This is a genomic window from Pigmentiphaga sp. NML080357, assembly GCF_002188465.1.
Lineage (GTDB): Bacteria > Pseudomonadota > Gammaproteobacteria > Burkholderiales > Burkholderiaceae_B > Pigmentiphaga.
On sequence record NZ_NINW01000030.1, the window covers coordinates 1 to 97,283 of the forward strand.

Sequence of the window (97,283 nt, forward strand, 5' to 3'; positions counted from 1 at the left end):
AACAGGACCGTGAAACGCCTTTGCGCCGATGATAGTGGACGGACGTCTGTGAAAGTAGGTCATCGTCAGGCTAACTACCCCAAAACCCCCGCTCGGGCATCCCGGCGGGGGTTTTACTTTATGGGTCAGCCCAAAACGGCTAAGCGCTGCATCAGTCCCGCCTGCCCACCCATCGCGCGGTGTACATCGAATCGGCCGGCGGCGAGCTCGCAGGGATCACCGTAAGCGGTCATTCAACACCGCTCGATCAGTCTTTTCAGCGTATCAGCACGGCGCGGTAGCCGACGCAATCTTCCAGGGCAGCAGCGCCTCGTAATCATCAACGGTTCGCGCATGCGGCAGCGCCTTGAACAGGACGAGGAGATACTCGTACGGATCGATCCCATTGGCTTTTGCCGTTTCCACGAGCGAGTATAGATTCGCCGATGCCTTGGCCCCTGCCACCGTGTCGCAGAATAGCCAACTGCGGCGTCCGACGACGAACGGACGGATGGCGTTTTCGCACGGATTGTTCGAGATCGGCCAGGAGCCGTTATCGACGTAGCGAATGAGTTTGGGCCATTGCCCGTGCAGATAATGCAACGCCTTGCCGAACAGGCTTTGGGGCAATACGCTGTGCAGATGTTGCAGCAGCAGCGATTCGAGTTCAGCGAGGATAGGCCGGCTCTTTTCGTGGCGCAGTTTCTGCCGCTGTCCAGGCGTCATCGCTTTGCCCGCCGCTTCGACGGCGAACAACTTGCCAATGCGTTCGACGAATCCTGCAACCGGATGCGTCGCGCGTTGTGCTGCGGGCACCGCCTCTTGGGCCTCGATCAGATACCGCCGGGCGTGGGCCCAACACCCAAGGTGCACCAGCCCATAGCGATCAGCAATCGTGTCATATGGCGCGTAGCCATCGGTCATCAGCACCGCGTGCGGCCGGATACCGGCGTACAAGGCTGCCGCCTGTTCGGTGTTGCGCGTCGGGCTATAGGTGAACAATCGCACGGGTGGGTCCGAGCCGTTCATCTGCGCCCATAAGAAGCTCTTGCTCTGTGCCGCCCGACCAGGCTCTTTGAGCACCTGGACGGTCGTTTCATCACCATACAGCACGTCGGCCTCTAACAGGTGATCACGCATCAAGTTGATCACCGGTTGCACGGCATGGCCGGCACGCACCGTGCTGGCAGCCAGCGTGGCACGCGACAAGTCTCCACCGAAGCGCTTGAGCAAGCCCGCGACCCGGTAAATCGGCAAGCCATCCTGGTATTTTGCGGTAATGCACCACGCCAGTGCCGACTCGGTCAACAATCCCTTCGGGATGATGCGAGCCGCAGCCGGTGTAGTCTTGATGCTCTGATCGCAGCACGGGCAGGCGTACTTGACGCGCTGATGTTGCACAACGCGAACCTGCTGCGGCACGATATCCAACTGCTCGCTGATCTCGACGCCAATCTCGACCAGCGGCTGGCCATCGTGCGCACACACCCGCTCGGACTCGGGCAGTTCGTGGCGGATCTCAATACGTGGCAGTGCGGGGTCCAGCGGCTTGCGTCCGCGCTTGGCTCGGGAGTGACAGGCAACGGCAACGCTCGAGCCGATGTCATCCTCCTGCGCTGCAGCGATGGCTGCGGTCGGCGCCAGACATTCCGCCTCGTTAAAGAACAGGTCCTTTTGTTCCGACCCGCGAGCTTCGCTCTTGGCGGCAAACAGCTTGCGCTGGAAGGCCTTTAGCTGTTCCTTTAACAGATCCCGCTCGACCGTCACCACACGTAGCGCGGCCTGGCTGGCGCGCAGCGCTTCGTACTCCTCGGCAGTGATGGTGACAGTCTTCGGCATAGGGGATTAGACCGCCGCCAGAGCACGGCGTTCACGAGGCTCGATGATACGCGCGTTCGGGATGACGGCGCACCGCCTCCAGATCAATGCCATCGAGCAGCCAATGCAACTGCTCAACGCTGAGTGTGGCAACCGCTTCGCGGCGTGGCCAGGCAAAGCGGTCTTTCTCCAGGCGTTTGTACAGCAGCCAGAATCCGTTGCGTTCCCACAGCAACAGTTTGATGCGGTCTGCCCGCCGGTTGCGAAACACATAAATCGCGGCCGAGAACGGATCCAACCCCAACGCCTGCTCGACCAAGGCCGCCAAGCCGTTGATGGATTGCCGAAAATCGACTGCCTCGCGATGCAAATAGACCTTCAGCCCCGAATCGAAGCGAAGCATCAGCGCTGATTCCACAGCGTTTCGATCAGGGCCTTGAACAGGCCAGTATCGGCCGCCACGGCGCACGATAATTCCAGTACCGCGCCATTGGGCAGCCTGGCACTGAGTGCCGCCACTGACGGCTGGTTCGGCATAGACGTTTGGACCGGCACAAAAGGCGTCAATGCCGAATCTGCGCCCGCTGACGATGGTTGGTACCGGTCAATCCACTTGCGTAGCTGATTGGCATTGACGCCAGCCTTCAACGCCATGCCCGAGACCGATATCGCGGACTCCAGACACATCTGCACCAGCCGGCGCTTGTCCTCGGGGTCAAAGTCTCGCCTGCCGTTACTGCGTACTCGCACAGGCCGTAGCGGTAACAGGTCTAAGGATTCTATCGTCATGCTTGCGTCCGCAAAGTTCGTGGCGGACGCAAGCATCAAGCATTTTGCGCTAACTCGATAGGGCGTGGGTTATTGAGCGCTTACGGATCACCCCTGTCTCCACGTAGTGGTCTCTCATTTTTTCTATGGTGGCCTGGTTGATTTTCCCAGAAGGATTCAACGTGATCGTGGCCAGCAGTTTTTCGGCCGTGGCCTCATCGACGTTGAAGCGGGTCATCAGGCGTGCGACGTTCTCCTGCCGTGGCGCCTTGTCGACATGATCGGCGGCCTGGAGGATGACCGCTAGCGCTTTCCGGACAAGCTCCGGATTGTTCGACACCGTGCTCTTCTTTGCCACGACTACGTAGGGATCCCAGTTCTTCCCGACGAAGTCGGACATCTTGCCGACGCTGCGCAACCGATTCTCCCTGTCGATCAGGATGGCGGAGTGTTCCGTGGTGACCCAGATGTCGGCTTCTCCGTTTCTCAGCGCCCGGTAATTCTGCGGAACGCCGCCCGTGGGCACGAATGTCACCTCGTCCTGCCTGACACCCAAGGACTTCAGAAAGAAGTTCGCGTAGAGCCGATCGGTGCCCGACAACTGGGTGACGGCCAGACGCTTGCCCCGCATCTGCTGGGCGTCCATGGGCGTGCCGGCGAGCGACCACATGTGCCATTCGGCGCGCGTGCCGAGGTCCGCCACGATGACGAACTCCACCCCCTTGCTGATGTAGTTGATCGTGGCCCCCATTCCGTACAGCCGCACGTCGGAATGGTTTTCTTCCTCGGGACTCCAGGCCCGGCGATCCCCGCCACCGAGCGGGGGAGGCGTCACCGGTTTCAGGCCGTGTTTGCGCCACAGGTCCAGATCCTTGGCGGTAGCGTCGATCAACGCTGTCCCAGGAACCGTGTTGACGCCGATCGAGTAGGTGAACTCCATCATCGTCTCTTCGCCCGCCTGTGCGGCAGGGAGGGCCGCAGCCAAGACGACGCAAGCCCATGCCCGGAGGACTGCGCGGCGTGGGAGGCCAGGTTCGAGGGCGGGGGGCGGATGGATGGCTGGCATGGCGGGAGTCTCCTCGTTGGTTTTGTATTCAAAAAATGTTTTTGAATGCTAAACCCGAACAAAGAGAACGACAAGCGTGGTGGAAGCCTTGCGCCTTTCATATTTCCGACCGGATAGCCAGGCATCATGGCGATGCGGCGAACGGGTAGGGACGCGCCCTGGACCGTGCGCGGAAGGGGGGGCGGCGAACAGGGCGGCAAGTGCCGGGGTACGCCGATTGTTGCAATTCCGCCTTGTTGGCAGGCGAGCGCTTACCTTAAGGCGAGTCCCGAAATGCCGGAGAAGCATTTCCTCTTAAGGATTTCGCGTTTAGCCAAAGCTGCGAAAGTGTTGTATTTTCTTACATCTTGAATTGCAGGCGCAGTTATGCAATAACGCTTCTGTTCATGCTTTAACGGCTGCGATTCATGGAACTTTAGGGCTGCTTGCATGTTTGCCTGCACGGTGTGCGGGCTGGGGTTTGGCTGTGCGAGGCGTGCCTTCGATGGCACGTGGTACTAACCGTAGTCACTGAGCTGTCCCGCTATGTCCTACCTGACGGATTCTTCCAAGTTCTCCGGGTTCTGGAGCGCACGCACCCAAGGCTTGCATCGGTTCTGGTGGGGCTTGCGCTATGCCCAGCCCATGACCTTGTTGGGCGGGCGCCTGGGTCGAAAGGACGAATACCTGGCCTGGTTCAATACCGTCGAGACGCCGGTGCTGCGCCATGCGGCGGCTCGATGGAGCTTTTGCCAGCGCACGCCCAGCATGGTGGGAGCGCAGGCGTTTCATTTCTTCGGCGTCGAGCGGGTGCTTTCCGACAACCGCGGCTGGCATTGGCGGCCCTGGGGGGAGAACTGGCTGCACAACCTGCATGCTTTCGACGATCTCGTGGCCGACGACGCGCAGGGCCGCTTCGAATGGCACGAGAAACTGGTCACCAACTGGATCGTGGCCAACGCGCCCGGCAAAGGCGTGGGTTGGCGGCCGTACAGCCTCTCGCGGCGCATCGTGAACTGGATCAAGTGGGACCTGGACAAGCAGGGGCTGAACGAAGTCGGCCGGCGCAATCTGGTCGTGCAGGTGCGTTTCCTGCGGCAGCGGCTGGGCGCATCGATGACCGCCGCCTATCCCACCAAGGCCGGCAAGGCGCTGCTGTTCGCCGGCGCTTTCTTCGATGGCGGCGAAGCGGCAGCCTGGAGGCGGACCGGCCTGTCGGTGCTGCGCACCGCCCTCAAGCCCGGTTATCTGCGGGCACGGCTGGGCGCAAGCGATGGCTATCGGACCGCGATCGTCGAAGACCTGCTGGACCTGGTGCAGTTGGACAGGGTCTATCCCGGATTGCTGGGCAGGGACGAAGTCGGGCGCTGGCAGGAACTGGCGCTGCCGCTGCTCGCGATGGACGGCGAACGCAACGCGCCTGCGGCGGACGGTCCCGAACCGGTGTTTTTTGCCGAACCCAAGGCCGTGGCGCTGCGTCAGTATGCGCAGCGTCTGGGGCTGACTCCCGCCGCGTGATTTGCTTTCGGCCGGCGCGGCCCCGCGGAGCGGCCACGCCGTGTTCGAGGCGCCGCCGACGTCCCGCCCCTTACAATAGCCGCACCTCCCTGGGGGAGGGACGCCGGCTTCCGCCGCCCCGTTTGCCTGGCGTTTCCGTCATGGGGCCTTACTCGAGTCCGTCCATGTTCCGCACCTCGCTCGTCTCCGGTTTTCTCGGCCTGTCGATGTGGCTTGCCGCGCCCGCGCACGCCGCCGATCCCTTGCGCATCGGTGAAATCAATAGCTACAAGGCGCAGCCCGCGTTTCTCGAACCGTACCGCAAGGCCATGTTGCTGGCGCTGGAAGAGGTCAATGCCGCCGGCGGCGTCAACGGCCGGCCGCTGGAGCTGATCATCCGGGACGACAACGGGGTGCCTGGCGATGCCGTGCGGGCTGCGGAGGAGCTCGTCTCGCGCGAGCGGGTAGCGATGCTTGCGGGCGGATTCCTGTCGAACGTGGGCCTGGCCCTGGGCGACTATGCCAGGCAGCGCAGGATCCCTTTCCTGGCGAGCGAGCCGTTGACCGACAAGATCACCTGGGCCAATGGCAACCGCTATACCTTCCGCTTGCGGCCGTCGACCTGGATGCAGGTGTCGATGCTGGTGCCGGAGGCCGCCAAGCTGCGCAAGAAGCGATGGGCGATCGTCTATCCCAACTATGAATACGGGCAATCTGCGGTCCAGACCTTCAAGACTTTGCTCAAGGCGGCGCAGCCCGATGTCGAGTTCGTGACCGAGCAGGCCACGCCGCTGGGCAAGCTCGATGCCGGCCCGGTGGTGCAGGCGCTGGAGGCGAGCAAGCCCGATGCGATCTTCAACGTGCTGTTTGCCACGGACCTGACGAAATTCGTGCGCGAGGGCACCATGCGCGGCTTGTTCAAGGGGCGCGAAGTGGTCAGCCTGTTGTCCGGCGAGCCCGAATACCTCGAACCCTTGCGGGACGAAGCGCCCGAAGGCTGGATCGTCACCGGCTACCCCTGGTATGCGATCAAGACGCCCGAACACCAGCGCTTTCTGGATGCCTATCGCAAGAAGTATGGCGAACCTCCCCGGCAGGGCTCGGTGGTGGGCTACGTGACCATCCACGCCGCCGCCGAGGCACTGCGCCGCGCACAAAGCACGGACGCCGAGAAAATCGTCGACGCGTTCCGGAATATGCCGCTGTCGTCACCGTGGGGACCGATCGTGTTCCGCGCGCAGGACAACCAGTCGACGCTCGGCGCCTTCGTCGGCCGCACCGCGCTGCAAGGCAGCGGCGCCCAGCGCACCGGCGTGATGGTGGACTTCCATTATGCGGACGGCGCCAAGTTCCAGCCTACGGACGCCGAAGTGGCGAAGTTGCGTCCGGCGCGCTGAACGGTGCTGGCGCAACTGCTGAACGGGCTGGCCAGCGCAAGCAGCCTGTTCCTGCTTTCCCTGGGATTGACGCTCATATTCGGCGTTTCCCGGGTGGTGAACTTCGCTCATGGCTCGCTCGCCATGCTCGGCCTTTACCTGGGTGTAAGCCTGGCGGGGACGCTGATCCCGCTGCTGGGCGCGCTGGGATTCTGGGCCGCGGTCGCGGGCGCCGCGCTGGCCGTTGCGGTGGTGGGAGCGCTGGTCGAGCGCGGGTTGCTGCGGCGACTCTATGGCAGCCCCGAACTGTTCCAGCTGGTGGCGACCTTCGCGCTCGTCCTGATCATCCGCGATGCCACGTTGGCCATCTGGGGCGCCGACGACAGGCTCGGGCCCAAGGCGCCGGGCCTGACTGGCGTGCTGGCGCCCGGCACGCTGAACCTGCCTGTCTACGATCTGCTGCTGATGGCAACCGGGCTGGTGGTCCTCGGCCTCGTCCAGTGGATCATGGCGGCGACTCGTTGGGGGCTGCAGTTGCGCGCCGCGACGGAGGACCGCGAGATGGCGCTGGCCGTGGGCGTGGACGAGCGTCGTCTTTTTACCCAGGTGTTCGCGCTCGGCGCCGGGCTGGCGGGACTTGCCGGCGCGCTCCAGATGCCGCGCGAGCCGGCCGCGCTGACCTATGACCTGCAGGTGGTGGCCGAAGCTTTCGTCGTCACGGTGGTCGGCGGCATGGGCAGCGTGACGGGAGCGTTCGTGGCGGCCATGATGATCGGCATCGTCAAGGCGGCCTGCGTGGCGCTGGGAACCATCGAGGTCGCCGGCGTGGAACTGGTGCTGCCCAAGCTCACGCTGGTCATCGAGTTCCTGTTGATGGCGGTCGTGCTGGCGGTCCGGCCCTGGGGACTGTTCGGCAGGCCCGCCGCGCCGGCCCGCGCCGCGCGCACCGAAATGCATCCCTTGCCGCCGCCCACGCGCCGCGGCAACGGGCTGCTAGCGCTGGCCGTGGCGGTGCTGGTCGCCTTGCCCTGGCTCGCCGCGGACATGCCGTACCTGCTGGTGCTTGCGGTGGACGTGCTGATCGCGGGCTTGTTCGCTGCCAGCCTGTACGTCCTGATGGGGCCGGGGGGCATGCATTCGTTCGGCCATGCGGCCTTTCTGGGCCTGGGAGCCTATGGCGCGGCCCTGGCGGCTCCGTGGGTGGCGCAGGCGCTGCCGGGCCTTGCCTCGACGGGGCCTGGCGGGCTGGCCAGCGCGCTCCTGTGTGTGGCCGCGGGGATGTTGCTGGCATGGGCCGGGGCGGCGGTATACGGCTTCGTCGTGCTGCGGGCCGCCGGCGTGTATGCCGCCATGCTGACGCTGGCGTTCGCGCAGATCACCTGGTCGGTCGCCTTCCAGTGGGACGCCGTGACGGGCGGCAGCAACGGTCTGTTCGGTTTTTGGCCGCAGGGGTGGCTGTCCACGCGCGAGGGGTACTACTGGTTTGTCCTGGGCGTCGCATGCGCGGGCGGTCTGTTGTTGCGGCACGTGTTGCATGCGCCGTTCGGACTGACGCTGCGGATGACGCGCGATGCGCCGTTGCGCGCGGAAAGCCTGGGCCTGCCCGTGTTTGCCGTGCGCTGGACCGCTTTCATGGCGGCCGGTGCGCTGGCGGGCGTGGCGGGCGGCTTGACCGTGTTCGCCAAGGGATCGGTGGCGCCGGACCTGCTAGCCATTCCGCGGTCGGTCGATGCGCTGGTCATGACCTTGCTGGGCGGACTGCAATCGCTGGCCGGGCCCTGGGTGGGGGCGCTGGTCTATACGGTGGGGCAGGACTTCCTGGCTCGCGCGACCGAGTATTGGCGAGCGGCGATCGGCGTGGCGATGCTGGCAATGGTGATGCTGGCTCCCGGAGGCCTGACAGGGCTCGGGCGCCGGCGGGCACGCGCGGAGGTAGCATGAGGCTGGCGGTGTCGGACTTGTCCAAATCGTTCGGCGCGGTTCTCGCCGTGGACGGTGTGAGCTTCGACCTGGATGCCGGGCAGATGCTGGCGTTGATCGGACCGAACGGGGCGGGCAAGAGCACGTGTTTCCAGTGCATCAACGGGCAGCTTCGCCCCGACGCCGGCCGCATCGCACTCGAAGGCAGGGACGTCGCCGGCATGGACGTGACAGCGCGTGCACGACTGGGCATGGGGCGTACTTTCCAGATCGCCCAGGTGGCCGTCTCCCTGACGGTGGAGCAGCACGTCGCGCTGGCGCTGGCCGCCCGGGATCCGGCGGTGTGGCGCCGGGCGGGCCCGCGTGGCCCTGGTGTCGAGCGCGGCGAAGTGCAGGCATGGCTGGAGCGATTCGAACTGGCCGAAGCGGCTGGCCGGCTGTGCGGCGAACTGCCATACCCGGAGCTCAAGCGGGTAGAGCTGGCCAGCGCCTTGGCGCAACGGCCGCGCGTGCTGCTGATGGACGAACCCACCGCCGGGATGACGCGGGCGGACCGGCGGGGGTTGATGGCGCTGGTCAAGCAGGAGGCTGCGCGCGGATTGGCGGTGCTGTTCACCGAACACAGCATGGATGTGGTGTTCGGCTTTGCCGACCGCGTGCTGGTGCTGGTGCGCGGCCGCGTGGTGGCGCGAGGCACGCCGCAGCAGATCGCCGACGATCCCGCCGTCCGCGCCGCCTATCTCGGGACGGCGGCAGCCGGGGAGGGCGCATGACGGCCCTGCTGCAGGCGCGCAGGCTCTGCGCCTTCTATGGCAGGGCGCAGGCGCTGTTCGACGTCGATCTCGACGTCGCCGCGGGCGAGATCGTTGCGCTGGTGGGGCGCAACGGCGCCGGCAAGACCACCCTGATGCGAGCGTTGGCGGGACGGTTGCAGACCTCGGGCGACGTGCTGCTGGATGGCCGGCTCATGAATGGCTGGCGCACCGACAGGCGGGTGAAGGCCGGCCTGGCCTGGGTACCCGAGGACAGGCGCATTTTCACGCAGCTCACCGCGCGGCAGAACCTCGAGGTGGCCCAGGCGCCGCCGCGGCCGGGCATGCCAGCGTGGACGGCCGAACGCGTGTATGGATTGTTCCCCGAACTCGCCGCGCTTGAGCGCCGTCCGGGCGGAGCGCTCAGCGGCGGCGAGCAGCAGATGCTGGCCATCGGCAGGGCATTGATGACGCAGCCTCGCGCGATCCTGCTGGACGAACCGTCCGAGGGGGTGGCGCCCATCGTGGTCCAGCGCCTCGTCGAGGCGATCCGGACGTTGCGGGACCAGGGCCTGGCCGTACTGCTGTCGGAGCAGAACGAGGCGCTCGCGGCTCCGCTCGCCGACCGCAGCCTGTTCATGGACGACGGCATGCTGGCGCCGGTGCCCGCGGACTCCTCCGCCGAATAAAGAAGGCACCCTTTGGACCGCGCTGGTGTCTCGTCCATATAGTTGTTATCGTCAACAAAGTAGTGTATAAAAACAACTATCCAGGCACCAGACACCAGGGGTTCGTATGAGCAGTGCATATTCCACTATCCGGCTCGAGGTCGAGGACCGGGTCGCCACACTGACGCTGAACCGGCCCGAGAGCCGCAACGCGCTCAACTCGGCCATGTGCGGAGAGCTGATCGCCGCCGCCGAGGCTCTTGCCGCGGACGACGGCGTGCACGTGGTCCTCATCCGCGGGGAAGGGCCGGTGTTCTGTGCCGGCGCGGACCTGAAGGAACGGCAAGGCATGTCCACGGCCGAACTGACCGCCCGCCGGGTCAAGGGGTTCACCGCCTATGCCGCGATCGAGCGCCTGCCGCAGGCCGTGATCGCGGTGGTGCAGGGGCCGGCTTTCGGTTCGGGTTGCGAGATCGCCGGCGCCAGCGATTTCATCCTCGCCTCCACCCAGGCCCAGTTCCGCTATCCCGAAGTCGGCTGGGGCACCATCGGAGCCACGCAGCGCCTGCCGCGCATGGTGGGCACGCGTATGGCCAAGGAGCTGCTGTTCACCGGGCGTACGGTCGATGCGCGCGAAGCGCAGGCCATCGGGCTGGTCAACCACGTCTACGAGCCGGGCGAGCTGGAAGAGCGCGCCACCGCCATGGCCCGGCACATCGCCGCCGCCGCCCCGCTGACCGTGCGGCTCACCAAGCGCTGCGTGGACCAGGGCGTGGAGACCACCCGCGAAGGCGCGATGGCCGTGGAGCTGCTCGCCATCGAGGAGAATCTGCGCCACAGCGATTGGAAGCGGGCGATTGCCGGTTTCGGAGCGGGAGGCAGGAAAGATGCTTGACCGACCCACCACGCTGTATCGCACCCTGGAGCGGACCGCGGCCGAACATGGCGCGCGCGAGGCCTTCGTCTGCCAGGCCGACCGGCTGACGTGGGCCCAAGTGCTCGAGGGCAGCCGGCGCATGGCCGCGGCGCTCCACGCCAGCGGCGTACGCAAGGGCGACCATGTCGGCATCATGCTGGGCAACGGCGCCACCTGGCTGCAGATGTTCTTCGCCTGCGCCGCGCTGGGCGCCGTGACGGTGCCGGTCAATACCCGTTTCAAGACGGACGAGCTGCAGTTCTGCCTGAAGCAGGCCGACGTGAAACTGCTGGTCTTCGCCGACAAGTTCCTGGGCATCGATTTCGTCGAGCTGCTGACCGCGGTCGAGCCGGCGTTCCATGCGGCGCTGCCGGGCCAGGCCCTGCCGGAACTGCGGCGCGCTGTCATGGTGGGCAACGGGCCGTGCCCGGCGGGAGCCGAGCGCTATGCGGACTTCGTGGCCCGCGCGGATGCGGCGGCGCTCGACCGCATCGAGGCCCTGGCGGCCGAGGTGACGCCCGACGACGTGCTGTTGATGCAGTTCACATCGGGAACGACGTCTTTCCCCAAGGGCGTGATGCTCACGCACGCCAACATGCTCACCAATGCCTGGGCCGCGGGACAGCGCATCGGCGTTCGCCACGACGACCGCTATTTCAGCATCCGGCCGTTCTTCCACGTGTCCGGTACGACGCTGTCCGTCCTGGTCAGCCTGGTCTTCGGCTGCTGCCTGCTGACCCTGCCGAAATTCGACGTGGCCGAGACGTTGCGCGTGCTGGACCAGGAGAAATGCACGCTGACCTCGGGCAACGACACCATCTTCCTGATGATGATGGGCCATCCCGATTTCGATCCCAAGAAACTGCACCTGCGGGGAGGATGGGCCGCCGCCGGACCGGAGGTCATGCAGCAGATCCGCGACGTCATGGGCGTGGACAACGTCTGCAATGCCTATGGGCAGTCCGAGGCTTCGCCCAACGTGATCATGTCCTCGTGGGACGATCCGTTCGAGCTACGGGCGCACGGCTGGGGGTTGCCGCATCCCGGCACCGAAGTCCGCATCGTCGACCAGGACACCGGCGAGGTGTTGCCGCCCGGAGCGCAGGGCGAGATCCAGGTTCGTGGCTGGCACGTCATGCGCGGCTACTACAAGATGCCGGAGGCGACGGCCAAGGCGCTGACGCCGGAGGGCTGGCTGCGCACCGGAGACCTGGGCGAAATGTCGCCCGAGGGCCGGCTGCGCATGGTGGGCCGGCTCAAGGACATGTACCGGGTGGGAGGCGAGAACGTGGCTCCCGCCGAGGTCGAGGAAACCCTCCATGCCCATCCGGCGGTGCAGATGGCGCAGGTCGTGGGCGTTCCCGATGCGCGTCTGGGCGAAGTGACGGCGGCCTTCGTGCTGCTGAAGGAAGGCCGCCGGGCCGAACCGCAGGAGCTGATCGACTGGTGCAAGGCGCGCTGCGCGAACTTCAAGGTTCCGCGTTATCTCGAGATCGTCGATTCGTTCGACAACATCGGCATGACGGGCAGTTCCAAGGTGCAGAAGAACAAGCTCAAGGCGCATGCCATCGAGCTGTTCGGCTTGGGGAACGTCCATGCCGCAGGCGGGGGAAAGGCATGACCGACGTGATCCTGTGCGAGTGCTTTGCGCGCGATGGCCTGCAGCACGAGGAAACCTTCATCCCGACCGCGACCAAGGCGGCGTTGATCGACCGCTTTGCGCGTATCGGTTTCAGGCGCGTGGAGGCGACCTCTTATTCGAATCCCAAGGTGGTGCCCCAGTTCGCCGACGCCAGCGATCTGTTGCGCACGCTGCCCCGGCGCGACGGCGTCTGGTACAAGGCGACCTGCGCCAACGTGCGGGCGGTCGAACGGGCGCTGGCCGACCTCGAGGCGGGCTTCGGCGCGAACGAGATCAGCCTGCTGGTGTCGGCCAGCGAATCGCATTCGATGAAGAACCTGCGGCGCAGCCGTGACGACCAATGGCAGAACGTTGCCGACATGGTGGCGGCGTCGCAGGGGCGGTTCCGGATGATCGGCACCGTGTCGGTGGCGTGGGGCTGCCCGTTCGAAGGCGAAGTGTCCGCCGCGAGCGTGCTCGAAGACGTGCGGCGGTTTGCGCGGCTGGGCGTGATGCACGTGGCGCTGGGAGACACCACGGGCATGGCGTCGCCGCCCACGGTCAGGCAGTTGATGGCGGCGGTGCACGCCGAGCTGCCGGAGGTGACCACCGTGGCGCACTTCCACGACACGCGAGGGACTGGCCTGGTCAACTACGTGGCGGCCCTGGAGGCGGGGTGCCGCTATTTCGACTGTGCGTTCGGCGGCGTCGGCGGGCATCCGGCCAAGGTGAAGTACGGTGGAGGGCATACCGGCAACGTCTCGACCGAGGACCTGGTGAACCTGTTCGAGTCCATGGGGGTGTCGACAGGCATCGACCTGGAGGGTCTGCTGGAGACGGCGGCACAATGCGAACAGGCGCTGGGCCGCACCCTGCACAGCCGGGTGGCGCAGAGCGGCCTGAGTCCCTTGCTGGCTGCGCGCCGGGAAGCCAAGCATGGATGACCTGGACAAGCGGATGGAGCTGGAACCGCCGCCGGCCACCATAGCGGTCGGTCCGTTGGCCGGCTCGGCCATCGCGCCGTTCGCCGCCTGGCTGGGCATAGTCGTGCGCGAGGCCGAGCATGGGCGATCTGTGCTGAGCATGCCCGCCACGAGCCGGCTGGCCAATCGGCGGGGCGTCATCCATGGGGGCGCCATCGCGACCCTGGTCGATTCGAGCATGGCCATTGCCACACGCACCATCGACGCCGGCATGGAAACGTCCGGCACCGTGGACCTGAACATCCATTTCACCGCCCCGGGCAGGGGGGATTTGACGGCCCGGGCGGAGGTCAAGCATGCCGGGGCATCGATCGCGTTCTGCCAGTGCGAGGTGCGCGACGAGTCCGGTGCGCTGGTGGCTACGGCCATGAGCAGCTTCAAGCTGAGGCGGCCCAAGCCGGCGGGCGTCGTCTGAGGTACATTGCTGCCATCATCCTAGCGAGAAAAAGTATGACACGACCCGTTCCCGCGAACCTGAAGGAATTGTTTTCCTACCGCTTGAATCGCCTGGCCTTCGTCTCCAGCCGCATCGCGGCGCGAGTGAACGAAAGCCAGTACGAGCTGGGCTCGCGTGACTGGCGCATCATCGGGTTGCTGGGCGCGTTTGCGCCGCTGTCGCTGAATGCGCTGGCGCACGAAGCCAATATCGACAAGAGCCAGGCCAGTCGCAGCGTGGCCGAGCTGATTGAACGCGGATACGTCAAGCGAGGGGCCGACGAGTCCGACGGCCGCGGCGTGCGGCTCGACCTGACGCCGCAGGGGCGGGCGCTGTACCGCAAGGTGTTTCCCAAGGCCGTCGACCGCAACGAGAAAATGTTGTCCGTGCTGACGGACGAGGAACGCGAGGTACTCGAACGCGCGCTCGACAAGCTGACCGACCATGCCATCGGCTTGCTGGAAGAGGTCAGGGTCAAGTCCGCCAAGGACGGAAAGGCGCCGGCGCGCAAGGAAAAATAGCGCCTCCGCGGTCCCGTCGCCGGCAAGAGCAAAGCCCGCTTCCATGCGGGCTTTGTTTTTGGGCTTGCGCTTTCGGATATCAAGGAGCGCCGTGGGACTCCAGCCCGCCGCATTCCCGCTTATAGTTGAATTTGTCAATTAAATAGTATATAAAATCAACTATATTGGAAACCCGCGAGCACCAAGCATGAGCGAACTCCTGATAGAAGACCGCGGCGCCGTCCGTGTCCTCACGATGAACCGGCCGGAAAAGCACAACGCCCTGAATACGGCCCTGACCCAGGCGCTGCTGGATGCTCTCCGGCAAGCCGACGCCGAGCCCGGCGTCAACGCCGTGGTGCTGACGGGCGCGGGCAAGTCGTTCTGCGCCGGCGCCGATACCTCGGAATTCAGCGCGCTGGTGCCGGAGGATCCCCTGGCGGTGAGTGCGCGCGCCGATCTCACTACGAGTCTGCACCTGGTCTTTTCGCGGATGTCCAAGCCGGTCGTCGCGGCGGTGCGAGGCAATGCCCTGGGCGGCGGCGCCGGCCTGGCCATCGCCTGCGACCTCGCCGTCATGGCCGAGAACGTGCGCTTCGGCTATCCCGAACTCAAGCACGGCATCGTCGCCGCCGTGGTGATGTCCAACCTGGTGCGCCAGCTCGGGCGCAAGCACGCGTTCGAGCTGCTGTCCATGGGCGAGCCCATCGACGGCGCCCGGGCGCTGACGCTCGGACTGGCCAACCGGGTCGCTCCCGATGCACAGGTGCTGGACGTCGCGCTGGAAATGGCCGGCAAGCTCGCGGGCTGGAGCCCAATCGCGATGGGCACGACCAAGCGGCTGTTCCACCGGGTGGCGGAGCTCACGCTGGAAGAAGGGCTGGGCGCCGGGCGCGACGTCAACGTCATCATGCGCGGTTTCCGCAAGGCGGCCAAATGACGCGTCCGCTGGAAAACGTCACTATCCTGGACCTGTCCCGGGTCCTGGCGTGTCCTTTCGCGACCATGATCCTCGCCGAGCTGGGCGCGACGGTCATCAAGGTCGAGCAGCCGGGAAGCGGTGACGAAACGCGCAGCTTCGAGCCCAAGGTGGAAGGCGAGGGCGGCACCGAGTCCGCCTACTACATGGCATTCAACCGCAGCAAGCAGTCCATCACGGTCAACCTGCGCAGCGCCGAGGGCCAGGATCTCATCCGCAGGCTGAGCGCCCAGGCCGACGTGGTGCTGGAGAACTTTCCGGTGGGTACGCTGCAGCGCTACGGGCTGGATTACGCCCGGCTGTCGCAGGAGAACCCGGCGCTGGTCTACGTCTCCTGCACGGGGTTCGGCCTGACCGGACCTTATGCGCCGCGCAAGGGCTACGACACCGTGTTCCAGGCCATGGGCGGCATCATGAGCCTGACCGGCGAGCGTGGCGGCGGGCCGGTCAAGCCCGGGCTGCCCGTGGCCGACCTGACGTCGGGGCTGTGGGTGGCGATCGCCATCCTCTCGGCCTTGATGGGACGGCAGGCCACCGGCAAGGGCTGCCACGTGGATTTCTCGATGCTCGACGGACAGGTGGGCTTGTTGTCGCTGGCGGCGGCGCGGTTCTTCGCCCTGGGCGAGGTGCCGCCGCGCCTGGGCACCGAACATCCGGGCCGGGTTCCCTCCGCGGCGTTCCGCTGCCGCGACGACAAGTGGGTGCAGGTCACGGGCAGCGACCAGCATTGGAAGCCGCTGTGCGACCTGCTCGGCCTGCGCGACTGGGCGGACGATCCGGCGCTGGCCCGCAATATCGACCGGGTCAACCGGCGCGAAGAGGTGATGGCCGGCCTGTCGGCGGCGATCGCGCGTTTCGACCGGGACGAGTTCTGCCGGCTGTGCGACGAGGCCAAGGTGCCGGCCGGCCCCATCCTGAGCGTGGACGAGGTCCTCACCAACGAGCACGTGCTGGCGCGCGGCATGGTGCGCGAGTTCGAGCATCCCCACATCGGCGGGTTCAAGGCGCTGCCGGTGCCGTTCAAGTTCGAAGGCTTCGACGATCCCAGCCTGGGACGTCCGCCGCTGCTGGGCGAGCATACCGACGAGGTGCTGGCGGGCAGGCTGGGCATGGGTCCCGAAGAGATCCAGGCGTTGCGCGAAAGGAAAGCCATCTAGCCGGCGACAGGCGTCCGGACCGTGGCGAATATCAGGAGACGACCATGACGCAGTTCAAGCAATCGTTGTTGGCGGCGGCGTTCGCGCTGGCTGCCTCGGGTGCGCAGGCACAAGCCTATCCCAGCAAGCCCATCGTGCTGGTCAACCCGTACGCCGCCGGCGGACCCGCCGACCTGGTGGCCCGCAGCCTCGCCAAGGAGCTGGGCACGGAACTGGGCCAGCAGGTGGTGGTGGAGAACAAGGCCGGCGGCGGCGCCACGATCGGCGCAGCCTACGTGGCGCGGGCGGAGCCGGACGGCTACACCCTGCTGTTCGGCACCGCGGCGGCCCACATCGTGACGCCGCTGATCCAGCCCACTCCGTACGACGGCATCAAGGACTTCGCCTTCATCGCCCTGGCCGCCAACCAGCCCAACCTGCTGGTGGTCCACCCCTCCGTCAAGGCCAATACCGCGAAAGAGCTGATCGAGCTCGCCAAGAGCCAGCCCGGCAAGCTGAACTACGGCTCCTCCGGCACCGGTACTTCGCCTCACCTGGGCGGGGAACTGATCAAGCAGCAGGCCAAGATAGACATGGCGCATATCCCGTACGGCGGCGCGGCGCCGGCCATTACCGACCTGGTGGCTGGCCGCTTGCAGGTGGGCGTGATGAATCTCTCCGGCGAGCTGCCGTACGTCAAGGCCGGCAAGCTGCGCGCGCTGGCCTATGCGTCGAAGACCCGCTCGCCACTGTTGCCCGACGTGCCGACCTTTGCCGAGGCCGGCCTGGGAGGCGCCGAGTCGGCATCGTGGTACACGGTGGCGGCGCCCAAGGGTACGCCCGCCGCGGTGGTCGACAAACTCAATGCCGCGCTCAACGCGGTGACGAAGAAGCCGGAGTACCGCAAGCTGATGGAAGCGCAGGGCACGGAACTGGCGACGCTCACGCCCGAAGAGACCACGCGCTTCGTCATGGACGATGCCACGCGCACCAAGGACCTCATCAAATCGGCCAACCTCAAGCTCGAATGACCATGACCGCCACCATTGCGCCTGCTGCCGCCCGTACCGGGGGAGCCGCCACGATAGACCGCGTGGACATCATCGCCTGCTCGCAGCGCCAGGATGATCCGAGCTGGCGGTTCGCACGCGGCACCATCACCCATGTGGACGGCTGGATCGTGGCCCTGACGGCACGCAACGGCCAGGTCGGCCATGGGCATGTCCTGGGCACGCCTATCTTCAAACCCGATGTGGCCCGTATCGAGCCTGTCCTGGAAACGCTCCGGCGCGAAGCGCTGGGGCAGGACGCGTTCGGGCTGGAGGCGCTGCACCGGCGCCTGGAGGGGGCCGCCGGCGCCGAGGTCTGCGCCTTGTCGGGCTTCGTCTGCGCGATCTACGATCTTCAGGCCCGCATTCTCGGCGTGCCCTTGCACGTGCTCCTGGGCGGCAAGGTTCGCGATACGGTCGAAGCGTCGCGTATCGTCTCGATCAAGTCTCCGGAGGAGATGGCGGCGCAGGCAGCCAGGCTGGCCGCCAGCGGATATCGCTATCTCAAGCTGAAGCTGAGCGGCGAACCGGACCTGGACGTGGCCCGGGTGCGAACCGTGCGCGAGCGGCTGGGCGAGGCCGCCACGCTTACCGTGGACGCCAACCAGGCGTACCAGGCCGGCGAGGCCATACGCGTATGCGAGGCGTTGCGGCCATTGGGCGTGGTCATGATGGAGCAACCGGTTGCGGCGGCGGATGTCGAGGGCCTCTGCCGCGTGCACGCCGCGGGTGCGCTGCCCATCGAGGCCGACGAAGCCATAGGGAGCCTGTCCGGCCTGGTGCGCCTGATCGGCATGGGAGCGGCCGACTCCTACAACCTCAAGCTGCATTACCTGGGTGGCATACGCAACACCCTGATCGCGGTGCGCCTGTGCGAGGCGGCGGGGGTCGGCTATCGCTTCGGCGCGATCTTCGGGCCGCGCCTGCTGGCGGCGCAAGGGGTGCATGTGGCCAGCGTGGCAGGGAGTATCCATGCCGGGGCCGAGCTGGCCGAGTTCGACCATCTGCTGGACGATCCCTTTACCGGCCTGGAGGTCGAGTCCGGCGCGCTGCCGGTGCCGGACGGCATCGGGACGGGGGTGGACTATTCCCCTTCGGGACGCTGAACGCAGGATGCGGCAGCGGCCAGGGCCGCTTCCGTTTCCCGCACCAGGCGCGCGACGAGCTCGCCGGCGGGTTCCAGGCTGTCGATCAGGCCGGCGCTTTGTCCTGCCTCCACCTTGCCTTGCGCGACGTCGCCGTCCTTGGCGGCTTGCCGCAGCGAACTGCGGGCAAAGAGCGCATCCAGTTCCGCGTCGCTCGCGCCGGAGGTGGCCGCCGCTTCGTATTCCGCCGAGAACGCGTTCTTGACCATGCGGATGGGCGAGCGTCCTCGGCCGACGATGGCGGTGTCGCCGATGCCTGCGTTCAGCACCATGTCCTTGTAGGCCGCATGCAGGCCGGACTCGGGCGTCAGCAGGAAACGCGTGCCGAGTTGCGCGCCGCTCGCTCCCAGCGCCAGCATGGCGGCGATCCCGGCGCCGTCGGCGATACCCCCCGCGCCGATGACGGGGACCGATACCGCCTTGACTGTCGCGCGCACCAGCACCAGCGTGCCGACCTCGTCCGGGCCCGGGTGGCCGCCGGCCTCGCCGCCCACGGCAATGACGGCGTCCACGCCGGCATCCTCGGCCTTGCGGGCATGCACGGGATTGGCGGTGACTTGTATCCAGGTTACGCCGGCCTGCTTGAAGCGGCCGATATGGGCCTTGGGCCCGCCCTGCGACGCGATGATGACGGGTACCCCCGTTTCGAGGACGATGTCCAGGAACTCCGCGGACCGCTTGTTGTACAGCGGGACGTTGACAGCGAAGGGCTGGCGGGTCCCGGCGCGCACCTTGGCGATGGCGGCCCGCAGGTCGTCGGGATACATGGGGCCGGCCGCGATGACGCCCAGGCCGCCCGCCTCGGAAACGGCCAGGGCCAGTTCCGCGTTGGAGGAAGCCCAGCTCATGCCGCCCTGGACGATGGGGTGGCGAATGCCGAGGAGAGAGGTCAGTCGGGTGGAAAGCATGATGGATGGCGAGAGGAGGGAGTGCGGTTCCTGGAAGCGCGCGGCCTCATGAGGCGCGCAGCCGGTCGTTGACGTCGCGCGCGGCGCGCACGGCGTCCTGCATGGTCAGGTCGTAGGCCTGCTGGAAGGCCCGCTTGGAAGCCGACATGCCGGCGGGGGCGAATTGCGCCAGGCGATCCGCCAGGGCCAGCGCCGCAGCCTCGAGTTCTTCGGCGGGCACGATCCTGTTGATCATGCCTAGCGCGTAGGCGCGCTCGGCATCGATGGGGTCTCCGGTTGCGACCAATTCAAAGGCGGCCTTCGGGCCCACTTGCCGGATGAGATTGGGAATCAGGATGCCCGCCGAGATGCCGTGCCTGACTTCGGGATAGCCGAAGCGGGCTGCGGGCGAGGCGACGACGAGGTCGCATCCCAGCGACAGGCCCGCCCCCGCGCCCACGGCGGGGCCGTTGACGGCGGCAATGACCGGCGTACCCATGCCGGCTACGACGGTGTTGATCTCCACCAGCAGGTCGGCCCGGGCCCGCACCAGGTCGGCCCGGTCGCGCGGGAGCGAGCGAAGTTCTTCCAGGTCTGCGCCGGCGCAAAAGCAGGTGCCCCGGGCGGCGATGACGACGCAGCGGACCTCGGCATCGGCGTCGGCGGCGCGCAAGGCGTCCACCAGGCCGCGCATCAGCGCCGTGTCGAGCGCATTGCGCTTGTGGTGGCGGTTCAGCGTCAACAACAGGACATGGCCACGGCGTTCGGCCAGCAGGGCATTTTCGTCGACCACGGTGGAACCTTTCTTCGGAATTAGTTGATAAATTAAACTATATAGTTAATTTCGTCAACTTTATGCCGGCGCTCAAGCCTCGGGCGGGACGGCCCGGCCCTGCCGCAGCGACTGGCGGTACGCCAGCGGGGGCTGGCCCGTGCGCTTGGAAAACAGGCGGCTGAAATAGGCGGCATCGGCAAAGCCGAGGTCCTGCGCGATGTCGGCGATGGTGGCGTCGGTGGTGGCAAGCAGGCGCCGCGCTTCGCGCACCAGGCGTTCGTGCAGCATGTCGAGCGCCGGGCGGCCGGTGACCGTCCTGCAGATGCGGCTCAGGTGATCGGGCGTGACTTGCAGGGCCGAAGCGAAGAAGGGGAGGGCGTGCTGTTGGCGGAAATGGAGCTCGAGCAAGGCCCGGTAGCGCTGCACGAGCGTATCGCGCACCGCCTGCCGCGCGTGGGCGCGTTCGCCGGCGCTGGCATGCCGCAGGAACCAGGTGGCCAGCAGCACGGCGTGCGCCCTGAGCGCCTCGGTGCGTCCCGGCTCGGCCCGTTCGAACTCGGCCGACAGGCTGCCGAACAGGCCGGCGGCGCAGCCGGCGTCGGCTGCGAGGCCGATTGCGCCGATGACCAGCGGCAGATCCAGCAGGCCGCTCAGGGCCGGTGCGGTCGAGAAGGCGCTCTTGAGCAGTGCCGTCGGGACGGTGACCTGGCAGCCCGCGCTGCCGGGCTGATAGCGGAACGCATGGACCGTTCCGGGGGCGATCATGAGTGCGGCGGGAGCCGCCAGCCGGTGATCCATGCCATCGAGCGTCGCCTCCGCGCCGCCCCGCTCGATGAGCTGGAACTGGTGCAGGCCTTCATGCCGGTGGGCCGGAATCGACCAGCCGTGCAGAACGCCGCGCACGCCGATGGGCTCGCAATGCATGCAGTCGTCCGGCATGAAGTGCCGGACTTCGCGGAAGGCGACGGCAATCGGCGCAGGCGATCTCATGGAGGTCGGATATGTGCAAGGCTCGCCGGTATTGTCCATTATTTTCCGGCACGGTCCCATCTATAGTTGCCGCCAGGAAAGCCCACAGAGGCAGATGCGAGGAGACGCCATGAACTGCGGCAGATTCGTCCGGGCGAGCGCGGCGGCGTTCGCGATCCTTTCCGCGCCGGCCTGGGGACAGCCGGCCAATACCGTGGTCTGGTCCGGATTTCCAGTGGGGGGATTGGGAGACCAGGTGTCCCGGCCGCTGGTGGAGCAATTGCGATCGCGCTATCCCGGCACCATCGTGCTGGGCAGCAAGCCCGGCGCGGGCGGGCGCATTGCCGCCGAATTCGTCAAGCGGGCGCCCCCCGACGGCGCCACGCTGCTGCAAGGGCCTTCGTCTCCCATCGTCCTCTATCCGCACACGTATGGGGCGAAGCTGACGTATGCGCCGTTGGCCGATTTCGTACCCGTGGCGCCATTGGCGTCTTATGCGATCTCGATGACCGTCGGGCCGGCCGTGCCCGACCACGTCAAGACGCTCGCGGATTTCATCGACTGGGTCAGGCGGCATCCGGACAAGGCCAACTACGGTGTCCCCGCCGCCGGATCGGCGCCCCATTTCGTCGGCGCCACGTTCGACCGCGTCGCGGGCCTGGGGATGCGAAGCGTGGCCTACAAGGGCGGCGCGCCGCTGCTCACGGACCTGCTGGGTGGCCAGGTGCCGGTGGCCTTCAATGTGATCAGCGAAGTGCTCCCGCACCTGAAGACGGGTCGGCTGCGCTCGCTTGCGGTCAGCAGCCCGCAGCGCTGGCCCGCCGTACCGGACGTGCCGAGCTTCGCGGAGTTGGGCTACGGCGACATCGCCATGGTCGAGTTCCTGGGATGGTATGCGCCCGCGCGCACGCCGGCGGAACTGGTGCGTCGCCTCAATGCCGCCGTGCAGGAGGCGTTGCAGACGCCGCAGATGCAGGAGGTCTTCGCCAAGAACGGCCTGGTGCCGCTGATCGAGTCGCCGGAAGCCTTCGCCGCGCGGGTGCGGGAAGACACGGCGCGCTGGGAACCCATCGTCAAGGCCACCGGCTTCACCCCCGAGGACTGAACATGACGGATGTTCGCCATTCCGCGCCGGGCGAAGGCGCTGTCCAGCCGGTCCGGCTGACCGGGGCGCAAGTCCTGGTGCGCTTGCTGGAGACCGAGGCAGTGCCGTTCGTCTTCGGCATCGTCGGCGGCAAGCTCGCGCCGCTGCTGCACGCCTTGTCGCGCTCGGCCATTCCTTTCGTCGGCGTACGCCACGAGGCCGCCGCGGCAATGATGGCCGCGGCGGTCCATGCGGGATCCGGCCGTGTCGCCGTGGCACTGGGCGAGATGGGGCCGGGAGGCCTGAACCTCGCTTCCGGCGCGGGCGTGGCTTTCAACAATAATCTCGCGGCCCTGTTCATTACCACCAACCAGCACCGCGCGGCCGCCTACCCCCACCAGGGCATGTTCATGGACATGGATACGAGGGCGGTGCTGGCGCCGCTGGTCAAGTGGAACGCAGTCGTCCACGATGCCCGCCGCATTCCCGAGCTGGTGCGGCGTGCCTTCCGGGAGGCCTTGAGCGGGCGGCCCGGACCGGTGCACCTGGACATCCCGCAGGACGTGCTGGCCGCCGCGCATGACTGGCCGGAGGAGGAACTGGCCGTGGCGCCCTCGCGCTACCGCCCCTGCGCGGGCCCCCGGCCCACCGCGGCGCAGGTAAGGGAAGCGGCAGGCCTCCTTGCCGGGGCCCGGCGGCCGTTGATCGTCGCGGGCGGAGGCGTCGTGCGGGCAGAGGCCGCTGCGGCCGTGCGTGCGCTGGCGCGCCGGTTGCGCGCGCCCGTCGTGCCGACGCAGATGGGCCTGGGTGTGGTGGCCAGCGACAGTCCGCATTTCGTCGGGCACGGAGGGCTCATCGCCGGCAGCGCCGTGGCCCGCGCCTTCGACCAGGCGGACGTCGTCGTCAGCCTGGGATGCCGTCACTCGTCATGGATGTGGGACGAGCACGGCCCGCTGGTCCGCCGCCGGCATCGCATGCTGAACGTCAATATCGATCCGTCGGCGCTCGGCGCGCCGGCACTGCACGAGATCGCGATGCCGTGCGACGTCGGGCAGGCGCTGGAGGATGTCCTGGCGGCCTTGCAAGGCGTTTCCGTGGCCGCCGAGCCGGATTGGCTGCCGGGACTGCGCCAGGTCCGGGCCGGGTACGAGGCCGCGTTGGCGGCGGTGGACGAGGCCGTCGAGGGCGCCATGCATCCGGCGGCGCTGGCGCGCGAGATAGGCCGCGCCATGCCGCCGGATGCGATCGCTGTTTTCGATGGCGGGCACACGAGCTTCTGGAGCAATGACCTGACGCCTGTGCAGGAGACGCGCACGCGCTTTCACGAACCCGGGATGAGCCACCTCGGGTTCGGCCTGCCCTATGCCCTGGCGCTCAAGCTGCTGCATCCCCGGCGGACGGTGATCAACATCACCGGCGACGGTTCGTTCGGCTTTACGCTGCAGGAATTGGACACCGCCCGGCGCCAGGGGCTGGCCGTGATCAATATCGTCCACAACAACGAGGCATGGGGCATCATCCGGTCCGGCCAGCTCGCACAGTGGGATTTCGAATTGGGCGCGTCGCTCGCCGGAACGGACTATGCCGCGATCGCGCGTGGTTTCGGGTGCCATGGCGAGACCGTATCGCAGCCCGGGGATCTCGCGCCGGCGCTGGCGCGGGCGCTGGTCGCGGAGGTGCCGGCGGTGCTCGACTGCCGCACCGCCTTCGTGCCGCATCCAGCCATGCCGGCGTTCGGCAGCATGAACCGCTACGGGTTCGAGGCGTTGGTCCGCCCGAAGTAGCGCTTCACAGGCCGAGCAGTTCGCAAGCGGCGCCGAACAGGGCGTCCTCCGGATCGGCCAGCCGGTCGCAGATGTCGAGATGGTGGCAGTCCGGAAGGACCAGCGTGCGCTTCACGTTGCGCGGCCAGCATGCCGCGATCAGCCCGGTCTGGCGGCGGAATTCGTCCGTTTCCGCCGCGCCGACCGCGGCGATCATCGGCGTGCCGCGCTCGGGCACGAAGTAGGCGGGCGACAGCTTCGATACTTGGTCCTGCGTCAGCTGGAGATTGGCCAGGAACGGCGCCAGGGCGACGGGTTCGAGGTCGAAAAGGCCGCTCAGAGCCAGTCCGCCGGCGACGAGGCCGGCTGGCAGGTCTGGCGCCCATTCGCGCCAGCGCGCCGCCAGCATCATCGCGGTCAGGTGGCCGCCCGCGGAATGGCCGCTGGCGACGATGCGACGCGCGTCGAAACCCAGCTCGCCGGCATGGCGATACAGCCAGGCGTGGGCGCGCAGCATCTGCCGCACGATCTCCTCTATCGGGGTGGCCGGCGCCAGCCCGTAGTCGACGATCGCGACCGCGGCGCCGCGGGCGACATAGGCGGGGGCGAGCCACGAGAAGTCCGATTTGTTCAGCGCGCGCCAATAGCCGCCGTGGATGAACACCAGCAGTGGGGCGCCGGGCTTGCGCGGCGGGAAATAGTCGAGCGTTTCCGCCGGCGCATCGCCGTAGCGCAATCCCAGCTGGGCGCTTTGCGTGCGCCGGGCGAGGGCGCCGTCGGCGGCCCAGCGGGCGGTGTAGCGAGGATGGTCGGGGATGCGCGCGAGGTTGTTGTATTCGCGTTCGCAGAATGCCGGCGTGAACGCGGGATGATCGTGCAGCGGGTGGACAGGCATGATTCGAATAGAAGGTCGGGGCCGGGTCGGCCGGGGCGGCGACGGGGCGCCGCCCGCAAGTTTAACCACTCTGCCCGGGGAAGGTGCCGTCCAGGTAGTACCAGCGGCCGTCTTCCAGGACGAAACGGCTGATTTCATGGAGGCGGTGGGCCCGCCCCGCGAGCTTGCTGCGGGCCACGAATTCGACGCTCGAGTGGCCGGCGTCGATCAGGCCGCTGCGGCGCACTTCCAGTCCCAACCACTTGAGTCCCGGCGGATCGGGGTCCAGGGCCGCAGGCCGGGTGGACGGATGCCAGGTCGCCAGCACGTAATCGTGCAGACCCAGCACGTAGGCGCTGTAGCGGGATCGCATCAGCGCCGGCGCATCGGGGGCTTGCAGGCGGGCGGGCCCCTCGTGCCAGCGGCCGCAGCATGAGCGATAGGGCTTGCCCAGGCCGCACGGGCACAATTGGTCTACATTAACGCCTGATTTCATTCGCTCCGATACCTGCCATGCTGTTTCTCCTTTCTCCCGCCAAGAAGCTGGATTACGACACGCCCGCGCACGTCGAGACGGCTACCCAACCCTTGTTCGTGGATCGCGCCAAGAAACTCATCTCCGTGCTCAAGACCAAGTCGGCCGAAGAGATCGCCGGCCTCATGGACCTGAGCCCGGCGCTAGCCGAGTTGAACGTGGCGCGCTATGCCAAGTGGACCCCGAAGTTTACGGCCGAAAACGCCAAGCAGGCCGTGCTGGCCTTCAACGGCGACGTCTACGAAGGGCTGGATGCCGGCAGCCTCACCGCCAGGCAGCTCGACTGGGCACAGGAGCACGTGGTCATCCTGAGCGGCTTGTATGGCGCCCTTCGGCCGCTCGACCTCATGCAGCCGTATCGCCTGGAGATGGGTACCCGCCTGCAGACCGCCAAGGGGAAGAATCTCTACGAATACTGGGGCAGCGAGATTTCCGACTACCTGAATGAACGGCAGGAAGGCGACAAGCATCCCGTCGTGGTGAATCTCGCGTCGGAGGAGTATTCCAAGGCGGTCGACCGGAAAACCCTGAAGGCCCGGGTGATCCAGTGCACCTTCGAGGACTGGAAGGGCGGCGCCTACAAGGTGATCAGCTTCCATGCCAAGCGAGCGCGCGGCCTGATGGCTCGCTATGCCATCGAGAAGCGCATCGCCAAGCCCGAAGCCCTGCAGGGGTTCGATGCCGAAGGCTATGCCTACGACGCCTCGGCCTCGGCGCCGGACAGGCTGGTGTTCCGCCGCCGGTCGGCATAGGGCCGGCAAGCCGGCCGCCGGCCGGTCCGCGCGGCGAGCCCGCGGACCGTGTCCGGCATGGGCCACGCCGCGTCAGCGCAACAGCCGCAGCCCGTTGAACACCACCAGCAGGCTCGCGCCCGCGTCGGCGAACACCGCCATCCACAGCGTGGCGTCGCCGGTGAACGTCAGTCCGAAGAACACCAGCTTGATGGCCAGGGCGAAGACGATGTTCTGCCACAGCACGCCCGACGTGCGCCGGGACAGCCGGATGAATTCGGGCAGCTTGCGCAGATCGTCCTGCATCAGCGCGACGTCGGCCGTTTCGATCGCGGTATCCGTGCCGGCCGCGCCCATGGCGAAGCCGATGTGGGCGCGGGCGAGCGCCGGGGCGTCGTTGACGCCGTCGCCCACCATGCCGACGGGGGCCTGCTTGGCGAGTGCCTCCACGGCGGCGAGCTTGTCCTCCGGCAGCAGGTTGCCCCGGGCGTCATCGATGCCCAGTTCGGCGGCGACGGCGCGCACCGTGGCGGCGTTGTCGCCCGACAGGATCACCGGCTCCACGCCCAGGCGGCGCAAGTCCGCCACGGCGGCGCGGCTCGATGCCCGCGCCGTGTCCGCGACCGCGAGGACCGCCACCGCGGCGCCTTCCTCGCACAGGATGACGGTGGTCTTGCCCTGGCGCTCCAAGGCTTCCATCGTCGCTTCCAGTCCGGCATCGACCGCGCCCAGGTCTCGCGCCAGGCGCAGGCTGCCGAGGCCGTAGGCCTTGCCGGCGATATGGCCGGTCACCCCGCGGCCCGGCAGCGACGCGAAGCCGGAAACGGGCAGCAGTTCGCCTGGGTGGGCCGAGACGATCGCATGGGCCACCGGGTGGGGCGACAATGCATCGAGACTGGCCGCCAGTTGCAACGCCTGCGCGGACGCCATGGGCGCGGCGCCCAGCGGCACCACGTCGGTCAGCACCGGCTTGCCGTGGGTGAGCGTGCCGGTCTTGTCCAGGGCCAGCCGGCGCAGGTGGCGGCCTTGTTCGAGATAGAGGCCGCCCTTGATGAGGATGCCGCGCCTGGCCGCCGATGCCAGCCCACTGACAATGGTGACCGGCGTCGAGATGACCAGCGCGCAGGGGCAGGCGATGACCAGCAGCACCAGCGCGCGATAGACCGAATCCAGCCAGGCCATGCCCAGCGCCAGCGGCCCGGCCAGGGCCACGACGATGGCCACGGCGAATACCGCCGGCGTGTAGATGCGCGCGAAGCGGTCGATGAATCGCTGGGTGGGCGCGCGCTTGCCCTGGGCCTCCTGGATCGTGTGGGCGATCCGGTCCAGCATGGTGTGGCCCGCGCCAGCCGTCACGCGGTATTCCAGCACGCCCTGCTGGTTGACGGTGCCGGCGTAGAGCGGGTCGCCCGGCTGCTTGTCCACCGGCATGCTTTCGCCCGTGATGGGCGCCTGGTCGACGCTGGAGGCGCCGTTCAGGACGACGCCGTCCAGCACGATGCGTTCGCCTGGCCGCACGCGTACCTCGGCGCCCACGCTTATGAGCCTGGCCGGCAATTCGCGCCAGGCGCCGTCGGCCTGGCGCACCAGGCCACGCTCGGGCGCCAGCGCGGTCAGGCTGCGAATGGCGTTGCGGGCGCGCGTCAGGCTCAGGGCCTCGATCATCTCGGCCACGCCGAACAGCCAGATCACCATGGCGGCCTCCGGCCATTGGCCGATCAAGGCCGCGCCGATGACCGCCACTGTCATCAGCAGGTTGATGTTGAGCGTGAAGTGCTTGAGGGCGAGCCATCCCTTGCGCAGCGTACCCAGGCCGCCGAGCAGGATGGCCGCGAGCGCCAGCGCGGCCACCGGCAGCGAGGTGTCCGTTCCCGAGGCATAGGCCAGCACTTCGGCGCCCACCGCGCAGACTCCGGCCAGGCCCATCCTGGCCCATGGCAGCCGCGGTGCGGCGTCGGCGGGAGCCGCCTCAGGCGGCGCGGAGGCATCGAGCAGCACCGGCGACATGTTCAGCCCGGCGATGGCCGCTATGATCGGCTGGGGATCGTCCAGCACGTGGCCAACCTTCAGCGTGCGCTGGATGAGGTCGAAGGACAGCGTGCGGACTCCGCGCAGCGATTCGAGCGCCTTGCGCAGCAGCCGCTCTTCGGTCGGGCAGTCCATCTGCTCGATCTTGAACAGCGATTCGCGCAGGCCGGCTTCGGCGGCCGCGGGTCGATCGCGGGGCGGAGCGGCCTCGGCAGGGGTCTCCGGGCCGCCGCATTGGCAGTGATGGCAGGATTCGGACATCCGTTGGGCTCCAAATATCGTCGGAACCATTTGAAACCCTGTAGCGGGTACAGAGTCAAGCGGCCAGCGCAGGAGCATGCGCGGCCGTCGGCATTGGCGTATGCTTGGTCGGGAGAACAGCCAGGCAGAGGGCCCGATGAAGATAGGCGAACTGGCCGCACGCACGAGCACGCCGGTCGAAACGATCCGTTACTACGAGCGGGAAGGATTGCTGCCGCCGCCCGCGCGCACGTCCGGCAACTACCGCATCTATGGCGATTCCCACGTCGAAAGGCTGCAACTGGTGCGCAACTGCCGGGCGCTCGACATGACGCTGGACGAGATCCGGCGCCTCTTGCGTTTCTGCGACGCGCCGGCTGAGAACTGCGGGGAAATCAACGCCCTGCTGGACGAGCATATCGGCCACGTCGCGACCCGGATCGCGGAACTCAAGGCCTTGCAGAAAACGCTCAAGGCGCTGCGCAGCCAATGCCGGGGGGACCTGGCCGCGAGCGATTGCGGCATTCTCCAGGGCTTGGCCGCGGCGCCGGAGCCGGCGCGCCGCGAGGCGGAGCACAAGCACGGCCTGCTCGGTCCGACCCACGGCTGACGCTAGCTCAACTGGGGCACGGTGGCGCGTATCACCGAGGCCGTCTTGGCCATCTGTTTCACCTGGTACGCCAGCTGCCGCAGCATGAGCACTTGCTCGGGGTCGGCCTGGGCGGGCTCGGCCAGCGCCGCCGATACCGCGGCGTCCAGGTCTTTCACGAGTTCCTTGAGTCGTTCCGCGTCGTCGGCGGGGGCGGGCTTGCCGGACTCGGCGTTCCGCAGCAGATGGTCCACGGCATCGAGGATGGAATCGAGCGCCGGCGGCAGGCCTGGCATGGCGGCGATCAGCGGGGCCGACGCGCCGACCTGCGCGGCTAGGTCGTGCAACTGGATCACCAGGTTGTTCAATTCGGCTGCCGACCGCTGCTTGGACTTGGGCTCCAGCATCATCCGGTAGAACGAATTGGCGAAATTGCCGAAGGCGATGTGCACATTCTTGCGGGCCAGGCGGTATTCCACGTCGTCCTGGTGCATGTCCAGGTTGCCGAGCGAAGAACCGAGCAGCTTGCGGCTGGCGGCCAGGTACTGGCGATTGGCCTGGATGGCGCGGCGCAGGAACGGCTTGAGCAGTCGATATTCCCAATAGGGAAAGACGTAGCTGCACGCCAGCGCAATGGCCGAGCCGACCAGCGTGTCGATCGCCCTTTCGCCCACGACCATGAGCGACCCCGGCGCCAGGAAGTGGAAGCTGAGCAGCACGAACGCCGTATTGAAGGCCGAACTGCCGGCGTAGTACAGCAGCACGAGGCTGTTGGCCATGACCACGGCCACGAACATCGCCACCAGCAGCACGAACTTGTTGTGCACGAAGTACAGCAGGGCCAGGACCAGCGCGCAGCCGATCAGCGTGCCCGCCAGCCGCTGCAGGTTGCGCTGCTTGGAGAGACCGAAGCCCGGCTTCATGATGACCAGTATCGTCAGCACCACCCAGTAGCCGTGGATGGCATGGTGCGGCATCAGCCATTCGCTGGAAATGGTCATGCCCAGGGCCGCCGCCACGGCGACGCGCAAGGCGTGCCGCAGGTAGGGGGAGCCCATCCTGAGATTGCTGGTCAGGCGGCCCAGTTTGAAGTCCTGGCGCGACAGGAAGCGCTGCAGCGAAGCGTCGACCTGGAGCGAAGCGGGCTCGTCGGTATGGGCGACGTCGGTGTGGCGGTGCAGCCGGTCGACGATATGGGCCGCGTTGCGCGCGCGGCGGAAAGTGGAGATCAAGGCCGCGTAGGCTTCCGGCTCGGCCTCGGGGAAACCGTTGCGCTTGAGCAGTTCGATCTCGTATTCGATGGCCCGGACCTCGGCCTTGACGGTGATCTTGCTCTTGCTGTGAATGCCCTGGGTCACGGCGAATCCGACCGCCTCGGTGTCCTGGGACAGCTTGTGGAGCAGGTCGCGGAAGAAGACGAGCAGGTCCGAGTCCTTGAATACCCGCCGCAGCAGCAGGTAATCGGTATGGACGGCCACCATGGTTTCGTGCAGGTCGACGATATCGATGAACAGGTTGAACAGCATGGCGCGGTACTGGTCGCGCCTGCGGTTGGAGCGGCGCGGCAGTTCGCGCAGCACCACGTCGCGCGCGGCTTCCTGTTGCTCGGCCACCGCCGCCTGCTTGGCGATCAGGTGGCGGTAGCTTTCTTCGATGTCGACGTCGGGATCATAGAATCTGGCCTTGACTTCCAGGTACTCGGCCGAGGCAAAAATACAGACCGCGATCGCCTGCTGCTCCTGCCGGTACCACATGAGTCGGTTCACCACGAGGCTGAAGGCCGTGTACCACAGGCCGCCGCCCAGGGTCGCCGCGGCATGGAGGGCGGCGCCCCGGGCGTCCATGGTGTCGTGCATCGTGAGCGTCATGACCAGCAGGCAGCCGAACCCCATCAGTCCGCCTTTGCGCCCGAACACGGTCAACAGCGAAAAGCAGAAGCACTGCGCGATGACCGCGGCCCACAGCGCGAGCGGATATGGGGTGGCAAGCGCAGTGACGCCGGCGGCCATCGTGCCCAGCAAGGCGCAGCCCAGCATTTCGTTGCGCCGATGACGATAGGGTCCGGGCTGGTCGACAATGGCGACGCATATCGCGCCGAACGTGGCCGCCAGGCCCAGTACGGCCTGGTGAAACAGTCCCAGCAACAGCAGAGCGGGCATCAGCACGCCGACCGCTTGCCGGATGCCCATGTAGAAGTACTGGCTGTAGATGAACTTCTTGATGCTTTTGGTGGAGTAGTCCATCGAGATGGAATCCGGGCGACGTTCAGCGGATTCTATTTGAAATGGAGGCGCGGCCGCTTCACGCTGGGTTGGCGGGCGGGTGGTACTGATAGAGCCACGTCTCGGACAGCGTCTGGTCGCCGCTCTTGAGGTAGAGGCGAAGCTCCACCGGGTCGGCGCCTTGCACCGTCAGGTCGAACTGGGCGCGCCAATGGCCCGGGACGTCGTCCGGCACCGCTTCCATGTAGACGTAGGAGAAGCCGCCGCGCGAGGCCCACAGCACGGGTTCGGGCTTCACGCCATAAGGCAGTTGCGCGAGCGGTCCGCCGAGGAATTCCACCATGAACTTGCGCACGCCCGGGGGGCGCGGTTGGCCGGGCTGTCCGCCGTTGCCCAGCCGGGTGGCCACGCAGCGAGCCATCGACGGCGCGAAGGGTTCCTGGTCGGTCCAGTGAAGGCGGTACTTGAGGCGATAGGACGAACCCTTGGCCGCGGGCGCGGCAGGCACCCACATGGCGACGATGTTGTCGTGGATTTCATCGTCGGTCGGAATCTCCACCAGTTGAACCGTGCCGGGGCCCCAGTCGCCGAGCGGCTCGACCCACAGCGACGGCCGGCGGTCGTAGAAGACGCCGTCCAGGTAATGGTCGAAGTTCCTGTCGCGCTGGAGCAGGCCGAAGCCGCGCGGGTTCTCGTCGCTGAAGGCGGAGGCGATGATGCGTGGCGGATTGTTCAAGGGGCGCCAGATGTATTCCCCGCCGCGCGTCCACATCGCGAGTCCGTCGGAGTCATGCACTTCGGGACGCCAATCGACGGCGGTGGGCTTCTGCGCTTCCGAGAACCAGTACATGGAGGTCAGGGGGGCGATGCCCAGCCGTGCCACGTCCCGGCGCAGGAACAGCGAGGCGTCGATGTCCATCAAGACCGCCTTGCCGCGCGTCATGTCGAAGCGGAACGCACCCGTGATGCTGGGGCCGTCCAGCCGCGCATAGACCGTGACGGTATCGCTGCCGTCACGGGGCGGTTCGAAGTAGATGTGAGTGAAGGCCGGGAACTCCTCGGGGCGATCGGGAACGGCGATGTCGATCGCGATGCCTCGCGCCGACAGTCCGTACTGATACAGTTCGCCGATGGCGCGGAAGTACGACGCGCTCAGGAAGGCGACCCAGTCGTTGGTGCGCCAGTCGCGGGCGGAGGGCTGAGCCAGGCGGCTCTCCTGGAAGCGAAAGCCGGCAAAGCCGATGCCCGGGGGCAGCGCATGCGCGGGGCTGTCGGACGGCATGTCGAAATAGCCTTCGTCGTAGACGATTTCGCGTGCCTGGCCTCGGCCGGCGTCGAGCACGTACATGCGTACCGGCGAAGGGGAAAACCGTCCGAGGTGGAAGAAGGTGACCGGAAACTGGCCCGGTCCGTCGGCGAACAGCGCATAGTCGGGCTTGAACCGGATCTGGCCGTGGGCGGCATAGTCCAGGCGCTCGAGAATGGGCCATGACGGTACCGGTACGGGCTGGAAAGGGCGCTGTGCCGCGCGGCGTGCTTCCTCGCGCAGCCGTTCGAAAGAGAAGGGCGAGCGCCTGCCCAGCTTCAGTCCGGCCGCCGCGGCGGCCGGCGCATGGCCGAGGGCGGCCACGGCAAGGGCGCTCATGGCGGCCAGGAAGGTACGGCGATCGGTCATGTTGCTAGGCCATCCGTTTTCATCGCGTGCCCAATTTTTCATCACCCCGCGTAAGTCGTTGGTGAGAAAAGGTTTTTTTGTGTAGTCCCAAGGCTGTCCACTACCTTGTCCACATTCCGGGTGAGTAACTCGGGCCAGCCAGGGATGCTGTCAGGCGCGCGCCGGCAGCAATGTGCGCGACACCGCCACGAAGCAGACCGATGCGGCGATGGCCGTGACCAGCAGCGTCATCGCGGCGGTCATGGGGCCGATATGGTCGGTGATGATACCCAGCAGCATGGGCCAGGCGTTGCCGATATAGCCGGCGATGTAGAACAGCGACACCATCAGGCCGCGCCGCTGGGGCGGAGCGATCTGGTTGACGATGCCGGCCGCTCCGATGAACGCCGCGCCGAACCCCAGGCCGGTAATCAGCACCGCCACCCCCATCAGCCAGGCCTGCGTCAACAGCAGCGAGGCGATGGCGCAAGCCAGGCCGGTGGCGAAAACCATGTTGCCATAGCGGAACGCGGACGAACTGGCCGCGCGCTGGCTGAAGAACTGCGCCGCGCCGGCGCAGGCCGCGAGCAGCGAACTGGCATAGCCGCTGAGCGCATAGTCGTGGATGTGGAGCAGTTTTTCCCCCAGCGAAGGCCCCATTGCCATGAGGGACGAACCGACCCCCCAGACGATGGAGAGCGAAATACAGCTCAACAGCATGAGCTGGGCGACCCGCCGCGCTGGCAAGGCGCGCGGCGCCGCGTGCGCCGCATGGGACGGGGAGGTTTGTGCAGGCGTGGCCGCGCGGCGCAGCGGCTGGCGCCACAGTCCGTAGCCGGCGGCCAGCGTGATCGAGACGATGACCAGGAACGGCGCGACCAGGGGATAGAAACCGCTTTGCAGGGCGAGGCCGCTGAGGATGGGACCGAGGATGGAGCCCAGCGTGAATGCCGCGGTGCCGAACAGCGCCGCCCGCTGCTTGTGTTGCGGGGGTTCGAGGTCGAGCAGGGCGGCGTTGGCCGCCCCCGTCAGCGTGCCGGTTCCCATGCCCGCCAACAGGCGGCCGGCCAGCAGCATGCCCAGGCCCTGGGCGAGCGCGAGCAGGACGGCGCCCATGGCCACCATGCCCAGGGCCGGCAGCATCAGCTTGCGGCGGTCGCGTACGCGATCGGCGAGCCGCCCGCCTATGAGCAGCGCGCTGAGGACGCCGACCACATAGGCGAAGAAGATCGCCGTGGTCGTGAACGAGGGCAGGTGCAGCCGGGCCTGGTACAGGGGGTAGAGGGGCGTGGGGACGCTGCTGCCCATGACGCCGGTCATGAGCGATATCGTGACGAGCGCGCGGACCTTCCAGAGGGCGCGCGGCGGGGGCGAGGGCGATGCGGAGTTCAAGCGGCTAGGGAGTATCGGCCAGGCGCCGGGCCTCGCGCGACCGGCCGGAATGTGCGAGCGCATAAGTCTACACGCTTTTGCGAGGCTGATACGGGTTTACCATTAGTCACGCGCGGACCCTCGCGGCGCGCCGCCGCCCGGGCCGCGAGCAAGAGGTAAGCGGGTTTTGCGGCGGGCGGGGCATCGGTTGATCTGGCTGCCGCCCCACTCCATAATCGGCCGGTGGATGCGGCTCGCGGCGGCGCCTGCGGCGCCGGCCCGGTCCGCGTCATGAGTACAGGCAGGATCCGATCCATCCCACGCTGGAGCACTCCATGAAGCGCATCGACACCGAACGCCAAACCAAGCTGAAGAAGCGCCGCGCCGCCCCGCTGGCCACGCCTACCGACCTGAGCGCGGAGGCTACCCGCGAACTGAGCGGCGTGCTCAACGGCATCCTGGCCGACGTGTTCGCCCTGTATCTCAAGACCAAGAATTTCCATTGGCACATGAGCGGCCCTCATTTCCGCGACTACCACGAACTGCTGGACGAACAATCCGTCGAGCTGTTCGGCATGACCGACGACATCGCGGAGCGCGTGCGCAAGATCGGCGGGCCGACGATCAAGTCCATCGGGCATATCGCGCGACTGCAGCGCGTGCTCGACAACGACGCCGATTTCGTGCAGCCGCTCGACATGCTGGCCGAATTGCGCGAAGACAACAAGGATCTCGCGAGCCACCTGCGCGAGGCGCACAACATCTGCGATACCCATCGCGACATTGCCACCGCGAGCCTGATCGAGAACTGGATCGACCAGGCCGAGCGGCGGACCTGGTTCCTGTTCGAGGCGAGCCGCAACGCCGACAGCACGGGACACTAGGTCCGTTCAGAGCAGGGGTTCGATCGGCAGCAGCGACAGAAACCGTATCCAGAGGCGTCCCAGCGCCGTGGTGCCCGGTTCGGTGTCATGCTCCACGACGCGGCCACCCGAGCGCTCCAGCCAGCGCGGCTTGCCGTCCTTGCCGAGGACCACTTCGTAGGCGCTCGCGGGAATCGCGGCGTCGAATGCATCCGCGATGCGGCCTGCGAGCTCGGGACTATCGATGACGAATCCGAGTTCGGTATTCAGGTTGGCCGAGCGGGGGTCGAAATTGAACGAACCGATGAACGCCCGCTTGCGGTCGACGCCGAAGGTCTTGGCGTGCAGGCTGGAGCCGGAGCTGCCGAAGAGCGGCCTGCCTTCCGGCGAGCCGCTGTGGCGCGAGGCGCTGCGCATTTCGTAGAGCCGTATGCCCGCTTCCAGCAGGGCCCGGCGGCGCTTGGCGTAGCCCGAGTGCACGACCGGGACGTCGGTGGCTTCGAGGGCGTTGGTCAGGATGCGCAGGCGCACGCCTTGCCGTGCCATGGCGGCGAAGGCTTGCGTCCCCTCGGCACCGGGCACGAAGTAGGGCGAGACCAGGTCGACTTCCTTTTCCGGCGTCCCGATGATGCGGGTGAGCTGGTGCGTGACCAGGGCTTCGGGTGGAGATTTGCCTTGTGCCTTGGCCGGGTCGTCGCTCACCATCCTGGCCGGCGCCCACTCCAGCGGCAAGGTGCCCGCGGCGAGGTCGCGGATGAAGGGCTGCTCGCGCACGGCACGCACGTAGGCGGCGGCCTGCGGATCGGCTTCGACCGCGCGCGAGTGCCGAGCCAGCGCTTCCAGCCGTGCTGCGGAAACCGGCGGCAACAGCTGGCTCGCGGGATAGGCCGACGGACTGGCCCAGTACCGGTCGAAGTCCGACGACACCTCCCCGACGATCTGGCCGATGGCCAGCACGTCCAGGTCCGCGAACAGCACGCCGTCGGTGGCGCCGAAATATTCATCCCCGACGTTGCGGCCGCCGACGATGGTGGCCTGGTTGTCGGCGGTGAACGATTTGTTGTGCATGCGCCGGTTCAGGCGCGAAAAGTCGAACAGATAGCCGAGTACCTTGGGCCGGCGGATGACGAAAGGATTGAACAGCCGGACCTCGATGTTGGGATGCGCGTCGAGCGCGGCCAGCGTCTCGTCCAGGCCCGAGATGCCATTGTCGTCCAGCAGCAGGCGTACCCGGACGCCCCGGTCGGCCGCGGCATGCAGGGCTTCGAGCAGCATGGTGCCCGTCATGTCGTTGCGCCAGATGTAATACTGGACGTCGAGTGTGCGTTCTGCCGCCTGGGCCAACAGCATGCGGGCGGCAAAGGCATCCCGGGCATCCGCAAGGGGGAGCAGCCCGGCGGCCCCCGGACGGGCCTTGGCCAGGGGCGAGATTGCGCGACCCAGGGTGGTCTGGCGTGCCGCGGCCAGGTCCAGGGCGGACGATGGCGCGCGCTCGGCGAGCGGCGGAAGCGAGCAGCCGGCCAGCAGAGCCAGGAGCAGGGCCAGTGCCGTGGCCGTCATCCTCGAGCCCGGCGCGTGCGCCCCTCGGTTCGTCGGTGTCATGTGGCTTGCATGGCGCGTGAGATCTTTTGATCGATGCCGCATTGTTGGGCAAGGCGGCAAATATCTCAAATCGCGCCCCGCCGCGTCGACGCGCGGGCGGCATGCGGGACTAGCGGCGCATGCGCGTCACGGCACGCTGGTATTGCACCGGCCAGGAAGGCTGCGCGGCCTCGAGCTCGGCGGCCGCGCGCAGGGGCCAATAGGGATCGCGCAGCAGGGCGCGCGCCAGCAGTACGAGGTCGGCGTCGCCCCGTTGCAGGATGGCCTCGGCCTGGCAAGCTTCGGTAATGCCGCCCACCGCCGCCGTGGCGATGCCGGCGCCATGCCGCACGGCGCTGGCCAGCGGAACCTGGAAGCCGGGCTCTCCGCTGCCTTGCGAACCGGGCAGGATGGCGCCGCTGGAGCAATCGACCAGGTCCACGCCCAGCGCCTTGAGCCGCACCGCGAAGGCGATGGACTGCTCCAGGTCCCAGCCGCCGTCCAGCCAGTCGGTGGCCGATATCCGCACGAACAAGGGCAGCTCGCGCGGCCAGCTTTCGCGCACGGCGGCGGCCACGCGCAGCGGGGCGCGGATGCGGCCTTCGAAATCGCCGCCGTAGGCGTCGCCTCGCCGGTTGGCCAGGGGCGAGAGGAACTGGTGCATCAGGTAGCCGTGGCCCATGTGCAGTTCGACGACCTGCATGCCGATCGCGGCACAGCGGCGCGCAGCGTCCGCGAACGCGTCCACCACGGCGGCGATGTCGGCCTCGGTCATCTCGCGCGGTGACGGGTAGCCCTCTGCAAAGGGTAGCGCGCTCGGCGCCATGACCTGCCAGCCGCCTTGTGAGGGCGGTACGGCCGCCTTGCCTTCCCAGGGGCGGCTGGTCGAACCCTTGCGGCCGGCGTGCGCGAGCTGGATGCCCGGGATCGAGCCCTGGTCGGCGATGAAGCGCACGATGGGGGCCAACGCCTCGGCCTGCGCGTCGTTCCAGATTCCCAGGTCGCCGGGGCTGATGCGTCCATCGCGCGTGACGGCCGCCGCTTCCAGCAGCACCAGTCCGGCGCCGCCCACCGCCCGGCTGCCCAGATGCACCATGTGCCAGGCGTCGGCCAGGCCGTCCACGCACGAGTACTGGCACATGGGCGCGACGGCGATGCGGTTGGGAAGGGTGACGCCGCGCAGCGGCAGCGGAGAAAACAGGCGATGACTCATGCGGACTCTCATTCGATGCTGACGTGCGCCTCTCGCACCACCTCGCGCCACTTGGCGGTTTCGCTGGCCATGTAGGCGCCGAAGTCGGCTGGCTTGCCGCCACGGGGCTGCAGTCCCATGTCGGCGAAGCGGCGCCGCAGTCCTTCGGTGGCCAGGGCGCGGTTGACCGCCTGGTTGACGGTGGCGATGACCGCCTCGGGCGTGCCGCGGGGCGCCACCATACCGTACCACGGCGTGACGTCGTAGCCCGGCACGCCTGCCTGTGCCAGGGTGGGTACGCCAGGCAGCACGTCCACCGGCTCCGGGCTGGTCACCCCTAGTGCGCGCACCTGCCCGGACTGGATACGCGGCAGGGCCGCTCCCACGCCGTCCACCATCACGGCCACGCGGCCGGGTATCAGATCGTTGTAGGCGGGGGCCGTGCCCTTGTAGGGCACGTGCGCCATTTTCACGCCCGCCTTGTACAGCAGGACTTCGGTCGCCAGGTGCGCCGAACTGCCGGCGCCTGCCGACGCGTAGGCGATCTGCCCCGGCCGTGCCTTGGCGGCGGCCAGCAGCTCGGACAGCGTGCGGTAGGGCGATTGGGCGCTGGCCAGCAGTACGTGCGGCGCCACTGCGACCAGCGCCACGGGCGCCAGGTCGCGCAGGTTGTCGTAGGGCAGGTTCTTGTGCAGGCTGGCGTTGACGGCCAGCACGCTGAACGGCGCCATCATGAGGGTATAGCCGTCGGCCGGCGCCTTGGCCACCGCGTCGGCGCCGATGATGCCGCTGGCGCCGGCGCGGTTCTCCACCACGACCGGCTGGCCGAGCTGGTGGGCGAGCTCTTCGGCCACCGCGCGGGTCATCAGGTCCAGCGTCGCGCCGGCCGCGAACGGCACGATGACGCGCACGGCGCGTTCCGGGTAGGCCGCCGCGGCAGGCAGGGCCGCTGCCAGCAGCAAGGTGCCCGACAGTTTTTGCAGCATCGTCGGCATGATCGTCTCCTCTCGCCTCGCGAGGACATGGCGCGCGGGTCATCGGCGTGTCGTGTTGGGTATGGCGCGAGGCGGCAGTATAGGCAGCGCCGCGCCGCGCGGACCAGCGCCGGCGGGAGAAAACAGTGTTTTCGATATGGAAATTATGAGGACGTCGGATCGTCCCAGCGCGGCTGGCTGAACCACTGCTTGAGGAAATCCAGGAAGGTGCGCACGCGCAGCGGCAGGTTGCGCCGGCTGGGAAAGACCGCATGGATCTCCAGTTCGGTCGGCCGGTACTGCGGCAGCACGGCTTCGAGCCGGCCCTGCCGCAGGTCATCGGACACCATGTAGGTGGGATGCATGGAGATGCCGTGGCCCAGCAGTGCGGCGTGGCGCAGCGGTTCGCCGAAATTGGCGCGGATGGTGCCGCCCACCCGGACCGTCACCTTGCCCTGCGGGCCCTGGAAGGACCAGACGTTGGTGGGCGACTTCAGCGCATGGACCATGCAATCGTGGCGGGCGAGATCCTCCACCGAGTCGGGGCGGCCGCGCCGGGCCAGGTACCCCGGTGCGGCCACCAGCACCTGCGGCACCTTGGCGAGCCGGTGCGAGACCTGGCTGGTGTCCTTCAGCGACGAGGCGATGCGCACCGACATGTCCAGTCCTTCGCCGATCAGGTCGGTGCGGCCGTCGTCCAGGTACATCACCACGCGTATGTCCGGGTGCGCGGCCGAGAACGCGGTGATCACCGGCACCAGATGGAAGGCGCCGAACGAGGGCGGGGTGCCGACGCGCAGCATGCCCTTGGGTTCCTTGACCGAGCGCCGCACCGCGGTCTCCACGCCTTCCACGTGTTCGAGCAGGTCGCGCCCGTTCTCCAGCAGCGCCAGCCCGGACTCGGTCAGGCTCACGCTCTTGGTGGTGCGCTGGAGCAACTGCACGCCGAGCTCCCGCTCGAGCCAGGCCACATGCTTGGTGACGTTGCCCTTGGCCATGCCCAGCCTCTGGGCGGCGCCGGAAAAGCTGAGGCCTTGTGCGACTTCGATGAACACTTCGATGCAGCGCAGCTTGTCCAACTTGTCTCCTGCGTGGCAATGAATCTGTTTCCATTGTGGAAACGATAATTTCTCCGTCAGATTCTATCGCGCCCTTGATGGCGCCGATACACTGCGACCGCATCGCCGATGCCTGTCGGCTCCAAGCGCAACACGTTTCTTTCCGCGAGCATGACGCCTGATACCGCCGCCAGCACGATCGAGCTCACCCAGTTGCTCAATCGGCTCTTCTTTTCCCTGGACGAGTTCCGCTACGGCCAGGTGCTGCAATGTTTCGAGGCGGATGCGACGTGGGAGCGCCAGGGGGAAGTCCTGCGCGGTACTGATGCCATGCGCGCGGCGCTCGATCGGCGCCCGTCTACGCAGCGCATCCGCCACGTCGTCTCCAACGTGCTGGTGGAGCAGTCAGGCGCGGACGCCGCGAGGCTGGTCGCCTATATGACGGCATACCGGTACGACGACGGCGTCCGGCGGGAAGGTCCCGTGCGCTTGGATGGGCCGCCGAGGCTCTCCGTGGTGAGCGGCCAGGCGCGGCGAAGCGAGGCCGGATGGCGGCTGGCGGAGCTTGCGGTGCGCACCGAGTTCGACTTCGACGCCGCGTCATGAACGAGCGCGCTTCGCGATCTTTCCCGCCCGGTGCCTTTTGCGCGCATTCGTCGCTGACGCGGGTGGTGTTCCGGCCGGGCGCGGTGGAGGAGGCCGGGGCCGAGCTGGCACGGCTCGGCGGTCGCCGCCCCTTGCTGCTGGCAGGACGCCGCTCGGGTGCGATGCCGCAGTACGCCTCCTTGTGCAGCGCGCTGGGCGAAGCCGCCGTGCGAAGCATCGAGGTCCCGCCGCATTCCTCGGTCGAGGCGGTGAAGCAAGTGGCTCGGGACATCGTGCGGCACGACGCCGATTGCCTGGTCGCGTTCGGCGGCGGCAGCGTCATCGATACCGCCAAGGCGGCGGCGCTGCTCGTTGCCGAAGGCGGCGACCTGGCGCGGCACGCCACCCGTTTCACGCCTCCGGATACGGTGCACGTGCCGGCGCTGCGGCGGCCCAAGCTGCCCATCCTCGCGGTGCCGCTGACTGCATCGGGCGCGGAGATGACGCCGTCGTTCGGCATCGCGAACGGGCCCGGCAAGCTGCTGTTCTGGGACGAACGCTGCGCCAGTCGCGTGGTGCTGCTGGACCCGGCATTGAACGTTGGCGTGCCGGCACGGATCGCCCTGGATACGGGCATGAACGGCCTGGCGCATTGCCTGGAGGGCCTGTACTCCAGCCAGCGTTCCCCGTTCAGCACGGTGCTGGCGCTGGAAGGACTGGCGCGTTTCGCCGCGGCGCTCCCCGCCGTGGCCGACCGGCCCGGCGATGTCGCGGCGCGTGGCGACTTGCTGGTCGCCGCCAACCTGGCGGGCATGGTCCTGGCCTCGGCGCGCAGTTGCCTGCACCACGCGCTGTGCCATGTGCTGGGCAGCCGCTGCGGCGTGCCGCACGGCGCCGTCAACGCGGTGATGCTGCCGCACGTGGCGAACTACAACCTGCCGGCAGCGCGGGCAGAGCTGGCCGTGGCGGCCGGCGTACTGGCCGGCGGGGGCGATGCGCGACCGCAAGCCGCTGTCGACGCGCTGCGGGCGCTGCAGCGGACCGTGGGCGCGCCTTCGCGGCTGCGCGATCTGGGCGTGCCGGCCGAGATGCTGCCCGAAGTGGCGCAGCACGTGCTCGGGGAGCGAGGCCTGGCCTACAACCCTCGCCGCGTCGCCGGCGCGGACGAATTGCGGAGTTTGCTGGAGGCTGCCTGGTAGCGGCTCCGGAAGATCGCACTCATGGAGAAAAGAATGATGAAAGCGGTGGAAAGCGGCCAGAGCCTGGGCGCGCGTATCGAGGGTGTGGACCTGTCCCGGCCGCTGGACGACGAACAGTTCCGGGAGGTCGAGCAATTGCTGGGGCGGTATGGCGTGTTGAGTTTCCCGGAACAGGACCTGACCGCCGCGCAACTGCGGTCTTTCGCGGCCCGGTTCGGCACGCTGGAGGTCAATGTGGCCAACAGCTACCAGGAGCCCGGCATGCCGGAGGTCATGATTCTCTCCAACATGGTGGAGAACGGCAGGCCCGTGGGGCTGGCCGATGCGGGGCAGGACTGGCACACCGACATGTCCTACAGCCGCATGATCGCCTTCGCCAACATCCTGTACGGCATCCGCATTCCCATGCGCGACGGCGAGCCGCTGGGCTGCACGGAATTCAGCAACATGCACGCCGCCTACGACGAGTTGCCCGAGGACCTCAAGCGGCGCCTGGACGGCATGACGGTGCTGCACGACTTCAACAAATTCTGGGAAATGATGCGCCGGGAAAAAGGCAGCCAGCGCCCGCCGCTGACCGAGGCGCAGCGGCGCGCCAAACCGCCGGTCTCGCATCCGGTCTTCCTGACCCACCCCATTACCGGACGCAAGGTGTTGTATGCCAATCCCGGTTATTCCGTCCGTATCAACGAGTTGCCCGAACGAGAGAGCGACGAGATCCTGGCCTTCCTGTTCGCCCACCAGCTGCAGCTCCGGTTCCGCTACCGCCATCGCTGGGCGGTGAAGGACGTGCTGATGTGGGACAACATGGGCACCATCCACAATGCCGTGGCCGACTACGGCCCCCACGAGCATCGCCTGATCAAACGCTGCCAGGTGATGGCCGACCGCTATTTCGGAGAGACCGCATGAGGCTGGCCAGCTATCGCGGCGATGGCGGCGCGCCCGCTGTGGGCGTGGTGCGGGGAGGCCGGGTTGCGGACGTCACCGCGTGGGTTGCCGCGCTCGCGCCCAGTGGTGAGACGCTCGCCTGCCTGGACCGGGCCGGTGCCACGCCAGCCCAGGGCGGCATGTTGCGCCTCCTGCAGGCCGGGCCACAGGGGCTTGAGGCATTGCGCCGCCATGCCGAGCAGCACCTGCCGGAGAGGGCGCTGGAACAGCTCGAACTGCTGCCGCCGGTGCCGCGGCCAGGGAAGATTGTGGCGGTGGGGCGCAATTACGCGGACCATGCCAAGGAGACGGGCACCGATCCTTTTGAGCAGCCTCGCATCATTGCCAAGCTGCCGTCCAGTGTCCTTGCGCCCGGGAGCGCCGTGGTACGGCCCGAGAGCGTGCGCAAGCTCGATTTCGAGGTGGAACTGGCCGTCGTCATCGGCCGCCCGGCCCATCGCGTGGACGAGGCTGCGGCGCTGTCCCACGTGGCCGGCTACACCGTGCTCGACGACGTGAGCGCGCGGGAATTCCAGTTCGACGTGGCGCCTGCGCAGACCACCTTCGCCAAGAGCATGGATGGGTTCGCGCCCATGGGGCCATGGCTTGCCACCGCCGATGAAGTGGGCGATCCGCAGTCGCTGACGCTGCGCACCTGGGTCAACGGCGAGCTCCTGCAGGATGCGTCGACGGCGGACATGCTGTTCCCGGTCGCTGCGCTGATCGCCTACGTGTCGCGCTACATGACGCTGGAGCCGGGCGACGTGCTGGCCACCGGCACGCCGGCCGGCGTGGGCGTGTTCCGCCAGCCGCCGCGTTATCTGCAGCCGGGCGACCGGGTGCGGATGGAGATTTCGCGGGTCGGCGTGCTCGAACACGCCGTGGCTTGATCCGCGCCGGCTCCGCGGGCGGCGCCGGCGATTGCGACAACCAGGAGGAAACGAATGAAAAGGATATCGATGATGTTGCTGGCCACCGTGCTCGCGGCCGCCACCGGCGCCGCCGCCGGGGCGTATCCCGACCGGCCCATCCGCATGATCGTCGGGTTCGCCGCCGGCGGGCCGACCGACGTGATCGCCCGGGTGCTGGCGCAGGAGATGACGCACGTGCTCGGCCAGCCTGTGGTGGTGGAGAACAAGGCCGGCGCCAATTCGCTGATCGCCACGCGCGAGGTCGCCGCCGCGGCGGCGGACGGGCATACCGTGCTGTTCGCGTCGCTGTCGCACAACGTCAATTGGCTGCTGCTGGGCGCCAAGGCGGGCTACGATCCGCTCAAGGACTTCACGCCCGTTTCCAATGCGGCCTCGTTGCCCATGGTGGCCGTCACCGCGTACCAGTCGCCGATCCAGTCGATGAAGCAACTGATCGAGCAGGCGCGGGCCAAGCCGGACACTATCAGCTACGGCTCGGCGGGCAATGGCGGGTCGGCTCACCTGGCGGGCGCGATGCTGGCGACCATGGCCAAGGTGCGCATGATCCACGTGCCGTTCCGCGGCAACGGCCCCGCGCTGACCGAGGTCATGGCCGGGCGCGTCTCGTTCATGTTCTATCCCATCATCGGCGTGGCCGCCAATGTCCAGGAGAAGCGCCTGAAAGTGCTGGCGGTGGGGACGCCGCAGGCCGGCGCCGAGTTTCCCGGCGTGCCGAGCATGGCCGACGTCGGTTTTCCCGATTTCCAGGACACCGCGCCTTGGGTGGGGCTGCTGGCGCCGGCCGGGACGCCCCGGCCGGTCGTGCAGAAGTTGAACCAGGCCATGGTGGAAGCCTTGCAGCGGCCCGAAGTACAGAAGCGGCTCAAGGAACTGGGGGCGGTGGTCATCGGCGACACACCGGAGGCCTTCGGCAAGTTCCTGGTCCGGGACCAGAAACGCTGGGCCGGGGTGATCAAGGCCGCCGGCATCACCGCGGAATAGGCGCAGCGCCATGACCGGACTCTCGCGCGCGTACAGCATCGAAGACCTGCGCCGCGCGTCGCGTCGCCGTCTGCCCCGCGGCATCTTCGATTTCTTCGATGGCGGAGCCGAGGACGAACTGACGCTGGTCGACAATTGCGCGGCCTTTAGGCGGGTGAGGCTCGCTCCTCGCGCGCTGGTCGACGTCTCGGCGGTGGACACGGGCGCGCACGTGCTGGGCGCGCCATCCTGCCTGCCGCTGGCCGTCGCGCCTACCGGCGCCGTCGGGTTCGGCCGCCGCGGCGGCGACGTCGCCATCGCCCGGGTCGCTGCCCGGGCGGGCGTGCCCTATACGCTGTCGACCTCGGCCACGGCTTCGATCGAGCAGATCGCCGATGCCGCGCCGGGGCGCCTGTGGTTCCAGGCTTACATCCTGCGTCACCGGCCGCTGCTGGAGTCGCTGATCGCCCGTGCGCGGGCCGCCGACTATGAAGGCCTGATGATCACCGTCGACCTGCCGGTGGGCGGCAAGCGCGAGCGCGACTTCCGCAACAGCCTGTCTTTTCCGTTCCGCTATTCCGCGCGCAACCTGCGCGACTTCGCCAGCCGGCCGGCCTGGGCGCTGGACATGCTGTGCCGCGGCTTGCCCGTGATGGAAAACCTCAAGGAGCTGGAGGCGCCGGGCGCCGATGCCACGCGACTGGCCTCGTCCGTGGGCCGCAGCTACGATCCCTCGTTCGACTGGCCGCGCCTCGCGGCGCTGCGCGACCTGTGGCCGCGCAAACTGATCGTCAAGGGCGTGCTGCGCCCGGACGACGCGGACAGGCTGGCGCGCATGGGCTGCGACGCCGTGGTGGTGTCGAATCATGGCGGCCGCCAGCTGGACGGGGCGGTGGCGACGCTCGATGCCCTCCCTGGCGTGGTGCAGGCCGTCGCGGGCCGCATCGAAGTGCTGGTGGACGGCGGCGTGCGCCGCGGCGGCGACATCCTGAAGGCGCTGGCATTGGGCGCCAACGCCGTGCTGGTGGGGCGGGCCACGCTGTGGGGGGCGATTGCCGGGGGCGAGGAGGGCGCTGTTCGTGCACTCGACATCCTGCGCGAAGAGTTCCACCGCAGCATGCAGCTTTGCGGCGCGCGCCGCGTGGCGGAAATCGGCCCGGACCTGCTGTTCGGGTCGGCGTCCCGCCTGGCCCTCGTGGGTGCCCCGGCAGGGCCTGATTCATGCGGCGCGCCACGCACGTATCAAAAAAATACGGTATAGTTGCGGTCTGCACGTGGGGCGGTAGCTCAGCTGGGAGAGCGTCGCGTTCGCAATGCGAAGGTCGGGAGTTCGATCCTCCTCCGCTCCACCAAGAATTCCTGAAAAAACAAGGCACTACGTCTGGCGATGTAGTGCCTTGTTTGCATTGCGGATCAGGGTTCGGGGCGTGGCCGGGCGCCTTGGGGGCCGGGGCGGCGGTGGCATCGGGCACCAATACGTATTCCGCCTGGGTGCCGTCGATCAGGTTGCCGAAGCGCCAGCCGGCCGTCGCCTTGTAGCCGTGGCAGCCGCACAGGCCTTGCGGCACCAGGTAGCTGCCGTCCTGCGAGGCCGCGCCATCCTGGGCGGCATAGGAATTGAAGTTGGGGCAGATGGCGCCGGCGATCACGCGCTGGCCTTCCCGGTAGCCGGTCACGGCGCTGCCGAGTCACGTCGGGGATGGGCTTGTCTGCAATCTCGATGCGCCCGGGCGCGACGAACACGGTGGTTTTCATCATGGCAGTCAACGCTCGGCCTCCATAAGCGAGGGGTTGGGGAACCGTGGTTGCAGCATGCCTGCCCGGGCATTACACAGGAGTTTCGGGCTCGCTGGATTGATCCATGTCATCTGCTTACGTAACCGGCGCGCTCGCGTACCCCCGGCGACGGCAATATGCTTAGAACCGTTGTTCATAAGATGCGGCCAATTTCGCCTTACTGCCCGCTAATCCGCATAAAATCTACGGTTTACGCCCGACGGCCGGTCATCGTTTGGTAAACTGGCCCGACTACCTAGACGGAATCCGACAGGCCATGGCCGCTTTCAATACCGAACGCGTCACGAGCGTTCACCACTGGAACGATACGCTCTTCAGCTTCAAGACCACTCGCGATCCTGCGCTGCGTTTCCACAATGGCCATTTCGTCATGATCGGCCTTGAAGTCGACGGCAAGCCGCTGATGCGCGCCTACAGCATCGCCAGCGCCAATTACGAAGAACACCTGGAATTCCTCAGCATCAAGGTGCCCAACGGCCCGCTCACTTCGCGCCTGCAGCACTTGAAGGAAGGGGATTCGATCCTGGTCAGCCGCAAGCCGGTCGGCACACTGGTGGCCGACGATCTGCTGCCCGGCAAGAACCTGTACCTGTTCGGCACCGGCACCGGCCTCGCGCCGTTCATGAGCATCATCAAGGACCCGGACATCTACGAGCGCTTCGAGAAGGTGGTGCTGGTGCACGGCGTGCGCTGGGTCAGCGAACTGGCCTACGCGGACTACATCAGCAACGAGTTGCCGAACAACGAATACTTCGGCGAGATGGTGCGCGACAAGCTGATCTACTACCCCACCGTCACGCGCGAACCCTTCCGCAACCAGGGCCGCATCACCGAGCTGCTGACCAGCGGCAAGCTGGCGGCGGACGTCGGCCTGCCGCCCATCAATCCCGAGCACGATCGCGCCATGCTGTGCGGCAGCCCGCACATGCTGGCCGACGTCAGCGCGATTCTGGACGGCCTCGGATTCAAGGTCTCGGAACATACCGGACATGCCGGCGATTACGTGGTCGAGCGCGCCTTCGTCGAAAAGTGACCGCATCCGCTCGACCATGACGAAACGGGGCCATGTGGGCCCCGTTTTCTTTTCAGTGCAGCAGTTTTCCGGATTCGGCCAATTCGCGTATGCGCTGGACCGTATCCATGTCGGCCGCGATGTAGGCCTGCTTGCGCAGCCCGACGACGGTTTCGTCGAGCTCGCTGTGGCCTTCCTGCAGGTCCAGTTCGTAGATGAAGCGCAGGAACAGCACGCCCGGTTCGGGCTCTTCGATGCGCACCGTTGCTTCGCTGCGCGGCCACATCTCCGTGGCGGCCGCCAGTATCGTGACCTGCCGCATTGGCGTCAGGGTGACTTCGTCGCGGACCTGGAACGGTCCGAAGTCCAGCACACGCTTGAGCACGGTCTGGTCGGCCTGCACGGTCTCGTCCTCGATGACGCAGCTCTCCAGTCCCATGACGAATTCCGTGGGCTGGTGGGCGCGTATGAACAGCCCGCGCCAGATCTGCTCCCGCGTGAGGGGCGTGAGCAGGGGGACGAGCGGGTCGTTGATCTGGATGAGGTGTTCGAATCGAAGCATGGGGAGCGCGGTTCCTCGGCGGTCTACGCATAGGATACCGCGCCCGGGCGGGATCTCGCCGGCCAGGCGAGGGCGGCTCTTAGTCGATCAGCATCGGCAGCACCATCAATTGCTGGCCGTTGACGTGCATGCGCCGCTGCAGCGAGTTGATCGCCTGGTTGTGCAGCAGGCGGGTGACGAAGTTCTCGCGCTTGAAGACCAGCTTGCTGGCGAACACGATGGTGTTGGGATACTCCTGCAGCACTTCGGTGATGAGCTTCTCGAGGGTCTGCACGGCGTCGGTGCCGAATCCCAGCCTGCTGGTGGCGGCCATGCCGTAGCTGTTGCAGAAGCGTTCGAAGAACTTGAGCGAAGTGGTGGCCTGCAGTTTCATGGCCTCCATGGCTTCCTGCCCGCCGTAGACCTGGGCGTCCACGGTGCGAGCATTGATGAAGACGAAGTTCTTGAAGTGATCGGGGAACATGCGCTGCACCCACAGCAGCGCATGCAAGCCGCCGCCGCGGCTGGAGCCGACCAGGAATGCCGCGGTCGGCGCCTGCGGGTCCAGTGCCGGCGGCGAGCAGTCGGAGCCGAAGGTCTGGTCGGCGAAGATGTCGTCGATTGCCGCGATGCGGCGCCGGGTTTCGCGATAATGCGCCCGGATGCCGATGCAGATGAAAATCAGCACGCTGGTGATGAGCAGCGTGGCCCAGCCTCCCTCGAAGAATTTCTCGACGATGGTGACGACCAGGATGGAACTGGTGATGGCCAGCGCCACCAGGGACAAGGCCAGCCGGCGGCGCCAGTGCTTCTTGTGCACGGGCTTGTGGCGATTGCGGATCCAGTAGTGCGAAAGCCCGGCCAGCGACAGGCTGAAGGTCAGGAACACGTTGATGGAGTAGAGCACCACCAGCACCGAGACTTCGCCGCCGGTCAGGAGCAGGATGGCGAAGGCAGCGATGCCCATCAGCAGTATCCCGTTCTCGGTGACCAGCCGGTTCGACAGATATCGGAAACGGTGCGGCATCCACGAGTCCGACGCCATGTTGGACAGGACCGACGGGCCGCCCAGGAAGCCCGTGTTGGCCGCCACGAACAACAGGCCGGCCTCGAAGGCCAGGACCACGGTCAAGGCCGCGAACAGGTTGCCGTCATTGAAGCCCATTTCCTGCAGCACATTGCCGAACACGACCGCATTGAGGGTCTGGCCTTCTACCGGCGTCGCGTTCCACAGCAGGTACAGCAGGATGATGCCGCCGGCGGTGAAGGCCAGGCTGATGGCCATGAGCAGCATGGTGAGCTTGCCGGTATGGACCACGGGTTCGGCGAGCCGGTCGACGTTGTTGGAGACCGCCTCGATCCCGGTATAGGTGCCGCCGCCCAGCGAATAGGCCTTCAGGAATACGGCCAGCACGAAGAACCAGCCGGCCTCCTGCGAGAACTCCCGGACTTCCCTCAGCGTGTCCGGGATCAGGAGCGGCAGCCCTTCGGCGTGCGCGAAAATGCCCCAGGCGATCAGGATGGCGTGCGTGACCACGAAGCCGGCGAAGATGGGCAGCAGGACCTTGATGCTTTCCTTGGCGCCGCGCAGGTTCAGCCAGAGCAGGAGGATCACCATCAGACAGGCGGTCCAGATCTTGAATGATTGCCAGTCGGCCGGGAGCAGCGAGAACAGCGCGTCCGTGCCGCTGGCTACCGATATGGCGATGGTCAGCACGTAGTCCACGATCAGCGCCGAGCCGGACACCAGGCCCGCCGAGGGGCCGAGCAGCGCGGTCGATACCCGGTATCCGCCGCCGCCGGTGGGGAACAGCTCGATGACCTGGTTGTAGGCGAGCGCGACGACGAATACCGTGATCGCGGTGGCGATGGCCAGGAACAGGGCCAGGTGAGTATGGCTGCCCAGGGCGCGGAACGCTTCTTCGGGACCGTAGGACGAGGACGAGAGCCCGTCGGCGCCCAGGCCGACCCAGGCCAGGAAGGCCGCCAGCGCGATCGAATGCCGGGTGTCGGGCGACAGCGGGTCGCGGGCCTTGCCCAGCAGGCGTTCGCGCCATGAGGATGCTTTCATACGGAGGGATTCCTGCTGCCTTTCTTGGTTGCGCGGCGCGCAGCGTACGCTTTTGGGACGGATCGCGCATAGAAAGCCATTCTAGCAACAAGGAAATTGTTACCCTTGGCGGGGGCGGCAACTATTGCAATCGAATTTCTGATAGCTTTGCACATAGGGTGCCGCTGGCGCCTGTCCCAGGATTCTCGAGGCAAGCATGAGCAAGCAAATCATCCATACCGATGCCGCGCCCGCGGCCGTCGGCCCGTATTCCCAGGCGGTGGCCGTGCCGGCCGGCGGCCGGACGGTATACCTGTCCGGGCAGATCGGCCTGGTGCCGGCCACGGGCGAACTCGAAACCGCCAGTTTCGAGGCCCAGGTGCGTCAGGCATTCGCCAACATGGAGGCCGTCGTGCGCGAAGCGGGCGGCACGCTCGACCAGGTGGTCAAGCTCACGCTGTTCCTGACCGACCTCTCCAAGTTCGGCACCGCCAACGAAATCATGGCCGAGGTCATCCCCCGGCCTTTCCCGGCCCGCTCCACCGTCGGCGTGGCCGCGTTGCCCAAGGGGGCCGAATTCGAGGTCGAGGCGGTACTGGTCGTCTGACCCGCCACGGGTGAATGGATTTGCGCGCAGCCGCCCCCGACGAAGCCGAACTGACGCCGCAGCAGCGCAAGATGCGCAAGCTGGGCCTGCGCGGCGCGGACGACTTCGTCCTGCACCTGCCCATCCGGTATGAGGACGAAACCCGGCTGACGCCCATCAAGCGGCTGCTGCCGGGCATGTGGGCGCAGGTCGAGGGGGAGGTGACGCGCTGCGAGGTCACCTACCGGCCCCGGCGGCAACTGGTGGCGGCGATCCAGGACGATACCGGGGAGCTGGGGCTGCGCTTTCTCAACTTCTACCCCAGCCAACAGAAGCAATTGGCGGTGGGGCGCCGCATCCGCGCGCGGGGCGAAGCCCGGGGCGGCTTTTTCGGCATGGAGATGGTGCACCCTCGTACCACCGTCGCCGACGAGGATACGCCGCTGCCGGATCGCCTGACCCCGGTCTATCCCACGACCGAAGGCCTGCCCCAGGCCACGTTGCGCAAGGCGATCGCCAGCGCGCTGCAGCAGGCGGACCTGCGCGACACGCTGCCGGAGGCGCTGCGCGAGCGCTACGGGTTGATGCCGTTCGAAGAGGCCGTGCGCCTCCTGCACGCGCCGCCACCCGAGGTGGCGACCCAGTCCCTGGTCGATCGGGCGCATCCGGCCTGGCTGCGCATCAAGTTCGACGAGCTCCTGGCGCAGCAGCTGTCGCTGGCGCGGGCGCGCGCGGCGCGGTTGGAGAAGCGCGCGCCGCCGCTGGCGCCCTCGACCGCGCCGGACGGGCTGGTCGCCCGCCTGCTCCGTACCCTGCCGTTCGAACTGACGGGCGCCCAGCAGCGAGTGAGGAATGAGATCGCCGCGGATCTTGCGCGGCCGCATCCCATGCAGCGTCTGCTGCAAGGCGACGTGGGCAGCGGCAAGACGGTGGTCGCGGCGCTTGCCGCCGCCCAGGCCATCGACAACGGCTTCCAGGCGGCGCTGATGGCACCCACCGAGATCCTGGCCGAGCAGCATTTCCGCAAGCTCGTGGACTGGCTGGAGCCTTTGTCGGTCAAGGTGGCCTGGCTGACCGGCAGCCTCACGCCCAAGGCGCGCCGCGAGGCGGCAGCCATGATAGAAAGCGGCGAGGCGCAACTGGCGGTGGGGACGCAGGCGTTGATCCAGCAGCACGTCCAATTCGCCCGGCTGGGCCTGTCCATCGTCGACGAGCAGCACCGCTTCGGCGTGGGCCAGCGCCTGGCCCTGCGCAACAAGGGGGGCGAGGACGAAGTGTTCCCCCATCAGTTGATGATGTCGGCCACGCCCATCCCGCGCACCCTGGCGATGACCTTCTTTGCCGACCTGGACGTGTCCGTCATCGATGAGCTGCCCCCAGGGCGGGTGCCGGTCATCACCAAGCTGCTGTCGGATACGCGCCGCGACGAAGTCGTCGCGCGCATCCGCGAGGCCGCCCGGATCGGACGCCAGGTGTATTGGGTGTGCCCGCTGGTCGAAGAAAGCGAGACACTCGAGCTGCAGACCGCGGTCGATACGTTCGAGGCGCTGCGGCACGCGCTGCCTGAATTGCGCGTGGGACTGGTGCACGGGCGGCTGCCCACCGCCGAGAAGGCGGCGGTCATGCAGGCCTTCAAGCAGGGGGAACTGGACCTGCTGGTCGCCACCACCGTGATCGAAGTCGGCGTGGATGTGCCCAATGCCTCGCTCATGGTCATCGAGCACGCCGAACGCTTCGGCCTGGCCCAGCTCCACCAGTTGCGGGGCCGGGTGGGGCGCGGGGCGGCCGAGTCGGTCTGTGTGCTGCTGTACCAGGCTCCGTTGTCGCAGATCGCCAAGGCGCGGCTGCGCACCATGCACGAAACCACCGACGGCTTCGAGATCGCGCGGCGCGACCTCGAGCTGCGCGGTCCCGGGGAGTTCCTGGGCGTGCGGCAGTCCGGCCTGGCGCTGATGCGTTTCGCCGACCTGGAAAACGATCTCGAGATCGCCGAACAGGCGCACGAGGCCGCGGCCGATTTGCAGGCCCATGCCCCGGCCGTTGTCTCCGCCCATCTGGCGCGGTGGATGCGCGGAAGGGAAGATTTCCTCAAAGCTTGAAGAGAGGCGTGTCATGACCCTGACAGAATTGAAGTACATCGTGGCGGTGGCTCGCGAACGACATTTCGGCCGTGCCGCCGAGGCCTGTTTCGTCAGCCAGCCCACGCTGTCCGTGGCCATACGCAAGCTGGAGGACGAATTGGGCGTGACCCTGTTCGAGCGGGGCGGCACCGAGGTGGGCGTCACGCCCATCGGCCAGCGCATCGTCGCGCAGGCGCAGAAAGTGCTGGAGGAGAGCGCCAACCTGAAGGAGATCGCCAAGCAGGGGCACGACCCCCTGTCGGGCGCGCTGCGGGTCGGCGTGATCTACACCATAGGTCCCTATCTGCTGCCGCAACTGGTGCCCAAGCTGATCGAGATCGCGCCGCAGATGCCGCTGCTGCTGCAGGAGTATTTCACCGTACGGCTGCTCGAGCTGCTGCGCCAGGGCGAGATCGACTGCGCCATCATGGCGTTGCCGCTGCCGGACGCCGGCCTCGCGATCCAGCCGCTGTACGACGAACCGTTCGTCGTGGCGGTGCCCAAGGGCCATCCGCTCGCCAGCCGCAGCCATGTGAATGCCGAAGAGCTCAAGACGGAAACCATGCTGCTGCTTGGCACCGGCCACTGTTTCCGTGACCAGGTGCTGGAGGTTTGTCCCGAGCTGTCGCGCTTTTCCGCCACCAACGAGGGCATACAGCGAACCTTCGAGGGATCTTCGCTGGAAACCATACGGCACATGGTGGCATCGGGCATAGGCATCACGGTGCTGCCGATGTCGTCCGTGCCGGCCGAACCCGACGAACGCGACCTATTGCGGTACATCCCGTTCGAGGAGCCCGTGCCGGACCGCCGCGTCGTGCTGGCGTGGCGCAAGAGCTTCCCGCGCACGGCCGCGATCGAGACCCTGATCACGGCGATCCAGGCATGCCGGCTGAACGGCGTGACCATGCTCGACGCCAGCGAGCAGGCCGCATGACGGCACTTTGCGCTTGAGATGTTGCGATTCATCCCGATCTAGTATTCTGTGATGTCGGTTCCGACTTTTGACAAGGGAGTCAACAATGGCGAAGAAAGCAAGTCCCAAGAAAAACGGAAGCAATGCCAGTGCGGGTACCGCCCGCTCGTCCGCCGGTGCGCCTCGTATCGACATCGGCATCTCGGACAAGGACCGTGCCGCGGTGGCCGGGGGCTTGTCCAAGCTGCTGGCCGATACCTACACGCTGTACCTCATGACGCACAACTTCCACTGGAACGTGACGGGGCCGATGTTCAACACCCTGCATGCCATGTTCATGACCCAGTACACGGACCTGTGGAATTCCATCGACGACGTGGCCGAGCGCATCCGCGCCCTGGGCCATTTCGCGCCGGGTACCTACCGGGAGTTCGCCAAGCTCACGACCATCAGCGAGCCGGCCGACGTGCCGGAGGCGCTCGAGATGGTGCGCCAGCTGGTGGTGGGGCACGAGGCCGTGGCCAAGACCGCGCGCAACACGCTCAAGGTGGCCGATGCGGCCAATGACGAGCCCACCGCCGACCTGTTGACCCAGCGTCTGGAGTTCCACGAGAAGACGGCCTGGATGCTGCGAAGCCTGCTGCAGTAAGTCCGTTTGCGCCGCCGGCCGCGGAACGGGTTCGCAATCGTTCGTCCTGCGGTCCGCCTCCAGGAAATCCCTGCATCGCCATGGGCGCGATGCAGGGATTTTTTCTATTTTCTTCCCGCGCCGTTCGTCCGAAAATTATTTGAAGTTTAAAAATTTTAGGCTAAAGTAATTTCGATCAGTCAATGCGCGGCCAGGCGGCCGCGCGCACCGCTGGAGAGACGAACCATGGAACGCTCGGGACACCTCGATACGTTTGCGCGCGATCATCTTCCCCCTCCCGAGGCGTGGCCGGAGTTCCTGCTCGATCATCCCGCCGTCCGCTATCCCGCCCGGTTCAATTGCGCCGCCGAGCTGGTGGACGGCGCGGTGGCGGCAGGGCATGGCGAGCGGCCGGCGATCTGGACGCTCGCCGGCGGCAAGCCGGTGGCCATCAGCTACCGCGAACTGCAAGGGCGGGTCGACCGCCTGGCGCGTGTGCTGACCGAGGACATGGGGCTGGTGCCGGGCAACCGGGTGCTGCTGCGGGGGCCGAACAACCCCGCCATGGCCACGGCCCTGCTGGCCACCATCAAGGCCGGCCTGGTGGCGGTGCCGACCATGCCGCTGCTGCGCGCGGCCGAGCTCAAGCCCATACTGGACAAGGCCCAGGTGAGCGCCGCGCTATGCGATGTCCGCCTGCGCGACGAACTCGAGGCTTGCACGCGTCCGGGGCCGTCGCACTGCCCGACGCTCGCCCAGGTGCGCTATTTCAATGACGAAGGGCCGGAGTCGCTGGAAAGCCTGGCGCGCGGCAAGACCGTGCCATTCCCGGCCTGCGACACGGCGGCCGACGACGTCTGCCTGATCGCGTTCACCAGCGGAACCACGGGCAGCCCCAAGGGTTGCATGCATTTCCATCGCGACGTGCTCGCCATGTGCGACCTGTTCCCGCGTTCCATCCTGGACGTGCGTCCCGACGACATTTTCTGCGGCACGCCGCCGCTGGCCTTCACGTTCGGCCTGGGCGGCATGCTGTGCTTTCCGCTGCGGGCGGGCGCCTCCACCGTGCTGGCCGAGAAGCTGACTCCTGCCACGCTGCTGGAGACCATCCAAGCCGCCCGGGCCACCATCGTCTTCACCGCGCCGACGTTCTATCGCCAGATGGCGGCCCTGGCGCCAGGCTATGACGTGTCCAGCCTGCGCCACTCGGTCTCGGCCGGCGAGGCGCTGCCCGACGCCACGCGCCAGCTGTGGAAGCAGGCGACCGGCGTGGAAATGACCGATGGCATCGGCAGCACCGAAATGATCCACATCTTCATTTCCAGCGCCGGCGCGCAGGTCCGGCGGGGCGCCATCGGCAAGGTGGTGCCGGGATACGAGGTACGCATCGTCGACGAGGCCATGCGGCCGCTGCCGCCGGGCACGGTGGGGCGGCTGGCGGTGCGCGGCCCGACCGGCTGCAAGTACCTGGCCGACGAGCGGCAGGCCAATGCCGTCAAGCAGGGCTGGAACCTGACCGGCGACTCGTTCCTGATGGACGAGGACGGCTATCTCTATTACCAGGCCCGTACCGACGACATGATCATCTCGGCGGGCTACAACATCGCCGGCCCGGAGGTGGAAAGCGCGCTGCTGCAGCACGAGGCGGTGGCCGAATGCGGGGTGATCGGCGTGCAGGACGAAGAGCGGGGGCAGGTGGTGACGGCGTTCGTCGTGCTGCGGCCGGGGTTCCCGCCGGGAGACGACCTGGTCAAGGCCTTGCAGGACCACGTCAAGCGCACCATCGCCCCTTACAAGTACCCGCGCGTCATCCGCTTCGTCGATACCTTGCCTCGCACCGAGACCGGCAAGCTCAAGCGGTTCGCCCTGCGCACGCTCTAGGGCCTGGCCGGCCCCGGACGGCCGCCGGGAATCCCGGCGGCTTGTTACCATATGGGGATGAACAGCTCGCTTCCCCTGACGATATCCCAGCGCCTGGGCCTCTACGCGCGCCTGGTGCGGATCGACAAGCCCATAGGCATACTGCTGCTCGTCTGGCCGACGCTCTGGGCGCTATGGGCCGCGAGCGAGGGGCGCCCCTCCTGGTATTTCGTCTTCGCTTTCGTGGCGGGTACCGCGCTGATGCGCTCGGCGGGCTGCGCCATCAACGATTATTTCGACCGCGACGTCGACCGCCACGTCGAGCGTACCCGCGACCGGGTGCTGACCTCCGGGCTGATCACCGCCAATGAGGCCCTGGGCGTGGCGATCGCGCTGGCCCTGGTGTCGCTGCTGCTGATCCTGCCGATGAACCGGCTGGTCTGGGCCTTGTCCGTGGTGGCGGTTTTCCTGGCGGCCACGTATCCCAAATTCAAGCGCTTTTTCGCCATCCCGCAGGCCTACCTTGGCATTGCCTTCGGTTTCGGCATCCCGATGGCCTACGCCGCGGTGCTGGAGACCGTGCCCTTGGAAGGCTGGATCATGCTCGCAGCCAACATTTTCTGGGCCATGGCCTACGACACCGAATACGCCATGGTCGACCGGCCGGACGACCTGAAGCTGGGCTTGCGCACCTCGGCCATCACCTTTGGCAAATGGGACGTCGCGGCCGTGGGGCTGTGCTATGCCGCGACCCTGGCGCTGCTGGGGGTGGCCGGCGCCAGGCTGGGCTATGGATGGGCTTACGCGGCCGGCCTGGCCGGGGCCGCGGCCATTGCCGTGCGGCACCTCTGGTGGATACGGGACCGGGATCGGGCGGCGTGTTTCCGCGCCTTTCTGCACAACACCTGGTTCGGTTTCTCGGTGTTTGCAGGCATTTTCGTGCAGACCACGCTGTTGGGCTAGGACGGACCTTCGCCGCCATGTCGTCCATTGCCGACCATCTTCGCGCCGTCCGCGCCCGCATGGAGCGCGCCGCCCTGGCCTGCGGCCGAGATCCCGCGCACGTATCGCTGCTCGCGGTGTCCAAGACGTTCCCGCCGGAAGCGGTCCGGGAAGCCTATCGCGCCGGCCAGCGCGCATTCGGGGAAAGCTACGTCCAGGAGGCGGTCGAAAAGCTGGCGGGCCTGGAAGACCTGCGCGCCGATACCGAGTGGCATTTCATCGGACCCCTGCAGAGCAACAAGGCCAGGCACGTGGCCGCCCATTTCGATTGGGTCCACAGCATAGACCGGCTGAAGATCGCCCAGCGCCTGTCGGACCTCAGGCCCGCCGGGGCGGCGGACTTGCAGCTGTGCATACAGGTCAACATCGATGCCCAGCCCACCAAGAGCGGCGTGGCGCCGGACGAGGCGCTAGAGCTGGCGCTCGCCATCCAGGGGCTGCCGCGCCTCCGCTTGCGGGGCCTGATGTGCATCCCGGCTCCACAGCAGGACCCTGTCCGGCAACGCGAGGTATTCGCGCGCCTGGCGGACCTGATGCACGAGCTGAACCGGGCCGGGCTGAGGCTCGACACCTTGTCGATGGGCATGTCCGACGACCTGGAGGCCGCGGTGGCGGCCGGGGCTTCCATCGTGCGGGTCGGTACCGCGATTTTCGGCGCACGCCAATGAATGGATGCGCGTAGCACTATGGATATTGATATGAACCAAGAGCTTTCGATCGCATTCATCGGCGGCGGCAATATGGCCGCCGCGCTGATTTCCGGCCTGGCGGGCAAGTTCTGCCCCATGGCCAACATCCACGTCGTCGAGGTGAACGAGACTTCGCGCAGGGCGTGGGCAGAACGCGGCGCCACCGTCTCGGCGGCGCCGGATGCCGCGCTGTCGCGCTGCAAGATCTGGGTCTATGCGGTCAAGCCGCAAGTCATGAAGGAAGTCGTCGCCGCCACCCGGCCGTGGCTGAAGGACAGCCTGGCCATCAGCATTGCCGCCGGCATCCGCGCGGCCGACCTGGCTCGCTGGCTCGGAACCGAGGCCGACCCGTGGCCGCGCGTGGTGCGCTGCATGCCCAATACTCCGGCGCTGATCGGGCAGGGCGTCACGGGCTTGGCCGCGCTCGCAGGCGTCGGCGAGCAGGATCGCGCGCAGGCCGAGGCCGTGCTCCAGGCAGTGGGCCAGACCGTCTGGGTCGCGCGCGAGGACGACCTGGACGGCGTGACGGCCTTGTCGGGCAGCGGCCCGGCCTATGTGTTCCTGTTCATCGAAGCGCTCGTCGAAGGCGGCCGCGCCGTGGGCCTGGACGAGGAACAATCGCGCAAGCTGGCCCTCGCCACGCTGGCCGGGGCCACCAGCCTGGCCGCGGAGTCCTCCGAGCCCCCATCGGTATTGCGCGAGCGCGTGACCTCCAAGGGCGGCACCACCGCCGCCGCCCTCGACGTCCTGGCCGAGGCGGGGTTCAGGCAAGCCGTGGTTCGCGCCATGCAGGCCGCCGCCCGTCGCGCGCAAGAGATGGGCGATGAGTTCGGAAAGTAGTCCCGGCAATGTAAGCTCGGTCGCGCGGCATCCTCCTTTCATTCTTTTCTGGTTCGGCCGGGTCATGTCGACCCTGTCGTTCCAGATGCTGTCCGTGGCCGTGGGCTGGCAGGTTTACGAGCTCACCGGCAGCGCCTTCGATCTGGGGCTGGTCGGGCTGGCGCAGTTCGTGCCCATGGTGCTCCTGACCTTCGTCGTCGGCCAGGTGGCGGACCGCTACGACCGGCGCGCCATTGCCAGCGTCTGCATGGTCGTGGAGTCGCTCGCGGCGGGCGCACTGGCGCTGGGCACGTATCACGGCTGGCTCACGCGCGATGCCATCCTGGCCCTCGTCGCCCTGGGCGGCGCCGCGCGCGCGTTCGAATCGCCCACCATGGCGGCGCTGGTGCAGGGCGTGGTGCCGCGCCCGCTCATTCCGCAGGCCGCGGCCTGGTCCACCTCGGCCACGCAGACCGCCCACATACTGGGGCCGGCGCTGGGCGGGCTGCTCTACGGCCTGGGTTCGATGACGGCCTATGTGGTGGCGTGCGCGTTCTTCTTCGTCGGCGGAGTGCTGGTGGCGTTCATCCGCGCCGAACGCGCCGCGGCCACGCGCGAGCCCGTCACGTTGAAGTCCGTCTTTTCCGGCATCGCGTTCATCCGCAGCCGGCCGGTGATACTGGGCACCTTGTCGCTGGACCTGTTCGCGGTGCTGCTGGGCGGCGCCACCGCGCTGCTGCCGATCTATGCGCGCGACATCCTGCACACCGGGCCGTGGGGCCTGGGCCTGCTGCGCACCGCGCCCGCCCTGGGGGCGCTCGCCATGTCCATCTTCCTCGCCCATTATCCGATCAAGCGCAACGTCGGCCGCATGCTGTTCTCGTCCCTGGTCGTCTTCGGCCTGGCCACGATCGTGTTCGGGTTGTCGTCGCATCTGGCATTGTCCATGGCGGCGCTGTTCGTGCTGGGCGCCTCGGACGTCGTCAGCGTCGTGATCCGGTTCACGCTGGTCCAGTTGCAGACACCGGCGGAAATGCTGGGCCGGGTGAGCGCGGTGAACTCTTTGTTCGTGGGTACCTCGAACCAGTTGGGAGAGTTCGAGTCCGGCGTGACGGCCGCGCTGTTCGGCGTGGTGCCGGCCGTGCTGATCGGCGGCGCCGGCACGATCGCGGTCGCGTTGCTGTGGATGGTATTGTTTCCCCAGCTGCGCCGCTTGAAGTCGCTGGAAGGCTAGGGCCTGTCCGGGCGCGATACTTGCAGCTCCGCCGCCCGCCCCGCGGCACGTGCCGCATTCGCCAGGATTCCGGAGGAAGCACGCCATGTCTTTGCATCCCGTAGTACAGGAAGTCACCGAACGCATCGTCGCGCGCGGCGGGGAACGGCGCCGCCGGTGGCTGGAGGAGACGCGCGGCCGGGCGGGATCCCGCGTCCAACGCAGCCATCTTTCGTGTACCAATCTCGCCCATGGCTTTGCCGCCATGCCCGAGCGTGCCAAGGTGCTGCTGAAGGTCCAGGAACGGCCCAACGTGGCCATCGTGTCGTCCTACAACGACATGCTGTCCGCGCACCAGCCGCTGGGCGATTTCCCGGCCTGGCTCAAGGAGGCCGCGCTCGAGGTAGGGGCCACGGCGCAGTTCGCGGGCGGCGTGCCGGCCATGTGCGACGGCGTTACCCAGGGCCAGGCCGGCATGGAGCTGTCGCTGTTCTCGCGTGACGTCATCGCCATGGCCACGGCCGTGGCCTTGTCGCACCAGATGTTCGACGCGGCGCTCTACCTTGGCATATGCGACAAGATCGTTCCGGGCCTTGTCATGGGGGCGCTGGCCTTCGGCCACCTGCCGGCGGTCTTCGTGCCCGGCGGACCCATGACCACGGGCGTGGGCAACGACGACAAGGCCAAGGTGCGGCAGCTGTATGCCGAAGGCAAGGTCGGGCGCGACGAACTGCTGGAGGCCGAAAGCCGGGCCTACCATGGCCCGGGCACCTGTACCTTCTACGGCACCGCCAATTCCAACCAGATGCTGATGGAATTCATGGGCCTGCATTTGCCGGGGACGTCCTTCGTCAATCCCTACACGCCGCTGCGCGAAGCGCTGACCCGCGAGGCCGCCAGGCAGGCGGTCTCGCTCTGGCACGGCGGCGGGCGCTATACCCCCATATGCGAGGTGCTGGACGAGCGGGCCTTCGTCAACGGCATCGTAGGCCTGATGGCGACCGGCGGTTCGACCAACCATACCTTGCACCTGGTGGCCATGGCGCGGGCGGCCTGCATCGAGCTGAACTGGGACGATTTCCAGGCCATCTCCGACGTGGTGCCGCTGCTCGCCCGCGTCTACCCGAACGGCAAGGCCGACGTGAACGGCTTCCGTGACGCCGGCGGCCTGCAATTCGTCATTCGCCAGCTGCTGGAGGCGGGCCTGCTGCACGAAGACGTCAATACCGTGGTCGGCCCAGGCCTGGCCGCCTATTGCCGCGAACCCTATCTGCAGGACGGCCGGCTGGCGTGGCGCGACGGCGCGACTGCCTCGGCCGACGAGACCATCGTCCGCCCCATCGACCGCCCGTTCCTGCCCAATGGCGGCTTGCGGGTGCTGGAAGGCAATATCGGCCGTTCCATCATCAAGACGTCGGCGGTGGACCCCGCCCATTTCGTGGTGGAAGCGCCCGCCATCGTCTTCAATGACCAGGATGAGGTGCTCGCGGCCTTCCAGCGCGGGGAGCTGGAGCGCGATTTCGTTGCCGTCGTGCCGTGGCAAGGCCCGGCTGCCAATGGCATGCCCGAGCTGCACAAGCTGACGCCCACGCTGTCGGTGTTGCAGGGGCGCGGGTTCCGCGTTGCGCTGGTGACCGACGGGCGCATGTCGGGCGCCTCCGGCAAGGTACCCGCCGCCATTCACGTCACGCCGGAAGCCTTGAAGGGCGGGACCATCGGCAAGGTGCGCACCGGGGACATGGTGCGGGTCGACGCCGCGCGTGGGGAGTTGGAAGTGCTCGCGGACCTGGCCGCGCGTCCCGCGGCTGAGGTGCCGGACTTGCGGCCGCATCACCGGGGCATAGGCCGCGATTTGTTCGGGAACATGCGCAAGTCGGTGAGCGCCGCCGAGCAGGGCGCTTGCACGCTCTTCGCGGACGAGGACGACGCGCCCGGCGAGGTGGCGGCGCCCCGGGCGGCCGCCACCTCGGACAGGCTTTGAGGCGGGGCCCGTTCCCGCCGCGGAACAGGCCGGTTCAGCCGCCGGCGAAGAAGGCGAAACGGACCAGGAACAGAATGGCGATCAGCCAGGCCGCGGGATGGATTTCGCGGACGCGGCCGGTGCACGCCTTGAGCACGACGTAGCTGATGAAGCCGAAGGCCAGGCCGGTGGCGATCGAATAGGTGAAAGGCATGGCCAGGGCGGTCAGCGCGGCGGGAATTGCCTCGGTGATGTCGTCCCACTTCACGTCGATCAGCTCGCGCATCATCAGTCCGGCCACGTACAGCAGCGCGGGCGCGGTGGCGTAGGCGGGCACCGAGCCGGCCAGCGGCGAGATGAACAGCGCGGCGAGGAACAGGATGCCCACGACCAGCGCCGTCAGCCCGGTGCGGCCGCCCGCCTGGACGCCGGAAGCGCTCTCGACATAGGCGGTGGTGCTGCTGGTGCCCAGCAGCGAACCGGCGGTGATGGCGGTGCTGTCGGCCAGAAGGGCGCGGCCGATGCGATTCTTGCCCTCGACCAGCAGGCCGGCGCGCTTGGCCACGCCCATCAGCGTGCCGGTGGCGTCGAAAACTTCGACCAGCACGAACACCAGCACCACGTGCAGGAAGCCCATGTGCAGGGCGCCGATGATGTCCAGCTGCAGGAAGGTGGGCGCGAGGCTCGGCGGGCTGGAGAAGAGGCCCTGGAAGTTGTTGATGCCCAGCAGCATGCTCAGCACCGTGATGATCAGGATGCCCAGCAGGATCGCGCCGCGGATCTTGAGCGCATCCAGCACGGCGATGATGAAAAAGCCGAGTATCGCCAGCAGCGCGCCGGGCTTGTGCAGGTCGCCCAGCGTGATCAGGGTGGCGGGGCTCGCCACGACGATGCCGGAGCTGCTGAGGGCGATGATGGCCAGGAACAGCCCGATGCCCGCCGCGATGGCGCTGCGCAGGGAGGGGGCGATGCCCGCGATCAGCCACGTTCGCACGCCGGTGACGGTGAGCAGGATGAAGATCACCCCGGAAATGAAGACCGCGCCGAGCGCCTGTTGCCAGGTGAAGCCGAGGGTCGCCACGACGGTGAACGCGAAGAAGGCGTTCAGCCCCATGCCGGGAGCCATGCCTATGGGGTAATTGGCGACGAAGGCCATCATCAGCGATCCGATCGCCGCCGCCAGGCAGGTGGCGGCGAAGACGGCGCCGCGATCCATGCCCGTGGTGGACAGGATCTGCGGGTTGACGAAGATGATGTAGGACATGGTCAGGAACGTGGTGATTCCCGCCAGCAGCTCGGTACGGACGTTGGTGCCGTGTTCGTTGAGTTTGAATAGGCGCTCTAGCATGGTGGCTTCCAGGTCGGGTGCATGGACGATGGCGGGAAGCCATGCGAAGCGCCCGGCCCGGAGCCGCGTTTATCGTTGCGGTTCTGCGCGTTCCGGATTGCGGCCCATCGACGGCCTGTTTTCCCCCCAGGCGCATATTAGGGGCGGGGCCGCAAAATGAAAAGCCAAGTCTGGCCTCATTTCCCGCAGCAAGGCGGTGCCGCGTGCCCTGGCCGGCCGAAGTCTGTCGTTCGAGTCTTCCAGCGGGCCGATGCGCCCGCCGGCCGGCGCGGGCGCGCCTCGTGCCCGGGCTCAGCGCTGCTGGCCCTGCTGTTTGAGCTGGACGTTGTTCTTGACGTCCTGCACGCCGTCGATGCCGCGCGCAACGCGAACCGCGGAGTCGATCTGCGCCTCGTCGTCGGCCGTGCCGGCCAACTGCACGACGCCGTTCACCGTCGTGACCTTGATGCTCAGGGACTGGGTGGCCTGTTCCTTCAGCAGTGCCGCCTTGACCTTGGTGGTGATCATCGCGTCGCTGGCGTATTCGCCCGCCGACCGCTCGGGAGACGGGCTGGCGGATTCGGCCATGACCATCGGGGAAGCCGCGGCAAAGGCGGCGACCATGGCGGCGATCATCAGTTTGCGTGTGGTCATCGATCTCTCCTGGAATCGGCCGACCCGGCAATGCCGGTGCCGGAGAGCGGCGAGCCGCTTCCCGGCGTGGCCGGACCATCCCAACATACGAGGGCGCTTCGGCGGGTGTCAAAGCGGCGTGTGAATATTTGTAAGCGCGCACGTCCGCGCCTGGCCGCGTTCCGGGCGCCTGCGTGCAAGCCGTCACGTTTGCAAGGGATGCGTGGCACATGTAACGGGTATCCGCGCCACAACTGCCGGCGCGCCTACAATGGGCGTTCTTCTGGAAATCCCATGTTCAGCTATCGCCACGCCTTTCATGCCGGCAACCATGCCGACGTGCTCAAACACCTCGTCCTGGTGCAATTGCTGCGCTATTTCGCGCAGAAGGATACGCCCTACTGGTACATCGACACCCACGCGGGGGCGGGCGCCTATGCGCTCGACGGCGATTGGGCGGACAAGACCGCCGAATCCGGGACCGGCATCGCGCGCCTGTGGACGCGCGCCGACCTGCCGGCCGCCGTGGCCGAGTACGTGGAGGAGGTGGAGGCCTTCAACGGCGACGAGTTCCTGCGCAGCTATCCCGGCTCTCCGTTCCTGGCGGCGCAGGCGATGCGCGAGCGCGACCGGCTGCGCCTGTTCGAGCTGCATCCCACCGAGATCGACGTCTTGCGCCGCAATGTCGGGCAACTGGGCAGGGACGTCGGCCGCCACACCATGGTCTATGCGGCGGACGGTTTCGAGGGCGTAAAGGCGCTGCTGCCGCCGCCTACTCGCCGCGGCATCGTCCTGATCGATCCTTCGTACGAAGACAAGCGCGACTACGCGCGCGTCGTCCAGTGCCTGGAGGAAGGGCTCAAGCGGTTCGCCACGGGCTGCTATGCGATCTGGTATCCGCTCGTCCAGCGGCGCGAGGCGCAGCAACTGCCCGCCAGGCTCGCCCGCGTGCCGGCGCGCGCGTGGCTCGATGTCACCCTGACGGTGCGCAAGCCCACGGGGGACGGGCTGGGCCTGCACGGCAGCGGCATGTTCGTGGTCAATCCGCCGTGGTTGCTGGAGCCGGCCTTGAAGGAAGTCATGCCGTGGCTCACCGACGTGCTGGCGCAGGATGCCGGCGCCCGGTTCTCGCTCGAGAGCCGGCAGGCCTAGGCGGCTGGAGTCATTCCCCCCGGATGTTGTTGCGCCGGATGACGTCGCCCCACAGCGCGATCTCGCTGGCCACATACGCGGCGAAATCGCCGCTGTTCTTGTAGTCGATCTGGACGCCGGTCTTGCGCATGACCTCCACGACCGACGGATCTTCCAGCGCCTTGCGGCTTGCTTCGTCGAGCCGCTGCACGACCGCGGGCAGGGTGCCGGCCGGTGCGAAGATGCCGGCCCAGGTGGCCGAAACGACCGAAGGGTAGCCTTTTTCGGCGAAGGTGGGCACCTCCGGCAGCGCGAAATGGCGGGCCTTTGCCGCCACGGCCAGGGCGCGCGTCTTGCCCGCCCGCAGATTGGGCAGCGATACCGCGACGGTGTCGAACATCATGGTGATGTTGCCGGCCAGCAGGTCCAGCGACGCCGGGGCGCCGCCCCGGTAGGGCACGTGGACCAGATCGACCTTCGCCGCCTGCTTGAAGAGTTCGCCGGCCAGGTGCAGGGAAGTGCCGTTGCCGGCCGAGCCGAACGTCAGCTTGCCCGGCTCGCGCTGCGCCTGCGCGACCAGGTCCTCGACCGAGCGGATGGCGGACGAGGACTGGACCGCGAGGACATTGGGCACGGAACCCCAATGGGAGACGGGTACGAAGTCCTTGACCGCGTCGTAGGAAAGCTGGGAATACAACGAAGGATTGACGCCATGCGTTGCCGAGGTCCCCACCAGCAGGGTATAGCCCGTGGGGGATGCCTTGGCCACCTGGGCCGCGCCGATGTTGCCGCCGGCTCCCGGCTTGTTCTCGATCACCACCGGTTGGCCGACTTCGCGGCTCAGGGCCGCGCCGACCGCGCGCGCCATCTGGTCGATGGCGCCGCCGGCGGCGAACGGCACGACCATCTGTATCGGCCGGCTGGGATAGTCCTGGGCGGCCGCCTGGAGCGGCCAACTGCCGAGCGCGGAGGCGGCCACGGCGAGGGCGCCGGCCGTCCGCCGGTGGCGGATGAGAAAAGCCATGATGTCTCCTGGTGTTTTTATCGTCGGCCGGGATAGCGCGTCAGCCCTTGGCCTGGGTGTCCTGCCTGGCCTCGTGTTCGGCGATGTTGGCGAGCAGCTCGGCGCCGCGATTGGCCGCCGATAGGCCCCGGAACAGGAAGCACAGGCTGACCACCGCCTGCATTTCTTCCCAGGTAGCGCCGGCGCGGCGCGCGGCGATGCCATGCAGGACCGCCGCATCGCTCATGTCCATCAGCAGCATGCCGAACAGCATCAACTGCGCCGTCTTCACGTCGAAGCACTTCGGATACATCGCGTGCTCGCGCATCTTCTCCTGCAGGTCCACGAGGGCCGGGTCGAGCGCCCCGGTGACCGAGAGGCGAGCCTCGATGCGCGGGGGGACGAAGCCGATCAGTTCTTGATAGATGGCTGCGCGATCTTCCAGCGAGCGTTCGGAATCGGCGTACTCGCCGATACGGGCCTTGACGACCGCACGGTCGATGCGTTTGGGTAGCATAGGGAATCTCCGGTTGTCGATTTTCGTTTATATTTATTTAAATCGATTTTACAGTCAATATCGATTTTTAATCGTTTTGGCCCCAGCAGGCCTGCCATGAGCACATCCCTGACCTCGCAACTGACCCAATCCCTGCGCGACGAACTGTTGAACGGCACGTTCAAGCCGGGGCAGCAGTTGCGGCTGAATCATCTCAGCCAGCGGTTCAACGTGAGCCTGAGCCCGCTGCGCGAGGCGCTTTCCCGGCTGACGGCAGAAGGGCTGGTCATCGCCCACGACCAGCGGGGCTACCAAGTGGCACCTGTGTCCGTGCGCAACCACAAGGAGATCACGGACCTGCGGACCATGCTGGAGCCTCATGCGCTGATGATCTCGATGGCGCAGGGAGGAGAGGACTGGGAAGTCGCCGTGCTCGCCGCGCACCATCGCCTGCAACAGGTGGAAAAGCGTGCCGCCTCGGATCCCGAGGCCTTGCTGGAGTGGGAGGTCCGCCACCGCGAATTCCACATGACACTGATCAGCGGCGGCCAGATGCCCGTGCTGGCCCAGTTCTGCGAAAAGCTGCTGGCCTTCTCCGACCGCTACCGCCGCATCTTCCTGCGGCAGCGGCCGCTCGACCGCGACATTCCCGACGAGCACGAAGCCATCCTGGCCGCCACGCTGGGACGGGAAGAAGAGCGCGCGGGCGCTTTGCTCAGGCAGCACATCGAGCGCACGGCCGCCAACATCGCGATCCTGCTCGAACAATGGGAGTCGGGCGTCCGCGATCCGGCCGGGCCCCTCGCCCGCAGGGACGGCATCGCCGCCGAGTGAACGAAGAAAAGGGCCTGCGGGTCGCCCCGCAGGCCCTCGAACCGCCAACCCAGCATGGACTCAGGCGGGTACTGCAACCGCTTCCGGCACTTCGGTTTCCACCGAGGAGCGGATCAGGTAGTCGAAGGCGCTGAGCGCGGCCTTCGAGCCTTCGCCCGTGGCAATGATGATCTGCTTGTACGGCACGGTCGTCACGTCGCCCGCGGCGAACACGCCGGGCACCGAGGTCTGGCCCTTGGCATCGACCTCGATCTCGCCGTGCTTGCTCAGCGCCACGGTGCCCTTGAGCCATTCGGTGTTCGGCACCAGGCCGATCTGCACGAAGACGCCTTCGAGCTCGACGTGCTGCAGTTCGCCCGATTGCCTGTCCTTGTACGTCAGGCCGTTGACCTTCTTGCCGTCGCCGGTGATCTCGGTCGTTTGCGCCTGCGTGATCACCTTGACGTTGGGCAGGCTGTTCAGCTTGCGCTGCAGCACCGCGTCGGCGCGCAGTTCAGGGGCGAATTCGAGCAGAGTGACGTGCTCGACCAGGCCGGCCAGGTCGATCGCCGCTTCCACGCCCGAGTTGCCCCCGCCGATGACGGCCACGCGCTTGCCCTTGAACAGAGGGCCGTCGCAGTGCGGGCAGTATGCCACGCCGTGGTTGCGGTACTCGCGCTCGCCCGGCACGTTCACCTCGCGCCACCGGGCGCCGGTGGCGAGGATGACCGCGCGGCTCTTGAGCACGGCGCCGTTGGCCAGCTTGACCTCGATCTGCCTGGTGCCCGGCACCAGCGCTTCGGCACGCTGCGCATTCATGATGTCGACGTCGTACGCTCTGACGTGTTCCTCCAGGGCGGCGGCGAACTTGGGTCCTTCGGTCTCCTTGACGGAGATGAAGTTCTCGATCGCCAGCGTATCGAGCACCTGTCCGCCGAAGCGTTCGGCGACCACGCCCGTACGTATGCCCTTGCGCGCCGCGTAGATGGCCGCGGCCGCGCCGGCCGGACCGCCGCCGACGATCAGCACGTCGTACGGTTCGCGGGCGTTGAGTTTCTCGGCATCGCGTTGGCTGGCGTTGCTATCGAGCTTGGCGAGGAATTCCTCCACGCCCATGCGGCCCTGGCCGAACACTTCGCCGTTCAGGAATATCGTGGGCACGGCCATGACCTGGCGCTTTTCCACTTCGTCCTGGAACAGGGCGCCATCGATGGTGACCTGGCGGATGCGCGGATTCAGCAGCGACATCACGTTCAGCGCCTGCACGACCTCGGGGCAGTTCTGGCAGGACAACGACACGTAGGTCTCGAACGAGAAATCGCCGTCCAGGTTCTTGATCTGCTCGATCACGTCGGGGTCGAGCTTGATCGGATGGCCGCCGACCTGGAGCAGCGCCAGGACGAGCGACGTGAATTCGTGGCCCAGGGGAATGGCGGCAAAGCGGATGCCGATATTTTCGCCGGGGCGGTTGATGGTGAACGAGGGCTTGCGCTCGTCGTCGTCGCGTCGCTCGATCAGCGTGATGCGATCCGACAGGCCCGCAATCTCCGTCAGGAGTTCGGCGAGCTCACGCGATTTCTCGCCATCGTCGAGGGACGCGACGATCTCGATCGGCTGCGTGATCTTTTCCAAATAGGCTTGCAACTGGTTCTTGAGATTGGCGTCCAACATATTCGCTCCCTTCGCTCCGTGTCTTGTGTTTTCGGATGGAGCCCGGGCCGCTTGTGGCGTCCCGGGCGGTACTGCTTGATACGGGTTATTGCTTGACTGCGATGTCCCCTTGCCCGATGGCGCCCCGGGTAGGGGCGGCCATCGTCGGGCGGGGCCTTAGATCTTGCCGACCAGGTCCAGCGAAGGAGCCAGCGTCTTTTCGCCTTCCTTCCACTTGGCGGGGCACACTTCGCCCGGGTGGTTGGCCACGTAGATGGCGGCCTTGACCTTGCGCAGCAGTTCCTTGGCGTCGCGGCCGATGCCTTCGGCAGTGACTTCCACGGCCTGGATCACGCCCTGCGGATCGATGATGAAGGTACCGCGGTCAGCCAGGCCCTGGCCTTCACGCAGCACTTGGAAGTTGGTGGCCAGTTCCCAGGTGGGGTCGCCGATCATCGTGTACTTGATCTTGCCGATGGCGGGCGAGGTGTCGTGCCAGGCCTTGTGCGAGAAGTGCGTGTCGGTCGAGACCGAGTACACCTCGACACCCAGCTTCTGGAATTCGGCGTAGTTGTCAGCCAGGTCTTCCAGCTCGGTCGGGCACACGAAGGTGAAGTCGGCGGGATAGAACACCACCACGGCCCACTTGCCCTTCAGGGTCTGGTCGGTAACTTCGACGAACTTGCCATCCTTGAAGGCGGTCGCTTTGAAAGGCTTGACCGGAGTATTGACTAGAGACATTGCAGTTTCCTCTCTTGCTGGGTTGAAAAGACGTATATGAATGGTATACGTCACAGGATAATTGATCAAATTGATTGATTTTATATGGTCAATCGCTAATATCTATCGAACATCGTAGAGGCCGGATGCTTCGAGATCGTGTCCGTTCATGCTGTTCTGCCGCAGCGACCCTGGGCGCCTCTTCGGCGATCGGCCTTCCGTGCAGGGCCGGTTTGCCTCGCCAGACAAGAATATGGGGCCGCGCGGGCTTCCTACAAGCGATGTTGCAGTTGGAGGCAGCAGGGGTTCAGCGCAGCGCGGGCATGCGGCGGGCCAGCGGGCCGGCCGCCTCCAGCATGCGCTCGAGCCATTGGGTGACCGCGTCGTCGCCGGCCAGGACGGGAAAGTCGCTGACGCAACGCGCCCACTGGAAACCGCCGAAGACGATGTAGTCGGCATAGGCCGGCGCATCGCCGCAGACGAAGGGCTGGTTCTTCAGCAGCAGGCGCAGCGGCGCGAGGCTGGCCCGGAACGCCTCGACCGCGCTTTCGCGTTCCGCGCAGACGGCGGCAACCGGCATGCCGAAGCGTTGTTCGCGGCTGCGGTGGAAGTACTCGAGGTCGCATTCGTGCAAGGTCGAGGGAATGTCCACCAGCACCAGTCGGGAAAGGCCGGGCAACTGGACGGAGTCGGCCCAGCTGTTGACGAAGCGCGCCAGCGCCTGGGCTTCGCGTCCGCCGAACAGCGAGGGAGCATCGGGATAGGCGGACTCCAGGTAGACGGCGATGTGCCAGGAGTCGGGCACGACGTGCTCGCCGTCGACCAGCACCGGGACGCGGCCCTGCCCCGAAAAGGCGATCGCGTCCTTCTCGGTGAAGCGCCACGGCACCATCTCCGCATCCAGCCCTTTATGGGCGAGGGCCAGCCGGGATCGCCAGCAATAAGGACTGAAGCGGAATTCCGGATTGGCGCCGGCAAGGTCGTAGAGCTGTCTGGCCATCGTCGTCTGTTCTCGTGTCGCGCGGGTTGAGCGCCGGATGCGGCGGCGCTCCCAACTATACCGCCACCCGGCAAGGCACGGCGCTTGCTGGCACACGGGGTCCGACCAGCAAGCAGCGAGAACATCATGGCTTCGAAAAAACAGGATGAGCGATTGCGCCCTTCCAACGAGCAGGGCGTGGGGCAGCTCGCGTCGTTGCCCGAAAGCAAGGGAGCGTCCAAGGACACCCCACCGTCCCGGCGCGCGGAGCACAAACCCGCGACCCAGTATGACGGATCCCCCCAAGCCGATCCCCGCCAGGACAAGCCCGGCCTCAGCGCGCCGCAGGACGACACGCCGTGGACCCTGGAAAAGCGCGAGGGTCCGAAGTGAACCGCCTGTCTGGGTACGGGACTTGCTGAGGTCCCCGCGCCTTCATTACTGGAGATTGACATGCATAAGTTGCAGACCGCCGCAGTGGCTATCGCGCTGGCGTTCGGCGCCGGCACGGTCGCCGCCGCCGACCTCGCCCGCAAGGATGCGCGCTTTCTACAAGACGCCGCCGAAAGCGGACAGCTCGAAATCAGCGCCAGCCAGATCGCCGAGCGCAATGCCTCGCACCCCGATGTGAAGGCCTTCGCCAAGATGATGGTGGACGATCACACGAAGGTGGACGGCGAGCTGAAGACTCTGGCAAGCAGCAAGAACGTCCAGCTTCCCACCGAGCCTACCCGGAAGGTACGGTCGGCGCTGAGCGACCTGCAGAAGAAGACCGGCGCGGACTTCGACAAGGAGTATGCCGACGACATCGCGGTCGACGCCCACGAGGACGCGGTCGAGTTGTTCGAAAAGGCCGCCAAGGATGCGGAGGACGCGGACGTGAAGGCCTTTGCGGCCAAGACGCTGCCCAGCCTTCAGCAGCACCTGGCCAAGGGCAAGGAGTTGCAGAGCCTGGTCAAGTCCAGCCGCGAAAACGCGCAAATGAAGCGATAGCCGAGGAGCGCGGCGGCACGGCTGTCGCGCAAGGAAACGCAACGGCCGCCTGCCGCGACGCGGAGGCGGCCGTTGCGCAATGAACAGGCCCTAGCAGCAGCCGATGCGTTTCTTGCCGCCGTATCGCGCATCCTGCCTTTCGCGGAAGAATGCTTCGTAGCTCATGGGTTCCTGATCCGGATGAGCGCGCCGCATGTGCCGCAGGTAGGTCTCGTAGTCGGGTACGCCCACCATCAGCCGCAGCGTCTGGCCCAGGTAGCGGCCGGCGGCGGACGCCGTGCCGGTCATGCCGGAGAAAAGCATGGCCCGCGCCTCCTTCAATGCGCGGCCGCGGCGGCGTCGGCCGGCAGCGGTTCGAACGGCGTTTCGCGGGCCGTGGCTTCGCGGGCGGCGCGGGCGCGCCGGACCGAGAGGATGCCATAGACCATGATGCTCACCACGACCAGCATGAACACCCCGCACAGCGCGGCGTCGACATAGTCGTTGAACACCACGCGGCGCATTTCGTCGAGCGACTTCGCGGGCGCCAGTATCGTGCCTTCGGCGATCGCCGCGTTAAAGCGCGATGCATGCGACAGGAAGCTGACCTTGGGGTCCGGATGGAACAGCTTCTGCCATCCGGCCGTCAGCGTGCAGGCCAGCAGCCACAGGGTCGGCAGCACGGTAACCCACGCGTAGCGGTCGCGCTTCATCTTGAACAGCACCACCGTGCCCAGCGTCAGCGCCACGGCCGCCAGCATCTGGTTGGCGATGCCGAACAGCGGCCAGAGCGTGTTGATGCCGCCCAGCGGGTCGACCACGCCCTGATACAGGAAGTAGCCCCAGGCTGCCACGCACAGGCCGGTGGCGATCAGGTTGGCCGGCAGCGATTCGGTACGCTTGAGGGCGGGCACGAAGGTGCCGAGCAGGTCCTGCAACATGAAGCGGCCCGCGCGGGTGCCGGCGTCCACCGCCGTCAGGATGAACAAGGCCTCGAACAGAATGGCGAAGTGGTACCAGAACGCCATCATGGCCGGGCCGCCTATGGCCTGGTGCAGGATGTGCGCCATGCCTACCGCCAGCGTGGGCGCGCCGCCCGCGCGCGAGATGATCGTGCTTTCCCCCACGTCCTTGGCGGTCTGCACCAGGTCGGCGGGCGTGATGACGAAGCCCCAGCCGGAGACGACCTGGGCTACCTGCTCGGGCGTGGTGCCGATGACGGCGGCGGGGCTGTTCATGGCGTAGTAGATGCCCGGCTCGATCACGCATGCCGCGACCAGGGCCATGATGGCCACGAACGATTCCATCAGCATGCCGCCGTAGCCGATGTAGCGGGCCTGGGTCTCGTTCTCGATTAGCTTGGGCGTAGTGCCCGAGGCGATCAGCGCATGAAAGCCCGAGACCGCGCCGCAGGCGATGGTGATGAAAAGAAAGGGGAAGAGATTGCCCGACCAGACCGGGCCCGAGCCGTCCACGAACTGCGTCATCGCCGGCATCTTCAGCTCGGGCGCCACCACCACGATGCCTATGGCCAGGCCCATGATGGTGCCTATCTTCAGGAAGGTCGACAGGTAGTCGCGCGGCGCGAGCAGCAGCCAGACCGGCAGGACCGAGGCGACGAAGCCGTAGCCGATCAGGATCCAGGTCAGGGCCTTGCCGTCGAAGTCGAAGAGGGCCGACAGGGTCGCGCTTTCCGCCACGTCCTGTCCGAAGGTAATGGCTGCCATCAGCAGGATGAAGCCGATCACGGAGACTTCGCCGATGCGGCCCGGGCGGATGAAGCGCAGATACACGCCCATGAGCAGCGCGATGGGGATCGTCGCGGCCACCGTGAAGGTTCCCCACGGCGAATGCGTGAGCGCCTTCACCACGATCAGCGCGAGCACGGCCAGGATGATGACCATGATCATGAACGCGCCGAACAGCGCGATGACGCCGGGCACGGTGCCCAGCTCGGACTTGATCAGGTCGCCCAGCGACCGGCCGTCGCGGCGCATGGAAATGAACAGCACGACGAAATCCTGAACCGCGCCCGCGAACACCACGCCGGCCAGGATCCAGAGCATGCCGGGCAGGTAGCCCATCTGGGCGGCCAGGACCGGACCGACCAGCGGGCCGGCGCCGGCGATCGCGGCAAAATGATGGCCGAAGAGCACGTGCTTGTTGGTGGGCACGTAGTCCAGTCCGTCGTTGTATTTCCAGGCCGGCGTCATCCGGCTGCCGTCGAGCCTGAAGACCTTGTCGGCGATGAACCGGCTGTAATAGCGGTAGGCGATCAAGTAGACGCATATGGCGGCGATCACCACCCACAGCGCGTTGACGGTCTCGCCGCGCGCCAGGGCCACGGTGCCGAGCGCGAAGGCGCCCAGGACCGCGACCCCTACCCAGGCCAGGTGATGGCCCAGTCCCTTGCTCTCTTGCATGAGTGCTCCTCGTACATGCTGCACCGATGGCGCCGAAGGCCGGCCGCGGCCGCATGGTGTCTGCGTCGTTATGGGATGAGTTGTCGTGACGGGCATGCGCGCCCGTTCCGCGCCATGGCGGCGCGGGCGGTAGTATTTCGTTTTTGCCTTGCGGCGAACAAGCGCAGCACTACGCAAAACCGCTGCGTAGAATTACGTAGCTTCGTTCCGCGAACCCTTTGATCATGCGGCCGATCGCGGCGTGCTATCGTTCCAGAGTGTTACTGCTGCATTGCAGCATCCCACCCCTTTTTGCCATGAAACTGCGTCTGAAGATCCTGCTGCTCGGCGCCGTTCCGCTGCTGCTGGCACTGGCCGCCATCATGGGCGGCATTTACGTCCAGGGCATGGAGCTGGCCAAGCGCGAGAAAGCGCTGGTCGAGCAGGCCCTCCTCAGCAGCAAGGAAAGCGAGCTGCGGCACTACGTGAGCCTTGCGTACAGCGCCATCGAGCCGCTGCTCGCCCAGGGCGACGATCCGGCCACGCGCCAGCGCGCGCTGGCCTTGCTGGCGAGCATGGAGTTCGGCCAGGACGGCTATTTTTTCGTCTATGACCTCAACGGCCGCAACCTGATGCATCCGCGGCAACCCGAGCTGGTCGGCCGCGAGCTCTGGGACATGCGCGACGCCAAGGGCGACCTCGTCATCCAGCAATTGCTCGCCACCGCGCGGCGGGGTGGGCGGGAAGGGCACACCATCCGGTATCTCTGGGAAAAGCCGTCGTTGCATCAAAGCGTGGAAAAACTCGGTTACGTCGCCGTCGTCGAGCCCTGGGGCTGGATGCTGGGCACCGGCATCTATCTCGACGACGTGGCTCAGACCCTGGCCGATATCGACGCCGCGGCGCAGAACAACGTGCGAAACATGTTCGGATGGATCGCGGGCATCGCCGCGCTCGGGACGCTGCTTGTAGCGTTGTGGGGGCTCGCGCTGAACATCCGCGATCATCGCGAGGCCGATGCCAAACTGCGGCGCATGGCCCGGCAGCTCGTACATTCGCAAGAGGAAGAGCGCGCGCGCCTGTCGCGCGAGCTGCATGACGGCATCAGCCAGGTGCTGGTCTCGATCAAGCTCTTGCTCGAGGCGGCGCGCGAACGGGTCGCATCCCTGCGGGGCGCCGACCCGGACGCCCTGGCAATGGCGCAAAAACCCATGGACGGCGCGCTCGAACGGCTGAACGGAGCGGTGGGCGAGATCCGGCGCATTTCGCACAACCTGCGTCCCACGCTGCTCGACGACCTGGGGTTGCCCGCCGCGCTCGAGCACCTGGGACGGGAATTCAGCGCCCAGCGCCAGGCCGCCGGGGAGCCCCTGCAGGTCGTGCAACGGACCACCGGCAAGCCGGTGCGCCTGCCCAGCGCCGGCGCCACCGCGCTGTTCCGCATTACCCAGGAAGCCTTGACCAATATCCAGCGCCACGCCGGTGCCACCCGCGTGGACCTGGACCTGGCGTATTCCGAAGAGGGCGTGAGCCTGTCCGTTGCCGACAACGGCGTGGGCTTCGATCACGCCGCGGTCCAGCTGGATCCGTTGCGCGGCATCGGTCTGCGCAACATGCACGAACGCATGGCGTCGCTGGCGGGCCACGTGGCCATCCGTTCCGATCGCGGCGGCACGATCGTGCAGGCCTGGCTGCCGTTGCAAGCCGAAGGAGCGGCGACATGACTGCATCTTCGCCCATGCTCACGCGGCTCCTGCTGGTCGACGACCATCCGCTCGTGCGCGACGGCCTGCGCCTGCGGTTGGAGACCGTCGCCCATCTGCGCGTGGTGGGCGAAGCCTGCAGCGCCGAACAGGCGCTGCAGGTGCTGGCCGCGCTCGAGACACAGCAGGACGCCTTGCCGCACCTGATCCTGATGGACCTGAACATGCGCGGAGTGGGCGGGCTCGAACTGACCGCGCTGCTGCACGACCGCTATCCGCAGATCGCGGTGCTGGTGCTCTCCATGCACGACAACGCCGAATACATCGTGCAGGCGGTAAGGGCCGGCGCGCGCGGCTACCTGTTGAAAGACGAGCCGGCGCAGGAAATCCTGGCCGCGATCGACGCCGTCATGGCCGGCCGCACCTACTTCAGCGCGGTCGCCGCGGGCCGCCTGGCGCAGGCCAGCGCCCCGGCGGTGCTGTTGACCCAGCGCGAGCGCGAGATCCTGCGACACATTGCCGAGGGGCACGCCAACAAGCAGATTGCCCAGGCCTTGAACCTGTCGGTGCGCACGATCGAGACGCATCGCCTCAACATCAAGCGCAAGCTGGGCATAGAAGGACAGGCCGAACTGATCAAGTTCGCGGTCGAGAACCGGGGAATTTGAGGGATATCAGAACAGCGCGGGCTGGCGGGCGGCAGCCCGCGGGGCCAGCTCCACCCCTTCGTGTTCCAGCAGCCATACCTTGCGATGCAGCCCGCCGCCGTAGCCGGTCAGGCTGGCATTGGCGCCGATGACGCGATGGCAGGGCACGACGATGCTGACGGGATTGGCGCCATTGGCCAGCCCGACCGCACGCACGGCCTTGGGACGGCCGATGCGTCCGGCAAGTTCGGAGTAGCTGAGGGTCCGGCCCAGGGGAATACGCCGGAGTTCGGCCCAGACCTCGCGCTGGAAGGGCGTTCCGGCCGTCGCCACCTCGAGCTCGTCGATGGCGGATAGCTCGCCGCCGATGTAGGCGTCGAGCCGCCGCCGCGCCTGGCTGGCGCTGCCGCGTTCGCGCAAGACGTAGCCGTTCTTGCCGTAGTGCAGGCCCAGGAGCTGGTGCATGCGCGGCTGGTAGTCGTCCCAGTCGACGGCGCGCAGCCGGTCTTCGGCGTCGGTCAGGATAAGCATGTCTCCCACCGGGGTGGGAGTGCGTTCCACGAATAGCGTGAGGATGTCCATGGGCGGGCGTGGGCGGTTGCACTGGCCCGGAAAGTGTAGCGCCGTGCCCGGGATGGCGTCAGCGCGCGGCCCGCAGCAGTGCTTCGCGCAGTACCCGTGCGTGATTGTGTTCGGGATCCTTGGCGCCGTAGAGCAGGGTGATCGGCCGGTGGCCGGCGTCCTCCAGCAGCGCCGCGAGCGCCTGCCGCTGGACGTCCTGCCGCAGTTCTTCGGCGTAGCGTTTGTGGAACTCCGCCCAGCGCTCGGGGCGATGGCCGAACCACTGCCGCAATGCCGTGCTCGGGGCCAGGTCCTTGGGCCAGGCATCGTAGGCCAGGTCTTCGCGGCGGACGCCCCGCGGCCACAGCCGGTCCACCAGCACCCGATAGCGGCCCGGCGCGACGCTGGAGTGGTCGTAGACGCGGTGCAGTTCGATGTTCGGTTTTTCCATGAGCAATGGACTCGTCAGGCCAGGCGTCTGTCGCGCCTCGGCGTTTCAGCATAGACCCAAGGCCGTCCGCCTCGCAAAGGCCGTCCGGGGCATGGGCATTCCGGCGCGCCATCTTGCCCTTTCGTGGCAGCCGGCTGATAATGAATGCAACAAATTGATAATAAAGAAACCATGCGTATCAAAACGGGGCGGCATTGCGATTTTTCAAATAACGCGGGTACTTGCGGGGGGACGCGCCGCCGGCTCGTGGCAGGCGGTGTCGCGGGCGTGGCGCTGGCCATGCTGGCGGCCTGCGGCGGCGATGGCGCCGTCGCGCCCGCCGAGGACCCCTTGCGGGCGTACCGCGAACAAGCCGTGGATTGGCAGGCCTGCGATCCGGAAACGCTGGGCGGGGAGTCTCCGGCCTACCTGGCTCTGAAGGAGCGCCTGAGCTGCGCGACGATACGGGTTCCCCTCGATTACGCGGAACCGGGCCGTGGCGATGCCGTCGTGGCCGTGACGCGCGTGGCGGCCGGTACGCCGGCGCAGCGCCAGGGAGCCATCCTGGTCAACCCGGGCGGCCCCGGAGGCGACGGCCTGGCGTGGTCGCTGTTCCTCGGCGCCTCGTGGTCGTTCGCCAGCGACTCTTCCACGACGGGCCAGCAATTGCGGGTCATTCCCCAGCGCTACGACCTCATCGGCTTCTCGCCGCGGGGCGTGGGCGCGAGCAGCCGGCTGTACTGCGGCACCAATGGGACGCTAATGCCCGAACGGCACAGCTCCGACCGCAGCGAGGCCAATATCGCCGCCATGGTGTTCAATGCCCGCGCGACGGCAGACGCCTGCATCCGCAATCCGCTCGCCCGGTACATCAATACCGACAGCACCGTGCGGGACATGGACCTGATCCGCGAGCTGCTGGGCGATGCCAAGCTCAACTATGTCGGCATTTCGTACGGAACCTGGCTCGGCGCATGGTACGCGTCCCTGTTTCCGGAGCGGGTCGGCCGCATGGTGCTCGACAGTTCGATGGACGTGACCGGGGCCATCGACGTCAACGTGGTGCTGCAGCCCACCTCCATCCAGCGCGTCCTCGACAGCTTCATTCCCGCCTATGCCGTCCGCCATCCCGATCGCTTCGCGCTAGGCGGCGATCCGGCGGCGATTGCCGGCGTCTACCGGGAACTCTCCGAGCCCCTGCGCGTGGCGTTCGACCGGGAGGTCAGGATGCACGCGATCGTCAACCTCACCGCCCGGGTTGCAAAGGGCGCGCAACTCATCGCCGCCGCGCGCGGCCTGAACCAGATCGTCCGCGACGATCCGGACAACGCGCGCAATCCGGCCGTGCTCGAGGACAAACTGATGGACTACCCGTTCGCCCCCGATTCCTTTGGGGACGACAACGACATTCGCGGGTTGGCGCTTTCCATGGTCAGGCCGTACATCGAGGCGTACGAGCCGGCCGGCCGCCAGGTGGAGATCGGCTCGGCGGATTCGGTGTTCCAGGCCGTCGTGTGCAACGACACGGCAACGCGTACGGATCTGCAGTATTGGGTGGATCTGGGCAACCAGATGGCGCGCAGCCATCCGTATGCGGGCGGTACCGTCACGCGGAACCCGTGCGTGACATGGGGCGGGCCGGCGGTCAGCAAGCCGCCTTTGTCCCGGGCGGCAGCGGCGTCGCCCATCCTGATGCTGCAAAGCGAATTCGACGCCTTGACCGCAACCGAAGGGGCATTGCGCACGTTCGATCAACTGCCCCAGGCGCACATGGTCATGGTCGGCAATCACTACACCCATGGCGTGCTGACCGAGGGCATGGAATGCGTCGACGCGGTCGTCGGGCGCTACTTCGCCGACGGCGTGGTGCCGGGCCGCCGCAGTGACTGCGAAGGCCCGGCCCTGCCGGGCGAGGACTCCGTCGAAGCCCGCCGCGTGGCGCCGGCCCTTGCCAGGGAGCAGCCGGGCGTGGCCGCGCTGGCGCGCGAGGAACTGCGAAGGCGGCTGGACGCCATTGCGGTCCGCGGGCAGGGGTTCTGATCGCCGGCACGTTCGGCATCGAGGCGCTTCACTTGTTGCAGGGAAACGCCTCGCCCAGCGCATTCACGAGAATGACCACGGCGGGGAGCCCGTGGTCCTGTGGACGGTCGGCCAGCCGTTGCCGGAATATCTCGACGGTGCGGCCGGTGGAGACGTTGCCGGGCGCGCAAAAGGGCAGCGGCGTTTTGGTAGCCATGGATTGGATACGCATGCCGTCAATCGCCCCCATCACGAAGGCGGAGCACCCCAGCGAGGCCTGGCCATTGGCCCCCGGTGCGCACTGTTCGTTCCAGAACGTCCCGGTCCAGGGTTCGGCGGCATGGGCGGGCCGGACCGCCAGCGCGGCCAGCAACAGCAAGGGGGCGGCGATTTTCATGGCAATCATCGGTAGGGCGCAGGCTACGCGCAGCCGAGCGCAGTTGAATCCGGGAGGGGGCGCGCGGCCCTCATTTGGCGCAGTTTGCGCGAGCCTGGTCGACATCGATCTTCCGCGTCTCCATGACGCGCACGAGTTGCAAGGTCGCGGTCAAGCAGGCATTGGCCGCTGGCGCCGCGGTGCGCGGCCCGGCGTTCGGCCCGCCAGGCAGCGAGGGCAGGGACGGCGCTGCCGGCGCCGCGCGCTCCGCTGACTGCGCACGCGCTTCGCAGTAGGCGCCCTTCAGGTCGGCGTCGCTCATGGCTTTCAGTTCATCGTCGGTGCGCGGCATGCACGAGGCCATGGCATTGTGCGCGGCAAGCGCGCCGGCGGCGAGGAGGGCGAGTCTCAGCATGGCGGTCCTGTATGGAAAAGGGGGGTACGCGATCCTGGACGGGTCCGGCGCGAGCCCGGACGGCGTGGCAATCGCCGATAGTATAAAAGTCATCCACCAACCAACCGTACTCTTGCAAGTGCCGGAAAACATGCTTATTCGTTCGTACCGACCCGCCGATGAAGCGGCCATTATCGCCCTGTGGCAGGCCTGTGGCCTGACGCGGCCTTGGAACGATCCCAGGAAGGACATCGAGCGCAAGCTCACCGCGCAGCCCGAGTTGTTCCTCGTCGGGGAGTCCGGGGGGGCGCCCATCGCGTCCGCCATGGTGGGTTTCGACGGTCACCGCGGCTGGGTGTATTACCTCGCGGTGCATCCCGGCCACCAGCGATGCGGCCACGGCCGTCGCTTGATGGCGCATGCGGAACAGCTCCTGATCGAACGCGGATGCCCGAAGATCAACCTGTTGGTGCGCACGGCCAACGGCCAGGTCATCGATTTCTACCGGGCGCTGGGGTACGCGCAGGACGACGTGGTGAGCCTGGGCAAGCGGCTGATCCCCGATATCTGAGTCGGCGTTGCGGGGGCGGTCGTGGGGAACTGCTAAAACGCGGTACCAGGAGGTATCGATATCCTGAGGGCCGCCATCGTCCGCCAGCGAACGCATTTCGTTGCGAATCCGGCGCCCGATTTTCACCCTATTGTCACCTGGGCTTTCTAGGCTTGCACCGCCGCACGTTTGTCGTGCCCGGCCTGTCGCATCCTTTACTTTTCCACCGCCCACCCATGCCCATACCGATCTCTGCGCGAGCCTTCGCCGTGGCGCTTGCCATCGCTACATTCCTGACCGCCTGCGGCAGCGATGACGATTCATCGCCGCCTTCCTCCGGTCCGGGAACTGAGCAGCCGCCTACCACGCCATCGAAACCCGACCTGCGCTGCGCGCCGTAATGGCTGCACAACGCTTCCCACGACTCACGCACGGACATCCATGACTTCCCGCCGCCGATTTCTGCAAGCCACCGCGGGCACCGGCCTCGCCGCCGCCGTACTCGCCACCTTCCCGCCCAGCATCCGCAAGGCGCTGGCCATCCCCGCCAACAACAAGACCGGCACCATCCGGGACGTCGAGCACGTCGTGATCCTGATGCAGGAGAACCGGTCGTTCGATCATTACTTCGGCACGCTCAAGGGCGTGCGCGGTTTCGGCGATCGCTTCACCATTCCCATGATCAACGGCCGCAAGGTCTGGCAGCAGGAGCGCAGCAACGGCGCGCTGCTCACGCCTTATCACCTGGACGGGACAGCCAACAACGCGCAGCGCGTCAGCGGCACCCCGCACGACTGGGGCGACAGCCAGCTTGCCTGGGACGACGGCCGCATGAGCCAATGGGCGCGCCACAAGACCAATACGTCCATGGGCTATTTCAAGGAACAGGAAATCCCCTTCCAGTTTGCCCTGGCCAATGCGTTCACCCTCTGCGACGCCTATCATTGCTCGATGCACACGGGCACCGATGCCAACCGGTCGTTCCATCTCACCGGCACCAACGGGCCTACCGCGCAGAACGTGGCCTTCGTCACGAACGAGTGGGACGCCATTCCCGGCACGCCGGGCTCGGAGGCGATCGGCTATACCTGGAAGACCTATGCCGAACGCCTGGAAGATGCCGGCATCAGCTGGATCTGCTACCAGAACATGCCCGACGAGTGGGGCGACAACATGCTGGGCGCCTTCCGCCAGTTCCGCGCCGCCAACCTGGCGTCGGGCTTCCCCGTGTCGAGCGGCGGCGCGCCCAATGCCCCGTATTCCGACACGGGCCAGAGCCTGCCCTACCATGCGTACGATCCCGCCACGGACAATGCCCGCAACCCGTTGTACAAGGGCATCGCCAATACCCTGCCGGGCACCACGCCGGATTCCTACCTGGACGCCTTCCGCCGCGACATCCGCGAAGGCCGCCTGCCGCAGGTTTCCTGGATCAATGCGCCGTCCATCTATTGCGAACACCCCGGGCCGTCCAGTCCCGTGCAGGGCGCCTGGTTCCTCCAGGAGGTGCTGGATGCGCTTACCGCGGTGCCGGAGGTCTGGAGCAAGACGGTGCTGCTGGTCAACTTCGACGAGAACGACGGCTACTTCGACCACGTGCCGTCGCCGTCGCCGCCGTCGCGCAATGCCGACCTCTCCCTGGCGGGCAAGACCACGCTGCCGGAGGCGAGCCTGGCCTCCGAGTATTACACGCAGCCCGCGCCGGCGGGCAGCACCCGCCAGCCCGCTCCGGACGGCCGCGTCTTCGGCCCCGGGCCGCGCGTGCCGATGTACGTGATCTCGCCGTGGAGCCGTGGCGGCTGGGTCAATTCGCAGGTGTTCGACCACACTTCGGTGCTGCGCTTCCTGGAAGCGCGCTTCGGCGTGGAAGAGCCCCACATCAGCCCGTTCCGCCGCGCGGTCTGCGGCGACCTGACCAGCGCCTTCAACTTCGCCACGCCCAACGACGAAGCATTGCCTGCGCTGGGCGGCCGCAACACGCGCGCGGCCGCGGACCAGCTGCGTTCCAGCCAGCAGGCGCTGCCCGCCATGCCCTTGCCCGCCGACCTGCAGATGCCGATCCAGGCGAGCGGCACGCGCCCGTCGCGGGCCTTGCCGTACGAGCTGCATACCAGCGCGCGCTGCGGACCGGACGGCCAGGTGAAGCTGCTGTTCTCGAATACCGGCAAGCAGGGAGCGGTGTTCCACGTCTATGACCGCCATCACCTGGACCGGATCCCGCGCCGGTATACGGTGGAAGCGGGCAAGATGCTGGACGACACCTGGAACGCGGGGCTGGACAACCTGGGCCGCTATGACCTGTGGGTACTGGGCCCCAACGGCTACCATCGCCACTTCATCGGCGACACCGCGCGTATCGCTGATACCGGCGTGCAGCCCGAAATCCGCGTCTGCTACGACATCGCCAATGGGAACGTCTACGCGGAACTGATAAACGGCGGCACCAAGCCCTGCATCTTCACGGTCGAGGCCAGGGCCTACCGCGAGGACGGACCGTGGACCGTCACGGTGGCGCCCGGCGCCCAGGAGTCCCTGCACTGGGAGTTGGCCGGCAGCGGTCGCTGGTATGACTTCGAAGTCAGCTGCAGCGCCGACGCGGCCTTCCGCCGACGCTTTGCCGGCCGCGTCGAAACGGGCGAGCATTCGGTGAGCGACCCGGCGATGGGCGAGCAGGACTGAGCCGTCCACGGACGAAAAAAATCCCCAGGACGGCCTAGGCTTTCCTGGGGATTCTGGCGCCAGACGTGGCGGTGTATGGTGGTGGAACACGGAACCGAACCCGCGCCCGCATATGAGGTTCGTTAGCAAAGCACTGTTCTTGAGGGTGCCCGCCTGCACCAAGTGGCCGTTTTGCTACGTGAAAAGTCTCGGCTGGGTCGGCGTCGGGTTGCGATAGTCCGAGCAGCCTCGGGGAAATCGTCGTCTGGGCGCGCCCAGACGAGTTTCCGCCAAGGAACATGCGGACGAGCAAGGGCGGCTGCGGGCGCTCGGCTACAACGTGAGGATCGGTGTTTGATGTGCGGCCGTGGGCGGCGCCCGCAAGGTCCCGATCAACCCACCGTCCCCTGCGCCGGACCGGCCCGCCCTGGCATACCGTCCTTGAAGATTTGAGTCACATCAATCGGCCAGCAGGTCGCTGGATGTTGACTCTTGACTTTCGGCATGTTTGGCGCAATATCTTGCAAAGTCTTGCAAGAATTTCCTCGAGCGAGGCCGCGTGACGACGGAACTTGTGGGGGTGGTATGACAGCGCGCCAGCAGGCGATTTTCACACTCGACGAGCTGGCTGCCTACTTGAAAGTCGGCAAGCGGACGCTTTACCGGCTCGCCTCGCACGGGGAGATTCCGGCCTTCAAGGTCGGCGGGACGTGGCGGTTTCGTCAAAGTGAAATCGATCGATGGATCAATGATCAGATCCAAGCAGGCAGAAAGAAGGAGGTGATACGCACAGATGAGCAGCCGAAGTCAGCGGAACACTCCGTTTCGTCTGGGCGCGCTGTCCGTCGCCGCAGGCAAACGGAGTGAGCGAGAGTCTTCAATTTTTCTTCTGGAGGTGTGACATGGACATTGGTTTCAAGAAATTGGCTCCCTGGAACTGGTTCAAGAAGGAGCAGGAAGAACAACAGAGCACTGCCTCGCTGCCGGTGCAGCGCAATGACCTGCCGGTGGCGGGTGGGCCCGTCAGTCCCATCCTGCAATTGCATCGCGAGATCGACCGCCTGTTCGACGACGCGTTTCGAGGCTTCGGTTTCCCGACGCTGGCCATGCCACGCTGGCCGTCGGACTGGCCGGGCATGCTGAAGCCGGCGCTGGACATCCAGGAGACCGACAAGCAGTACAAGATCGCCCTGGAAGTACCCGGCGTCGAGGAAAAAGACATCCAGATCACGCTCGACAACGACGTGCTGCTGGTGCGCGGTGAAAAGCGTCAGGAGCAGGAAACGAAAGACGGCGGTTTCCACCGGGTGGAGCGCTCCTACGGCAGCTTTCAGCGCGCTCTGAACCTGCCGGCCGATGCCAACCAGGACACGATCAAGGCCGCTTTCAAGAACGGCGTGCTCACGATCACGATGGAAAAGCGCGAGGCCAGTACGCCCAAGCAGGGGCGCTCGATCCCGATCAACGGCTGACGCGGGGCAGCGCGTTTTTCTCAAAAACCACAAAGAGATGAGGCACCGTGATCGGCGGTGCCTCGCCCAGTTAACCCTCTCAGGAGCATCAGCATGGCCAGAAAACAATGCCAAGTCTGCGGCCAGCCCGCCACGGTGCGGGTGGAAGCCAATCTCAATGGTCGCCACAGCACCATGCTGTTGTGTGACGATCACTATCGCCAACTGGTGCGCCAGCAAAAGCGCACCGTCTCACCGCTGGAAGCCTTGTTCGGCTCGCGCAGCGGGCTGTTCGAAGACTTCCTTGGCAGCGACTTCTTCCGCATCGGTGACGACGCACCGTCCATGGCGGCCGATACCGACGAGGTCGTCGATGCCTCGTTCGGCGAACCCGCCCCGGCCGGTACGGGCACCGCGCGCCGTCGCGGCAGTGGGCTCGCCAGCCGTATCAGCGAACAGTCCGAGGCCCTATTGCAGGAGGCCGCCCGACACGCTGCAGAGTTCGGGCGCGCCGAAGTCGATACCGAACACCTGCTGCTGGCGCTATCCGACAGCGACGTGGTCAAGACCATCCTGGGGCAGTTCAGGATCAAGGTCGATGACCTCAAGCGACAGATCGAATCCGAAGCCAAGCGCGGCGACAAGCCGTCCGAGGGCGAGATCGGCGTGTCGCCCCGGGTCAAGGACGCGCTCAGCCGTGCTTTCGTGGCCTCCAACGAACTCGGCCACTCTTATGTCGGGCCGGAGCATTTCCTGATCGGGCTGGCCGAGGAAGGCGAAGGTTTGGCGGCCAACCTGCTGCGCCGTTACGGCCTCACGCCGCAAGCGCTGCGCCAGCAGGTAAGCAAGGTGGTCGGCAAAGGTGCCGAGGATGGCCGCGCCGAGACGCCGACCAACACGCCCGAGCTGGATAAATACTCGCGAGACCTCACCAAAATGGCGCGCGAGGGCAAGCTCGATCCGGTTATCGGCCGCGCGCAGGAGATCGAGACCACCATCGAGGTGCTGGCCCGGCGCAAGAAAAACAATCCGGTGCTGATCGGCGAGCCCGGCGTCGGCAAGACCGCCATCGTCGAAGGGCTGGCGCAGCGCATGGTGGCCGGCGAAGTGCCTGAGACGCTGCGTGACAAGCGCCTGGTCGAACTCAACATCAATGCCATGGTGGCCGGCGCCAAGTACCGCGGCGAGTTCGAGGAGCGCGTGCAGAAGGTACTCAAGGAAGTGACCGAGCACCAGGGGGAGCTGATTCTCTTCATCGACGAGGTGCACACCATCGTCGGTGCCGGCCAGGGTGGCGGCGAAGGCGGGCTGGACGTGGCCAACGTGTTCAAGCCGATGATGGCGCGCGGCGAACTGAACCTGATCGGCGCCACCACGCTCAACGAGTATCAGAAGTACATCGAGAAGGACGCCGCGCTGGAGCGTCGCTTCCAGCCGGTGATGGTGCCCGAGCCGACGGTAGCGCAGACCATGATGATCCTGCGCGGCCTGCGCGACACCTTCGAGGCGCACCACAAGGTCAGCATCACCGAGGATGCGATCATCGCCGCCGCCGAGTTGTCGGACCGCTACATCACCGCGCGCTTTTTGCCTGACAAGGCCATCGACCTGCTCGACCAGGCGGCCGCACGCGTGAAGCTGTCGGCCACGGCCCGCCCGGTGGCGGTGCAAGAGCTGGAGTCCGAACTGCACCAGCTGCGGCGTGAGCAGGACTATGTGGCCTCGCGCAAGCAGTACGACAAGGCCGCCGAGCTGGGCAAGCGCATCGAGGCCAAGGAGACTGAACTCAAGAAGCTCGTCGAGGAATGGGAACGCGAGCGCGCCTCGGGCAGCGCCGAAGTCAAGGCCGAGCATGTCGCGCAGATCGTCTCGCGCCTGACCGGCATTCCGGTCAACGAGCTGACGGTGGAAGAACGCGAGAAACTGTTGCACCTGGAGCAGCGGCTGCACGAGCGCCTGGTAGGCCAGGACGAAGCGGTGCGCGCGGTAGCCGATGCCGTGCGTCTGTCGCGGGCGGGGCTGCGCGAGGGCAGCAAGCCGGTTGCTACTTTCCTGTTCCTCGGACCGACCGGCGTGGGCAAGACCGAGCTCGCCAAGGCGCTGGCCGAGTCGATCTATGGCGATGAAGGTGCGCTGCTGCGCATCGACATGTCCGAGTACGGTGAACGCCATACCGTGGCACGCCTGGTGGGCGCGCCTCCGGGCTATGTGGGCTATGACGAGGGGGGGCAGCTCACCGAGAAAGTGCGGCGCAAACCCTACAGCGTGTTGTTGCTCGATGAGATCGAAAAAGCGCACCCCGACGTCTACAACATCCTGCTGCAGGTATTCGACGACGGGCGGCTCACCGACGGCAAGGGCCGGGTGGTGGATTTCACCAATACCATCATCATCGCCACCTCGAACTTGGGCTCGGACATCATCCAGCGTCGGCTGAAGGCCCGTGGCGCCGCCGGCGAGGAATACGAGAAGACCAAGTCCGAGGTGATGGACGTGCTGCGCGGACACTTCCGCCCCGAGTTCCTCAACCGCATCGACGAGATCATCGTCTTCCATGCGCTGGGCAAGGAGGAGATCCGCCATATCGTCGGCCTGCAGCTCGATCGTGTGGCCCGCAACGCCGCCAGCCAGGGCGTGACGTTGACCTTCGACCAGACCTTGATCGACCACTTCGCGGAGGAAGGCTACAAACCCGAGTTCGGCGCGCGCGAGCTCAAGCGGCTGATCCGCAGCGAGCTGGAAACCGCGCTGGCGCGCGAGATGCTGGGTGGCGGTATCGGCAAGGGCGATCACGCCAGCGCCCGCTGGGACGACAAGGCCGAGCGGGTGGTTTTCGAGCGCAAGGAGCCACCAGTGAAGCCGGTCGAGCCTGAAAAGCCTGATGCCGCGAAAGTGGCAGAGGCGCCGTCGAGCGACGAAAGCAAGGCGACGCGCAAGAAAAAGCCGGCGGGCGGCGAATCTTGAGTCATGGGGAGGCTGTCGTGTCCGACCCCAACGGGCTGACATGGGCAGCCAGCCTCGTGTCGCTGGCGGTCGCTATCCCCACAGCGGGGCACGCGGTCATCTACAAGCGTGACCCGCGCTCGGCCACGCTGTGGGTGCTGCTGATCGCGTTGTTGCCGCTGGGCGGTTCGCTGCTGTATGGGCTGTTCGGCATCAACCGTTACCAGCGGCGGGCGCGGCGGCTGTTTCCGGGGGCAGATCCTGCTGTTCGGCAGGACCTCGCGCCTACGATGCCCCAGGCCGTATCGGCGCCGTTTGCCGGCCTGGCGCACCTGGTGGGACGTGCCACCGGCCAGTCGCTGACCAGCGGCAACCGCATCGAGCCGCTTGTCGATGGCGAGCAGGCCTACCCGGCCATGCTCGCCGCCATCGAATCGGCGCGGTACAGCGTCGCGCTGGCTTCGTACATCTTCGACAGCCAAGGCATCGGGGCGCAGTTCGTCGATGCGCTGCGCCGGGCTCATGAGCGCGGCGTGCAAGTGCGGGTGCTGATCGACGACGTCTATGCCCGCTGGAGGCCCCGCAGCGCCTACCGCGCCTTGCAACGCGCCGGCGTTCCGGCGGCGACGTTCAACCCGACGTTGATTCCCGCGCGCCTGCATGCCGCGCATCTGCGCAATCACCGCAAGCTGCTGGTGATCGATGGCGAGACGGGTTTCACCGGCGGCATGAACATCTTCAGCCCGTATTGGCGGCCCGATGCGCCGGAGCAGGCCTGTCACGATTTGCACTTTCGTCTGCGCGGGCCGGTGGTTGCGCATCTGATGCGGTGCTTCACCGACGATTGGTGCGATACCACGGGCGAGCGGCTCAACGAGGGTTTCTGGGGCGAACCGCCCGCAACGGCTGATGAGCAAGGAACCTCTTGGGCGCGCGGCATCGAGGCCGGTCCCGATGAGGCCCTGGACCGGCTGCGCTGGACCTTCATGGGCGCTTTGAGCGCGGCGAAGCATTCGGTGCGCATCTGGACACCTTACTTCGTGCCCGATCAGCCGATGATCGCGGCGCTGAGCACGGCCGCGTTGCGCGGCGTGCGCGTCGAGGTGCTGACGCCCGCAAACGGCGACCATCCCACGGTGCAATGGGCCGCGCGCGCCCACTACTGGCAGGTGCTGGAGCACGGTGTACGCATCTTCGAACGGCCTGGCCCGTTCGACCACAGCAAGCTGATGCTGATAGACGGCCAGTGGTGCTGCCTGGGTTCGGCCAATTGGGATGCGCGCAGCCTGCGCCTCAACTTCGAGTTCAATGTGGAGGTGTACGACACCGCGCTGTCTACGCGGCTGGAATCCCTTTTTGATGCCGCCCGTGATGCATCGAACGAGATATCGGCCATGGCGTTGCGCGCCCGCCCGCTGGCCATCCGCTTGCGCGACGGGGTGGCCCGTCTGTTCACCCCCATTCTCTAGCGGCACGACTTGCGAGGAACATTGCCCATGGAAAAGAAAGATCAATGGAACATTGGCTACTGGATCGTCGCCGGCCTGTTGCTGCTGACGCTGCAGAACTACTGGCAGGCGGCCAAGACCGTCGAGCCCGTGCCCTACAGCGAATTCGAGAAGGCGCTGGCCGAGGGGCGCGTCGCCGAAGTGCTGGTGTCGGACCGCACGGTCACCGGGCGCCTGAAATCGCCGGACAGCCGGGGCAAGACCACCATCGTGGCCACTCGCGTCGAACCCGACCTGGCCGAGCGGCTGTCCAAGTACGACGTGCCTTACGCGCGGGTGGTGGAAAGCACCTGGCTGCGTGATGTGCTCTCCTGGATTCTGCCGGCGGTGGCCTTCTTCGGCGTCTGGTTCTTCCTGTTCCGCCGCTTCGCCGAGAAGCAGGGCATGGGTGGCTTCCTGAGCATCGGCAAGAGCCGTGCCAAGGTATTCATGGAGAAGAACACTGGCGTGACCTTTGCCGATGTCGCTGGCGTCGATGAAGCCAAGGCGGAGTTGGTTGAGATCGTCGATTTCCTGAAAAACCCGCAGGATTACGGCCGCCTCGGCGCGCGCATCCCGAAAGGTGTGTTGCTGGTTGGCCCGCCCGGCACGGGCAAGACCCTGCTGGCCAAGGCCGTCGCGGGCGAGGCCGGGGTACCGTTCTTTTCCATCTCAGGCTCGGAGTTCGTCGAGATGTTCGTCGGCGTGGGTGCAGCGCGCGTGCGCGACCTGTTCGAGCAGGCCCGCGGGCAGGCGCCGGCCATCATCTTCATCGACGAGCTCGATGCGCTGGGCCGCGCGCGCGGCGTCGGCGGCCCCATCGGCGGCCACGACGAGCGCGAGCAGACCCTCAACCAGCTGCTCACGGAGATGGACGGCTTCGACAGCTCGGTCGGGCTGATCATCCTCGCCGCCACCAACCGCCCCGAAATCCTCGACCAGGCGCTGCTGCGCGCCGGTCGCTTCGACCGTCAGGTGCTGGTGGACCGGCCCGACAAGAAAGGACGGCTGGACATCCTGAAAGTCCACGTCAAGAAGGTGACGCTGGCTCAGGATATCGATCTCGAACAGGTGGCTGCGCTGACCACGGGCTTTTCGGGTGCAGACCTCGCGAACCTGGTCAACGAGGCCGCGCTGGCCGCGACCCGGCGCAAAGCGTCCGCCGTGGAGTTGCAGGATTTCACCGCCGCCATCGAGCGCATCGTGGCGGGCCTGGAGAAGAAGAACCGAGTGCTCAATCCCAAGGAGCGGGAAACCGTGGCCTATCACGAGATGGGCCATGCGCTGGTGGCGCTGGCGCTGCCCGGCACCGACCCCGTGCACAAGATCTCAATCATCCCGCGCGGCATCGGCGCGCTGGGCTACACGCTGCAACGCCCCACCGAAGACCGCTTCCTGATGACGCGCGCCGATCTGGAACACAAGATCGCCGTGCTGCTGGGCGGTCGTGCGGCCGAGAAGCTCGTGTTCGGCGAGCTGTCCACCGGGGCTGCCGATGACCTCGCACGGGCCACCGACATTGCCCGCGACATGATCACCCGCTTTGGCATGGACGAAGGACTGGGCTACATCGCCTTCGAGGCGCAGCGGCCCCGCTTTCTCGATACACCGGAACTGGCCCAAGGCGGCTGCCGGGTGGCCGAATCGACCCAGGCGCGCATCGATCAGGCCATCCGCGACATCGTGATGGGCGTGTTTGATCGTGCATACCGAATTCTCGAAATTAACCGAGAAGTGCTGGAGCGGTGCGCGCGCGAACTGCTCGCACGGGAAACGCTGGATGAATACAGCATCCGGCAACTGACGCAAGGGCTACAGCTCGAATCCCCATGTCACAGCGGCCCAACTGCCGGAGCCATTACTTCCTCTGTGTCCCAAGGAGCCACCTCATGAGTGACAGCATTCATATCGTCTGCCCACACTGCCAATCCATCAATCGCGTGCCAGCCAACAAGTTGGCAGAGAAGCCCAATTGCGGGCGGTGCCAGCACCCGCTGTTCACCGGAGAACCCATTGATCTGACCACAGCGACCTTCGCCCGTCATCTGGAGCGCAGTGACCTGCCGCTGCTGGTTGACTTTTGGGCGCCGTGGTGCGGACCGTGCAAGATGATGGCGCCGCAGTTCGAGCAGGCAGCCTCCCTGCTTGAACCCAAGGTGAGGTTGGCCAAGGTAAATACCGAGGCCGAGCCTCACCTGGCCGCCCAGTTCGGTATTCGCAGCATTCCAACCCTGATTTTGTTCCGAGGGGGACATGAGGTTGCACGTCAGGCGGGCGCCACGGGCGCGCAGGACATTATGCGCTGGGTGGCTTCGCAATTGCCCCGATGATTCAGGTGCAATCGAGTCGTCTTCTCGGACTCCCCGTTCCATTAACGTTTCATTGAAAGAGAGAGCGCAACGCTTATGCATAAAGAATCTGGCCACACGGCCCTTGACAAGATGCGCTCCCAGTGGCGGTTGATGACGGTTTACGAGCGCTTCGAGCAGGTCGTTGCCATCACGCTTTCGGGCGTCATCGCGTTGGTAATTGTGATTGCGCTGATTCAGTTGATTCGGCTGGTGTTCACACTGCTCGTCATGGATGCGCTGAATCCACTGGATCATAAGGTTTTCCAGCTGGTGTTCGGTGCCACCATGACGCTGCTGATCGCCATGGAATTCAAGCATTCGATCGTCAAAGTGGCTCTGCGCAAGGAAAGCATCATCCAGGTCAAGACCGTCATTCTGATCGCGATCCTGGCACTGGCCCGCAAGTTCATCATCCTAGAACCCGACGTTGATCCTGCCAAAGTGGCCGCGCTGGCGGGGACGGTACTGGCCTTGGGTCTGATCTATTGGCTCATGCGTGAACGCGATGACCGCAAGAGCGAGTAATGGAGGCATGACCCCCTATGGTCTAGTCGGCCGACACGATGCCAGGTCGAGGCACCGCTGGCTCAATCGCTTTCAAACCGCGCTGCTGGTTTTGACCCTGGTGGGGATCGCAGCTGCCGCTGGCAGTCTGCTGTTCGGCGAGATTGGCCTTTGGCTGGCACTGGCAACATGCGCATTGACCCTGCTGATCGAACCTGTCGCCGCCTCCGCGATGACCTTGCGTCTGTATGGCGCCCGTCCCTTGCGCCCTGATGAAGCCCCCGCAATCTGGTCGTTGCTGCGAGCGCTCGCAGCTCGCGCAGGATTGCCGAACACGCCGGTTCCGTACTATGTGCCCAGCGACATCGTCAATGCCTTTGCCACCGGCTCCAGGCGCCTTGCCTCCATTGCCCTCACCGATGGCCTGTTCCGCAGCCTGAGTATGCGCGAACTGCAAGCCGTGCTGGCGCATGAAGTCGCGCACATCGCTCAAGAAGATCTTCGTGTCATGGGCTTGGCCGATTCGATCAGCCGGCTCACGAACCTGCTGGCGTTGTTGGGTCAGGTCGCGCTCCTGATCAGCATGCCAGCCTTGCTGGTCGGTGCAGCAGAAATTAACTGGATTGGCTTACTGTTGTTGGCCGCTTCGCCGCAACTGGCACTGCTCGCACAGTTGGGTCTGTCACGTGTGCGAGAGTTCGATGCCGACCGGATGGCAGTAGAGCTGACGGGAGATCCGCACGGGCTCGCCTCGGCGCTGGCGAAGATCGAGCGGGTGAGCCGCTCGTGGCGAGCCTGGTTGTTGCCCGGCTGGGGGAATCCCGAACCGTCCTGGTTGCGCACGCATCCGGCGACAGAGGATCGTATCGCGCGCCTGATGGCGTTGGCGCCTCAGCCATCGCAGGCCCTGCCGTTCCAAACGGAATATCTCGCGCCAAGGTCGTTCGCCCCGATGCGCCCGCCACGCCGGGGCCTGAGCGGCCTTTGGCGCTAAATCACTCGAAAGGAACCCCCGCCATGGCTTACCACGATCCTTACCCACAACGCCCAGCTCCGGATCATTTCGTCCGGCGGTGGCTCTTCATCACTGCGTGCGTTGCCGCACTCATGCTGTTCTGGCAGTTCCTGCCCGCCATCGAGGCCTGGTTCAGCCCGCGCCAAGCCGCTGAGCGCACCGTCACGCCGCGTGGCGATCTGGCCGCTGACGAACAGGCCACCATCGAACTGTTCGAGAAATCCCGGGCATCGGTGGTCTACATCACGACGTCCCAACTGGTACGAGATGTCTGGACGCGCAACGTCTTTTCCGTGCCGCGCGGGACGGGTTCGGGTTTCATCTGGGATGACGCCGGTCATGTCGTTACCAACTTTCATGTGATTCAGGGGGCGTCGGAGGCCACTGTCAAACTGGCCGACGGCCGCGATTACCAAGCCGCGCTGGTCGGCGTGAGTCCGGCCCACGATATCGCGGTGCTCAAAATCGGCGTCGGTTTCCAGCGCCCGCCCGCCGTTCCGGTCGGCACCAGCGCAGACCTCAAGGTGGGACAAAAGGTGTTCGCCATCGGCAACCCCTTCGGCCTGGATTGGACACTCACCAACGGCATCGTGTCCGCGCTCGATCGATCGCTGCCCGGGGAATCTGGCGGAGTGACCATCGAACACCTGATTCAAACCGATGCCGCCATCAACCCCGGCAACTCGGGTGGGCCGTTGCTCGATTCGGCCGGCCGCCTGATCGGCATCAACACAGCGATCTACAGCCCTTCCGGTGCATCGGCTGGGATCGGCTTCGCCGTGCCGGTGGACACGGTCATGCGTGTGGTGCCACAACTCATCAAGACCGGCAAATACATCCGTCCGGCGCTTGGGATCGAGGTAGACGAGCAGCTCAACCGCCGATTGCAGGCACTGACCAGTACCCAAGGCGTGTTTGTGCTCCGTGTCGCCCCTGGCTCAGCGGCGCAAAAGGCGGGGCTGAGCGGTATCACCGTTGGCCCCGAAGGCATCGTGCCGGGAGACCGTATCACAGGCATAGACGGCGCTCCCGTCGACGATGTCGCCAAACTGCTCGCACGGCTTGACGACCGAAAGGTAGGAGATGTTGTGGTCTTGTCAGTTGAGCGGGCCGGTAAACCACGGGAAGTGCGAGTGGAGTTGCAACCTGGCGCCTGATCTGGAGTTGAGGACTTCTGGGGATCGGCAAAGAATAGCGATGGGATGCATGAAGTATTCGCGCCGCAGAAACTCGATGCCCTACACTTTGGTGTCCAGTAAGGAAATTTCAGCCTCTCGTCGCGCGAAGAGTCCCGGCAGCACTTTGCCGCCACCATAGACCCATCGACGCAGCTCTGTTGCGGCTGCACCCCAGTCTCGTTGGTTGATCCGCCGTCGCAGCGTCGAGGTCTGCAGCCGCCCCGCCCCGAGGTTGAACGTGAAGTCCACGATGGCAGCGAGCCTGCTCTCTGGCTCTGTGGCCAGCACCGGGCAGTAGCGCAGCGTCGCGGCGAGTGCCGATTGCAGGTCGCGCGCCAGATAGACCTCAGCTTCTGCCTCCGTGATCGGCGAATGCTTGGGATCGCAGAGATGGCCGTACCCAATCGTCCAGAACCCTGCTGGGCAGATATAGGGAACGGCAGTGATCTCGATTCCGCGCTTCACCTTACGCTCGAATCCCTCAAAGCGCTTGGCCAGTTCGATGGCCGCCTTCGGCACCTCGATCACGGCCGCACCCGGTCAAATACGCGCCCGAGGAACCAGAAGTTCAGCACCCCGGCCCAGAGGGCTTGGTCTGCCTCCGTCCAGGCATACAGGATGGCAACGCCCCAGCCTGTGCCACCTGTCACAGCGGCGGCGACTGTTGCTGTTTTGGTCGCACAGTACAGCGCCATGAACCAGTAGGTGATGACCGGGCGGACGCTGGAGCTCAGCGCATCGGCCCAGCGCACACCGGTTTTCTCGCCCTGAGTGCGAACGGCTTCGCGCAAGGTTTCGATGGCTCCGACGTTCCATGCCGCGTCGGCACCCGCGCCGATTTCCGACATTCGCTGCGCGCCGCGCAGCTTCTCGAACTCCAGCGCCTTGTCCTGCATCGCCAGTTCGTGGCCACGCTCTCCCTTGCGGTCAAGCCATTTGAGGATTTCAGGTGCAAGACGGAAGGCCCCGCCGAGCAATCCTCCGAGCAGGGTCTCGATCATTGCGAGCCTCCCATGAGCTTGAACTTGATCGCGGCGCCGACCAACAGCGCGGCCAGCAGGCCAGTGGTCAGCACCTTCACGAAGGTCTGCCAGGCGGTGCGACGGGCGTCGCGCCAGGCATCAAGGAGGTCGCGCAGCTCGCGGATGTCGCGGGCGGCACTGCCGTTCTCCAGGCCCAGGTGGGCGAGGCAGCGCTCGGCACCGCGTTCGGCGGCGCAGTCGAGCAGTTCCTCGAAGTCCTCGCGGCGCAGCAGGACCATGTTCTCGACGAGGGCGGGTTTGGCGTCTTCGGTCATAGGTGGTCTCCAGAAACGAAAAACCCGCCACGTGGGCGGGTTCGAGATAGTGGGGTGGGGATGCGGTTCAGATGGGCAGGCCGGCGCTCCAGCCGGTGGGCTTGTAGACGGCGAGCACGTCCTCGTCCTCGATGAAGCAGGTCCAGCCGATCTTCGGGACGTAGAAGAACCACGCACCCTCAAGGCGCACTGCAATCTGCCCGGCCTTTCCGGCCCACGCGCCTGTGGGACTGGATGCCACGATGTAGCGCTCGCCGTTCGCTGGAGCGGTCGGCGGGCTTGCCAAGGTGCGCGACTTCACCGACAACTGCAGCACCGCATCGAGCAGTTTCAGGTTGGCATCCATTCCGGTGTTCCATCCCGACTCGCGGGCGCTCCAGCCGTAGTTCATGCCCAGGTTCGGGCCGATCAGTGCTGCCATTTCATTCTCCGTAGGTGGCCCCGTAGAACATGCCGTAGCCACGGCACTCGGGGATGTCGATCTGCTGGGCCTGCCAGCTGGTGTACCCGTCGCGCACCGCCTCGACCTTGACGGTCAGTTTTTCGTTCGGTCGGTTCAGGCCGCTTTCGGCGACTTCGGTGGCCATTGGATAGGTCCAGTTCGTGCCGGTCACTCCCGTTTCTACGTGCTTGAGCGTGCCGGCCTCGCCATAGATCCGCACGGTGTACGTCGTGCCTGGCTCCGGCCCGATATTGGTTTCTCCCTGCGTCACCAGATAGGAGGTCTGCAGTACCCGGCTGCGGTGTGCCCAGCTGACCGTCAGTTCCCCTGTGATGTGACTCACGGTGTAGTCAAGGTTGTTGACCCTGAACCTGCCGGGTGGATAAGGCCTGATCTGCCGCTTGGCAAAGGTGTATCTGATCGAGGCGGCCGAGGCTTCCGCCAAGCGCCCCATCCCGGTCGCGGGCAGCACCTTGGCTTGCACCGTCTCGCCGCTCAGATACTGGGCCGTGGTGTAAAACTGCCCACCTTCGACGAAGTACAGCCGGGTGCCGGCCGCGTGTTTCGCGGGTACCGTATCCAGCACGCCGCGATCCACCGACACGGTGCCGGCCGCGACATCGATTGCCCTGACCGCAACCAGTTCTCCGCCGAGCTGCGCGTAGGTGTCCAGCGCCACTAAATCCAGATCGACGCTGTAGAGGACATTCAGCACGGTTTCGGTTTGCCCGATGTCGTTCGCCAGCACGCACGACGGGACGAAGTCGCCGACACCGATCATCTCGAAAGCCGCCGAGCCCTGCCGGGTCAGTACCGTGTAGTTGATGGCTGCATTCGAGGGCCGCACGACGGAGACAGACAGGAATCCGCCGTCCGGATCAATCTCGGCCTGTGCGGCGGCAGACTCGCCGGTGAGCTCGCGCACGAGGGTCCAGTACGGCAGTTCGCTCACCGACACGAAATTCGCCGCGATCGGCGCTTGCCGGGGATCGGCCCAGCCGCTCTCGGCGGGTGCGAGATAAACGGCATCAGGCAGGCCGAACACATCCTCGACACAGGTGATCCGCACCCGGCCGTCGGCCAGCGTCCCGTAGCTGATCTGCGCGACCCTAAGGATCAATTGCTCGATCCGCAGCTCGGGCCAGGAGAATCTGAACACGTCGCCGATGTTGAGGCTGGCGGCCGTGCGGTTGGCCACCAGCGTGACCTTCGCCAGAGTGGACGAAAGCTGACGTAGATCCCGCATCGCGAGGCGTGCGGCTAAGGCGCCGTTGGCCACGCCCTCGTAGCTGACCTTGGCATCCTTGATTTCCCCCAGGGACCGTTCAATGCCGGCGATGTCCTGCACCGAGATCGACACACTCTTGTCGGTCG

General features: G+C 66.7%; 91 protein-coding genes, 1 tRNA gene and 1 pseudogene. 55 read left to right on the plus strand and 38 right to left on the minus strand.

What is annotated here, in order from left to right:
* Window positions 1-264 precede the first annotated feature (264 nt).
* The 4 genes from CDO44_RS13030 to CDO44_RS13045 are packed head-to-tail and all read right to left on the minus strand — an operon-like array spanning window position 265 to window position 3,508.
* A complete protein-coding gene (locus CDO44_RS13030) occupies window positions 265-1,818 on the minus strand; it encodes an IS66 family transposase (RefSeq protein WP_087780652.1) in 1,554 nt (517 codons plus the stop codon).
* 31 nt (window positions 1,819-1,849) lie between these two features.
* The gene (tnpB, locus tag CDO44_RS13035; protein WP_087780653.1) at window positions 1,850-2,200 is read right to left on the minus strand and encodes an IS66 family insertion sequence element accessory protein TnpB; all 351 of its coding nucleotides are present in this window, start codon (window positions 2,198-2,200) and stop codon (window positions 1,850-1,852) included.
* Window positions 2,200-2,586 carry a transposase gene (locus CDO44_RS13040; RefSeq protein WP_087780731.1) on the minus strand — a complete coding sequence of 129 codons (387 nt, stop codon included), beginning with the start codon at window positions 2,584-2,586 and terminating at the stop codon, window positions 2,200-2,202. Before CDO44_RS13040 ends, tnpB begins: the two co-directional genes overlap by 1 nt.
* A 49-nt stretch (window positions 2,587-2,635) precedes the next feature.
* Window positions 2,636-3,508, minus strand: a complete 873-nt coding sequence (locus tag CDO44_RS13045; protein ID WP_158213280.1) for an ABC transporter substrate-binding protein — start codon at window positions 3,506-3,508, stop codon at window positions 2,636-2,638.
* A gap of 648 nt (window positions 3,509-4,156) precedes the next feature.
* Between CDO44_RS13045 and CDO44_RS13050 the strand changes: the two genes are divergently transcribed.
* The 14 genes from CDO44_RS13050 to CDO44_RS13115 all read left to right on the plus strand — a co-directional run bounded on the left by CDO44_RS13050 (window position 4,157) and on the right by CDO44_RS13115 (window position 18,549).
* Window positions 4,157-5,128, plus strand: coding sequence for a hypothetical protein (locus CDO44_RS13050; protein ID WP_087780655.1), 972 nt, complete (start codon window positions 4,157-4,159; stop codon window positions 5,126-5,128).
* A gap of 164 nt (window positions 5,129-5,292) precedes the next feature.
* Window positions 5,293-6,504, plus strand: a complete 1,212-nt coding sequence (locus CDO44_RS13055; protein WP_087780656.1) for an ABC transporter substrate-binding protein — start codon at window positions 5,293-5,295, stop codon at window positions 6,502-6,504.
* Between the two features lie 3 nt (window positions 6,505-6,507).
* On the plus strand, window positions 6,508-8,424 hold the full coding sequence (locus tag CDO44_RS13060) for an ABC transporter permease (RefSeq protein WP_087780657.1): 1,917 nt from the start codon (window positions 6,508-6,510) through the stop codon (window positions 8,422-8,424).
* On the plus strand, window positions 8,421-9,176 hold the full coding sequence (locus tag CDO44_RS13065; RefSeq protein ID WP_087780658.1) for an ABC transporter ATP-binding protein: 756 nt from the start codon (window positions 8,421-8,423) through the stop codon (window positions 9,174-9,176). Before CDO44_RS13060 ends, CDO44_RS13065 begins: the two co-directional genes overlap by 4 nt.
* Window positions 9,173-9,844, plus strand: a complete 672-nt coding sequence (locus CDO44_RS13070) for an ABC transporter ATP-binding protein (protein ID WP_087780659.1) — start codon at window positions 9,173-9,175, stop codon at window positions 9,842-9,844. Before CDO44_RS13065 ends, CDO44_RS13070 begins: the two co-directional genes overlap by 4 nt.
* 106 nt (window positions 9,845-9,950) lie before the next feature.
* On the plus strand, window positions 9,951-10,718 hold the full coding sequence (locus CDO44_RS13075; RefSeq protein ID WP_087780660.1) for an enoyl-CoA hydratase/isomerase family protein: 768 nt from the start codon (window positions 9,951-9,953) through the stop codon (window positions 10,716-10,718).
* Window positions 10,711-12,360: an AMP-binding protein gene (locus CDO44_RS13080; RefSeq protein ID WP_087780661.1), complete on the plus strand. Its 1,650-nt coding sequence runs from the start codon at window positions 10,711-10,713 to the stop codon at window positions 12,358-12,360. Before CDO44_RS13075 ends, CDO44_RS13080 begins: the two co-directional genes overlap by 8 nt.
* A complete protein-coding gene (locus CDO44_RS13085; RefSeq protein WP_087780662.1) occupies window positions 12,357-13,304 on the plus strand; it encodes a hydroxymethylglutaryl-CoA lyase in 948 nt (315 codons plus the stop codon). The genes CDO44_RS13080 and CDO44_RS13085 overlap by 4 nt, the downstream gene beginning before the upstream one ends.
* On the plus strand, window positions 13,297-13,758 hold the full coding sequence (locus tag CDO44_RS13090) for a PaaI family thioesterase (RefSeq protein WP_087780663.1): 462 nt from the start codon (window positions 13,297-13,299) through the stop codon (window positions 13,756-13,758). Before CDO44_RS13085 ends, CDO44_RS13090 begins: the two co-directional genes overlap by 8 nt.
* A 35-nt stretch (window positions 13,759-13,793) precedes the next feature.
* Entirely contained in the window at window positions 13,794-14,300 is a 507-nt protein-coding gene (locus CDO44_RS13095) for a MarR family winged helix-turn-helix transcriptional regulator (RefSeq protein WP_087780664.1), read from the plus strand.
* A 187-nt stretch (window positions 14,301-14,487) separates the two neighbouring features.
* Complete coding sequence (locus CDO44_RS13100) at window positions 14,488-15,219, plus strand: enoyl-CoA hydratase/isomerase family protein (protein WP_087780665.1); 732 nt, start codon at window positions 14,488-14,490, stop codon at window positions 15,217-15,219.
* The gene (locus tag CDO44_RS13105; RefSeq protein WP_087780666.1) at window positions 15,216-16,415 is read left to right on the plus strand and encodes a CaiB/BaiF CoA-transferase family protein; all 1,200 of its coding nucleotides are present in this window, start codon (window positions 15,216-15,218) and stop codon (window positions 16,413-16,415) included. The genes CDO44_RS13100 and CDO44_RS13105 overlap by 4 nt, the downstream gene beginning before the upstream one ends.
* A 44-nt stretch (window positions 16,416-16,459) precedes the next feature.
* Window positions 16,460-17,425, plus strand: a complete 966-nt coding sequence (locus CDO44_RS13110) for a tripartite tricarboxylate transporter substrate binding protein (RefSeq protein WP_087780667.1) — start codon at window positions 16,460-16,462, stop codon at window positions 17,423-17,425.
* A 2-nt stretch (window positions 17,426-17,427) separates the two neighbouring features.
* Entirely contained in the window at window positions 17,428-18,549 is a 1,122-nt protein-coding gene (locus CDO44_RS13115; protein ID WP_158213281.1) for a mandelate racemase/muconate lactonizing enzyme family protein, read from the plus strand.
* Here CDO44_RS13115 and CDO44_RS13120 read toward each other — a convergent pair.
* From CDO44_RS13120 to CDO44_RS13130, 3 genes are all read right to left on the minus strand, one after another.
* A complete protein-coding gene (locus tag CDO44_RS13120; protein WP_255407799.1) occupies window positions 18,528-19,499 on the minus strand; it encodes a nitronate monooxygenase family protein in 972 nt (323 codons plus the stop codon). The genes CDO44_RS13115 and CDO44_RS13120 overlap by 22 nt on opposite strands.
* A 43-nt stretch (window positions 19,500-19,542) precedes the next feature.
* A complete protein-coding gene (locus tag CDO44_RS13125; RefSeq protein ID WP_087780670.1) occupies window positions 19,543-20,268 on the minus strand; it encodes an enoyl-CoA hydratase/isomerase family protein in 726 nt (241 codons plus the stop codon).
* A gap of 72 nt (window positions 20,269-20,340) precedes the next feature.
* The gene (locus CDO44_RS13130; RefSeq protein WP_158213282.1) at window positions 20,341-21,240 is read right to left on the minus strand and encodes a helix-turn-helix domain-containing protein; all 900 of its coding nucleotides are present in this window, start codon (window positions 21,238-21,240) and stop codon (window positions 20,341-20,343) included.
* Between the two features lie 109 nt (window positions 21,241-21,349).
* Between CDO44_RS13130 and CDO44_RS13135 the strand changes: the two genes are divergently transcribed.
* Both CDO44_RS13135 and CDO44_RS13140 read left to right on the plus strand, forming a co-directional pair.
* Window positions 21,350-22,324 (plus strand): tripartite tricarboxylate transporter substrate binding protein, encoded by a 975-nt coding sequence (locus CDO44_RS13135; protein WP_158213283.1) that lies wholly within the window; start codon window positions 21,350-21,352, stop codon window positions 22,322-22,324.
* A 2-nt stretch (window positions 22,325-22,326) separates the two neighbouring features.
* Entirely contained in the window at window positions 22,327-24,087 is a 1,761-nt protein-coding gene (locus tag CDO44_RS13140) for a thiamine pyrophosphate-binding protein (RefSeq protein ID WP_087780672.1), read from the plus strand.
* A gap of 4 nt (window positions 24,088-24,091) precedes the next feature.
* Here the strand turns inward: CDO44_RS13140 and CDO44_RS13145 are convergent, their stop codons facing one another.
* Both CDO44_RS13145 and CDO44_RS13150 read right to left on the minus strand, forming a co-directional pair.
* Window positions 24,092-24,961 carry an alpha/beta hydrolase gene (locus CDO44_RS13145; protein ID WP_087780673.1) on the minus strand — a complete coding sequence of 290 codons (870 nt, stop codon included), beginning with the start codon at window positions 24,959-24,961 and terminating at the stop codon, window positions 24,092-24,094.
* Between the two features lie 61 nt (window positions 24,962-25,022).
* Complete coding sequence (locus CDO44_RS13150) at window positions 25,023-25,436, minus strand: YchJ family protein (RefSeq protein ID WP_087780674.1); 414 nt, start codon at window positions 25,434-25,436, stop codon at window positions 25,023-25,025.
* A gap of 17 nt (window positions 25,437-25,453) precedes the next feature.
* On the opposite strand from CDO44_RS13150, the gene yaaA reads away from it, so the two are divergent.
* Complete coding sequence (gene yaaA / locus CDO44_RS13155; protein ID WP_087780675.1) at window positions 25,454-26,227, plus strand: peroxide stress protein YaaA; 774 nt, start codon at window positions 25,454-25,456, stop codon at window positions 26,225-26,227.
* 72 nt (window positions 26,228-26,299) lie between these two features.
* Here yaaA and CDO44_RS13160 read toward each other — a convergent pair whose 3' ends face one another.
* Window positions 26,300-28,495, minus strand: coding sequence for a heavy metal translocating P-type ATPase (locus tag CDO44_RS13160; protein ID WP_233146170.1), 2,196 nt, complete (start codon window positions 28,493-28,495; stop codon window positions 26,300-26,302).
* A gap of 136 nt (window positions 28,496-28,631) precedes the next feature.
* Between CDO44_RS13160 and cadR the strand changes: the two genes are divergently transcribed.
* Window positions 28,632-29,084 carry a Cd(II)/Pb(II)-responsive transcriptional regulator gene (gene cadR / locus CDO44_RS13165; protein WP_087780677.1) on the plus strand — a complete coding sequence of 151 codons (453 nt, stop codon included), beginning with the start codon at window positions 28,632-28,634 and terminating at the stop codon, window positions 29,082-29,084.
* A gap of 2 nt (window positions 29,085-29,086) precedes the next feature.
* On the opposite strand, the gene CDO44_RS13170 is transcribed toward cadR, so the two are convergent.
* The 3 genes from CDO44_RS13170 to CDO44_RS13180 all read right to left on the minus strand — a co-directional run bounded on the left by CDO44_RS13170 (window position 29,087) and on the right by CDO44_RS13180 (window position 34,259).
* Complete coding sequence (locus tag CDO44_RS13170) at window positions 29,087-31,306, minus strand: FUSC family protein (RefSeq protein ID WP_087780678.1); 2,220 nt, start codon at window positions 31,304-31,306, stop codon at window positions 29,087-29,089.
* A 58-nt stretch (window positions 31,307-31,364) separates the two neighbouring features.
* Window positions 31,365-32,960, minus strand: coding sequence for a glucan biosynthesis protein (locus CDO44_RS13175; RefSeq protein WP_087780679.1), 1,596 nt, complete (start codon window positions 32,958-32,960; stop codon window positions 31,365-31,367).
* Window positions 32,961-33,110: 150 nt separating this feature from the next.
* Window positions 33,111-34,259: an MFS transporter gene (locus CDO44_RS13180; RefSeq protein WP_158213284.1), complete on the minus strand. Its 1,149-nt coding sequence runs from the start codon at window positions 34,257-34,259 to the stop codon at window positions 33,111-33,113.
* Window positions 34,260-34,645: 386 nt separating this feature from the next.
* On the opposite strand from CDO44_RS13180, the gene CDO44_RS13185 reads away from it, so the two are divergent.
* Entirely contained in the window at window positions 34,646-35,194 is a 549-nt protein-coding gene (locus tag CDO44_RS13185) for a Dps family protein (RefSeq protein WP_087780681.1), read from the plus strand.
* Window positions 35,195-35,200: 6 nt separating this feature from the next.
* Here the strand turns inward: CDO44_RS13185 and CDO44_RS13190 are convergent, their stop codons facing one another.
* From CDO44_RS13190 to CDO44_RS13205, 4 genes are all read right to left on the minus strand, one after another.
* Window positions 35,201-36,775, minus strand: coding sequence for a phospholipase D family protein (locus tag CDO44_RS13190; RefSeq protein ID WP_087780682.1), 1,575 nt, complete (start codon window positions 36,773-36,775; stop codon window positions 35,201-35,203).
* Window positions 36,776-36,884: 109 nt separating this feature from the next.
* Window positions 36,885-37,967 (minus strand): NADH:flavin oxidoreductase/NADH oxidase, encoded by a 1,083-nt coding sequence (locus CDO44_RS13195; protein WP_087780683.1) that lies wholly within the window; start codon window positions 37,965-37,967, stop codon window positions 36,885-36,887.
* An 8-nt stretch (window positions 37,968-37,975) separates the two neighbouring features.
* The gene (locus CDO44_RS13200; protein WP_087780684.1) at window positions 37,976-38,941 is read right to left on the minus strand and encodes a tripartite tricarboxylate transporter substrate binding protein; all 966 of its coding nucleotides are present in this window, start codon (window positions 38,939-38,941) and stop codon (window positions 37,976-37,978) included.
* A 143-nt stretch (window positions 38,942-39,084) separates the two neighbouring features.
* Complete coding sequence (locus CDO44_RS13205; protein ID WP_087780685.1) at window positions 39,085-39,999, minus strand: LysR family transcriptional regulator; 915 nt, start codon at window positions 39,997-39,999, stop codon at window positions 39,085-39,087.
* A 108-nt stretch (window positions 40,000-40,107) separates the two neighbouring features.
* On the opposite strand from CDO44_RS13205, the gene CDO44_RS13210 reads away from it, so the two are divergent.
* From CDO44_RS13210 to CDO44_RS13240, 7 genes are all read left to right on the plus strand, one after another.
* Window positions 40,108-40,584: a nuclear transport factor 2 family protein gene (locus CDO44_RS13210; RefSeq protein ID WP_087780686.1), complete on the plus strand. Its 477-nt coding sequence runs from the start codon at window positions 40,108-40,110 to the stop codon at window positions 40,582-40,584.
* Window positions 40,581-41,762: an iron-containing alcohol dehydrogenase family protein gene (locus CDO44_RS13215; RefSeq protein ID WP_087780687.1), complete on the plus strand. Its 1,182-nt coding sequence runs from the start codon at window positions 40,581-40,583 to the stop codon at window positions 41,760-41,762. Before CDO44_RS13210 ends, CDO44_RS13215 begins: the two co-directional genes overlap by 4 nt.
* Before the next feature lie 33 nt (window positions 41,763-41,795).
* Window positions 41,796-42,674 carry a TauD/TfdA family dioxygenase gene (locus CDO44_RS13220; RefSeq protein WP_233146171.1) on the plus strand — a complete coding sequence of 293 codons (879 nt, stop codon included), beginning with the start codon at window positions 41,796-41,798 and terminating at the stop codon, window positions 42,672-42,674.
* Window positions 42,671-43,582, plus strand: a complete 912-nt coding sequence (locus tag CDO44_RS13225) for a fumarylacetoacetate hydrolase family protein (RefSeq protein ID WP_087780688.1) — start codon at window positions 42,671-42,673, stop codon at window positions 43,580-43,582. Before CDO44_RS13220 ends, CDO44_RS13225 begins: the two co-directional genes overlap by 4 nt.
* A gap of 54 nt (window positions 43,583-43,636) precedes the next feature.
* Complete coding sequence (locus CDO44_RS13230) at window positions 43,637-44,605, plus strand: tripartite tricarboxylate transporter substrate binding protein (protein WP_087780689.1); 969 nt, start codon at window positions 43,637-43,639, stop codon at window positions 44,603-44,605.
* 10 nt (window positions 44,606-44,615) lie between these two features.
* A complete protein-coding gene (locus CDO44_RS13235; protein ID WP_087780690.1) occupies window positions 44,616-45,845 on the plus strand; it encodes an alpha-hydroxy acid oxidase in 1,230 nt (409 codons plus the stop codon).
* Window positions 45,846-45,860: 15 nt separating this feature from the next.
* A tRNA-Ala gene (locus tag CDO44_RS13240) sits at window positions 45,861-45,936 on the plus strand.
* Here the strand turns inward: CDO44_RS13240 and CDO44_RS28085 are convergent.
* A pseudogene (locus CDO44_RS28085) lies at window positions 45,937-46,351 on the minus strand (alcohol dehydrogenase catalytic domain-containing protein); the annotation flags it as partial.
* Between the two features lie 286 nt (window positions 46,352-46,637).
* Between CDO44_RS28085 and CDO44_RS13250 the strand changes: the two are divergent.
* Window positions 46,638-47,414: a ferredoxin--NADP reductase gene (locus tag CDO44_RS13250; protein WP_087780691.1), complete on the plus strand. Its 777-nt coding sequence runs from the start codon at window positions 46,638-46,640 to the stop codon at window positions 47,412-47,414.
* A 52-nt stretch (window positions 47,415-47,466) separates the two neighbouring features.
* Here CDO44_RS13250 and CDO44_RS13255 read toward each other — a convergent pair whose 3' ends face one another.
* Together CDO44_RS13255 and CDO44_RS13260 are read right to left on the minus strand one after the other, a co-directional pair.
* Complete coding sequence (locus CDO44_RS13255) at window positions 47,467-47,955, minus strand: SRPBCC family protein (protein WP_087780692.1); 489 nt, start codon at window positions 47,953-47,955, stop codon at window positions 47,467-47,469.
* Between the two features lie 79 nt (window positions 47,956-48,034).
* Window positions 48,035-50,005 (minus strand): APC family permease, encoded by a 1,971-nt coding sequence (locus CDO44_RS13260; RefSeq protein WP_087780693.1) that lies wholly within the window; start codon window positions 50,003-50,005, stop codon window positions 48,035-48,037.
* Between the two features lie 196 nt (window positions 50,006-50,201).
* Between CDO44_RS13260 and CDO44_RS13265 the strand changes: the two genes are divergently transcribed.
* From CDO44_RS13265 to edd, 10 genes are all read left to right on the plus strand, one after another.
* On the plus strand, window positions 50,202-50,591 hold the full coding sequence (locus tag CDO44_RS13265; RefSeq protein ID WP_087780694.1) for a Rid family detoxifying hydrolase: 390 nt from the start codon (window positions 50,202-50,204) through the stop codon (window positions 50,589-50,591).
* A gap of 71 nt (window positions 50,592-50,662) precedes the next feature.
* Window positions 50,663-52,669 carry an ATP-dependent DNA helicase RecG gene (gene recG / locus CDO44_RS13270; protein ID WP_369824650.1) on the plus strand — a complete coding sequence of 669 codons (2,007 nt, stop codon included), beginning with the start codon at window positions 50,663-50,665 and terminating at the stop codon, window positions 52,667-52,669.
* Between the two features lie 13 nt (window positions 52,670-52,682).
* Window positions 52,683-53,627 (plus strand): LysR substrate-binding domain-containing protein, encoded by a 945-nt coding sequence (locus CDO44_RS13275; RefSeq protein ID WP_087780696.1) that lies wholly within the window; start codon window positions 52,683-52,685, stop codon window positions 53,625-53,627.
* An 85-nt stretch (window positions 53,628-53,712) separates the two neighbouring features.
* Window positions 53,713-54,255, plus strand: a complete 543-nt coding sequence (locus CDO44_RS13280; protein WP_087780697.1) for a Dps family protein — start codon at window positions 53,713-53,715, stop codon at window positions 54,253-54,255.
* 225 nt (window positions 54,256-54,480) lie between these two features.
* Window positions 54,481-56,115: an AMP-binding protein gene (locus tag CDO44_RS13285; RefSeq protein ID WP_087780698.1), complete on the plus strand. Its 1,635-nt coding sequence runs from the start codon at window positions 54,481-54,483 to the stop codon at window positions 56,113-56,115.
* A 57-nt stretch (window positions 56,116-56,172) separates the two neighbouring features.
* Window positions 56,173-57,057: a 4-hydroxybenzoate octaprenyltransferase gene (gene ubiA / locus CDO44_RS13290; protein WP_369824642.1), complete on the plus strand. Its 885-nt coding sequence runs from the start codon at window positions 56,173-56,175 to the stop codon at window positions 57,055-57,057.
* A 17-nt stretch (window positions 57,058-57,074) separates the two neighbouring features.
* Window positions 57,075-57,764, plus strand: a complete 690-nt coding sequence (locus CDO44_RS13295) for a YggS family pyridoxal phosphate-dependent enzyme (protein WP_087780700.1) — start codon at window positions 57,075-57,077, stop codon at window positions 57,762-57,764.
* Window positions 57,765-57,794: 30 nt separating this feature from the next.
* Window positions 57,795-58,625 (plus strand): pyrroline-5-carboxylate reductase, encoded by an 831-nt coding sequence (gene proC, locus CDO44_RS13300; protein ID WP_087780701.1) that lies wholly within the window; start codon window positions 57,795-57,797, stop codon window positions 58,623-58,625.
* Complete coding sequence (locus CDO44_RS13305; protein ID WP_087780702.1) at window positions 58,609-59,838, plus strand: MFS transporter; 1,230 nt, start codon at window positions 58,609-58,611, stop codon at window positions 59,836-59,838. The genes proC and CDO44_RS13305 overlap by 17 nt, the downstream gene beginning before the upstream one ends.
* Before the next feature lie 85 nt (window positions 59,839-59,923).
* A complete protein-coding gene (edd, locus tag CDO44_RS13310) occupies window positions 59,924-61,798 on the plus strand; it encodes a phosphogluconate dehydratase (RefSeq protein WP_087780703.1) in 1,875 nt (624 codons plus the stop codon).
* 34 nt (window positions 61,799-61,832) lie between these two features.
* Here the strand turns inward: edd and CDO44_RS13315 are convergent, their stop codons facing one another.
* Window positions 61,833-63,125, minus strand: coding sequence for an NCS2 family permease (locus tag CDO44_RS13315; RefSeq protein ID WP_087780704.1), 1,293 nt, complete (start codon window positions 63,123-63,125; stop codon window positions 61,833-61,835).
* 291 nt (window positions 63,126-63,416) lie between these two features.
* Window positions 63,417-63,758, minus strand: a complete 342-nt coding sequence (locus CDO44_RS13320; protein WP_158213285.1) for a BON domain-containing protein — start codon at window positions 63,756-63,758, stop codon at window positions 63,417-63,419.
* Window positions 63,759-64,031: 273 nt separating this feature from the next.
* On the opposite strand from CDO44_RS13320, the gene CDO44_RS13325 reads away from it, so the two are divergent.
* Complete coding sequence (locus CDO44_RS13325; protein WP_087780706.1) at window positions 64,032-64,889, plus strand: 23S rRNA (adenine(2030)-N(6))-methyltransferase RlmJ; 858 nt, start codon at window positions 64,032-64,034, stop codon at window positions 64,887-64,889.
* Between the two features lie 10 nt (window positions 64,890-64,899).
* Here CDO44_RS13325 and CDO44_RS13330 read toward each other — a convergent pair whose 3' ends face one another.
* Window positions 64,900-65,892 carry a tripartite tricarboxylate transporter substrate binding protein gene (locus CDO44_RS13330; protein ID WP_087780707.1) on the minus strand — a complete coding sequence of 331 codons (993 nt, stop codon included), beginning with the start codon at window positions 65,890-65,892 and terminating at the stop codon, window positions 64,900-64,902.
* A 40-nt stretch (window positions 65,893-65,932) separates the two neighbouring features.
* Window positions 65,933-66,388 carry a carboxymuconolactone decarboxylase family protein gene (locus CDO44_RS13335; protein WP_087780708.1) on the minus strand — a complete coding sequence of 152 codons (456 nt, stop codon included), beginning with the start codon at window positions 66,386-66,388 and terminating at the stop codon, window positions 65,933-65,935.
* 96 nt (window positions 66,389-66,484) lie between these two features.
* Between CDO44_RS13335 and CDO44_RS13340 the strand changes: the two genes are divergently transcribed.
* A complete protein-coding gene (locus CDO44_RS13340; RefSeq protein WP_087780709.1) occupies window positions 66,485-67,201 on the plus strand; it encodes a GntR family transcriptional regulator in 717 nt (238 codons plus the stop codon).
* Between the two features lie 60 nt (window positions 67,202-67,261).
* Here the strand turns inward: CDO44_RS13340 and ahpF are convergent, their stop codons facing one another.
* From ahpF to CDO44_RS13355, 3 genes are all read right to left on the minus strand, one after another.
* A complete protein-coding gene (gene ahpF, locus CDO44_RS13345) occupies window positions 67,262-68,851 on the minus strand; it encodes an alkyl hydroperoxide reductase subunit F (protein WP_087780710.1) in 1,590 nt (529 codons plus the stop codon).
* 156 nt (window positions 68,852-69,007) lie between these two features.
* Window positions 69,008-69,571 (minus strand): alkyl hydroperoxide reductase subunit C, encoded by a 564-nt coding sequence (gene ahpC / locus CDO44_RS13350; RefSeq protein WP_087780711.1) that lies wholly within the window; start codon window positions 69,569-69,571, stop codon window positions 69,008-69,010.
* A 286-nt stretch (window positions 69,572-69,857) separates the two neighbouring features.
* Window positions 69,858-70,550, minus strand: a complete 693-nt coding sequence (locus tag CDO44_RS13355) for a glutathione S-transferase family protein (protein WP_087780712.1) — start codon at window positions 70,548-70,550, stop codon at window positions 69,858-69,860.
* A 126-nt stretch (window positions 70,551-70,676) separates the two neighbouring features.
* On the opposite strand from CDO44_RS13355, the gene CDO44_RS13360 reads away from it, so the two are divergent.
* Both CDO44_RS13360 and CDO44_RS13365 read left to right on the plus strand, forming a co-directional pair.
* Window positions 70,677-70,922 carry a hypothetical protein gene (locus CDO44_RS13360; RefSeq protein WP_144389518.1) on the plus strand — a complete coding sequence of 82 codons (246 nt, stop codon included), beginning with the start codon at window positions 70,677-70,679 and terminating at the stop codon, window positions 70,920-70,922.
* Between the two features lie 60 nt (window positions 70,923-70,982).
* Window positions 70,983-71,522, plus strand: coding sequence for a DUF4142 domain-containing protein (locus CDO44_RS13365; protein ID WP_087780714.1), 540 nt, complete (start codon window positions 70,983-70,985; stop codon window positions 71,520-71,522).
* Between the two features lie 90 nt (window positions 71,523-71,612).
* On the opposite strand, the gene CDO44_RS13370 is transcribed toward CDO44_RS13365, so the two are convergent.
* Together CDO44_RS13370 and CDO44_RS13375 are read right to left on the minus strand one after the other, a co-directional pair.
* Window positions 71,613-71,825, minus strand: a complete 213-nt coding sequence (locus CDO44_RS13370; RefSeq protein WP_369824646.1) for a YbdD/YjiX family protein — start codon at window positions 71,823-71,825, stop codon at window positions 71,613-71,615.
* 14 nt (window positions 71,826-71,839) lie between these two features.
* Window positions 71,840-73,924, minus strand: a complete 2,085-nt coding sequence (locus CDO44_RS13375) for a carbon starvation CstA family protein (RefSeq protein ID WP_087780715.1) — start codon at window positions 73,922-73,924, stop codon at window positions 71,840-71,842.
* Window positions 73,925-74,220: 296 nt separating this feature from the next.
* On the opposite strand from CDO44_RS13375, the gene CDO44_RS13380 reads away from it, so the two are divergent.
* Together CDO44_RS13380 and CDO44_RS13385 are read left to right on the plus strand one after the other, a co-directional pair.
* A complete protein-coding gene (locus CDO44_RS13380) occupies window positions 74,221-75,627 on the plus strand; it encodes a cache domain-containing protein (RefSeq protein WP_087780716.1) in 1,407 nt (468 codons plus the stop codon).
* Entirely contained in the window at window positions 75,624-76,274 is a 651-nt protein-coding gene (locus CDO44_RS13385) for a response regulator transcription factor (RefSeq protein WP_087780717.1), read from the plus strand. The genes CDO44_RS13380 and CDO44_RS13385 overlap by 4 nt, the downstream gene beginning before the upstream one ends.
* Before the next feature lie 6 nt (window positions 76,275-76,280).
* On the opposite strand, the gene ogt is transcribed toward CDO44_RS13385, so the two are convergent.
* Window positions 76,281-76,835: a methylated-DNA--[protein]-cysteine S-methyltransferase gene (gene ogt, locus CDO44_RS13390; protein WP_198951360.1), complete on the minus strand. Its 555-nt coding sequence runs from the start codon at window positions 76,833-76,835 to the stop codon at window positions 76,281-76,283.
* 58 nt (window positions 76,836-76,893) lie between these two features.
* Window positions 76,894-77,265: a DUF488 domain-containing protein gene (locus CDO44_RS13395; protein WP_087780718.1), complete on the minus strand. Its 372-nt coding sequence runs from the start codon at window positions 77,263-77,265 to the stop codon at window positions 76,894-76,896.
* 246 nt (window positions 77,266-77,511) lie between these two features.
* Here CDO44_RS13395 and CDO44_RS13400 point away from each other — a divergent pair, with 246 nt between their 5' ends.
* Window positions 77,512-79,284: an alpha/beta hydrolase gene (locus CDO44_RS13400; RefSeq protein WP_144389519.1), complete on the plus strand. Its 1,773-nt coding sequence runs from the start codon at window positions 77,512-77,514 to the stop codon at window positions 79,282-79,284.
* A gap of 28 nt (window positions 79,285-79,312) precedes the next feature.
* On the opposite strand, the gene CDO44_RS13405 is transcribed toward CDO44_RS13400, so the two are convergent.
* Together CDO44_RS13405 and CDO44_RS13410 are read right to left on the minus strand one after the other, a co-directional pair.
* Window positions 79,313-79,660 carry a Rap1a/Tai family immunity protein gene (locus CDO44_RS13405; RefSeq protein ID WP_087780720.1) on the minus strand — a complete coding sequence of 116 codons (348 nt, stop codon included), beginning with the start codon at window positions 79,658-79,660 and terminating at the stop codon, window positions 79,313-79,315.
* Between the two features lie 70 nt (window positions 79,661-79,730).
* Entirely contained in the window at window positions 79,731-80,054 is a 324-nt protein-coding gene (locus CDO44_RS13410; RefSeq protein WP_087780721.1) for a hypothetical protein, read from the minus strand.
* 130 nt (window positions 80,055-80,184) lie between these two features.
* On the opposite strand from CDO44_RS13410, the gene CDO44_RS13415 reads away from it, so the two are divergent.
* From CDO44_RS13415 to CDO44_RS13465, 11 genes are all read left to right on the plus strand, one after another.
* Entirely contained in the window at window positions 80,185-80,604 is a 420-nt protein-coding gene (locus CDO44_RS13415; protein WP_087780722.1) for a GNAT family acetyltransferase, read from the plus strand.
* A 420-nt stretch (window positions 80,605-81,024) separates the two neighbouring features.
* A complete protein-coding gene (locus CDO44_RS13420) occupies window positions 81,025-83,262 on the plus strand; it encodes a phosphocholine-specific phospholipase C (protein WP_087780723.1) in 2,238 nt (745 codons plus the stop codon).
* Window positions 83,263-83,826: 564 nt separating this feature from the next.
* On the plus strand, window positions 83,827-84,108 hold the full coding sequence (locus CDO44_RS13425) for a helix-turn-helix domain-containing protein (protein ID WP_012761384.1): 282 nt from the start codon (window positions 83,827-83,829) through the stop codon (window positions 84,106-84,108).
* Between the two features lie 35 nt (window positions 84,109-84,143).
* Window positions 84,144-84,713 (plus strand): Hsp20/alpha crystallin family protein, encoded by a 570-nt coding sequence (locus tag CDO44_RS13430; RefSeq protein ID WP_087780724.1) that lies wholly within the window; start codon window positions 84,144-84,146, stop codon window positions 84,711-84,713.
* A gap of 93 nt (window positions 84,714-84,806) precedes the next feature.
* Window positions 84,807-87,656: a heat shock survival AAA family ATPase ClpK gene (clpK, locus tag CDO44_RS13435; protein WP_087780725.1), complete on the plus strand. Its 2,850-nt coding sequence runs from the start codon at window positions 84,807-84,809 to the stop codon at window positions 87,654-87,656.
* A 17-nt stretch (window positions 87,657-87,673) separates the two neighbouring features.
* On the plus strand, window positions 87,674-89,104 hold the full coding sequence (gene cls / locus CDO44_RS13440; protein ID WP_087780726.1) for a cardiolipin synthase: 1,431 nt from the start codon (window positions 87,674-87,676) through the stop codon (window positions 89,102-89,104).
* A gap of 27 nt (window positions 89,105-89,131) precedes the next feature.
* Window positions 89,132-91,015 (plus strand): ATP-dependent zinc metalloprotease FtsH, encoded by a 1,884-nt coding sequence (gene ftsH / locus CDO44_RS13445; protein ID WP_087780727.1) that lies wholly within the window; start codon window positions 89,132-89,134, stop codon window positions 91,013-91,015.
* A complete protein-coding gene (gene trxC / locus CDO44_RS13450; protein ID WP_028914928.1) occupies window positions 91,012-91,452 on the plus strand; it encodes a thioredoxin TrxC in 441 nt (146 codons plus the stop codon). Before ftsH ends, trxC begins: the two co-directional genes overlap by 4 nt.
* 75 nt (window positions 91,453-91,527) lie before the next feature.
* Window positions 91,528-91,998, plus strand: coding sequence for a phosphate-starvation-inducible PsiE family protein (locus tag CDO44_RS13455; RefSeq protein ID WP_087780728.1), 471 nt, complete (start codon window positions 91,528-91,530; stop codon window positions 91,996-91,998).
* 7 nt (window positions 91,999-92,005) lie between these two features.
* Entirely contained in the window at window positions 92,006-92,971 is a 966-nt protein-coding gene (locus CDO44_RS13460; RefSeq protein WP_034050554.1) for a zinc metalloprotease HtpX, read from the plus strand.
* A gap of 23 nt (window positions 92,972-92,994) precedes the next feature.
* Entirely contained in the window at window positions 92,995-94,149 is a 1,155-nt protein-coding gene (locus CDO44_RS13465; protein WP_062739406.1) for a S1C family serine protease, read from the plus strand.
* An 81-nt stretch (window positions 94,150-94,230) separates the two neighbouring features.
* Here the strand turns inward: CDO44_RS13465 and CDO44_RS13470 are convergent, their stop codons facing one another.
* The 5 genes from CDO44_RS13470 to CDO44_RS13490 form a co-directional block, all read right to left on the minus strand.
* On the minus strand, window positions 94,231-94,698 hold the full coding sequence (locus tag CDO44_RS13470; RefSeq protein WP_170265834.1) for a lysozyme: 468 nt from the start codon (window positions 94,696-94,698) through the stop codon (window positions 94,231-94,233).
* Complete coding sequence (locus CDO44_RS13475) at window positions 94,695-95,171, minus strand: hypothetical protein (RefSeq protein WP_053821292.1); 477 nt, start codon at window positions 95,169-95,171, stop codon at window positions 94,695-94,697. The genes CDO44_RS13470 and CDO44_RS13475 overlap by 4 nt, the downstream gene beginning before the upstream one ends.
* Window positions 95,168-95,467 carry a DUF6127 family protein gene (locus CDO44_RS13480; protein ID WP_087780729.1) on the minus strand — a complete coding sequence of 100 codons (300 nt, stop codon included), beginning with the start codon at window positions 95,465-95,467 and terminating at the stop codon, window positions 95,168-95,170. Before CDO44_RS13480 ends, CDO44_RS13475 begins: the two co-directional genes overlap by 4 nt.
* A 67-nt stretch (window positions 95,468-95,534) precedes the next feature.
* On the minus strand, window positions 95,535-95,888 hold the full coding sequence (locus CDO44_RS13485) for a DUF2793 domain-containing protein (RefSeq protein WP_053821294.1): 354 nt from the start codon (window positions 95,886-95,888) through the stop codon (window positions 95,535-95,537).
* Between the two features lies 1 nt (window position 95,889).
* Window positions 95,890-97,283, minus strand: a 1,394-nt coding sequence (locus tag CDO44_RS13490) for a phage tail protein (RefSeq protein ID WP_233146172.1), incomplete at its 5' end; no start/stop codon positions are given.

Bases quoted from the DNA above. Each gene is read 5' to 3' on its own strand.
- CDO44_RS13030 (WP_087780652.1), bottom strand. From the start codon at position 1,818: ATGCCGAAGACTGTCACCATCACTGCCGAGGAGTACGAAGCGCTGCGC.
- tnpB (WP_087780653.1), bottom strand. From the start codon at position 2,200: ATGCTTCGCTTCGATTCGGGGCTGAAGGTCTATTTGCATCGCGAGGCA.
- CDO44_RS13040 (WP_087780731.1), bottom strand. From the start codon at position 2,586: ATGACGATAGAATCCTTAGACCTGTTACCGCTACGGCCTGTGCGAGTA.
- CDO44_RS13045 (WP_158213280.1), bottom strand. From the start codon at position 3,508: ATGATGGAGTTCACCTACTCGATCGGCGTCAACACGGTTCCTGGGACA.
- CDO44_RS13050 (WP_087780655.1), top strand. From the start codon at position 4,157: ATGTCCTACCTGACGGATTCTTCCAAGTTCTCCGGGTTCTGGAGCGCA.
- CDO44_RS13055 (WP_087780656.1), top strand. From the start codon at position 5,293: ATGTTCCGCACCTCGCTCGTCTCCGGTTTTCTCGGCCTGTCGATGTGG.
- CDO44_RS13065 (WP_087780658.1), top strand. From the start codon at position 8,421: ATGAGGCTGGCGGTGTCGGACTTGTCCAAATCGTTCGGCGCGGTTCTC.
- CDO44_RS13070 (WP_087780659.1), top strand. From the start codon at position 9,173: ATGACGGCCCTGCTGCAGGCGCGCAGGCTCTGCGCCTTCTATGGCAGG.
- CDO44_RS13075 (WP_087780660.1), top strand. From the start codon at position 9,951: ATGAGCAGTGCATATTCCACTATCCGGCTCGAGGTCGAGGACCGGGTC.
- CDO44_RS13080 (WP_087780661.1), top strand. From the start codon at position 10,711: ATGCTTGACCGACCCACCACGCTGTATCGCACCCTGGAGCGGACCGCG.
- CDO44_RS13085 (WP_087780662.1), top strand. From the start codon at position 12,357: ATGACCGACGTGATCCTGTGCGAGTGCTTTGCGCGCGATGGCCTGCAG.
- CDO44_RS13090 (WP_087780663.1), top strand. From the start codon at position 13,297: ATGGATGACCTGGACAAGCGGATGGAGCTGGAACCGCCGCCGGCCACC.
- CDO44_RS13095 (WP_087780664.1), top strand. From the start codon at position 13,794: ATGACACGACCCGTTCCCGCGAACCTGAAGGAATTGTTTTCCTACCGC.
- CDO44_RS13100 (WP_087780665.1), top strand. From the start codon at position 14,488: ATGAGCGAACTCCTGATAGAAGACCGCGGCGCCGTCCGTGTCCTCACG.
- CDO44_RS13105 (WP_087780666.1), top strand. From the start codon at position 15,216: ATGACGCGTCCGCTGGAAAACGTCACTATCCTGGACCTGTCCCGGGTC.
- CDO44_RS13110 (WP_087780667.1), top strand. From the start codon at position 16,460: ATGACGCAGTTCAAGCAATCGTTGTTGGCGGCGGCGTTCGCGCTGGCT.
- CDO44_RS13115 (WP_158213281.1), top strand. From the start codon at position 17,428: ATGACCGCCACCATTGCGCCTGCTGCCGCCCGTACCGGGGGAGCCGCC.
- CDO44_RS13130 (WP_158213282.1), bottom strand. From the start codon at position 21,240: ATGAGATCGCCTGCGCCGATTGCCGTCGCCTTCCGCGAAGTCCGGCAC.
- CDO44_RS13135 (WP_158213283.1), top strand. From the start codon at position 21,350: ATGAACTGCGGCAGATTCGTCCGGGCGAGCGCGGCGGCGTTCGCGATC.
- CDO44_RS13140 (WP_087780672.1), top strand. From the start codon at position 22,327: ATGACGGATGTTCGCCATTCCGCGCCGGGCGAAGGCGCTGTCCAGCCG.
- CDO44_RS13145 (WP_087780673.1), bottom strand. From the start codon at position 24,961: ATGCCTGTCCACCCGCTGCACGATCATCCCGCGTTCACGCCGGCATTC.
- CDO44_RS13150 (WP_087780674.1), bottom strand. From the start codon at position 25,436: ATGAAATCAGGCGTTAATGTAGACCAATTGTGCCCGTGCGGCCTGGGC.
- yaaA (WP_087780675.1), top strand. From the start codon at position 25,454: ATGCTGTTTCTCCTTTCTCCCGCCAAGAAGCTGGATTACGACACGCCC.
- CDO44_RS13160 (WP_233146170.1), bottom strand. From the start codon at position 28,495: ATGTCCGAATCCTGCCATCACTGCCAATGCGGCGGCCCGGAGACCCCT.
- cadR (WP_087780677.1), top strand. From the start codon at position 28,632: ATGAAGATAGGCGAACTGGCCGCACGCACGAGCACGCCGGTCGAAACG.
- CDO44_RS13170 (WP_087780678.1), bottom strand. From the start codon at position 31,306: ATGGACTACTCCACCAAAAGCATCAAGAAGTTCATCTACAGCCAGTAC.
- CDO44_RS13175 (WP_087780679.1), bottom strand. From the start codon at position 32,960: ATGACCGATCGCCGTACCTTCCTGGCCGCCATGAGCGCCCTTGCCGTG.
- CDO44_RS13180 (WP_158213284.1), bottom strand. From the start codon at position 34,259: ATGACCGGCGTCATGGGCAGCAGCGTCCCCACGCCCCTCTACCCCCTG.
- CDO44_RS13185 (WP_087780681.1), top strand. From the start codon at position 34,646: ATGAAGCGCATCGACACCGAACGCCAAACCAAGCTGAAGAAGCGCCGC.
- CDO44_RS13190 (WP_087780682.1), bottom strand. From the start codon at position 36,775: ATGACACCGACGAACCGAGGGGCGCACGCGCCGGGCTCGAGGATGACG.
- CDO44_RS13195 (WP_087780683.1), bottom strand. From the start codon at position 37,967: ATGAGTCATCGCCTGTTTTCTCCGCTGCCGCTGCGCGGCGTCACCCTT.
- CDO44_RS13200 (WP_087780684.1), bottom strand. From the start codon at position 38,941: ATGCCGACGATGCTGCAAAAACTGTCGGGCACCTTGCTGCTGGCAGCG.
- CDO44_RS13210 (WP_087780686.1), top strand. From the start codon at position 40,108: ATGCCTGTCGGCTCCAAGCGCAACACGTTTCTTTCCGCGAGCATGACG.
- CDO44_RS13215 (WP_087780687.1), top strand. From the start codon at position 40,581: ATGAACGAGCGCGCTTCGCGATCTTTCCCGCCCGGTGCCTTTTGCGCG.
- CDO44_RS13220 (WP_233146171.1), top strand. From the start codon at position 41,796: ATGATGAAAGCGGTGGAAAGCGGCCAGAGCCTGGGCGCGCGTATCGAG.
- CDO44_RS13225 (WP_087780688.1), top strand. From the start codon at position 42,671: ATGAGGCTGGCCAGCTATCGCGGCGATGGCGGCGCGCCCGCTGTGGGC.
- CDO44_RS13230 (WP_087780689.1), top strand. From the start codon at position 43,637: ATGAAAAGGATATCGATGATGTTGCTGGCCACCGTGCTCGCGGCCGCC.
- CDO44_RS13235 (WP_087780690.1), top strand. From the start codon at position 44,616: ATGACCGGACTCTCGCGCGCGTACAGCATCGAAGACCTGCGCCGCGCG.
- CDO44_RS13250 (WP_087780691.1), top strand. From the start codon at position 46,638: ATGGCCGCTTTCAATACCGAACGCGTCACGAGCGTTCACCACTGGAAC.
- CDO44_RS13255 (WP_087780692.1), bottom strand. From the start codon at position 47,955: ATGCTTCGATTCGAACACCTCATCCAGATCAACGACCCGCTCGTCCCC.
- CDO44_RS13260 (WP_087780693.1), bottom strand. From the start codon at position 50,005: ATGAAAGCATCCTCATGGCGCGAACGCCTGCTGGGCAAGGCCCGCGAC.
- CDO44_RS13265 (WP_087780694.1), top strand. From the start codon at position 50,202: ATGAGCAAGCAAATCATCCATACCGATGCCGCGCCCGCGGCCGTCGGC.
- recG (WP_369824650.1), top strand. From the start codon at position 50,663: ATGCGCAAGCTGGGCCTGCGCGGCGCGGACGACTTCGTCCTGCACCTG.
- CDO44_RS13275 (WP_087780696.1), top strand. From the start codon at position 52,683: ATGACCCTGACAGAATTGAAGTACATCGTGGCGGTGGCTCGCGAACGA.
- CDO44_RS13280 (WP_087780697.1), top strand. From the start codon at position 53,713: ATGGCGAAGAAAGCAAGTCCCAAGAAAAACGGAAGCAATGCCAGTGCG.
- CDO44_RS13285 (WP_087780698.1), top strand. From the start codon at position 54,481: ATGGAACGCTCGGGACACCTCGATACGTTTGCGCGCGATCATCTTCCC.
- ubiA (WP_369824642.1), top strand. From the start codon at position 56,173: ATGAACAGCTCGCTTCCCCTGACGATATCCCAGCGCCTGGGCCTCTAC.
- CDO44_RS13295 (WP_087780700.1), top strand. From the start codon at position 57,075: ATGTCGTCCATTGCCGACCATCTTCGCGCCGTCCGCGCCCGCATGGAG.
- proC (WP_087780701.1), top strand. From the start codon at position 57,795: ATGAACCAAGAGCTTTCGATCGCATTCATCGGCGGCGGCAATATGGCC.
- CDO44_RS13305 (WP_087780702.1), top strand. From the start codon at position 58,609: ATGAGTTCGGAAAGTAGTCCCGGCAATGTAAGCTCGGTCGCGCGGCAT.
- edd (WP_087780703.1), top strand. From the start codon at position 59,924: ATGTCTTTGCATCCCGTAGTACAGGAAGTCACCGAACGCATCGTCGCG.
- CDO44_RS13315 (WP_087780704.1), bottom strand. From the start codon at position 63,125: ATGCTAGAGCGCCTATTCAAACTCAACGAACACGGCACCAACGTCCGT.
- CDO44_RS13320 (WP_158213285.1), bottom strand. From the start codon at position 63,758: ATGACCACACGCAAACTGATGATCGCCGCCATGGTCGCCGCCTTTGCC.
- CDO44_RS13325 (WP_087780706.1), top strand. From the start codon at position 64,032: ATGTTCAGCTATCGCCACGCCTTTCATGCCGGCAACCATGCCGACGTG.
- CDO44_RS13330 (WP_087780707.1), bottom strand. From the start codon at position 65,892: ATGGCTTTTCTCATCCGCCACCGGCGGACGGCCGGCGCCCTCGCCGTG.
- CDO44_RS13335 (WP_087780708.1), bottom strand. From the start codon at position 66,388: ATGCTACCCAAACGCATCGACCGTGCGGTCGTCAAGGCCCGTATCGGC.
- CDO44_RS13340 (WP_087780709.1), top strand. From the start codon at position 66,485: ATGAGCACATCCCTGACCTCGCAACTGACCCAATCCCTGCGCGACGAA.
- ahpF (WP_087780710.1), bottom strand. From the start codon at position 68,851: ATGTTGGACGCCAATCTCAAGAACCAGTTGCAAGCCTATTTGGAAAAG.
- ahpC (WP_087780711.1), bottom strand. From the start codon at position 69,571: ATGTCTCTAGTCAATACTCCGGTCAAGCCTTTCAAAGCGACCGCCTTC.
- CDO44_RS13355 (WP_087780712.1), bottom strand. From the start codon at position 70,550: ATGGCCAGACAGCTCTACGACCTTGCCGGCGCCAATCCGGAATTCCGC.
- CDO44_RS13360 (WP_144389518.1), top strand. From the start codon at position 70,677: ATGGCTTCGAAAAAACAGGATGAGCGATTGCGCCCTTCCAACGAGCAG.
- CDO44_RS13365 (WP_087780714.1), top strand. From the start codon at position 70,983: ATGCATAAGTTGCAGACCGCCGCAGTGGCTATCGCGCTGGCGTTCGGC.
- CDO44_RS13370 (WP_369824646.1), bottom strand. From the start codon at position 71,825: ATGCTTTTCTCCGGCATGACCGGCACGGCGTCCGCCGCCGGCCGCTAC.
- CDO44_RS13375 (WP_087780715.1), bottom strand. From the start codon at position 73,924: ATGCAAGAGAGCAAGGGACTGGGCCATCACCTGGCCTGGGTAGGGGTC.
- CDO44_RS13380 (WP_087780716.1), top strand. From the start codon at position 74,221: ATGAAACTGCGTCTGAAGATCCTGCTGCTCGGCGCCGTTCCGCTGCTG.
- CDO44_RS13385 (WP_087780717.1), top strand. From the start codon at position 75,624: ATGACTGCATCTTCGCCCATGCTCACGCGGCTCCTGCTGGTCGACGAC.
- ogt (WP_198951360.1), bottom strand. From the start codon at position 76,835: ATGGACATCCTCACGCTATTCGTGGAACGCACTCCCACCCCGGTGGGA.
- CDO44_RS13395 (WP_087780718.1), bottom strand. From the start codon at position 77,265: ATGGAAAAACCGAACATCGAACTGCACCGCGTCTACGACCACTCCAGC.
- CDO44_RS13405 (WP_087780720.1), bottom strand. From the start codon at position 79,660: ATGAAAATCGCCGCCCCCTTGCTGTTGCTGGCCGCGCTGGCGGTCCGG.
- CDO44_RS13410 (WP_087780721.1), bottom strand. From the start codon at position 80,054: ATGCTGAGACTCGCCCTCCTCGCCGCCGGCGCGCTTGCCGCGCACAAT.
- CDO44_RS13415 (WP_087780722.1), top strand. From the start codon at position 80,185: ATGCTTATTCGTTCGTACCGACCCGCCGATGAAGCGGCCATTATCGCC.
- CDO44_RS13420 (WP_087780723.1), top strand. From the start codon at position 81,025: ATGACTTCCCGCCGCCGATTTCTGCAAGCCACCGCGGGCACCGGCCTC.
- CDO44_RS13425 (WP_012761384.1), top strand. From the start codon at position 83,827: ATGACAGCGCGCCAGCAGGCGATTTTCACACTCGACGAGCTGGCTGCC.
- CDO44_RS13430 (WP_087780724.1), top strand. From the start codon at position 84,144: ATGGACATTGGTTTCAAGAAATTGGCTCCCTGGAACTGGTTCAAGAAG.
- clpK (WP_087780725.1), top strand. From the start codon at position 84,807: ATGGCCAGAAAACAATGCCAAGTCTGCGGCCAGCCCGCCACGGTGCGG.
- ftsH (WP_087780727.1), top strand. From the start codon at position 89,132: ATGGAAAAGAAAGATCAATGGAACATTGGCTACTGGATCGTCGCCGGC.
- trxC (WP_028914928.1), top strand. From the start codon at position 91,012: ATGAGTGACAGCATTCATATCGTCTGCCCACACTGCCAATCCATCAAT.
- CDO44_RS13455 (WP_087780728.1), top strand. From the start codon at position 91,528: ATGCATAAAGAATCTGGCCACACGGCCCTTGACAAGATGCGCTCCCAG.
- CDO44_RS13460 (WP_034050554.1), top strand. From the start codon at position 92,006: ATGACCCCCTATGGTCTAGTCGGCCGACACGATGCCAGGTCGAGGCAC.
- CDO44_RS13465 (WP_062739406.1), top strand. From the start codon at position 92,995: ATGGCTTACCACGATCCTTACCCACAACGCCCAGCTCCGGATCATTTC.
- CDO44_RS13475 (WP_053821292.1), bottom strand. From the start codon at position 95,171: ATGATCGAGACCCTGCTCGGAGGATTGCTCGGCGGGGCCTTCCGTCTT.
- CDO44_RS13480 (WP_087780729.1), bottom strand. From the start codon at position 95,467: ATGACCGAAGACGCCAAACCCGCCCTCGTCGAGAACATGGTCCTGCTG.
- CDO44_RS13485 (WP_053821294.1), bottom strand. From the start codon at position 95,888: ATGGCAGCACTGATCGGCCCGAACCTGGGCATGAACTACGGCTGGAGC.